Here is a 115,343-nt window from a genome sequence, read left to right on the forward strand (position 1 = left end):
CCCGTCGATGGCTTTCGGCCGAGAATTCGTCGAGTTCCTTTCGGGTAAAACCATATTTCTCGGCAATTCGTTCCGCTGATAAACCTTGATGGATGATTTCGTAGCGTTCTTTTAGCTTCGGGCTAAACGGAACGGCATCCCCATAGTTGGATCCCATAGGAACTCTTGACATATTCTCTACGCCGCCGGCAATCACGACATCCATATCCCCTGCTAGAATCGCCTGTGCGGCAAAATGCACGGCCTGCTGGCTCGAGCCGCACTGCCGGTCAATTGTGGTTCCAGGTACTTCTATCGGAAAGCCCGCTATCAGAGCTGACACACGGGCAATATCACCTGCCTGCTCCCCTGATTGAGACACGCAGCCAAGTATCACATCTTCCACGAGTCCAGGATCAATCCCGGCCCTTTTGACCACCTCTTCAAGCACCTTTGCTGCAAGATCATCGGGGCGGATATCCTTTAAAAGTCCTTTCCTTCTTCCTACTGGTGTCCTTACACCTTCAACAATGACCACTTCACGCATGTTCTATCTTCCTTTCTGTTATTGAAATCCAGTACTCTATAAACCTAAGTTCTTCGCAATAATCGTCTTCATGATTTCATTGGTTCCTGCGTAAATGCTGGCGACTGGAATATCCCTGAATCTCCTCGCAATCTCGTATTCTTCCATATATCCATATCCCCCATGAAGCTGCATGCATTCGGCTGCGATTTTCTTTGCGTTGTCGGTCAGCTTCCACTTGGCCATGGACACCTTGGTCACGATATCCTTCCCCGCGATATGCTCGGCAATCAGCTGATCAAGGAAGGCCCTGCCCATTTCGATTTCTGTCGCCATCTCCGCGATTTTGAACTGAGTATTCTGGAATTTGCTCACCGGCTTGCCGAAAGCATCACGGCTTTTCACATAGTCGATTGTCTGGTTCAGCATCACTTCCGATGCCGTCTGTGCGGCAATGGCCACAAGCAAGCGCTCCTGCTGCAGCTTATCCATCAAATAAACGAATCCTTTCCCCTCTTCTCCAAGCAGGTTTTCTTTCGGGACGACACAGTCCTCAAAAATGAGCTCTGCCGTGTCCTGAGAATGGAGACCTACCTTGTTCAGCTTCCTTCCCCGTGAAAAGCCCGGAGAATCCCGTTCGATCACCAGCAGGCTGACACCTTTATGCTTTGGATTCGCATTTGGATCCGTTTTGCAGGCCACCACAATGAGATCCGAGTGGATCCCATTAGTGATGAACGTTTTTGAACCATTGACGATGTAGTGATCACCATCAAGGACCGCAGTTGTCTTGATATTCGCAAGATCAGACCCGGTTCCCGGCTCCGTCATCGCAATGGCCGTAATGATTTCTCCCGTCGCACATTTTGGGAGCCAGCGTTTCTTCTGCTCCTCCGTTCCATAAGCTGTGATATAGGGAACCACAATATCATTATGAAGCCCTATGCCAACTAGACCTGAGCCCACTCGCTCAATCTCTTCGTTGATGATGACCGAGAATCCCCAGTCCACTTCACTCCCACCATATTGCTCCTCAATATCCGGGCAGAGATAGCCCTGCTCTCCCAGCTTCGTCCAGAAGGAGCGGGGAATCATCCGCTCCTCCTCCCATTGATTGTAGTTAGGATACGCTTCCTTTTCTAAAAACTTCCTTAATGATCGCCTGAACAAGTCGTGATCATCTGATAAATAAAGGTGTTTCATGTTACCCTCTCCTCTATGAAAATTACATTTTAGTTATTGTTTGACTCCGTTTAGAGACTGGCGGAGCTGGTATTTTAATATTTTCCCAGACGCATTTCTTGGCAGGGCTTCTTCTACAAAGAATCTTCTTGGAATCTTGTATCCTGCAAGCTTCTGACGACAGAAACTTTTCAATTCCTGTTCCTCAATGCTTGCCCCCTGTTTCGGCACGATGACGGCACAGACGGCTTCTCCCCACGTTTCATCAGGGAGCCCGATGATTGCAGCCTCCAGCACGGAAGGATGCTCATAAAGGACTTCCTCAACTTCGATGGAATACACATTTTCGCCTCCCGAAATGATCATGTCCTTTTTCCGGTCTACGAGGGTGATATATCCTTCTTCATCAATGGTGGCAAGATCCCCCGTATACAGCCAGCCATCCTTCAAGGTTTTCGCCGTTTCCTCAGGCTTCCTATAGTATTCCTTCATGATCGACTCACCTTTGATGATGAACTCTCCGACCACACCAGGTGTAATGTCCTTCCCTTCCTCATTGACCACTCTCGCTTCGGTCAAGAATGCTGCTTTTCCACCCTTTCCAAGATGAGTTTTGTGCCCCTCTGGATCTAACAGGATTCCTCCTGGTCCCGCTTCCGTCAACCCGCAAAGATTATAAAATTGGTCTGTCTTAAACAATTCGATGCTCTTCCGGACAACTTCAGGTGCCATAGGTGCCGCACCATATCCGCATCGTTTAATCGATGATAGGTCATAATCGGCAGCATTTGGGACCTGGAGCATAAAGGTATACATGGCAGGCACTCCAAAGAAGTGGGTAATCTTATGCTCCTGAATCGCTTCAAGGGTCTTCACAGGATGAAAATCCCGGTGAATGACATGAGTTGCACCCAAAACAACCCCTGAGAGAAGGAACAAATTCAGCTGGGCTGAATGGAACATGGGCGCAATATGAAGGAAGTTCTCTTTCTCATTGATGCCCATGCTGATCATCATCGTAAGCCCCACATTGAAAACCCGTTTATGATCGAATAAGGCACCTTTAGGTCTTCCCGTCGTACCGGAAGTATATAAAATTTCCAAATCATCATCGTCACTGACTTGAACGGTTGGATCTTCTGTATTCGAAACGAGCATCCGGTCGAATGAATGATGCCCCACTGTTTTCGGAGCTCCCGTCGTAATCACATGCAGGACATTCGTTTCTTCCCTGGCTGAAGTGACCGTCACCTCGAATTCTTCGTCACAAATGACGACAACCGATTCGGACTGCTCGAGAATATAATGAACCTCTGATGACGTCAGGCGGAAATTGACAGGCGCTATCACCGCCCCGATCTTGGCACCTGCAAAGAAAGAAAGCACAAACTGATCAGAATTCTTCATCATCAGTGCCATCTTGTCACCTTTACGGATTCCAAGACCAAGAAGACCATGGGCCAGTTTATTCACTTCTTCGTTCAACTGTTTATACGTATAGGTTCTTCCTTCACATACGACCGCCAGCTTCTCCGGCTTTTTTCTCGCATTTTGTTCTAAATAAGAACCGATATCCATTCTCCATTTCCCCCTATTGATCTTGTATTTGAAAACGCATTCAATCTTATCCATGCAATAATTGTGCCAACTTTCAGAAAATAACAATCATAAGGGATTCCTTGATGGAACAGCAATCAAGGTGTCCAGAAATTGGACACCTTGATTTGGACAGTTCTACGAAGGCTTAACCGTTCAATACGGACAGCTGGTACTTCTTCAGTTTTTCATACAATCCTGAACGGCTGATTCCGAGTAGCCTGGCAGCCTGGGCTTTGTTTCCATTTGACTGACTCAGGGCTTTTTTTATAGCACCAATTTCCGCATCCTCTGCAAGGCTGATGTTCGGTATCGCTCGTTCTGAAACCTTCGAGACAAGATAATCCGGAAGGTCCTCCACCTGAACTTTTCCATGCTCAGCAAACGTCATGGCACGTTCAAGTACATTTCGAAGCTCCCTGACATTTCCCGGCCAGTCATATTGAAGAAGCGCTTCTTTCGCTTTCGCGGAAATGCCGGTGATGCTCGTACCAAGCATGGAATTGAGATCAATCATTAGTTTATGGGTGAGATGTTCCACATCATGAACACGCTCACGTAATGGTGGAATATTCAAGGAAATGACATTCAGTCTGTAATAGAGATCCTCGCGAAATTCACCCTCCTTCACCATTTTCTCCAAATTCCGATTGGTTGCCGCAATGATTCGCACATCTACCTTGATGCGTTCATTTCCCCCAACCCGGTAAAATTCCCGCTCCTGCAGAACACGTAACAACTTGGCTTGAAGCGCAATCGACATATCTCCAATTTCATCGAGAAACAGCGTCCCCCCATTGGCAAGATCAAATTTCCCGACTTTCCCTCGCTGCTTCGCTCCAGTAAAAGCACCTTCCTCATACCCGAAAAACTCAGATTCAAGCAAATCCTCAGGGATCGCCGCACAGTTGACGATCACAAATTTCCCATCGCTTCTGGCGCTGCTGTTATGGATGGCATGGGCGAACAATTCCTTTCCAGTCCCGCTTTCCCCTCTAAGCAGCACAGTCGACCTCCCCTTCGCTGCTTTGGCGGCACTTTTCTTTAGTTTTTCCATATAAGGATATTCACTGAGAATATGATCCCAGGTGAACCGCGCAGCTTCGGATTTTTGCAGCTGCTTGTGATAAAAGCTTGCCTTGTTTTCAGCCTTTTGCAGCCTCTTAAACAGCTCGCTCACCTCAGTTAATTGACGGAACATCACCTTCCCGATGGCCCCGATGACCCTGCCATCCTTCTTGATCGGAATTCTGTGCACAATATATTTAATGCCTTTTCTTTCATTAAAATCACTAATTTCAGCTGTTTCCGTCTTAAAGACATTCCGAAGCTTCAACTGGGGCAGCACACTGTCCACATCCCGATGCAACACCTCTGTCTTTTCGAGGTTAAAAAGTTCAAGCATTGGTGGACTCACCATTGTGATCTTATTCCGTTCATCCGTCATCAAGATGCCATCGTACGCATGCTCTAGTGTCGTTTCGATGGTGAGCTTCAACTTTTTAACCGTTTGCAGCTCCTCAGCCATCTTTTCAATTTCAGAAATATCCTGTAAAAGAACGATTTTTCCTTGCTTATGGTTCACGGTTTCATAAGTTGATATATGCAGGATGCATTGATACGTTTCATCATGGTAATGTCCATGGTTTTCAATTTTGAGGCTCGGAAATACATCATCTAGATGGTGAGAATGAATGGAGTCGATGGAGCGTCCAGTGATTTTCGAAAACGATTCATTGGCATAGATGATCTGTAACTGTTCATCGGTCATCAATACTCCCACACCTGAATGCATTAAGATCGTTTCCAGCTGGTCCTTTAAGGTATTGGCTGACTTTAATAACGTCATCACCATCTCTGTTTTGGTCAGCAACCCCATCACTTTGCCTTCCTCATCAAGGACGATTCCCGTTCCCGCTTTACTGGTTTTCACCAGCTCCTCAATTTGGTGATAGGGCGTATCTATCCGAATCGTTCTTGTTTCCTTTTTTATGTAGGATTTAATCGGTGTCTCAAGCGGCATCTGGTCCAGGATCATTTGGTATAATCCGCTGCGCGTGAACACACCCTGGAGATTCATGTTACCGTCTGTAACTGGCAGGAGGTTCCACTTCTTTTCCTTTATGATCTCAATGGCTTCTTTCAATGTGGTATCCTCCGTCATCACACTATCGACCGGCGTGACCATATCCCGGAACTGAATCATTTCAATCCCCCCTTAATTATAATCTGAAAATTCAATCTGTTACTTTTATTATAAAGCTTTGTGTAATAAAGGTCACTTCCTCAATTTCCTATTGGATATAATGGCAAAATAATCGGGTATATTTATAATATGAAGCTTGTGTCATAAAACAAAAAAGATCGGAGGCTTTAAAACCTCTGATCTCGTGATTTACCTACTTTAGTATCCCCATTATTTCGGCTGCATGCGGATTGCCCCGTCGAGACGGATGGTCTCCCCGTTCAGCATCGTGTTTGTCAGGATACTTTCCACCAGGTGGGCGTATTCTACAGGATGTCCCAGACGCTTAGGGAAAGGAACCATTTTTCCAAGTGATTCAACTGCCTCCTCCGGTAATGATTCAAACATTGGCGTGTGAAACAAACCTGGCGCGATTGTCATCACCCGGATACCGTACGAAGCAAGTTCCCTTGCGATCGGGAGGGTCATTCCGACAACCCCACCTTTCGAGGCGCTGTAGGCTGCCTGTCCAATCTGTCCTTCAAATGCCGCTACCGACGCCGTATTGATGATGACACCCCTCTCTCCTAATTCGCTCGGTTCATTCTTCACCATGTGTTCCGAAGCCAATCGGATCACATTGAATGTGCCGATTAAGTTAATCGAAATCACCTTCGAAAACGTATCGAGAGAATGTATGCCTTTTCGTGATATCAGCTTGGACGCAATTCCGATGCCTGCACAGTTGACAACCGTATTAATCGTTCCGAAAGATTCCACGGCTTTGTCAATAGTGAGGGAAACTTCCTCTTCACTCGTTACATCCGTTCTGACAAACATGCTTCTTTCACCAAGTTCTTCCACAAGCGATTGGCCTCTTTCATCGGATAAATCCAATATGGCTGCTCTCCCCCCCTCCTTGATGATCTGCCTCACTGTCGCTTCCCCTAAACCTGATGCTCCACCCGTCACGATGGCGATTGATTCGCTGATCTTCATTGAATGGCCTCCTTTTTATCTAATCAACTTTTACACTGCAAGATTTGTGCCAAGCTTGATTTGCCCCTATTTATAACGGGAAGAGGTTCCAAACTGTCCAGAATAAGGACACTTTGAACATTGAAAATTCGAGATCAATACATGACAACCTTGCACTATTGGTGGAAAAACTTGTATTGAAGTAAAATCAGGACTCTTCAACATTAATTAGGTATCCTATGATCCAAATCCCATTAGAATACGTTTTCTTAAAGCCTCTGTATCAAGAATTAAAACCGAGAAACCCATTTGTGTGAAAAATATGAAGTACAATTGTCTATTGTGTTACAAATCAACATTTTTTCACATTTACCAACAATTATTCTCTTGAATTACCTATGATCCTTCCATACTATTTAACTATTAAGCGATTTCATTCGAAAGGACGTTCATTATGCTGCCCATCGACAGACAACAACAAATTTTAACCTGGCTGGAAGAGGAAGGGACACTTCGTGTAACGGAAATCAGCTCCCGCCTTGAGGTTTCGGAAATGACGGTATATCGGGACTTGAAGCCTCTCCTTGAAGAGAACAGGGTTCACAAAACCTCCAATGGTATTTCAATCATTAAGGATCAAGGCATTCCGACGAATACCTGCATCTATTGCCTGAAGCCGGCTACTTCCAGATGGTCGGTTCAATTGGTGAAGAAGGATCACACAATCGAGCAGGCCTGCTGCCCTCACTGTGGATTACTCCGTTACGGGGACATCCAGGGAGAGGTCGTGCAGATCATGTGTCGTGATTTCTTAACGGATATGACGATAAGTGGGAAGACCGCCACTTTCCTGATCGATGCCGACTTAAACCTGAACTGCTGCCAGCCCCAGGTGATCGCATTCGAATCGAACAAGCAGGCCCGTCAATTCCAAACAGGATTTGGAGGGCATCTTCACAGCTTTCAAGAGGCCATCGCCGTCATTTCAGAAGAAATGTCGGGCCCAGACTGCTGTCATGACTAAGAAAAGAGGAATCTACTATGCGTAAAAAGTCGAACATGTCTCCTTATCAAACGATTTGGAGATGGCATTTCTATGCCGGGATCATCATTTCCCCGTTCTTGCTCATCCTAGCTGTGACGGGGTCCATTTATCTATTCAAGCCCCAGATCGAACACAATCTTTACAAAGAATATTACGAAGTGAAAGCACAAGGGGAGAAACTTCCTGCTTCTGAACAAATCGAAGAAGTGAAGAAACTCCACCCCGATGCACAAATCACCAAGTATCGTCCGGGAGAAAATCCCGAACGCTCCAGTGAAATCGGTATCAGCACCGACGATGGTTCAGCCACTGTCTTCCTGGATCCCTACACCGGGAAATCACTTGGCGAGTTAAAGCCTGAAGACCGGATCATGGATAAAATAGTGGAATTCCATGGGGAACTGATGGCGGGAACTATCGGAGACCGTATCGTTGAGCTTGTCGCCTCCTGGGCCATCGTTCTGATTGTCACAGGAATATTCTTATGGTTTCCACGGAAAAAGGACAAGCTGTCGGGAGTGTTCTTCCCCCGTTTCGGTAAAGGAAAGAGCATCCTGCGCCGGGATCTTCACGCTGTACCGGCTTTCTGGATTACAGCGGGAATGCTGTTCCTGATTATGACAGGCTTGCCTTGGTCAGGCTTCTGGGGAACAAACTTCCAGAATCTCATGACCAATTCAGGGGCCGGGTATCCTCCATCGATCTGGACAGGGGATGCACCACAGTCCGTCCTGAAAACAAAAGAAATCGCCGACGTCCCTTGGGCAGCGGAAAACCTGGACGTTCCTGTATCCGCACTCGAAGGCTACACTCCCGTATCAATCAATGATGTAGTGAACATTGCCGAAAGAGAAGGAATCGATCCCAGCTACACTGTATACATTCCAGGGGATGAGAAAGGCGTCTATACCCTATCTGCCTTTCCTGCCAAAGCTCAGAATGAGGTCACCATGCACCTTGATCAATATTCAGGAGCTGTCCTGGCTGATTATCGCTTCGACCATTACGGTATCGGCGGGAAAATCGTCGCGATGGGCATTACCCTGCATACAGGCACACAATTCGGTTTCATCAACCAATTGATCAGTCTCTTCATTTGCCTAGGGATTATCCTGGTGGTGGTAAGCGGATTCTATCTATGGTTAAAGCGGAAACCGAAAAAAGCAATGGGCGCACCGAAAGGGCCAAGCATCTTGAAAATGAAGCTCTTCTTGCTTCTCATGATTGTCTTGGGCATCCTCTTCCCACTGGTTGGAGTTTCCTTGATCTTCATCTTGCTTCTTGACTGGCTGGTTATCAAACGGATCCCTGCATTATATAAATTCCTCGGTGCGGAATAAGAAAGGACGATACTTCATGAAAAATCGTACGAAATATCTTAGTCTCATCCTCATCTGCTTGATGCTCGGAGCCTGTTCCCCGAAAGAGGATGCAGCCGAGCTTTACCGTCAGGAATCCCCGCTTCAGGCGGATATCACCTTGCCTGAAGACTTTTCCGGAAGTGAGCCGATCAAGATTGCCCTTACACAAAACAGTCAATCGGTCGATGATGCTAATTTTGTCCATGTCGAAATATGGAAAGGTGACGGCTCCTTCCATGATCAGATGGAAGAAGCCGAAAATGCCGGGGACGGGAACTATACATTCAACAAAAAGCTGACGGACGATGGACTCTATTACATCAAGGTCCATGCCGCAAGCAACGGATCCACCATCATGCCGACCCTGCCTTTTGCTGTTGGTGAGCTGTCCAAGGCTGATGTCGAAGCCCTGAATGATCAAACTCCAAATGATAGTGGAAACCATGATTCTCACCACTGATTGAATGAGTGAAAAGAACCGAAAGCAGATACTTGCTTTCGGTCTTTTTTTGAATAAATGGCTTATTTCACCTATGATCATACTAAGTAATGGAATCATTCCCCTTATATTATTCCCGGCAAGATTCAGAGACTTCAACTTTTGCTATAATGGATTCATAGACAAGCCCACAGAAAGGAGCCCATTCTTCATGATTATTCGCGAAACCAAGGATTCATTTATCATGATCAGGCAGCACGACCACGCCTTTTTATCAGGTGAAACCATTAAACACCTTAAACCTTCTCTACTAAAATCAGATTCATTCTTTAACGATGCCTTATATGCAGCCTATCAGCATGACCGGAGCTGGATCGGTTTGGACGAGACCCCGATTTGGAATGACAGGGAGAAGATCCCCTTCACCTTTTCTGACTACCCCCTCCTGCCAAAGCTCGCATTCTATAAAATCGGGGTGGACGAGATCGAGAGGGTGAACACCTATGCGAGTCTCCTGTGCAGCCTGCACTTCTGCTCCTTCTTTTCCCAATCTGAAAAGAAAGACTGCCTTGTTTTTTTAACAGGAGAAGCCAGAAGACAAATGAAACTTAAGGAATCGTTTCCTGACCTTGATGAAGAATTACTACAGCAGCATTTCCACATACTCCAATTCTCAGATAACCTGTCCTTATACTTATGTCTAAATGAGCCGGGTGTCGGCAAAGAAGACGAGCATCCGTGGTTTAGGAGCGGCTTCAAAAATACAGAGATATTTCACCCTGATCATCAGCCACTCACAGCCCGATGGATGAATGAAAATGAAGTGACCCTTGATCCTTATCCTTTCGACAAGGACTTCCATGTATCGTTGCAGTACAAAATGGTCTCTAAGAGCTTGATTGAAGAGGTGGGGATTGCTGAGGCTTATACGGAGAGTGATATGGAAGAAAAGAAGATTTTCTTTCATCAATAAATAAATACATGTGGACGGTTCTCTTGCTTCGGAAGCATCAGAACCGCACTTTGAAGGATGAAAAAGAAGTGGAAACGAGTCAAACTGCGAAGGAATTGGTGAAGAGGGCGTGAAAAAGTCCAATCGGGTTGATCCGATTGGACTTTTTTATTTTACTCCCACTTAAACACATAACTAGCCAGCACAAACCCGCCAACCAGCCAAGCACCCAATATCAGTGTCTCCGTGCCCAATTCCAAAAACGGGGTCCCAAGATTCATCGTCTCCCGCAACGCCGAACTCAGATGAGCGATCGGCTGGATGAGATCAGGCATATTGTTGATCGGGAAGAATACTCCACCAAGGAACAGCATGGGAAATGTCACGAAACCTGCAATCGGTCCGGCACTTTCCGGGTTCTTCGCCATGCCGGCGATGATAAAGCCGAGTGCCATAAACGCAAGGGTCCCAAGGATGATGAAAAAGATCATCGCAAGCCACGAACCTGCCACGTTGATGTCAAAGATGAGATCGGCGATCAGGACGACGAGCAGTGCCTGGGTTCCGTTCAGCATCAGGCGCGCCGTGATCTGGGCCGCGATGAACGTGGATGCTTTCAATCTCGTCCCCTGCATTCTCCGGAGGATTCCCCGTTCACGCCAGGCGGAAATTTGACCAGCGACCCCGTTCATGTTGTTGCTCATGATCATCATGGCGACGATCCCAGGTACCAGGAAATCAACATATCGAAGGTTCAGCGCCTCGATTCCTACTTTCTCAACCGTCACTAACGGCTTATAGTCAACCATGTCCTTGCTGTATTGATCGATGATGCCGTTCACCACCGTCAATCCAAGCTCTGACGTGGTCAGGTTTTTCTCGTTATAGTATACAGGAAGGGAGGAAGCCTCGTTCCCGTCCTTCAGGTTCTCTTCATATCCTTTAGGAATTTCGATCAGAAGCTGGATATCCCCATTTTCAACGGCTTCTTTTCCCGTTTTGACGCTCTCATATTTTGTGGTCTCGATTCCCTCATTTTTATAAAATAAGTCCTTTAAGTCCTTCGATGCATCGGTGTCATCCCTGTCTGTCACCCCTACAGTTAACGAGAGTGAATTCCCCCCGCCTGCAAATGATCCCAACGCCACCATCAGGATGACCGGAAAGAGCAACGTGAAGAAGAGGACCTGCTTGTTTCGTCCAAAGATCCGTAATTGTGACAAGGTTAACTGCCAATAAGCTCTCATGATTCCCGCAACTTCCTTCCTGTCATATGAATGAAGACATCCTCTAATGTCGCCTGGCGCGTCTCGAGATCCTGGATTTTCAAATTATGTTCCGTCGATATGGAAATCAGGGAGGTCAGTGCCCGCTGAAGCTCATCGGTATAGAGCTGGACGAAGGTATCCTTGATGGCCGCTTCTTCGACTCCATCCATTTTCATGAACCACTCCTGTTCAGGTGGATTGTTGAGATGAAATTCAATCGTACTCGTTGACTGCAGAGTTTTGACCAGGTTCGTCGGTGTGTCAAGGGCGATCAGTTCTCCTTGATCCATGATGCCGATTCGGTCACAGAGCACATGGGCTTCATCCATATAGTGCGTGGACAGAATCACCGTCTTCCCCCGCTCCTTCAACCGCAGCACAATGTCCCACAGCGTCCGTCTCGCCTGGGGATCAAGTCCCGTCGTCGGTTCATCCAGAAACACAATCTCCGGATCATGGATCAGCGCAAGGGCAATCGCGAGCCGCTGCTTCTGCCCGCCCGACAGACCCTTGATCCGGTCCTTCCTCTTCTCGGTCAGGAGCATATCCTCGATCAATTGATTGATGTCCACATGACTCGGGTAAAAGCTCGCATACAAATGAAGGATCTCCTCCACCTTCAACAACTCAAACAAAGAAGTAGACTGAAGCTGAACCCCGATCACCTCTTTCACCTTATTCACGTCTTTCCGCACATCGTATCCCGCAAGTGCGGCCGTCCCTTCATCCGGCTTCCGAAGTCCCACGAGCATCTCGATCGTCGTCGTCTTCCCGGCCCCGTTCGGACCAAGCAACCCGAAGATCTCACCCTTTTCCACCTGGAACTTCACTCCCTTCACTGCCGTAAAGGAGCCATATCTTTTCACTAAATCTTTTACATCCACCATGACTTCATTAGGCATAATGAGCCTCCTTTAACAAAAATGTAACCGCCCAAGAGTGAGCGGTCCTTCTGTGTTGTTTATACGCGATGATGATCTGCACGCCAATTTTGTATGGCTTTTTTAATGTCGTTAGGTGATAAGTTCTCTGTCACTGCTCTTTCCACTAACACTGGAAATTCTTCATCTGGCGCAAAGCGGAGCGCGATCATCTGCTTCAGGGATAACCTGGCATCGGGAGATTTCCCCGTCAAACGATAATAGCGAAAGCTTTCCTCCGTGCGGATGATGCGATCCTGAAGCTGAAGAGCATAGGTTCTAAGCTTTACCCCTATCAGGATGATCGTCAACACAACAAACAGTACAACAAAGCTTAGTAAAGTCTCTGTCCCGACATTCTTGACGAAAAACGTAATCGTCAGGATGAGTGTAATGAGGGATAAAAGTGCAATCCCGACATGATAGGCCGGATCGATCTTACTGTGGTTTTCATAGTTTTGATGTTTCATATGTACCTCCTGAGGTTTGTAGATTCATTATAACCTAGTTGCGCAACAAAAAAGAGCACACCTAAGAATAATATTCTGGTTTGCAAACTACAATTCCTTTTAAATCCAAATCTTATCGACACCAAGACAAATCCCTAATGGCAATCCATTTGTGCACACATTAAGGGTAGTTCCTTTTAAAAGGCGGCTTCTTCCAAAGGCATTGCTTAGTGCAATGCCTTTTTCCTGTTGAATAGCTGGCCATGATTTCATTTTTCCACAATTGGGTAAACTATCCTTATCATCATAAAGGAGGTCATTGTATGAATAGTAAAACAACATGTATCTACGCTGTTCTGTTCTCGTTGGTTCTTTTAGCCGGCTGTAATGACAAGGAAGAGGTAAAGAACCCTCCTGAAAATGCACCGGTTGAGGACACTGCCAATAATAATGAGGGGGCGAAAGATGATGCTTTTTCTTTTGCAAACTTTGATTTAGAGGTTGATTACAAGGAAAATAGAACAATCGACGTGGATTACGAGAACGAAAAAAACTCGACGGAAGCGAAATATCAGGATGATCTCAATGATCAAAATCTGACTTCTGATGAAGCGATGGATAAGCTTACCCCGATCTTCAAAGATTTTTCGTTTGATCAGGATACCGATGAACAAGAGGTCATCAAACAAGTGAAAGAAGCATTTTCAGTTGAGGATGGCTATGAGAAGTTCGAGCTGGAGATTACATTCCCTGATGGGACGGAAAAAGAATACAGAGAAATGTAAGCATCTGCTTTCTTTCAAACAAAGGGACAATTCAATCGTTTTTATTCGATTGAATTGTCCCGTTTTTACTTCATCTTATTTATTTGTTCCGTCAGCTCTTTAAATTTTCGATCCAGTTCTTCATATTCCTTATCCCCTGGCATCATAAAACTAAGCCTTCCCAACACTTCCTGTCTCTCCGTCTCAAGCTTCAACCGCAATTCCTCCTGGTCATCCCGTTCTGAAGCAGGCTGATTCAGCTGTTTTTGAATCCTGCCGTCCGCGATCACGAGTTTCGTACTCGTCGTTTTCTCTAGAAAATAACGGTCATGTGACACGACGATCAAAGTTCCATTGTATTGCGAAAGGGTGTCCTCCAGTTGTTCACGAGAGGCCAAATCGAGATGATTCGTCGGCTCGTCGAGGATCAGCACATCCCGTTCCTCCAAGATATACTTCATCAGCTTGCACTTTACGCGCTCGCCCATACTCATATTCCTGATTGGTTCCCGCCAGTGGGTCGTCTGGAATCCCAAGTTCTTCATGAGCGTCTGGACTTTCCCTCTTTCCTCGAAGGTTTCCTTGTGGAAAAGCTGTTCAGGCGTTTCGTCAAGAGGAAGGTCGAACACTTCCTGCGTCAGATAGCCGATTTGTGCAGATGGTGAAATCCATATATCCCCGTCAGCCGCCTCCTGCCCCAAAATCATCTTTAATAGTGTCGTCTTCCCGCTTCCATTCGGTCCGATGATTGACACCTTTTCCCCATGTTGGATTGTAAAATTGGCCTTTCTGAATAGTATTCGTCCCTCAAATGCTTTCGTCAGATCTTTTACTTCCAAGAACCGCTTTCCTGTCTTATGCGTCGCCTTAAGCGAAAATCGCACAGAATGCTCTTCCTCAACCGCATCCACCTTTGCTTTCTCAAGCTCTTTCTCAAGACGCTTCTGCTTCGATTTCACCTGGCTGTCCGTACGTTTTGCTTTTACCCGGTAGTATTCTTTAAATCCTTCCTGTTTCGTGGACTGAGCGTGGGCTTTTTGTGACCAGGATGAGAGCTCTTTCATCTGGTTTTCGATCCGTTCCACCATTTTCTGCTGCTTTTCATACTCACGCTGTTGAGTCAGCCTTCTCTGTTTTCGTGCCTCCATGTAGCTCGAATAATGGCCCCGATGCTCAATCAGCTTCCCATGTTCGATCGCCCAGATCTTTGTCACCGTTTCATCTAAAAAATACCGGTCATGGGACACGAGAATGATCGTCCCTTTATACTCCTTGATCTGGTTCGTCAGGAGTTTCATGCTATGCTGATCCAGGTGGTTAGTCGGTTCATCCAACAGAAGGAGGTCGGCATTCTTCGCAAACCCTTTCGCAAGCCGGGCCTTCAGCTTTTCCCCGCCGCTCAGCTGCTCAAACTCATGATTTGGCACATGCCATTTTTCCAGCAACCTGGCTTCAGAAGGTGCCGTGTCGTCAAAGGAATAGGTCTCCGCTTCCTGTTCGACCATACCGGTGTTCAAGTCGTGATGTAACCACTGGATTGTACCTTCGGAAGGCACTAAATCCCCGTGTATCAACTGAAGCAGGGTAGACTTACCGGCGCCATTCTGCCCGATGATCCCGATGACATCCCCTTCCTGTACACTCGCATTGACCCCTTTAAAGATAGGCTGATCCGTTATTTCATAGCTTATATTCACTAACTTCATTAATTCTCTCATACCATTTTCCCCTCTCATCAAAGGGAGAACAAAAAAAATCCTCCCCATTCATTTGGAAGGATTAGCCGTACCTGTCGCGCTCAAAGAAAGCCATTTGGAAATCAATAGCTCAGACGATGTATAAAAATGGGCAGACTAATCCTATTTTGGTTAATTTGAAATATGGAATTTCAAATGTCGCGAAAATAAGATCAGTACTTCATCGTCCACCCATCACTCCTGTCATATTCAGTAAATTCACTATACCATGAAATTATTTGGAAGTGCAAAAGGAAATTTAGTCTATCTAAAAAAATCCAATTTCCGTAAAGAATCAGATTCCCAATCAGTGGTATGATAAAGACTGAGGACTAGTATTACATTAACAGATTCAGCTTTGTGTGTGGGGCTGGAAGTTTATTAGAAAGGAGCACTTTATTTGGAATCAATCTGGTTAGAATATGGATGGACATTACTGATCCTTATCGGCCTTGAAGGCTTGTTATCAGCGGATAATGCCCTTGTTCTCGCCGTCATCGCGAAACACCTTCCGGACGATGAGAAAAAAAGGGCCATCAAATATGGGATTTTTCTCGCCTTTGCCTTCCGTTTTGGTGCCCTGTTTGCGATTTCTTTTATCGCAAACGTCTGGCAAATCCAGGCGATCGGTGCAGCCTACCTTCTTTACCTGGGCTTAAAGCATGTCATCAAAGCACGTTTTGGAAAAGAAAACGAAAATATTCGTGAAGACACAGAAGAGGAAGCTGCCGGAAAAGGCTTTTGGCCGACAGTCGGGAAGATTGCATTGGCTGACCTCGCCTTTGCGATTGATTCGATCCTCGCTGCCGTGGCCCTTGCCCTTGGACTCCCTGATTCTCCCCTTGATGATTTTGGCGGGATGGACGGCGGACAATTTATCATTGTTGTTCTCGGAGGAATTGCCGGGCTGATCTTGATCAAATATGCAGCAACCTGGTTTGTGCAGCTGCTTGAGAAGCGCCCTGCTTTAGAGACAACTGCATATGCGATTGTCGCCTGGGTCGGGGTGAAGCTTGCGGTTATTACACTTGCTCATGAAGACATTCACATCCTGGATCACGATTTCCCTCACAGTACCCTTTGGACCATCACGTTTTACGGAGTGCTTGTGGCTATTGCCTTATTTGGGTGGTTCGCACCGGGAAACAAAGAATCTCAGCATAGTGAAGGTTAATTATGAGAAATGGAAAACGCCCTGTGAATATTCACAGGGCATTTCTTTTTCAAGACTGACTCCTTACACTCCCGGGAACCAGCCAGGCGTATTCACGATCGCATTCCATAACGGATCGGGAACCACCAACTCTTCCTGTTTCCCTTTATCAATCTCAGTTACGATATTATCTTCTCTTCCTTCTTTAATCTTCTTCACCCAATCAGGGTCGATGATCAATTCGCGGCCGAGAGCCAATAGCGGAACGCCGGACCCGAATGCTTTATGAGCATCCTTCGCAGAATAGATCGCGCCTACTCCAATTAGTGGTGTGCGGTCACCGATTGTTTCTAATAGATAGTCTATTCTGGTTTTCTCTAAGTTCTCTACACCTCTTCTTGGTTTAGAGAAGAAATCGAACAGGGATACATGGAGATAATCAAGTTCTTTATCTGCCAATGCATCCACAAGGGTAAGGGTATCACCCATCGTGAATCCATTATCTTCAGGCTCTTCAGGTGAAAAACGGTATCCCACTAGGAATGATGGATCTGCATGCTCAGCAACCACACTCTTCACCTTATCCACGATGGCAAGCGGGAACGTCATACGTTTTTCCAGGTTGCCGCCATAACGGTCTTCACGACGATTTGTCATCGGGGAAAAGAATTGATGGATCAGATAACCATTCGCTCCGTGAATCTCTACGCCATCATAGCCCGCTTCAATCGCGCGGCGGGTCGTCTCACCAAAAGCATCAATGATATTCTCAATCTCTGCTTCTGATAATGCTCTCGCTTTCTTCTCTCCGTTCTCACCCGTTACGTCACTGGCGCACACAACATCCCCGTCAGGAACCAGATCAGGCGGGCATTGTACACCTCCGTGGAAAATCTGAAGGACGGCTTTAGCGCCCTGATCCTTTATTCCTTTTGCCAATCGTTCAAGGCTCGGGATCATTTCATCGGAGTCCCCGCCGAACTCACCAGGGAACCCTTTTCCATCAGGCGTAACATATGTGCAGGCAGTAATCACCATGCTGACATCTTTTGAACGTCTTGCATAGTAGTTGACCTCAGCATCCGTTACGTTACCCTGCTCATCCGATGAGAAGTTCGTCATCGGTGCCATGATGATGCGGTTCTTTAATTCGACTCCGTTTTTGAATGTATAGGGGGATAATAACTCTTTATATTTGTTGTTCATGACTTTGCCTCCTTGTGGTTGTTCAAGGGACATCTTAATAGATGTATAGGTTTTTGACCAGACTTCTGCTCGAAGGATGTGCCGGTATTATGAAAAATGGGCATCCCTCAACGACTGAGGAATGCCCTATTACTTGCTTTGTAGTGTGGTTTGAATCAAATACTCAAAAAATTTCTTTACGGCTTCATGGGAGAAATCGATGTCACCTGCATTATCTATATCAACAATAATAGGAGTAAAGTCATCGCCATCACGAACAATGCAGTACCCATCTCTTTCTTCGAAGATTCTCTCAATCCCATAGCCGAATTCAATATCTGTGATCACAAAACCATCATTTAATCTACGTCCAATTGTATCTGAGTAGTAGTGTCTATCATGAATATCATCATACCTTAGATACCTTACCTTCACCTTTCCCACTAAACTCTTCCTTTCTCCTAAAATTGTCTCTGTCAAGAAAGAGGATTCCTACAATTTTTATTTGAGAACCAGCTTCGCCACAACCTCCACATGCGCGGTCTGCGGGAACATATCCACCGGCTGCAAGTATTCCACACGGTACTGTTTCTTCAAATAATCGATATCCTTCGCCAGAGTCGATGGGTTGCAGGAGACATACACGAATGTCTTCGGTTTTACTTCTTTTAACGTATCAAGAAGCTTATTGTCGCAACCGGTTCTTGGCGGATCGACCACGACGACATCAGGACGCCAGCCTTCGTTCTTCCACTTAGGCATGAGCGTTTCGGCACCTCCGACGAAGTATTCAGCGTGATCGACTCCGAATTTCTTTGCATTCTTCTTCGCGTCATCGATTCCTTCCTTGATGACATCCATTCCGCGGATTTCTTTGGCTCCGTCAGCAAGCCATAATCCGATGGTTCCGACGCCACAGTAGGCATCGACGACTTTTTCCTCACCTGTAAGAGCGGCTGCTTTTTTCGCTTCGTTGTAGAGCTTGCTCGTCTGGATCGGGTTGAGCTGGAAGAACGCGCGGGCCGATAGTTCGTAGGTGAACTCTTCCAGGCGTTCTTCGATGCTTTCCTTCCCAGAAAGATGGATCGTTTCATCCCCAAATACGAGTGCCGTTTTTTTCGGATTGATGTTTTGGGCGATGGAGACGACTTCCGGAAGTCGTTTCTGGATCTCGTTGATCAGCAATTCCTTGCGGGGGATTTTTTTCTCCGACGTCACGAGTACGACCTGAACTTCCCCTGTTTCAAACCCGACACGTGTGACGATCGTTTTCAGGATAGGCTTTTTCTTTTTATCATCAAAGACAGGGATGTTGAAATTATTAATGATGCGTTTGATTTCCGTTGTTACTTTATTCGTAAGCGGGTGCTGAACGATACACTCATCGATGTCGATCAGCTTGTTTGAGTTCATGCTGTATAGGCCTGCAATGGCCTTGCCATTTTGGGTCCCCACTTGGAACTGGCTTTTGTTCCGGTAGTGCCATGGATTGTCCATTCCAATCGTCGGACGGATGTCCAGGTCTTCTAATCTAAGCTTCGTGTGACGCTCGAGGGATTGAAGCAGGATGTCCCCTTTTGCATCTAGTTGCCCTTCATATGAGAGATGCTGAAGCTGACAGCCTCCGCACTGCTCGTAAACCGGGCAGGGAGCTTTGGTGCGCTGTGGTGACTTCTTCCGGATCTTTTTTATGCGGGCTTCGGTGAATTTCGGGTGGACCTTGGTTACTTCGACTACCACTTCTTCTCCTGTCAGTGCTCCTGGTACGAAGACGATCTTTCGTTTAAAGAAGCCGACTCCTTCACCGTTGATGCCGATTTTTTTTATCGTTAGAGGAAACTGTTGTTTCAGCTCGATTTTCACTTCATTGCTGTGTTTTGCGTATTGCTTCTTCATTGGTTCACGTCCGTTCTATTCGATACTTCTCCATAAATACAAGGATGCATAGCTTAAATAAGGATGCCATGATGCGCTGAATTGGTCCAGCTCGTCCATGGTCGGTTTTTGATCCATTTGGAATAATTTCTTGATGGCATTTTGGATGCCGATATCCGCTTTCGGGAAGAGATTCGGCCGACCCAATCCGAATAACAGGAAGCTTTGGGCTGTCCATGGGCCGATGCCGCGGATTTTGGTAAGTTCCTTGATGACTTCTTCGTCCGGCTGCTCGGCTAGTTTGTCCAGGTCCAGTTCTCCGCTTGCTACCTTCTGTCCGATGCCAATTGCATATTCCGCTTTCCGCTGGCTGAATTGCAGCTCCCGCAGTTCTTCCACGGTGAGACAGGCGACTTTTTCCGGTGATGGATAGAACCAGACTCCGTCCTTTTGGCAGCCGTATTTCGTGACGAAACGATGGGTCAGGGTGAAGGCAAATTTCAGGTTCAGCTGCTGGTGAATGATGCTTTTGATAATCGTCGCAAACGGGTCGAACTCCAGAATGATGGGCGTGCCGATATGCTCTTCGAAAATCGGCTTTAGATCGGTTTGCAGGAAGTGCTCGTGCATGTCCCGTAGACCGGTGTGCCACTGGAAAATGTTCGAGATACGGTTCTGCTTCTCTTCAAGGTTCTCTTCATTTTCAAAGGTGATACTGAACTCAGGCTCTTCTGTTGTGCCTGTTGCCTGAACCTTGATGACCTCGCCTTTCCCCTCAGGGAGATAGTATGGAACCTTCACACTTCGGTCTATCTGATCCACTGCATTCAACGGATCCAGCGCCAGCCTCTCCAGTACCCGGTCAAAATCATACGGACCTTCAACCTTAACATTCCTTTTTACCATCGTCCTCATCCTTCCGCACAAAACTTGTATGTGTATTATAGCATACCGTGGGTGTAACACTTCAACGTTGTCGTTCGTCTAATGCAGTAGCTAAGGGACGGACCTCTAAAAGTATTGGAGCTAAAGTTCAGGGACGGACCTCAAAGGAATTTCTAAAAGGGATGATTTGGTGAGGAAATCGATAATGGCTGGTTTGTTCCTTTTATTCTTTGTTGGTAGCTGTGAAGAGCCTGAGGATCAGATGGAGACTGAAGTGGGAAAACAGGTGGGAGCTTATGAGCATGTAGAAACAGATGTAGTGAATATTCATGGGAATATAGAGAATATGGAGCGGTTTGAAGAGTTTTATAAGAATGTTGGGGATGATGGGGAGGATCGCATTCGGATTGTTAATTATACAGAAGAAGGTGATCCTATCTTACATGACCTCGAGTATGACGGGAATGTACTTCATTCCGTTCGGGACTCGCGTCGGGATACGTTTGGTAGGGGTGAGATTGTAGAGATGTCCTGCGAGAATATAAAGTATATACAAAATGGGAAAATAGCGGACAATATATACAAGTTGGCCGATTGTGACCGGAAGGATGCAGATGAGAGTGTGCTTTGGTACTAAAGAGTTCAGGGACGGACCTCATTTCCTAGGACCAGGTCCTAGGAATGATGGTCCGTCCCTCTATTTTTTCATCATTGGATGTTCATCCAGACTTTTGAAGGTGTAGCCTCTTTTCTTGAGGTCTTTGATGGCTTTTTCCATGGCGTCTGCGTTGTCTTTGGAGACGGAGTGCAGAAGGATGATCGCGCCTGGATGGGCTTGGGCCATGATATTGTCGTACGAGTATTGCCAGCCTCTTTGCTGATCGGTTTTCCAATCGATGAAGGCGACTGACCAAAAGACGTGGGTGTAACCTTCTTCTTTCGCGATTTGAAGCGTACGCTCTGAGAATACACCTCTTGGTGGTCGCAAGTAGTTCATTTCTTTCTGACCTGTCAATTCCTTCGTTTTCACTTTTACTTTTTCCAGCTCTTCCCGGATTTTCTGATCGGAGCTAGCCGTGAAGTCCGGGTGATGCCAGGAATGGTTCCCGACGATATGCCCTTCCTTCACCATTCGCTTGACCAGGTCTTCAGCGCTTAGTAGGTAGTGACCGGTCACAAAGAAGGTGGCGGGTACTTTCTCCTGTTTCAATACATCAAGGATCTGTCCCGTGTAGCCATTTTCATATCCATTATCAAAGGTCAGATACAGGACTTTTTTATCCGGTGAACCCTTGTAAAAAGCATCATATTTATCAAGCAGCTGATCATGCTGCGCCCCTGCTTCTGATGGAACTTCATTCTGACTCTTCTTAAATCCCCAGCCTATCGGGTTATTCGAGACTGCATAGGCTTGGGCGGGAATTGCCAATACTAAGATTGACGCTATGATGAACACTTTTAGTGAATTCCGCAAAATTGAACCCTTCTTTCACATTCCGTTTCCCTTAGTTTTTGAGAACGTGAAGGATTCATGTGTACTAAAAGTATCCAATAGTTAGAGCGGTTATCATACCCCAACCTTTATTTCTTTTGCATACTCGCTTCAAATAGATCGATGATTTCCAGGAATCGTTCTGCTTCTCTAAATGTGTGATCAGCCAAAAGTGGATGGATATTACTTTTGATCCTGCATTTTTCAATTAATTCTCTTGCGGTTTTCTTGAAATCACGTAATGACTTAACTGAAACCTTATTTTGATTCAGAAATTGATTCAACATCGGCTTTGATTCTGATTGTGGACGCATGGAGTCTAAATCAATAGCTTGAAAAACCAGTTGATCGAAATCCTGGCTGAATTCTCTCGCCTGCTCCACTAATTTCCGTTCGGAAGGATCCAATAGATGTCCGATAAACTACGCGTGATCGGCCATGATTTTCAGAAAGAATACATTTTCCTGGATTATGGTATCCTGTTCTGGTACAAGTTTCCCCTCATTCAATTCCTGCAGACGTTTGGCAAAGAATGCAGCCTCCCTGCTAATATGATCCACTAACAATGGATAATTATTAGAACGGATTTCACATCGCAATGTCAAACCTAATATTTTCCGCTTATAGTTCCAAATCGCAGCTGCCGCTTGATAAACTTCGCTGTTAAATGCCTGAATTTGCCGCACATCCGTGTTGATAGAGTATTTATTCAGCTTCTCCTCGATTCTTTCGAAAACTGCAATGAACTGTTGTGCTTCTTCAATTAATTGCTTCTGATCATACGTGAATCCCAAGCTCAGAAACAACGCATGCTCCTTCATAATTCTCGACCAGAATTGAATCTCATCTAAAGATCGAGCCACGATCGGATTTGTCATATGTTCTTCCCCCTCATACTTATGTAGATGTATTTAAGATAATACTTTAAATAAGTTGAATTCACGTAGTTCATAAGGAAAAAGATTCCCTCTATTGGTACAAAAGGAATCTTCGAGAGGGACTGACAGTAGAATGAAGTTTAGATGATTATATAACTCGCATGCATTACGATAAAGATTCTACAAAAGATCGGGATTGTATCAAGGCATATGTCTCAGGTCACCCTGATATTTCATCTTCCGTCGAAGAGAGACACGTTTAGAGATAAGGTCCGTCCCTCACTCAAAAAACGTCTGATACTTCGTTGCCATTTCTGTTAGTTTTCCGTTATGTTCATCGATGAATTCAGATACATTCTTTTTGTCCCAGATGGCTTGGCCGGTTGGGAACTCTTCAAATTCATCTTGGAGGTTCTTGACCATTTTGTCCCTCGAAACGGATACCATGGATTCGTCTACCTGGAAATGATATTCCTGGGCATTCGGAACGAGTAGGGTCAGGTAGATGGCGTTGTAATAAAAGTTCTTCCGGTCAACATGATTACCATCAAACCAAAACTCATCCACATCACTTTGAGAAAGTCCCCCTTCTTTATTGCCGTAGGTCACCTTCACCATTTCCCCTGAAAGGTCGATTTCTTGAATGGTTTCTCCACCAGGCAATTCCTGAAGGATAGCACTGACCTTGGAGTTATCCCCCACATAGGTTCCGCTGTTTTCTTTTAACGTATCAACGTTCACATCTTCAATTGAAGTGATGTTCGACTTTTCACTATTACTTGCACACCCTGTTAAAAACACCATTAAGGAAAGAAACAATATGCTCACTAATTTATTGAAAATCATCGTAGCCCTCCAGATCCTGTTTGTATGTAATACGAAAAACATGTCTTTATGGTTTCATATTTTAACATAAATACCCAATAGAAAAACCACCCCGCATCTTTAACGAGGTGGTTCCTTTTCCTTATTTAAAAACAGGCTCTTTAAACTGAGCTAATTTTTCCAATGACGATTTATCCACTTCTTCATGCAGGCTGTTTCCATGGGAATCCATCGTTACAACCGCTGTGAAGCCTTCAACATTCAGGTGCCACATCGCTTCAGGAATGCCAAACTGCATCAGATCCACTCCATCTACGCCTTGGATGCAATCTGCATAGTACTGAGCCGCTCCACCGATGGCATTCAGGTACACTCCGCCATGATCCTTCAAGGCAGCCAGTGTTTTCGGACCCATTCCGCCTTTCCCGATGACCGCACGAATTCCAAAACGCTTCATGATGTCCCCTTGATAAGGCTCTTCACGAATCGATGTTGTTGGGCCAGCCGCTTTCACGTGCCAGTTGCCCTCATCATCCTTCAGCATAACCGGACCACAGTGATAGATGATTTGGCCATCAAGATCCACCGGTGTATCATTCTCACTCAAATGCTTGTGAATCGCGTCACGTCCAGTGTACATACGGCCGTTGATTTGAACCACATCTCCCACTTTCAACTCACGGATTTTTTCTTCCGTGATCGGAGCTTGGAGTACCACAACGTTTGGTTGTTCCCCGGATGAAGCCGCTGCCGTTTCAAGCTCAGCCTCTGATTTTTGAGTTAGATCGATCTTCTCACCTTCCTGATAGAACCATTCGTCGATACCGCCTGATTCTACATCAAGCTTCACCCCTAAACGACGGAACGCCCAGCAGTTATAGGCAACTGATACGAAGAAGCTTGCAGGGATACGATTCATCACGCCGACTTTACAACCAAGTAGAGTTGTTTCACCGCCGAATCCCATCGTGCCGATTCCAAGCTCATTCGCATTTTCCATCACATACTCCTCTAACTTACGGAGATCTTCATTCGCATTCACGTCATCAACGGAGCGGAATAATTGTTCTTTGGCCAGATCATAGCCTGAAGAACGGTCTCCCCCGATACCGACGCCGATGAATCCGGCACTGCAGCCTTGTCCCTGTGCCTGATAGACCGAATGCATCACGCATTTACGGATGCCATCAAGGTCCCGTCCGGCCCGGCCAAGTCCTTCAAGCTCACATGGAAGGCTGTACTGGATGTTTTTATTTTCACAACCGCCGCCTTTTAAGATCAGGCGCGCATCGATGTAATCCTTTTCCCACTGCTCGAACTTGATGACAGGTGTCCCTAAGCCAAGATTGTCTCCTGAGTTTGCCCCAGTCAATGAATCAACAGAGTTTGGACGAAGCTTCCCGTCCTTCGTCGCCTGTACCATCGCAGCATAGATCGCTTCTTTGATTTCAAGCTGATTCACGCCGACCGGTGTTTTTATTTTAAAAGTCGGAAGTCCTGTATCCTGACAAATCGGTGATACATTGTCATCCGCCATCTTTACGTTATTTGAAATCGTATCCAAGCTCATCGCTGAACGTGTACCGGCGTTCTCACGGGCTTTCGCCGAGCGGATCGCACGCCTGACATCCTTTGGCAGGTTCGTGGATGTTTCCACAATCAAATCGTACATACTTTGCTGTAATGTCTCTTTATTCATCGTTCTCCCCCTCTAAAGATCTCAAAAACAGTCTTAATTTTCATACATCATTATACTCCTATAAGAATAAGATTGAAAGGGATTTCACAATGGAATTTCCTTCTCGAAATAACATGAAACTTCATCTTCTTCCTTATAAATGTATCCGTTGTTTTGGTAAAATCGGATGGCGTCCGCCCAGTGTTTGTTGGTTTCGAGGATGAGATAGCGAGCACCAAGGGAAAGTGCTTTTTCTTCCAAATACATGAGCATGATGCGGCCGAGACCGCGTTTCCGATATGGAGATAAGACAGGCATTCTCACAATCTGATACGTATCCCGGGTTTCTTTTCGGATAGCACCGGTGCAAATGATCTCATTGTTTTCTTTTCCTATAAAAAAATGATGCTGAGTACCATCATACTCTCCTTTAATGTCATGAATATCGGGATTCAGGGTATGATCAATGAACCCGAATCGTTCGAGGAAACCGGACAGGATCACATTTTTTGCCTTCTCGCACTGGTTTTTTTCTATGGGTGTGATGATCATGGGGATGGATCGCTCCTTTAATAGATGTTTTTATGTAAGTTTGACGTTTTGGTGGGGAAATCCTGCTTAGTATTCTTGTCTACTATCCTGAATAGGATGAAGGGGGGGGTTTACCGATAGCTGTCGGCGGGTTTATGGGGCGGTTATTTAACGACCATTATTTGAATTTATCGACCGTTATTTCATTTTATCAACCGAAATCATCCATACATCGACCTTTCTACAATATCCAACAAATGTCGTACACAATCACCTAACAACCCACCACCAATCAAAGGTCCGTCCCTCAAAAAAATAAGAGTCCCATCCAGGACTCCTACTCACTTTTCTTAAATTGCTCGCATTTTACTTCTATATCATCAATCATTGCGATCAGGCGATCGATATCGTCAATGTCAGCTTGTTCGGGATCGATTGAGTCCAGAACGTCGACGAACAAGTTCAGGCGTTGTTTTAAATAGCTCACTTGTGAGTCTTTATCGTTGATTGCTTTACCCAAGAGTTCTCTCTCCTTTCAATACGTTTACTATGGTAACCAATAACTTTCGGATTGACAAGGGCTGAGCGTTTCTCAATAATGAATAGGTGACTTATTAATAAAGGAGCTTTTACGAATGAAAACTGATACTCTCTCCAAGAAAATGTCGATTGACCATGATCCTTGGGAGGCTTACTTAGATGTGGATGAGCATGGTGACATCACGCTTTCCAATATAGAATTCACCACTACTACGCTCTGTAACATGAGATGCGAGCACTGTGCCGTCGGTTATACGTTATCCCCGAAGGATCCAAGCGCCCTTCCCATTGAATTGATTCTACAGAAGCTCGACGATATTAAAACACTTCGTTCTCTTAGTATTACCGGTGGAGAGCCGATGATGTCAAAGAAGTCCGTTGAAAATTATGTCTTGCCATTACTCAAGTATGCACATTCCAGAGGCGTCCATACCCAAATCAACTCAAATCTGACCCTGGATCTTGACCGATACTTATTAATTGCCCCTTACCTGAATGTCCTGCACATCTCTCACAATTGGGGAACGATCGATGAGTTCATCGATGTCGGCTTTGCCAATATGGAACGAAAACCAACGAGGGAGCAGCGCCAGAAACTCTTTGACCGCATGATCGAAAACAGCCGTGCTCTGTCTGAACGTGGAGTCCTTGTCTCAGCTGAAACCATGTTAAATAAAAACACCCTGCCTTACCTGGAAAAAATCCATCGCCAGGTTGTCGATGAAATGAAGTGCGGTCGTCACGAAATTCACCCAATGTACCCTTCTGATTTTGCGTCAAGCTTAGAAACCCTTTCATTGGAAGAAACCAGGGAAGCAATCAGAAATATCCTTTCCTTCCGTGATGAAAGTGTATGGATGCTATTTGGAACACTTCCATTTTATCCATGCAGCTCTTCACAGGAAGACTTGGATTTTCTGAAGGAACTTTATGCTGCTAAAAATGTCAGCGTCCGCAATGACCCTGACGGCCGTTCTCGTCTGAATGTAAATATTTTCACTGGAGATGTCATCGTCACTGACTTCGGCGACACTCCGCCACTTGGAAATATAGCAAAGGATACCCTGCCTGCCATTTTTGAAAAGTGGAAACAACAACCTCTTGCGAAAGAGTTGAATTGCCACTGTCCAATGGCTCGCTGCCTTGGTCCGAATGTGCTCGTAAAGTCTATGTATTATGGAGATGTTGATTTCTCGAAGCGTGAAGCGCAGATTTCCCGTTAAAATGGAATGCGAAGGCTCAAATCTGTTATGGGTTTGGGCTTATTTCATGGAACTTGGATCTGATTTTCTATTATTGACTAACTTTCAGGCGTTGTTGTGCCAGTTTACAGGTTTGTTGTGCCACTTTGGCTGTTTGTTGTGCCACTTCCACCCAAACTTGTGCCACTTACCAGGTTTGTTGCGCCAATCACCAATCGTACACCAAATACACATTCCAAACACGCCACTTAAACACCCATTATTCCTCCAACATAAGGTCCGTCCCTCCAAACCCATTTAAATACACTAATATCACGCCATTTCCCTTCCCAAAACCAAGGTCCGTCCCTCACGCAAAAAAAAAGAAACACAACGGACATTCATCCGGTGTGCTTCTTATCCGATTGGGCCGCGGTCGTTTTTTTTGATGGGTTGAGCTATTTTTTCAAGGGCTGGATCCATTGCATTGTATTTTTGTTTTTTTATCTCAGCATAGATCTTTGCTCTTCTTGCTCCAAACCATACTCTTAATGTGATGAACGCCACTAATAGGCCTCCAAAAATAAGTAGATACTCCACAATATCCCTCCTTCAATTCTGAATATTCTAATTATTATAACATATCAAAGAAAATAATAAAAGAGTGAAATAAGTTTTACCCCATTTCACTCTTCTTCAAACAATTATCTTGGTGTTTCGCTCGCCATGAAGCCGAAGTGGACATGATCCTGGACTGGAATCCATGCTCCGACTCCTTGGGATGTTACATTTTTCACGACGACTGAGCGTTTTGTTCCTTTCATCACAAGGAATACTTCACCGTATGTTACTTTTCCTTTTTCGTTAATCGCTGGTGCGTAGGCATAGAGGTAGCCAAGTCGCTTAGGTGAGATGTTATACACCTGATCCTTCTTCGTACCTGCTCCTACAATCGTTTGGAATGCAAGTGGCAGCTTTGACTTATCCATTGCTTTGATGAGCATCATTTTTTCTACATCATCTGCATGTGGTACTTTAGCCGTCAATCCGCCCTTCACCACTTTTTGTGCTTCCTGGACGTAGTGAATTTGATAGTTTGATTTTCCGCCGCGGTTATCGAAGTAGTTCGTGTTGACCTTTTGATACTCCCAGTTGGGGGATGTTTCCGTTGAAGCATAGTTTAAAGGCCATTCCCCTAAATAGATCGTTGCCCGTAACCCAATCGTTGGTGCTTTATTCATGGTGGATTCATTCAGCATACGGATCAGATTCGGGTTTTCTATTTTCACATTTGATGTTTCGATTAATTCCTGGGACCATTCACTCGGTTGGAGATATGGTTGATCCTGGGTTGAGTTAGGATACGTATTTTCCTTTGCGATATTTAACACTGAGTTTGGGATCTTTACGCTGGTATCTTCAGCTGGTTTCGGAGCTTTCTCTGTCGCTTCCTTGTTTTCTTTTTTAGGATTATTTTCAGCGTGAATACCCGTTGTTGCAACGAAAAATGCGAGTATGACCATAAGAACAGTGCGCATGATTTTCATGAAATTGACTCCTTTCAAACTAAACTTAAGGGTTTGCCGTTAGTTTTTCCTAGTTGGAAAAGCTTATCCCAAAAACTTTATTTGAAAGAATATTTACAAAATTCAAATATTATTTTATGCTATTATTTATAAGAAAACAGTCGGACTTCTACCTACAAAGCAAACTGGCCTGTTTTCAATCATTCCTACATTCCCTAAAAAAAGCAGCGGAGTTCATGATTGAACTCCGCTGCTTTTTTAATCATACTCACAGGTACATTCTTCAGGTGGACAAACACATTTGATGTGTACGTCATATGGTTTGGTGGAAACCTTCTTGCCGTCAATGACGACAAATGCTTGGATTGAGATGTGTTCATGCTTTCCGTATTCAGGAATGATTTTTGCTGAATAGTTTCCTTTCTCGTCTGTGATAGCAGGGTTGGGTACGATGGTACCCTTAAAGTGCTTTTCTTTCACTTCAAAGTGAACCTCGATATCTTCAAGTGCCCTGGAATCACACAGCACTCTCCCAGTGAGGAGGGCTCCTTTGCATCCTACATACTGCGGCACTTGAAACGTCAGTTTGACTTCCCTGCATTCCTTGCATCCAGCATAAACAAAGGCTTTTTCTGATATTTCCTCATCCCCTACCATGGCGCTTGCCGAATACATGACGTCTTTAAATGGCGTATTCGGCGGCACTTTGACGTCACTCGTAAACCTCCCATGTTCATCTGTAGACACAACATCAGGTCCAAACCGTAATACCGGACTGGACAATTCCACTTTCACATTATCCAATGGTTCCTTGTCGCATCTAACTTTACCGCTCACCTTTCCACAGCAGTCTATCTCTTTTATATGATCTAGTTCAATGGTCAGATCTTTGCATTGGCAATGAATTTTGACTGTTTTGATCATTGACTTGATCACCTTGTCGCCAAAGATTGTCATCGCCTGAATGGATATGTCTTCAGATTTTCCTGAGACAGGTATGATCATTGTTTCATATTCACCTTGTTCATTAGTCCAGGCAGGGTTGGGATTCACTTCCACAGCACCTGGCGATGAATCTATGATAGTAATCGTGATTGCAGCATTTCGGATAGGGGTTCCGTCACATGTTAATTGTCCGGTCAACTTAGTGCCTTCACAAGGGATGACTTCGCACGGCACTTCTAGAGTAAGTTTAGGCTTTTCACACTTATAACAGCCTGCAATGACTTGATCAGTGTCCTCCACTGTTTTCCCACTCACCACTGCTTTAGCTGTATAGAAAGCAGACTGAAACTTAGTTCCGTTTTTCACCTTGACGACCGACGAAAATTCTCCTTTCTCGTTGGTCACTGGAGCAGAAGGCCTAAACTTTAGAATTGGTGAACCGGTTAGTGTTACCGTGATATTCGCCTGTGGTACGCCATCACACGTAACTTTCCCACCCACGACGGCACGGCAATCTATTTTCTTTAATTTATCTAACTTTATGTCCGGTTTTTTACATTTCACACAGCGAACCTTCACTTCTCTTGTTTCTGAGGAAACCGTTTTTCCTCCGATTTTCGTTGTTGCTGTAATCGTAATGGTCTCATTCACCTCTGGAAATAGGACCAGGGTTGCCGTAAATTTCCCGTCCCCCTGTGTAATCGCAGGGTTTGGAGTGATAACGACACGCTTGGATTGTGATTCAATGATAAATGAAATGGCAGCATTCCCTATTGCCCTTCCATCGCAAATGAGTCGTCCAGAAAGTTTTGCACCCTTGCACCCGACAGGCTCCTTGATCGGGTCCAGCGTAAGTTCAGGATGTTTACATTTAATACAATCCACTCTCACTGACATCGAATCCCTGACTGTTTTGCCGATGACCACTGCCGTTGCGGTCACGATGATGTTTGGTATGATCGAAGTGCCCGGAGCCACGGTCACTCTCGTTGAAAACCGGCCGGTGCTGTCCGTGACAGGATTCGGGTTATCAAAGACCAGTCCCGGGAATGATGACGACAGATTAACCGTGACACTTTGGAGGGGTTGATAATCACATAGCACTCTACCACTGATGATGCCTTCACAGCTGATAGTTCCAATGGCATCTAATTGTATCGTTGGATTCGTACAACCTTCAAACGGGAAAATCCCGGAACATCCCCTGGGAGGTAAATCGATATTGCAATCAATGAATTTTACTAAGGATGGTTTTTTCTTTTTTCTCACTATACTCATTCCTTTACACAAAACTCTTCTGATATCTTATTCAGGGATGAGTAGGCTGTTCTCACGAATTTCATTATCTAACGAATGATCCCATGCAAAAGCCCCGGCAGAGGACTGCCGGGGCTTTTTTTAAAGTAAATAAAAACCAATTCCCATAATGAAATAAGCTGCGAGGAGCGTCAGTCCCTCAAACCAGTTCGTCTCCCCATCATTGGATATGACGATCGTCACAAGTACTGCTGATACCATGGCCACAAGCTCCGGTAATGTAAACACCAGTGGCATGCTCGTTTCGAAAAACAGCGAAATCAACACAAGAATCGGCGCTACAAACATCGCAATCTGCAAGGTCGACCCGACTGCAATCTCCACAGCGATATCCATCTTATTTTTATAAGCCATAATGATCGCTGACGCGTGCTCAGCAGCGTTCCCGACGATGGCTACGATGATGACCCCGATGAACAGCTCGCTCCAGCCGAATGTGTTCCCGACTTCTTCAAACGTATGAACGAGGCGTTCCGATACATAAGCAACGGCTGCAGTCGAAGCGGCAAGGATCAGCAACGCTTTCCCTTTACTCCACTCAGGCTCTTCATGAGCGTGCGCGCCCTCTTCGCCTTCATGCTGATACACCCCGCGGTGAGTGACTAATTTAAAGAATAAGGCAAATAAATAAAGAGCAATCAAGATGACTGAGACACCGATGGATAGGGACATGGTCTTCGCTTCGTTCATATCCTGGGCGAAAACTTCAGGAATAACAAATGCCACGATGATCGCAAACATGAGCAGCCCTGAGTTGTGACGGGCATCAAACACATTAAACTTCTGACGTTTGAACTTGATTCCCCCAACAAAGAAGGACAACCCGGCAACTAAGAGAAGATTTCCAAGTACGGACCCCGTTAAGGACGCCAGCACGACGCCAATCAAACCGGCTTTTAACGCAAAGATAGAAATAATGAGTTCAACCGCGTTTCCAAAGGTCGCATTCAATAATCCACCGATACGGGGTCCCGATACAACGGCTAAGCTTTCCGTCGATCTTCCCATAAAGGCAGCCAGGGCAATGATCGTGACACAGTAGATCACGAACATGATGACATTCGGCCAATGAAGCAGTGAGCCAATGACCGAAATCGGAACTCCGGCAAATACTAGCAGTGCAAATACTTTATTCATGTGTAAGATCCTTCTTTCTAAAAGAAAATTTGTTTAAATCAAACAAGAATAGACACATTATAGATAGAAACTATTTAGGAGGTACAACCTATGGCACAAACCTTAAAAGATAAAATCGTTGAGCTGTTTTCCAACCATAAAACGGGCACCCTTGCCACGATTCGCGACAACAAACCGTATTCACGCTTTATGATGTTCTACCATAAAGACCTTATTCTCTACACTGCAACCAATGAACATGCTCACAAAGCGGAAGACATTGCACAGAACCCTCATGTTCATATTCTTCTGGGCCATGACCGTGATTCCGATCATGAGCACTATGTAGAAATCGAAGCAGAGGCTTCCGTCGAAGAATCCAAAGAGCTGAAAGAGAAATTCTGGAACGAACAACTCAAATCCTGGATCGCAAGCCCCGATGATCCAGAATACATGCTCCTGAAGCTCAAACCCAAAACCATCCTCTACTACGAAAAAACTGGAAAAGAACCACAGGAACTAAGCCTATAGAGACCTTCCCTTTAGAGGGACGGACCTTCAATTAGATGAGAACCTTGATTTATTGGGTTTTATGCTCAGTTAGAGGTCCGTCCCTCACTACTCTACTGCACTGAAGGACGGACCTTCATCTGGATATAAACCTTGATATTAATAGGTCTTATTCTCCTTGAAGGTCCGTCCCTCATCGCTGTCCCTCATCGCTTTACTGCAATAACTCAAACGTTTCTTCGATTTTGATGCTGTCTTGTACGGATTGGACCATGGAGCAGTTTTTGCGGGTGAGCTTCATGGCTTTTTCGATTTTGTTTTTGTCGAGGTCCGTCCCTCTGATGGTAAAGTGAAGGGAGATGGCTTCGACTCTATTTGCTTCGGCTTCGTTGCGGGTTACGTCGGCTTTGATATGGATGTCTTCAAATTCGATACGCATTTTCTCAAGGACTTTTCGGAGCACTCCCCCACTGCACACTGCCACCGAAGATACCAATAATTGGAACGGACGAAAGCCATACTCTTCGTTACCCGAAACTTCCAACTTGCCAAACCCTAAATCTGTGTAAAATCCACCTTCTTGCATGTTAAATTCCATTTTTATATCATTCCTTCCTTATTATGTTAGTAGATGTTTTGATTTTACTCTATTCGTTTCGTATTGCCAAACAATGAAATAGGGGGTACCATCAAAGAAGCTATTATCAATGATTGGGAGTTTTTGCAAATGAATCAAACACTAACCTTCCGTTTTTGGGTCCTTGTCGGAATCGTCGCGATTTCCGGATTCTCACAAGGGATGCTCCTGCCGTTAATCGCCATCATATTCGAACAAGACGGCGTTTCTTCCTCCCTGAACGGATTAAACGCAACCGCCCTATATATCGGAATCTTACTCGCCTCTCCTTTAATGGAAAGACCACTTCAGAAAATCGGATACAAGCCGATGATCATCATCGGAGGAATCGTGGTCGCAGCGTCACTCTTACTGTTCCCGGTCTGGAAATCCTTCTGGTTCTGGTTTTTCCTGCGTCTTTGCATCGGAATCGGCGATCACATGCTCCACTTCGCCACCCAGACATGGATCACATCGTTTTCACCGAAAGAACATCGCGGACGTAACATATCCATCTACGGGGTCTCTTTTGGAGTCGGTTTTGCCGTCGGACCGATGATGACACAGCTCATCACCATCCATCAAGCATTGCCATTCATCATCTCTTCCTTATTAAGCCTGACAGTGTGGATGTTCGTCTTTAAATTACAAAACGAATTCCCCGATCAGCAAAATATCGGCAGTGCCTCGTTCCTGGGATCGTTCCAGCGTTTCGGAAAGGTTCTCAAATATGCATGGGTCGCCCTACTGCCCCCATTAGGATATGGATTCCTGGAAGCTTCATTAAATGGAAACTTCCCTGTGTTCGCCCTTCGAAACGGTCTTTCGATTGAAGCGGTCGCAATCCTCCTGCCTGCTTTTGCCGTGGGAAGTATTATATCCCAGGTACCACTTGGGATTCTGAGTGACAAATACGGAAGACAAAATGTCCTGCTCATCGTCATGATGATTGGATTCCTCTGCTTTTCGGCTGCAGGAATCGTGGCGGAGTCCACCATGGGCTTATTTATATGCTTTACTTTAGCGGGGATGGCCGTCGGATCGACTTTTTCACTCGGTATTAGTTATATGACGGATCTTCTCCCAAAAGAATTACTTCCTGCCGGGAACATCATGTGCGGAATCTTCTTCAGCTTCGGGAGTATGATCGGTCCATTCGTTGGCGGGATCACCATCGACTGGTTCAAAGGCTCAAGCTTCTTCTATTTAATCGCATGTATGATGCTGATGATTTTTGTGAGCCTACTCGTCTTCTCCATCCAGAATCGACGAGGAGAAATAACCCAGAATAACTAGCACAAAATTCTTTCCATTATCATATACATGTGATAGGATTAGATTATAATAATTATAAATTACTAACTTCATATAAAATCATCTAAGAGCACATGCAGTTTTGCTGTCACCTTTCATTGGTGGCAGCTTTCGTCGTTTTATAGGGGTAATGACGTTGATTATTATTCTCAATGAGAATCTCATATTTTCATTTAACTGAAGGAGGAATACGCTATGAGTTCACAATCCAAAGCCTTAACCATGGGGACACCAAATGAAAAAATACACTTCTTTGAAAAAATAAAGCCTCATGCAGAATTGATTGCCGCGCTGGTCAGCGGTGTGTTTATTTTACTGGGGTGGTTGACGTCAAACGATGACTCCACCTTAAGCACTATCTTCTATCTCCTCGCCTTTGCCATCGGCGGGTTCGCGAAAGCCAAAGAAGGAATCGAAGAAACCATTGAAAACAAAGAACTGAATGTAGAAATGCTGATGATATTTGCCGCAGTCGGATCTGCCATCATTGGGTACTGGACAGAGGGCGCCATCCTCATCTTCATCTTCGCAGTCAGTGGCGCACTTGAAACGTATACGATGAACAAAAGTCAGAAAGAAATTTCCGCACTCATGCAGCTGCAGCCAGAAGAAGCATGGCTTGTGACAGGCTCTGGTGAAAAGAAAGTCCGCGTTTCAAGCCTTGAAATCGGTGACCACATTTTAATTAAACCAGGAGAACGCGTGCCAACAGACGGTGTTGTCGTAAAAGGAACAACGTCCATCGATGAAGCAGCCATTTCCGGAGAAGCAGTCCCTGTAACAAAAGGTCAAAGAGATGAAGTGTTCGCTGGTACGGTCAACATCAATGGTGCCATCAACATTAAAATGACCAAACCAAGCAGCGAGACACTTTTCCAAAAAATCATTGATCTCGTGCAATCCGCGCAAAGCGAAAAATCGCCTTCTCAGCAGTTCATTGAACGCTTTGAAGGAACCTATGTAAAAGTCGTGCTTGCCGTTGTCTTCCTGATGATGTTCCTGCCTCATTTCCTACTCGGATGGAGCTGGACGGAAACATTCTACCGGGCAATGGTCCTGCTCGTTGTTGCTTCACCTTGTGCCCTGGTTGCAGCGATCATGCCAGCGAGTTTATCGGCCATTTCAAACGGTGCCCGTCACGGAATTCTCTTTAAAGGCGGCGCACACTTGGAAAACTTAAGCAACATTAAAGCCATTGCCTTTGATAAAACAGGAACGTTGACGAAAGGGAAGCCCGTCGTAACGGATATAGTGGTTGCGGATCATGCGGATGAACGTGAAGTCATGGCCACCGTTGCTTCGATTGAAAATCAGTCGAATCATCCACTTGCTCAAGCCATCGTTCGCCACGCAACCCGCGAATTAAACCTGGAACTCTCCCAGCCTGATTCCCTTGAAGACGTATCCGGTTGGGGAGTCAAAGCGTTTGTGGACGGAGCCGAATGGAAAATCGGGAAAGCAGATTTTGTGGATAAAGTGTTAGCACAACAATTTATGGATGGTGCCTTTGAACGAATCGCTTCCGAAGGAAAAACAACGGTCTTCGTTGCCAAAGAGAATGAAATTGTCGCTTTGATCGCTTTGAAAGACGTCGTGCGTAAAGAAACAATTAAAGCTCTGCAACTCCTGAAAGATGAAGGGGTCCAAACCATCATGCTGACAGGGGACAATGAGAAGACAGCTCATGCCATTGCAGTAGAAGCGAAGGTCGCTTCCTTCATTGCTGAGTGCCTGCCGGAAACGAAAGTAGACGAACTGAAAAAGCTGAAGCGTCAATTCGGCACGGTTGGAATGGTCGGGGACGGAATCAACGACGCACCGGCACTTGCAACGGCCAACGTCGGAATCGCCATGGGTGAAGGAACCGACGTCGCCCTGGAAACAGCCGACGTCGTGTTAATGAAAAATGATCTCACCCGTATTGCTGAAGCTATTAAACTATCTAAAAAGATGAAGCGAATCGTGCAACAGAACGTAGTGTTTTCGATTGTTGTGATTATGCTGTTGATCGCCTCGAACTTCCTGCAAATCCTGGATCTGCCCTATGGGGTCATCGGGCATGAAGGAAGTACGATCTTGGTTATCTTAAATGGTCTGCGATTGTTGAAGTAATGTGATAAACATCCAATCTTGAGAGGTTGGATGTTTTTTTATGAAATGTTTAGTGGCGATAAATTCGTCAAGGATTTAATTGCAATGATTGAAATAGAATGACAGTCCAGCGATCCTCTGAGACTTATCCACACCCTTATTCCATCCCCGATGGGTCCACCATTTTCTCCCCTGAAAATTATCCACAATCCCCCAGAGTACATTACTCCCTCCCATTCCTCCCGCTACTAAACAACCAGTCTAGTTATCCACATCCCCTGAAACACACCTTCCCTACCAAGGTCCGTCCCTCCAACTAATTATATTTTACTAAAATAATATTTTGTTGTTGCTTTCTTGAAAGGGATATCATAAAATGTGTTTAGTTAGTGCAAACGGTTGCATCTATTTTCATATTACATATCACTCTAATGATGAAGACGCACCAATCAGCATTTCATTTTCATTTGAAATGTAAACGCACACATGTCATTCAATGTAAAATATATAGACAAATAGATTGATATTAAAGGAGGAAACGGGTTTATGAAGAATTTATTGTCGTTCGATTTTTGGCAGAAATTCGGGAAAGCGTTGCTTGTGGTTGTGGCAGTCATGCCAGCTGCAGGGATCATGATTTCCCTTGGTAAGTTGATTGCGATGATGGGCGGAGACATCACATTTGTGCAAACGGTTGCAAGAGTAATGGAAGATATCGGTTGGGGAGTCATCACCAATCTCCACATCCTCTTCGCCGTAGCCATCGGGGGTTCGTGGGCGAAAGAACGTGCAGGAGGAGCTTTCGCTGCACTGATCGCTTTCATTCTCATCAACCGTATTACAGGCGCGATCTTTGGGGTTAACGGAGATATGCTTGGGGATCCCGAAGCAACTGTCTCTTCCCTATTCGGACAAACATTAGTCGTTTCAGATTATTTCACATCGGTCCTTGGTGCTCCTGCTTTAAACATGGGTGTATTCGTCGGAATCATCTCAGGTTTCCTGGGAGCCAATCTTTTCAACAAATATTATAACTACAGTAAATTACCGGATGCCCTTTCCTTCTTTAACGGAAAACGTTTCGTACCATTTGTCGTGATTGTGGGATCCATCGTCATCGCTGTCATCATGGCGATTGTATGGCCATTCATCCAAGGGTTGCTGAATGACTTCGGTCAATGGATCGCCACATCAAGAAACACAGCACCGATCATTGCACCATTCGTATTCGGTGCATTAGAGCGTTTACTATTACCATTCGGTCTCCACCATATGTTAACGGTTCCAATCAACTACACGGAACTAGGCGGAACGTACAAAATCCTGACAGGTTCAGGTGCAGGTTCGACGGTTGCCGGTCAAGATCCACTGTGGCTCGCATGGATCGCTGACTTAAATAATTTCCTGGCTGCAGGAGATACTGAAAGCTACAAACAGTTATTAAATGACGTCACACCTGCCCGCTTCAAAGTAGGTCAAATGATTTTATCCACAGCTGCTTTGATCGGTATCGCTTATGCCATGTACCGAAATGTGGATAAAGACAAAAAGAAAAAATACAAATCTATGTTCCTGTCAGCTGGTTTAGCCGTATTCTTAACAGGTGTTACAGAGCCTATCGAATTCATGTTCATGTTCGCAGCTCCCCTTTTATATGTTGTGTATGCAATCATGACGGGACTTGCTTTCGCGATTGTGGATATCGTTCACATCCGCGTTCACTCATTCGGATCCATCGAGCTTCTGACTCGTGTTCCGATGATCATCAAAGCCGGTCTGTGGGTAGACCTTCTGAACTTCGTCGTTGCCTGTATCGTATTCTTTGGCCTTAACTTCACGGTTGCCAACTTCTTGATCAAAAAGTTCAACTTCCCGACGCCGGGTCGTAACGGAAACTACATTGAAGATGAAGCATCAACAGGCGGCGGTACCGTAAGTGCCGATTCCATCGCTCCGAAAGTCGTTGCCATGCTTGGCGGTAAAGAAAACATCGTAGACGTGGATGCATGTATGACCCGTCTTCGTGTAACTGTAAAAGACACAAGCCTTGTTGGAACTGAACAGGAATGGAAGAAAAACGGAGCATTAGGACTCATCCTGAAAGACAAAGGTGTACAAGCCATTTATGGTCCGAAAGCAGACGTCATCAAGTCTGACATTCAAGATTTACTGGGAGCGTGATACATGAAATTACTCACTTTGAATTGTCACTCATGGCAAGAAGACAACCAACTCGAAAAAATCTCGATCCTGGCGCAGGAAATCGCGGAGAAATCCTACGATGTCATCGCCCTCCAGGAAGTCAGTCAGCTGATCGAAAGTGAACCTTCCCAGGGTTTAGTTAAAAAAGACAATTTTGCCCTCGTTCTTCTTGGGGAGCTGGAGAAACGCGGCGTGACGGATTACACACTCGTCTGGGACTTCGCACATATCGGGTACGACGTGTACGAAGAAGGCGTGGCGATATTAACGAAGCACCCGGTCATAGAAGAACACCGCTTCTTCATCTCAAAAAGTCACGACCAATCCTACTGGAAAACCCGTAAGATTATAGGGGCGACGATTTCGTATGAAGGAAAGCCCCTCACCTTCTACTCCTGCCACCTAGGCTGGTGGACGGACGAAGAGGAACCTTTTACATTCCAGGTTGACTCCTTGATGGAGCAAATCACTCCTGAATCCCCCTTCTTTTTAATGGGGGACTTCAATAATAATGCATGGGTTCGTGAGGAAGGGTATGATTATCTTCTTTCAAAAGGACTCCTGGATACATTTGATGAAGCTGTTGAACGGGACAGCGGTGTAACCGTTGAGGGGAAGATTGCAGGATGGGATGAGAATAAGGTCGATTTAAGGATTGATCTTGTTCTGTCCAGTGAGAATCTGGACGTTAGGTCTTCCCGTGTCATCTTTAATGATGTAAATAAGCCTGTTGTCTCGGATCACTTCGGGGTTGAAGTGGTTTTGGGTGTCGGGGAAAGCAGCTGATCTTGGATTGGCTGCTTTTTTTGTGGTTTTGAATGGGGTTTAGGAGTATTCTTTCTCAGGATGGTTGTGGGAATTTGAATTTTATCGACCGTTCTACATTTATCAATAAAAACCACACCGCTGTCCCGATCGAAAACTCAGTCAACACACGATCCCAACTCATTCTCAAAATCAATTGAAACCTCCCCGCCCCCTCATACGTATATACACTATAAACAGAAACACAACCTTGAAAGGGGAACACTATGGGAAATATATTACTATTTTCAGTCATTGTCGGATTGGTCATGGCCTTACTTGTCATACCGATGGCAATCATGAAAAAGCAGAATAAAAAAGAGGGGTATCCGTCATTTGCAGCACTGTTCGGAGCCATCCTCCTTATCACGACTATCATTGTATTCGTCTTCTATTATATGACAAATCTTGATCAGAACTTTACGAGCATGTGGATCTTGCTCATCGTAGCCGCAGGATTCGGCGCCACACTTGCAACCGGGACCGAACGAATGGTGAAGGGTGCACTGTTCCTTGGAAGTCTCCTCGTCGGGGCTTACTTCCTGACTGCTTTTGTGTTCAACGCCGATGAGAAATTTGAATCAGCGAAAATGGACGTAAAAACGGAAATCGAAGCGTTTGATGAGAAGGAAACGCCGGCAAGCGTACCTCCACAATTCGCCCGGAACAGGATGAAGAAAGCATTCGGTCAGGTTCCGAATACGAGTTACTATGAGCTTGGACGACTGCAGATTCAAAAGGTCAATGGCGAGTACGTCTACATTGCACCAGTTGAATTCTCAGGATTCTTCAAATGGTTCAAGGGGGATGAAACACCTGGTTACTTCACGCTAAGTGCCACTGACTCATCATCAAACCCTAAATTCATCAAAGAAGAAATGGCCTACACACCTTCTGCTTTCTTTAATAAAAAAATCGAGCGACACATCCGCTTGAACTATCCGAAGCAGATCTTCAATGGCGATGTTCAGCTTGAAATCGATGACGAAGGAAAGCCATTCTATATTCGGACGTTCGGTGAGTTCATTTCCGCACGTAACGGATTTGAAGCGAAGGGAATCGTCATGGTAGATCCGAAATCCGGTGATACCAAGTCATACAAAATCGATGAAGTCCCGGATTTCATTGACGGCGCGATTTCACCGGAAACCGTCAGCCTCCAAAACAGTTATTTCGGTAACTACGTTCAAGGATTCTGGAACAGCCGCTTCGGTAAATCAGACGTCAAGCTTCCTTCTGATGAAGGGACCGAAGCCAATGTGAGCCCTATTTTTGACGAAAATGGTGACATGTACTACTTCACCGATTTCACCTCGCCAAAAGAAGGCGTCGATTCCATGCTCGGCTACTCCCTAACGAACTCTAGGACGGGAGAAGCTACGTTCTACACAGGAAATCTTGAAGAATCGTACATGGATTCCCAGGGTGCCCTGCAGATCATCCAGAAGAAATTCATCGAGAAAAAATGGGATGGCGAAATGCCGGTGCTTTATAACTTCTACGGAGAAGCAAGCTGGTTGACACCGGTGCTCGATGCGAATGGTTTCTTACAGAACTACTTCATCGTCTCAGCAGCCAACCCGGAAATCTCAGCCTATGCGGGCACCCCAAACCAGGCATTGAAGCAATACAAAACCGCTCTCCAACGCGGCGGCGGAAGTGTTGACGGTAGCTCGAAAGCCGAGGAGAAACAGATAAATGGTACAGTCGTCCGTGTCTACAAAGAAAAGACAGGTGACTACACGGTCGTATCATTCTTACTCGACAACGGCAAAAACTATATCGTCTCTTCCGAAAACAGCCTACTTGCGATCTACCTGAAGGAAAATGATAAGGTGAACGTGAAGTACATGGATACAGGGGAAGAATTCCTGCCAGTGAAAGAGATGAAAATTGAAGGATTAAAAAATTAGAGGAAGCTTTCGTATAGATTGTCATTCATAAAAATATAAGGAAAGTCATTCAATACCAATGTAGTATTCGTTTTTCTAAACTTGTGGAGGAGTTCTGATAAATTCAGAACTCCTCCACAACCTATACTATCAAAAATTTCAGTGACTAACGAAAAGTCATTCGAAACGTCGATAAAATACACCTTTACTACTTCTCTCTAATTCCCCCATTTATCTATACTGACCTTTAAATACTTGTTTTTCCAACTAGTTATTATCGAGAACAAACTATGCTTCAAGTCTAAAGAAAATCTTCTGGTCTATTAATATTCCGAAATGGCTGTTCTTTATCTATATGTACATACTTCACTTTGATTTGTTCAAAAAGACTTTTTAAAGACCTTCTGCCCCTTGATAATTGTTTTTCAATCGTTTCTTTAACTGATTGATGATAAATAGCAATGAGCGGTTGTTCTTTTCCCAATACGATGGGAACAACTGCATCCACCTCAGAATCAATTTGTTCCATTAGCTGCCGGCATACCCATTGCTCGATAAAAGGAACATCCGTCGGTAGTACTATATACCACTGTGCTGAAACTTCATCCATGGCAGAATATATCCCTGATAGTGGACCTTGACCTTTATAGGGTTCCTTGTCGATCATCAATTTGAACTTTTTCTCTCCTTCATCAAACATCTGATACAGTTCAGGACGAGTCACCACTATAACCAATTGACAAAGAGGGGCTAATACATCGATTGAATATTGATAGAAAGGTATTTCGTCTCTTTTGGCAAATGCTTTCGGGGAGCCGAATCGTCTTGACTCGCCGCCTGCTAATACAATTCCGGCAAACCTGCTTGCCATAAACGCAACCCCTTTTTGGTACTGTTTTCCATTATAGATCACCTAATCTGCCAACTAACCACTCACAAAACATTTCATTCTCATTGGGCTTAAATATCGGCATTTCATAGTCATCTTCTCGTAGAGGTAATGCTGTCATAATGGCTTTAATACTTGATAGACGCTTTAACAAAGCAAGGTCTCTTTCATCCCTTATTAACACTACCTTATCAAAATCATGTTCCTTAAACCCTTCTATGATCAGTAAATCAATATCGATCATATGATAAAAAGCGAAAATCTGATCTAATCTCCATGAAGACTTCTTAACGGTCAGCTGTAATACTCCTTCACCTTCAACACCCGTCATGACAGCTCCTGCTTTCTCATGTTTTGCAGTATCTGTCACTTCCACAGATGCAGGAGTTCCTCCATGTCCATGATGCTTTAAGCTTGCAACATTGAGTCCCTTTTTTGAAAAAAATTGAATGAGTTGACTGACTAATGTTGTCTTTCCACTTTTTTTATAACCGACAACTTGAAATATTAACACTTAAACCTCTCCTACGTGTTCTTCTTGTGATAGGATGAAACTAAAACTACTTCTATAATAAAGGATGATATAATATGAGTCATTTCTCGCATTTTAATGATCACGGCAGAGCCAAAATGGTTGATATTAGTGAAAAAAAAGAAAGTTCTCGAAAAGCGATTGCCCGTTCGAGTGTTCAAATGACGAAAGGCGTTTATGAGAATATTATCCATCAAAATAATAAAAAAGGAGACGTTTTAGGAGTTTCCCAAATTGCTGGAATAATGGGGGCTAAACAAACATCTTCCATCATTCCGATGTGTCACCCCATCCCGATAAATGGTGTAGACCTTTCCTTCAAGTGGCTGCCTATTCCACATGATCGATTTGAATTAGTAATTGAGGCTGAAGTGAAAACCGTAGGAAGTACTGGTGTTGAAATGGAGGCATTAACAGCCGTTTCCGTTACTGCTTTAACCGTTTATGATATGTGTAAAGCAGTGGACAAGGGCATGATCATTGGACCTACTTACTTACTTGAAAAAAGCGGTGGCAAGAATGGAGATTATAAGCGCATGGAGAAGGACAAGGAATGATATCCCCCTGTCCTTTTACTTATATTCCCAAGTAAATACATTATGAATCCCTCTTCGTTCGATTGATAGAAAACAAGAGGATAAATGAAAATCCTATACTGATCAAAGCATAATACCAAGCAATCTGAGTCTCTCCAGTTTCCAGCGCGAGATAAATAGCCGCTGGGATGGTTTGCGTACTTCCTGGAATGTTTCCAGCAAACATTAGAGTAGCTCCAAATTCTCCAAATGCCCTTGTGAAGCTAAGTATCATTCCTGTGATAATCGCCCGTATCGATAACGGTAAAATGATGACTGTTAACAGCTGCAAACCCGAAGCTCCATCAACCTTTGCAGCGGAGATTATCTGTTGATCCACTGACAAAAAACCCGTTTTGACTGACTGATACATTAATGGAAAAGCAACAATGGTAGCTGCTATGATGGCGGCAGTTGACGTAAATAATAGGCTTCTTCCCGTTAACCACTCGATCCATTGCCCTGGGGGACTATTTTTTCCAAATACAACAATCAGAAGAAAGCCTATGACGGTAGGTGGTAAGACTAACGGCAAAAAGAAAATGGTTTCTATTATGGCTTTTCCTTTTATCGATTTAGTAACGATCCAGTAAGCAGTGATGATTCCGATTATGAGAGTCATCATTGTCGCAGTTAAAGCGACAATGATAGATAATTGCACGGGAAACCATGACCATTCCATTATGATTCCTCCGACTTCTCTTCATCTTTATTCGTTTGAAAACCATATGTCTCAAATACTTCTAAACCTTTATCCAATAATACATACTGATAAAAGGTTTCAACTGCCTCTTGATTCGTTTCCTGTTCTTTCATCATAGCCATGTAATATTTGATAGGTCCATGTAAATTAGAATCTATTTCCTTCATAATCTCTATGTCTGTAGCTTGTAATGTGTCACTTAAGTAAACAAACCCTATATCCACAGCTCCTGTTTCCACTAAATTGAGAACATGGTGAACATCCTTAGCAAATACTAGGCGGTTATCTTTGACTAGTTTATCCCACGCACCGATTGACTTGAGCATTTGCTTTGAATAAGTTCCTGCTGGAACAGCTTCAGGAGTTCCTATTGCAACCTTTTCATTCGTATTCAGAAAAGATTTGAAGCTATCTATACCTGTTCCTTCTTGCTTAATGATAACCAACTGATTCTCAAAAATCGGGTTACCTTTCTGTATATACCCACCTTTTTCAAGGAGTTGATAATCTTTTTTGGATGCTAAAAAAAATAAATCAACTGGTGCTCCTTGCTCAACCTGTTTTCGTAAAGTTCCCGTCCCACCAAAATTATAGGTAATAGTAATGGAAGGGTGCTCTTTTTCAAACATATCTTTTAATTCATTTAAACTTTCTGTCATACTGGAGGCTGCTGAGACTGTTATTTTGATTGTCTTGTTACTTCCTTTCTTGCTATCACTACACCCAACCATTATTAACAGACAAAGCACTAAAAAAGATGCCATGATACGTTTCAATTTGTTCATCCCTTATTCTATAAATCTTTATTGATTTCCATGACCATATGACCTAGTTCTGGAAGGATTAATTTATCCATTGCAAGTTTTACCGCACCGGATGAACCTGGAATGGAAAAGATGGCTTTTTGATTCGCGACTCCTGCAATGGCACGGGAAAGAAAGCTTGCAGAACCAATCTCAAGCTCATAGCTTAAATAACGGAATAGTTCTCCAAAACCAGGTATCTCTTTATCTAGTAATGGCTTGACAGCTTCAATCGTCACATCTCTCTTTGCTATCCCCGTCCCACCATTAATAATTATTACTTCAATTTTCTCATTCTCCAAAAAACGCTTAATCATGTAGTTTATACTATTTTTTTCATCTGGGACAACTTCATAATGGATGACCTTGTGGTTGTCTCTTTCCAATAATTCATGTAGAAGTTTTCCGCTTTTATCAGTATTTTTGTTTCTCGTATCGCTTATTGTCATAACTGCACAATGAACGATCTCAGGAGACTTTTTGCGATGTTCTTTTAACATGACTATACCCCCAATTTATCCACCACTTACAGGTGGAATCAATGCAACGACATCTCCTGATTGTATCTTATCTTCATTTGTAGCATATTCTTCATTAATCGCTATCATCACATGATCCATACGTGTTAAATGATATGTATTTTGTAGCTCTATCTTTAATTCGCTAATCGTTAACTCATCTAATTGTAATGTCAAACGAGCGGTTCCTGCCTCTTCTTGTAAATGAGCAAAAAGTAACACTGTAATCATCTTGATTCACCCTTTATAATAGGTTTCCCTTTAGGGAAGGGAACATTTTCTAATTGATCGCCAATCCAGGTCTCTCCATCTTCCCAATGCTCCTTTTTCCAAATCGGGACAATTTTCTTTATCCGTTCAATGGCATATTCATTCGCTTCATATGCTGCTTTTCGGTGTGGAGATGAAACGGCAATGATCACAGCAATATCAGAAATATCCAATCGTCCTACACGGTGTGTTATGGCGACTTTTGTTTTTGGCCATTTAGATTGGATTTCATCCCCGATCGTTTTTAACATATTAATAGCCATTGGCTTATAAGCCTGATATTCTAAATAAACCGTTCTTTTTCCCTTTGTCCATTCACGAACGGTTCCAATAAATGTTGTGACGGCTCCAGCCTCTCTGCTCGTGACTTTATCAACCAGCTCTTGAAGCTCAATTGGTTCATCTATTATGTTAAAAAGCTCCTCTTTCACTACTATTCTCCTTTCTGTATGAATTTCTCTTCTTTTGATCTATGAACGAAAGAGATGCTGATCCCCCTTGATCATCCAGTAGAATGATTTTCACTTTCATTCCCTTTTCGAACCCCCTCGTTCCTCCAGGCAAAACGATGAATACATTTGTCATCGCTAGTGAAGCGACAGAACCTGATTTATCAAGTCCATTTGGAAAAACAGTAACCTCACCGTCTTCAAATGATAAGTATCCTCTAACGAATCGATCAAAAGGGTTTGGCTTTGAGAAATTTGAACCAAGGGTTGCTGTTACGCTTTTTAAGAAGGGATTTTCACATTCCAGAAAGGTACGAATGATTGGTCTAGTAAACAGCTCAAATCCAACATAACAGGCAGATGGGTTTCCTGATAATCCAAACAATAATTTCCCATCTTTCTCGGCAACCGTTGTGACACTCCCTGGCCTCATCCCTACTTTATTAAATAAGATGTTCGCCTGTAATTTCTCATAGATTGCAGGTAAGTAATCATAGTCTCCAACAGAAACGCCACCCGTTGTGATTAAGAAATCCACTTTTGAAAGGGTCTCTTTGACTTTCTCATAGCATGTTTCAAAATGATCACTGAACTGACCAAAATAAATCGGTATCGCTCCAGCACGTTCAATTTGCGCATTCACCATGTAAGCATTACTATTTCTAATCTTACCTGGCTCAAGTGGCTCATCGATTTGTAACAACTCACTCCCCGTTGCAATCACACCGACCCTAGGCTTTTTACTGATGGGTACTTGTTTATAACCAAAGGTTGCGAGTAAGGCAATGATACCTGGATTAATATAGGTCCCCTTTTGAGCAAGTACAGTACCTTGTTTCGTATCTTCCCCTCTAAAGGAAATATTGTCACCAGGAAGATAGGAACGTTTGAGTTGAATGATATCACCCCCATCTTTTTTCATCTCTTTTACTAGTTCCAGCATTACGACTGCGTCACAGCCTTCAGGGATTTGTGCACCTGTCATAATTCGTACCGCTTCTCTTGGCTGAAGTGTATCTGTAAATATACTTCCCGCTCCTATTTCACCCACTACTTTTAATTCAATTGGATGATCTGCTGAAGCTTGTTGTGTGTCGATGGATCTAATGGCAAAACCGTCATATGGAGATCGATTAAAGCTTGGTACATCGTGATCAGCAAGAAGATCACTGCCTAAAAAAAGTCCGTTTGCATGTTCAATTGGAACAAAATCCACACTTCCAGATTTTGCAAATTTCATTACTTGTTCGATTGCTTCACGAACTTCAATGGGTCTTCTATTTTTCACCATGGCTGTCCCCCTCCTTACCCCATAATTTGATAATACATTTTTTTTGCGTTATCGATTGAATTTGTACCATGAATTAATGTTCTGCCATCCTTAAAGAACATAAATCGGTGGGATTGATATTCTAGCGAAACTAAGTATTGATTCTTCTTAATTTGGCCAAGCTTTTGTAATCGAGTAGCCAAATCTTCTAAGTGAAACTCATGACCAGTACGTATTTGGACCGTATTCCTACCACATAATACTTCTGATTTTGTTTTGGATTCATATTTCAGATACGGGAAGCTTGGATTTACTCCACATGTTGGGCAATCTTCTTTTTTTGCCCTGTCTACTTTAATGGTTTGATATTGATTATTCCAAAGATCAAAGATTACCAGACGCGACCTTAATGACTTATGGTCTCCTACTAAGAATTTTAAAGCCTCTGAAGTTTGATGAGCAACCACCATCTGAACGGCCGGAGAAATAATACCAACCGAGTCGCATGTTGCCCCGGAAAGCGGCATGGTATGTAATATACAATTTATACAAGGCGTGCGTCCAGGTATGATGGCATAGCTCATTCCCATACTTCCAACACAAGATCCAAATATCCAATTAATCTGTTGTTTTTGAAGCAAATCATTTATCATAAAACGCACATCAAAATTATCTGTCGCATCGATTACTAGATCTACACCTTTTAAAAGAGGAAGAAGATTTTCAGCTGTTGCATCCATTACATAAGCGTCAATTTGAACATCAGAATTGATTTGATTAAGCCTATATTTCCCCGCAATTGCTTTCGGCATTTGGTCAATTGCATCCTGCTCCCTAAATAATTGCTGCCTTTGAAGATTACTACTTTCTACGTAATCTCGATCTATAATGGTTAATTTTCCTATACCAGCACGAACAAGCGTCTCGGCATTTCCAGTGCCAAGTGCTCCGCAGCCTAAAATCAACACGTGCTTCCGCCTTATCTTTCTTTGTCCCATTTCACCAATCGATTGAAATAAAACTTGGCGTGAATATCGATCATTCACTTCACTTCCTCCTTTCTACTATAGGTACCAAATTTGGGTATTCGCTTCTTGCATTTCGAGTAAATGTTCATTGGGTAAAACAAGCCGCAACTTTGCATCTTAACTTTAAAAGTAGTTTCTCATTATAAAAGAAAATAGTACATTTCTTCATTCATTTTCAAAAAATGAATCCTATTGTGGTTATGTTAACCTAAATAGGATTCGAATCTATACCATTAATGAACGAATTCATTCATTGGATAGGACTAGTTGACTTCCATTTCTAAATCTTCAACTCTTTTTTCTAAGTAATTCACATCTTTTTTCGCAGTGTAACGATCTGCTTTCTCAACTGTTATGGCAATATTGTAATCAGGGATTTTTGCAAATTGTTCATATCTTCCTTTGGGAAGCAAACAGTTTCCTTCTGGAAAATGCACTTCTACGTTTCCAGGAGCAATATCAACGAATTTCGCACGACCTTGAAAAACACCATATCTATTGTAAAGTACAATGCCTTCTCCTTCAGCAACACTTAATTCATAGCCATCGTCTTTATTCATTAAAACATCATAACGTTCAGCATTGTTGAATGGATCCACTTCTTTATACACCATTGAGTTGAACTGCTTCCCTCTTCGTGTTGTTAAGTAGAACTGGTTAGGCTTTTTATTTAAATCAGGGATATCAACTGAAATCAGGTTCCCTTTTCCATCTGGTGTCGGACAAATGCCGCCTTCACACAACCAGGCTCCCCCCCACTGGAATACATCACCTTTCTTTTTCAGGTGCTGAACGCCATTATAGTTTGGGTTCGCTTGAGCGATTTCATTTCGAATTTCTTGACCACTTTTAAAATCAACTAATTGAGCTGCTTCTTCCTTCACACGCTTTGCTAGATCAATGTAAATCTTCCATTCAGCTCGAGCCTCTTCAATTCGGTTCTTATTCCCTTTAATTTCAGGTGAGAAGTATACCATACGTTCTGTCGATGTACTCGTCCCTCCGTCTTCTTGCTCATAGCGTGTTTTCGCAGGAAGAATAATGACGGATTCTTTTGCATCCAGCAATGTCGAGGTGTTTAAAATAATATCTTGGTGAACTCGGATTTCCAGTTCTGTTAAAGCCTTTTCAATAAAATCAGGATTTGGCATTGTTTCTAGAAAATTACCTCCGCTCATGTAATAAAGTTTAATTTTACTCTCATGGTCACCTGGTAGTAATATGTTTTCAAGTGTGACCCCGACCACATCCCCTTGCCATTTTGGCAATTCAAATCCCCATATTTTTTCAATGCGATCAATGTTTTCACCAGAAAAATCTCCGCCTGGAAGAACAAAAGGGTCTGCCCCCATCTCCCCGCTTCCTTGAACACTGGAGTGTCCACGAAACGGCATAAGCCCTGAGTGTTTTCTGCCTAAGTGTCCTCGTAGAAGTGCTAGGTTTGCTACTTGTGATATGTTATCCGTTGCAAATGAGTGCATAGTTAAACCAAGAGCCCACACGTACACTGCATTTTCACTTTTTGCTAGTAGTTCTGCTAGTTCAACGATTCGCTCCTGTGTAATGCCGGATGATTCAATGATTTGTTCCCAGGATTGCCCTTGTACTTTCTTTTTCAATTCTTCATAGTCATTCACGTGCTCGTTCACAAACTGATGATTAATTGCTAAGCCGTGTTCTTTCTCTTCCATGTCAAACCAGTGCTTCATAATGCCGTGCATAAAGGCAATATCTCCACCAATATTCACTTGGTACCAATCGTCAGCAATCTTTGTTCCAAAAAGAGCCGACTCTACATTTGATGGAATCCAATACTGATCCATTGCAGGTTCTTTATACGGATTGATCACGATGATTTTTGTGCCTTTTTTCTTTGCCTCTAGCATATATTTAGTCGATACAGGAGATGAGTTCGATGCGACGCTACCCCATACTAAAATGACATCTGTTCCGATCCAATCTAAATAGTTCGAGGTAGAAGCTCCTACACCGATTGATCGTTTTAAGGCTGTTTTCGACGGGGAATGACAAATGCGACTGGCATTATCAATGTTATTGGTCCCTAAGAAGCGAGATACTTTTCCGGCTACATAGTAACTTTCATTCGTAATCCCTCTAGAAGTTAAATAAAACGCATATTGCTTTGGATCAAGAGCTTTCATTTTATCAGCAATCATATCCATCGCTTCATCCCATGAAATCCTTGTAAAGGAGCGTTCTCCTTTTCGGCGAATCATTGGATAAGGGATACGGCCTAATTTACGGAGACCTAAGCTATCGTATTGACGTAGCTCGTCAATATCTGCATGTAAAATTTCTGGTTTTATAGCAGGCATTGTATTCAGTCTTAAAACATTCATCCGTGTTGTACAAATATGGGGACCCGTCAATGTTTGGTCATATAACCCTGATACACCCAAAGCACAACCATCACATACCCCCTCTGTTAGAATTCGTGTAGCGTACCCCATATTATCCCGGTTATCCCAAGCGACTTTCATTGTATCCCGAATATGTTTCGGTTTTACTTTTCCTAGTCCAAACGGAATTGGACTTACCCATAATGTCGGATCTGGCTTTTTCTGTTTCTTTTGTGGTCCCGGATGTTTTGTCTCTCCCATTTACTATCACTCCTTACTTCTTGAGCTTCCTATCATGAACGTATAAAAAACCACCGTAATTTCCCCACAGAAAAATCATACGGTGGTCAAGTCTTTAGCAGGGACGCTACCAAGTGCCAAACCTGTTATTCTATTTGCAATACTTCATTTCAATGTTTTCATTAAAGATGAAAATAGACATTCCGAAATCTCTATCAATATCTATGTCTACGAATAAATCAACAAAGGCACATCCAAGAAACTCTTCCATTTCTTTAGGAGGATTTTTCCGGTACAAGTCCTTAACCATTTCTGTTCGGGCAGATTTTAGAATTTGCTTTCCTTTATCTGTTCCTGAAATGAATTTTTCAACAGGTGACAGATTCCCTTCCATCTCACAAATCGCCCAATTTTTACAGAATGTCGTATTGATTTTACTTGGACCTTTTCCCATATGCTTTTTTCTGAAAGATCGGACTAAGTTGCTGAATTCTGCTTCATACTTATTCATTGGGTCCCCCTGCTAAAACAGTTATGTGTATAAATATTTTATCACATTCTTTCAGAATATTAGAATATTTATCCTTAGCTGGCAACTGTGTTTTTCATTTTTTTGTTATTCTGTGCACGTAGTTTATTAATATCGATTCGAATTAATAGAGAAACGATCAAGGCGACAACAAACAATCCTGCAAAGAACGTCAAGCTCCCTGCATAGCTTCCTGTTGAGTCTTTGATATAAGCCGCAAATAGCGGTCCTACAAGCCCCGCTGCCGCCCAAGCGGTTAAAATATAACCATGAATGGCTCCGAGTTGTTTCGTTCCGAATAAATCTCCAATAAAGGCAGGGATAGAAGCAAATCCTCCACCATAGCATGCATATACAATCACAACCATTACCGCATAAATGGATTGTGTCGTAATGTTAGGCAGGAAGAAGAAGATGGGAATTTGAAGTAAAAAGAACGCTGTATATGTATTTGCTCTTCCGATGTAGTCTGAAATTGATGCCCAACCAATTCGTCCAAGTCCATTCGCAATACCTAAACCACCTACCAATGCAGCAGCCGCTTCTTTTGTTAATCCAATACTTTCTACTGCAAGTGGTTTCATAGCCGAAATAACTGCGATCCCACATGTTACGTTAATAAATAACATAATCCATAAGTAATAAAACCGTTTCGTTTTTATTGACTCATTCGCCGTTAATTGAGATAAATCTTGGGCAATTTTCTTCCCACTTGCACTAAATCCTTTTGGTAGCCACCCTTCAGCTGGTTTTGCTAAGTACAGAGAAGATAAAGACATGATAATAAAGTAGGAAACCCCAAGAATAAAGAACGTATTTGCAATACCTACGCTAGTGATCAGGTCATTCATAATTGGACTTGCTATTGCAGCGGCAAAACCAAATCCCATGATGGCAAGACCGGTTGAGAGTCCCCTGCGATCTGGAAACCATTTTACGAGGGTTGATACAGGGGCAATGTACCCAACGCCAAGCCCAATTCCACCAAACACACCATAGAACAAATAAAGTAAATTTAAAGAACCTACATTAACTGCTATTCCGGATCCAACGATACCAATGCCAAAGAAGAGCGAAGCAACTAACCCCGATTTCTTCGGTCCATGCTTTTCAACAAAGTGTCCCATAAAAGCTGCAGATAAACCTAAGAATAAAATAGCTAAACTAAATGTGAATTGCACTTGCTTTGCTGTCCATCCAAACTCTTCCATTAGTGGAGTTGTAAAATTACTCCACGCATATACTGATCCAATTGAAATGTGAATTCCTACAGCAGAAGCTGCAATGAACCATCTATTCTTAGTCTTTTGTTGCATGATTTCCACGCCCTCTTCTATTTTTTCCAAACAAAAACCGTTAACCTCCAAAAAAAATGCAAAAAGCATTTCCTTTTTTGAAGATTAACGGTTAAGAAACAGCAGGATTCGCTACTATTGGCCCAACAGTTAAAATCTTTTACCAAATCCCTTCATAAATATAACCGAAGACAGGATCGCTATCTCGTATCAAATTTATGTTACAGACTTGTGAACTTGTTAGAATAATAGCATGAAAATGCTTACATTTTCAACATTTTTTTAAATATTTAAAAAATATCATTAAACTTTGTCACTTGTTTTATCAAATTGTTTGTGTTTAGATGTTACTAATTATTATTAACTATACATTGGGTGTGATGATATGGATCAGAATATGAGCCAAAAAAGGCCTATTTTGAAATATGTAGATGGTAGATTAAAAGATTTCGAAGATGACATAGTAATAGAATTTGCCCTAACCATTTTCATCAATGGAGAAGAATTTGCCACAATGGTGTGTACACCTACTCATTTAGAGGAACTCGTCGTAGGCTTTTTAGGCTCAGAAGGTGCCATTTTTTTCAAAGATGATATTACAGACTTAAGTATAGATGAAAATGGAGGCTTTGCTTACGTAAAGTTAAAATCAAAGATCGATACAAGCCAAAAGCAATTTTCTAAACGTTTTATCGGATCTTGCTGTGGGAAAAGTAGACAGTTTTATCTTCAAAACGATGTTCGTACAGCTAAAACATCGATGATAAAAACGACCATTCATGCCAGCCAATGTATTCTCCTTATGACTATGATGCAGGAAAACAGTCATGTTTTTAAAAATACGGGTGGTGTGCACAATGCAGCACTTTGTACCCCTAATAAAATAATCATTGATCGAGCAGATATTGGAAGACATAATGCCCTTGATAAATTATATGGATATAGCTTAATAAACAAAATAGCCGTTCGAGATAAAATATTAGTATTCAGTGGTAGAATCTCTTCTGAAGTTTTATTAAAGGCTGCAAAAATTGGAGTTGGGATTGTTCTTTCCAAGTCTGCTCCTACAGATCTAGCCATTAAACTTGCAGAAGATTTAAATATCACTACAGTTGGTTTCATACGTGGAAAATCATTCAATGTATATTCACATCCTCAACGAATAATAGATCAACCATAATCGATTTGATCAAAAATGAAAGGGGGAACAACAACATGAATCAACCCGTTCTTGACACTTTAAAACGTCCTCTTCGTGATTTGCGGATTTCAGTTACGGATAAATGTAATTTCAGATGCACGTATTGTATGCCCGCAGAGATTTTCGGACCTGATTATCCTTTTCTCCAAAAGGAACAATTACTCTCTTTCGAAGAGATTGAGCAGTTAGCAAAAATATTTGTTAAAGATCTTGGTGTGAAAAAAATTCGTATTACTGGTGGAGAGCCTTTGATGCGAAAGGACTTACCTGTTCTAATTCAAAAATTAAAGCAAATTGCCGGCTTGAATGATATCGCTATGACAACGAACGGATCTTTGTTACCAAAATTTGCAAATGACTTGAAAGCATCAGGTCTTGATCGTGTGTCTATTAGCCTTGATTCGTTAAGTGATGAAGTATTCGGAAAGATTAATGGAAGAGGGATATCGGTTCAAACTGTGTTAGATGGAATTGAAGCCGCTTCCAACGCTGGGCTGAAGGTGAAAATTAATATGGTCGTTAAACGCGGGATGAACCATCATGAGATTGTTCCCATGGCTAAATTCTTCAGAAAAGAAGGACATATATTAAGGTTTATTGAGTATATGGATGTGGGAAATTCAAACAAGTGGAAACTTGATGATGTATATTCTAAAAAACAGATAATAGAAGAAATTCATCGAGTGATGCCTCTAGAACCTATAGAGCCGAACTACATAGGTGAAGTTGCGAAAAGATTTCGATATGTGGGGAGCTCTGAAGAAATAGGAGTAATTTCTTCCGTATCTGACGCATTTTGCACTAACTGTAATCGAGCACGTCTATCAGCTGAAGGGAAATTGTACACCTGTTTGTTCGGATCAAGAGGGCATGATTTAAGAGCACTTGTCCGCTCTGACTTAACAGATACCACTACAGCTGATGAAGTAAAGAATATATGGAGAGGACGTCACGACCGTTATTCAGAAGAGCGTGAAATTAAGGCTACCGATCGAAAGAAAGTTGAAATGCACCATATTGGAGGTTAAATTATATTGATATCATAAAAAAGATGAAATGTGTTCTTTTTCATCTTTTTTTTTGTATCAGAATCAGGAGGCTATCAAGTTCTTGACTTATCTTAATCGTTCTCTTATTATTCAATCCGTAATTACTAGCCGTTTGAATTAATTTTTTTCTCATTCCTTCTATACGCCTTTGCAACTCACATTCCTTCAACATTTGTTCCTCCGATATCCATGAATTGTTACGCTTGTAACTATAGTGGAATACCATTTTTGTCATCATTCCAATTACCCTGATCTAATGTAACCTCGCTTTTTCCCCATCCCTTATTTGCGTTTGAGTTCCATCTATACTTTTCTTTACAAATTAGTAGTTGACTTCATTTCAATTGATTGCAATATTTGTAGTAATTTAGCCCTTATATAGTATAAAATGATTACATATTAAAGTAAATTTAATAATATTGAATCTTTATTAACTTCTGCTTAACTATTGGAGCTGCTTTTTATGAACATTGAACAAATTAAATATATTTTAGAGGTTACGAAAGCACGATCTATTACCAAAGCAGCTGCGAATCTGCACTTATCACCATCGGCAGTGAGTCAATCTATTTCTCAACTAGAAAAGGAGTTGGGCATAACGATCTTCAATCGATCAAGGCAAGGCACAGTCCCAACTTTGGACGGAAAAAAGATCATTCGTATCGGAAATGAAATTCTAACGAAAATCGATGAGTTGTATAATGAATTTTCAACTGAGAAAAAGGAAAAATCACTCAGGGTGGGATGCGCTCCATCATTGACTTACATTGTCTATGATGCTTTTTTATTATTTAATAAGGAATACCCGTATGTTCATATTGAAATAAAGGAGATGAATATAGATGAAATGTTGAATGCAATGAAAGACGAGACGATCGATATTGCATTCTCCCCCTTTAGTCTAGAGGATCCAGCAACTTCTAATGTTCATAACTTCATACGTTTTCGTTCACTATATACTGGCTACATTTGTGTATGTGTGAGCAGTCGGTCACACCTCTACTATAAAAATTCCATTACACTAAAAGACTTAGAAAATGAGAAAATGGTGATGTACAGCTCAAATCGATCCATCACATTCAATACGGAACTTTTTACAAAAGTACCTATATTATTCACTTCAAATAATATTGAAGTGTTAAGAGCCGCGATTATAGATGGACATGCTTCCTGTCTGATCTATAACTTTACTTTCAAAAATAATCAAGACGTGAAAAACGGGAATTTGGCTGTCATTCCTTTGAAAAATCCTGAGATAATCAATCACCAGTTTTGGACATTAATTCCTAAATCAAAAGGTATCTCCGCTGAAGCAGAGGAGTTTCAAAAAAAGGTGATGTTTATATTAAATGAATCGTAACCCCCCTCCCCATAAATAACGATGATGGCTACTAAGCTCTCATCGTTTTATTGGGCTGAAACATCCTACTCCCCTGCATTCAGATAATACACCAAATTATCCGTCCACTTCCCAAACTCATAAATGAATCCTTTCCGCGTGCACTCATACTGCATGCCGACACTTTCTGCAAGTCTAATCGATGGCGCGTTGTCCAGATTGATATGGGCCTCGATCCGGTGATAATTCAATTTCACAAAAGCCAGCTGAAGGGCTGCCTTCACCGCTTCTTTCCCGTAGCCACGGTTCCAGTAACGATTATGTATCGTGTAACCGACCCTGCCCCAGTTAAAGTTGTACCGCATCAGAGTGGAAAAGTCGATGGTCCCAATATTCGCGCCACTACCTTTAAGAAAGATCCCCAGAATATAGACCTGGTCCCGATTGATCATCTCATCATGCTTCACAAGCATCTCCCGGAACCAAAACTCCGTGCACTCACTCATGTCCTGATAGCCAACGTCATATTTATGCTGGGATGGGAGCCTGTTCAGATGTTCCCTTAACCAGTTTGGGTAATCCCTGTTTACAAAGGGTCTGATGACCAGCCTTGGTGTTTCGATGGTTAAGTCCTTATGTTTCATCCTTGCCCCTCCCTTTTCGTTTATTTCTATTATTAATAGTATCAATCTGCCATTTAGAATGGTAGTCCTTTTTCAAAAAAACGGAAGGCGTCCCTCTGCTGAGAAACGCCCTCATCATTACTTGTCTTTATACCATTCTTCCTCTAATTCCTTCTCAATCTGCTCATCGGACAAGTATTCTTCATCCAACTGCTGCACATGCTCGGTGATCCGGTTAAGCTTGGAATGCACGACCCAAAGGCTGATTACCACGACTGCCATGAATAAAACGAGGATGAGTTCAAATTCCATATAATCGATGCCTCCTTTACCTATGTTTATTAATTAAACACGGGAAAAAGAAGGGTTTAGGGAGAAAAAAGGCGGAAAGGTTCGAAAGTCCTCTTTTCATCCGGAACTCACGAAATACCAGTGTTCATCCAACTTTTCTATCTCGTTAAATTCCCCTCCAAAGTCACCTGTACGGGGTCTCTCCCCTGATGACGAATAGACAAACCCGGAGAAACTATCCAATATCCCCCGAAAGGTAAAGAAAAGGACCTTCATATCATTCTCCTTCTTCTCTACTAGAATATCGCCTCCACCTTTAGACACACCATGGTATTCCCCGGGGAGGTGAATGATAGAGTCATTGTAGGGTACATTCGGGGTAATTGCCCCTTCATTTATTTTATTCACCACACTCATTCGATCATCATGATTTCTCTTGAAATCCATCTCCAATATGACCTTTGTGAAAGGGAAAAAAATCATGAAGATAACGGTCAGTACTTGAATGAAGAGCGGTTTCCAGTTCTTGTTTTTAAAAACGGTTATAAAAGCGAAAATCGTTATGACCAGGAAAAAACCTCCTGCCATCAACCAAAGAAAAGGCATCAAGAACGGAGTCAGGATGTGGACGAGTTCCCACTGAAAAAACGCCAGTGCCACCATCATCACACTGCTTACTAAGGACAATACAAGAATGATATTTCCCTTCTTCAATATGCCTTCGCCCAATAAACCAAGTATTTCACATCCCTTTCACAGCACACACATGTATCCGACACCTGCCCCTGCTCAAACGGCATGCATCGAGAGGTGGCACTTGTTTCTTCCTTGATCTTATCTTCACAAGCCCGGTCCCCGCACCACATCGCTTTGACGAATCCTCCTTTATCCCTAACCGTCGTTTTGAATTCTTCAAACGTTTTGGCTATCGTTGTTTTTTCATCGCGATGAGCTTTCGCTTTTTCTAAAAGGTTGTGTTGAATGTCCTCCAGAAGTTCAGTGACTTTCACATCCAGTTCTTCCATCGCGACCGTGGCTTTCTCACCTGTATCACGTCTCGCCAGTACGACCTGCCCGTTTTCGATGTCCCGTGGACCGACCTCCAGGCGAAGTGGGATACCCTTCATTTCATATTCATTAAACTTCCAGCCCGGCTTTTTATCACTCGCATCGATGTCAACGCGGGCAATACCGGCAAGCTGGCTTTTCAAGTTATAGGCAAAATCAAGGACGCCTTCTTTGTGCTGGGCAATTGGTACAATCATCAGCTGAGTCGGCGCAATCCTCGGTGGAACGACCAGGCCACGATCATCCCCGTGGACCATGATCATGGCACCGATGATGCGGGTTGTGAATCCCCAGGATGTTTGCTGCACGTACTGAAGCTTCCCATCACGGTCGGTGAATTGAATGCCGAAAGCTTTCGCAAACCCGTCACCTAAATGGTGGGAAGTTCCTGATTGCAGGGCTTTTCCGTCATGCATCAGGCTTTCGATCGTATACGTATATTTTGCACCGGCAAATTTTTCTTTTTCTGTTTTTTGACCCTTGATGACAGGGATCGCCAGCAGCTCTTCACAAAGCTCCGCGTAGACCTCCAGCATTTTCACCGTTTCATCATGAGCCTCCTGATCTGTTTCATGACATGTATGACCCTCCTGCCATAGAAATTCCAATGTCCTCAGGAATGGACGGGTGGTCTTTTCCCAACGGACCACATTTGCCCATTGGTTATAAAGCTTAGGCAGGTCACGGTAGGAATGGATGATGTTTTTGTAGTGCTCCCCGAACAATACCTCTGACGTCGGACGCACGCATAACCGTTCCGCTAACTCCTCTTCTCCTCCATGAGTCACCCATGCCACTTCAGGCGCGAAGCCTTCGATATGATCCTTCTCTTTCTGAAGAAGGCTTTCCGGTATGAATAGTGGCATATACACATTTTCATGCCCTGTTTCTTTTATTTTTGCATCAAGGGCATCTTTGATATTTTCCCAAAGTGCGTATCCGTAAGGTCTGATGATCATCGACCCGCGGACGCTTGAGTAATCGATCAGCTCCGCCTTCGTCACGACATCCGTATACCACTGGGCGAAGTCTTCCTCCATGCCCGTTACATCTTTTACAAATTCTTTTGCCATTTGTGTGCACCTCATTTTTCGTTGGATTGATTTTTTCAGCGAAATTTGGATATATCAGCGGAATTTTCGTTTTATCAGCGAAATCCTGAATTTATCAGCGAAATTTTCATTTTATCAGCGAAATCCCGGATTTATCAGCGAAATTTTCATTTTATCAGCGAATCGCCATCACCCATAAAACAAAAAAGCCCCGCTTCTCATCAGGGACCATTTCTGGCGGTACCACCCTGATTCAAAGCAAAGCTTTACACTCATTCCATGATAACGGTATCGGACCGCTGATATCTTCATTCGATACAGAACTTAGAGGCAGGTTCAAAGGTTCATCAATGGGAGCTTTTCACCAATCCGCTCCCTCTCTGAAAAGACAAGATCCCTTTACTGATCCTCGGCAATGTTTCAGTTATTTTAGATGATTATATATAGATATACAGAGGCTGTCAATATTTGTTACAAAGAATAAATCCTCTCCATCTCCCGACTAAAGAATTCATTTCCATTCCTCTCATCAAAATCCCCTGCTATCTCTTCCGCAATCTCACACATCACATCAATGGCAAATCCCGGACGATGACCGGCTTCCACAAGCTTACTGTGAAGAACAATCGCACTCATATAAAAGTAAAACATCCCATAAGGATCCTTCCCACTATCCGCATATTCGATGTGACGCTCTAAAACTTTAATTCCTCTGACAGGTTCCGTTAAGGCAAGAAACCTGATATGTTCGGAAGCTTCGACTAAAAAGTGTGGCTTATCATAAATGAAAAAGTATCCTTCCGACTGATAGCGCGAGGCTTCCTCCACTCGACCATCTTCATGATAAGGTAAGAGCAGCTTACTATAGGTCAAGTGGGGGATTTCACCACATGTCACTTCCTTTGATAATATAAGCATTTCAATGGGGCGGGCTTTTTCCATTTCCCCGGTTAAATAAAAATACTCAAGCTGTGTCTGGTATTCACAGGCTTCACAGTCCGAAAGGGAATCCCTTTCCGCTGCCATCCACTTTTGATAATACTCTTCCGCTTCCTCTACATTCCCTGTTTTCAACGCACGTTTATGCTGATGCTGATAAAAGGGGCGCAGACTATAGCCATAACGGTCATATGCTTCTTGAAAGTCACTGAAAAAGGCATCTAACAGTTCCGTGTCAATGCCGGGCATCTTCACCAGATGCTCCGCCATCCATTTATATATCCAGAAGAAGCTTTCCACCCAATCCTGCAGGTTCTCTTCATTATCTAAAAAGAAGCCGTTGCACCACTCAAAATGATCGAATAATTCCTCATACTCCCCAAGATAGTTGACGGTCCTCATAATTCCGAACCGGCAGCAAAACTCCTTATAGAGGTCCTTTTCTTTCTGCGCAATGAACAACAGATCCTCTAAACTGTTCCACTTCTCATAACTTGCTTCTTCCCGGTGCATCAACTCTTCCCACCGGTCCCAGTACTGATCTGCCGTCATCTTCATCCCCGTGCCCCCCCTTTTTAGTTCTTTTTTATTTATTATAACATTCAGAATAATTATATAACCGTTTTTTCATGGAGAACACACATAGGGCCACTGTAACGCCTGCCATGATCATCGACCCCGCTAACACCACAAAACGGATCGATACCACTTCGGCTCCCACTCCAATAAGTACCGTGGAAAGGATGACCAGTACCCCTTCCAGCAATCCATATATACTGCCAACCCGCCCCATGATCTCAGCGGGTATGTGTTCTTGATAAAAGGTTTCAAACCCTGTCGTCGCAAAGGCCAGTGCGAAGGATAAAACAGAGAACCCGATCGCCGCTAACAAGAAACCATTTGAAAAAGAATACATCAGATATCCAGCCGAAACCCCAAGGGAACCAACCCCCATAAGATACATATGATGGAGCTTGTGGGAAAGGACCGTGTTCAGGATCGACCCCAGTACAAACCCTCCCCCTGCTATACTCACGAGAAATCCATACGTGCTGTTTGATAGATGCAGCACCTCTTTTGAAAATGCCGCCTCAAGGGAATCAATCGCCGCCGTCATCACCAGCATACAACTGAACAAGACATAAAGGATCATCACATAAGCGGTGCGCCGGCTGAACCTCCACACCACCCGCCAATCCCCTTTGATGACATCCCATTTGGTATCACCTGTATCAACGGGGATCCCATCCTCAAGCTTCGGTAGAAAGAGGGTGATCACTCCTGATAAAAAGAGGGCCAGTGCATTCATATAAAGGGCAAACCCCGGTGTCCCCATCATGAACATCAGTCCGGCAATTCCCGGTCCAATGAGAAACGCACCAGATCCGATCAACCCCCGGAGAGCATTGAATCGCTGTCTGTTCCCCCGTGGGATGAAGGCTGTGATGTACGCCATGGATGCCGGATAAAACATGGCACTTCCCATATTGATGATCAACACAACCGCATACACCCACCAACTCGACGAAAGAAAAGGCAGTACCGCAATCAGCATCCCTCTGAAAAAATCAAGCCCTGCCATCAGATTCCGCTTGTTGACCCGGTCAATCAAGCTTCCCGCCCAGGCATTTGTCAAAAGGGCCGCCACAGGCTTCAATACATATAAAATCACCACTGCCAAGGGTGATCCCCATTCATCCAATACAATCAAATTAAGGGCGATTAAATAAATCCACCCTCCTACATTCGAAATCCCGATACCTGCTAGCAGCAATAAAGGATACTTCCACTTCCTCATTGGTTATTCCTCCTCGCGATATGTTTTGTGAAACAAAAAAATCCCACCCCCAAGACGTTGATCTTGGGGGCGAGATATATCGCGGTGCCACCCCAGTTCGTTAACATGTCGCCATACTAACCTTTTCGGGTACGGCCAACTGACTTATACCCTAGCCCGATAACGGGAGCTCCCGTCACACCATCCCCAGGAAAGGTTCCGATGCACTGCTCAGAGTCTTGGTTCAATACCGTCCCTCTTGCTCCCTTTCAGCTGCCGGAGCTCTCTGTTAAAGAATTCAGGATATCTACTCTTCTCTTCATGGCATTTAATTGAAATTTTTATCATGATAGCATGATTGAGGAAGGAAGTAAATGGAATATTCACATCGTCAGAATTTGTTTCAATATTACTTCGTACCCTGGTTTTTGTTTGATGATGGTGATGATGAGTTTGCGCAGTTCGTCGAATTCCCTTCTGTCTGCCGTCGTTCCACAATCTGAATGATAATACTCATATTCATCGTCATTCATTCTTATTCTTATCTTCATCTTGTAATGATCAAGGGAAAGAATGGTGCAATCTTCCCGGTAAGTCAACTGTTTGTTCCCTTTTAGATTCAGGCTCTCTATTTTTGAATAAATTTCACTCATTTCTTCTTTAGTGAAGGTTAGAGCTTTTTCCTCACCCTCTTGATTTGTAATCGTGTCGGTAAACGTACTTATGGTCGTTCCCCCTTCATAGCGAATCTCTACATCAAAGTTCGATTTATTCGTGAAGAAACCACTCAGCTTCTCGCTACCTAGGATTCCCCATTGCTCCCCCTTCACTACGGCAAACGCAAATACAACGATGAGAACAATGGCAAAACTGATCAATGGCGCATACCACCTGCGCCGATAATCTTTTTCCTGCTTCCCTTCAGCTACTCTTTTCCTTACATGATCCTTCATTTGATTATTAAAATCGAATCCTTTTAATCCTTCATCCGTCATTTTTCTAACCTGTCGCTGAAGCTCTCTATCCATCCTGATGCACCCCTTTTGGATACATTTTTTGTAGTTTCTCTTTCCCTGTTTTCAAACGGGTTTTAGCCGTATTGATATTGATCTCCAAGCACTCGGCAATTTCAGTTATTTTCAGTTCCTCATAATAATACAGGAATATTACTTCCCTGTATTTGATCGACAAAGATAATAATCTGGTATGCAGCTCCCTGCCCGTTTCTTTATGTATAGTTTGGGATTCCGGCCATCGACTCCTGCTCTCCTGAATCCATTCACTCAGCTTATTTGTAAAAAGCAGCTTCCTCGTCTCCCACTTCTTGAGATGGTCCTTACTCTGATTGATGGCAATCCGGATGATCCACGTCTTCAACGAGGAGTCTCCCCGAAACGAATCGTACCGCTGATAAAGTCGGACAAACACCTCTTGAGCGATATCTTCAGCAAGACTGTGATCCTTCACATAAGAATAAGCAATATACAGCACCTCTTTGCCGTATTTATTCATCACTTCTTCCAGAAATTCTTCCGTCGACTGAGTGTATTCACGTGCCTGTTCTTCATTCAAAGGGAGATCACCTCTTTTCTACTACTTTGACGACTTTGGAGTGGAAAAAGTTTGATTTTTTTAAAGGGATTGGATTTTTGAAGGAAGTTGCGCGGGATGATGAGGTGGACTATAGATTTATCGACCGTTTTTTCATTATATCAACCGTATTTTCGCGATATCGACCGTTCTTCATATAGCGACAAATTTCGTTAAGCCCGATTGAGACCTGATCTCTGCACTGAAAAATTTTTCTGCCACTTCTGTGATATATCTGCCGTTCTCACGATTTATGTGCCCTTTTTTATTTTATCTGCCGAATTCCTGATATATCCGCCATTTTACACACTTCGTCAAGTTTCGCGCTATACCGACCGCTCCCCCCGAGCCTCACCGTTCCGCCTCACCAGAAACACCATCCAAAATAAAAAAAGAGCACCCCCAATTCCCGAGCGCGCTCTCCCCCATTAGCTCCCCATCTTACGACGAGTATTGCTAGGCTTCTTCGTTTGTTGACTTTGCATGCGTTGATTCGATGCTAAACCGCCTGTTGCTTGCTTGCCGCCTGCCTGGGCTTCTTTTTTCTTTGCCAGCTGCTGCTTCATCGCTTCCTGCAGGCTGATTTTTTTCTTTCCTGGCTGTATTTGCTGATCATTATTATTCGACATAATGGAATCTCCTTTTGAGACTACTAAATTTTTGAAACTACATCTATTATAATACATCCTCCAACAGAAAACATCTCGAGTTCCAAATAAAAAAGCCAACCCGTAAAGGATTGGCCGTCATTTCCTAGTGGTATCCATTCTGCCCGTTAGCAGAACCGGATGTTTTCTGTTTCGGTTTGTGCTTGCCGTTTTGCTTTGTACCGCCGTCTTTTTTTGTTTTCTTTGTCATGCTGAATCACTCCTAATAATTAGTCGTCATTAAGAAAACTTGTGGTTTTTGAACCATTCTTATTTTGTGCTAAAAATGAAAAGAGTCTCCCGGTAATTACCGGAAAACTCTCTTATCATTAGGCTGCTGATTGAGGAACGTCTTCGTCGACTTGAATGACGGATCCATCGTTTAAGCGTTTTCTTAATGTGTAAATAAAAGCTAAGATTGCGGCGATGGTTACGGCTGTTGCTCCCATATATGCTGTGCCCATTGATAAACCGAAACCGATCGGAGCACTTAGGATATACGTGAATGTCACCATCGTCATAAAGATCGCTGGAATCGTTGCGACCCAGTGAGGTTTCTTTTGCAGCGCCAGATACATGGCACCTACCCAAAGAGCGATCATTGCTGTCGATTGGTTCGCCCAGGAGAAGTATCTCCATAATAGGTTAAAGTCGATTCGTGTCAAAACGACTGAGATTACGAACAATGGAATCGCAATCCAAAGCCTGCTGGACATTTTCACTTGTCCTACTTTGATATAGTCGGCAATGATCATACGCGCACTTCTGAATGAAGTATCACCTGACGTAATCGGAAGAATGATCACTCCAAGGATGGCGAGTGTTCCACCGATTGATCCAAGCATAAGGATCGATACTTCACTTACAACCGCTGCAGGTCCGCCTTCTTTCAGGATGGCATTCAATTCACCCGGCTGGAATAAGCTCATGGCAGCTGCTGCCCAGATCATCGCAATGATCGCTTCTAGAATCATCATACCGTAGAAAATTTTGCGTCCGTTCTTCTCATTTTGAGTCGTTCTTGAAATGATTGGTGATTGTGTGGCATGGAACCCTGAAAGTGCCCCACAAGAAATCGTCAAGAATAATAATGGGAAAATCGCTACTGATTCTGGATGCATATTCGTTAAGCTGATCTCGGGAATATCCGCCCCGGTAATCACTAATCCTGCACCGATCCCAACTGCACTAATGACAAGCAGTGCTCCGAAAAGCGGGTACACCTTACCGATGATTTTATCAATCGGTAACAAGGTTGCGACAATATAATAAATAAAGATTGCAGCAATAATGACACCTAAAGAAATCCAGGCTGGCGTTAGATTAGCGATTAATGCTGCAGGTGCTGTAACGAAAACCGTACCCACAAGCACGAGTAATAGAATCGAGAATGCGTTTACCACATGCTTCATCGTCTTGCCCAGGAAGCGTCCTGCAAGCTCCGGCAAATGAGCTCCACCGTTACGGATCGAAATCATTCCCGTTAAGTAATCATGAACCGCTCCTGCAAAAATCGCTCCGAGTACGATCCAAAGGAAGGCGACAGGTCCATAAAGTGCTCCCATGATCGGACCGAAAATGGGTCCTACACCTGCGATATTCAATAGCTGGATCATAGAGTTCTTACCCGTCTTCATTGGTACATAATCCACTCCATCCGCCTTCGCATAAGCAGGAGTCGAACGACTTTCATTGATTCCAAAAATCTTTTCAATTAATTTTCCATATGTGAAATAACCGATAATTAATACAACAATCGAGACCAGAAATGTAACCATGCTTATGATCCCCTTTCGCTCATTTATGAATACGCTTTCATTATAACAAGCATATTCACAGTTTCGTCACATTCTGTTTAAGATGTTTCAAATTGGGGTTAAGATGTTCTGAGCGAGGGTTTATGTGCAGGGAAAGAAGAGATGGTGTCTGTTACAGATGACTGGTTTGGCGCCTGGCACCGAATGCTCGATTTGTACCTGGTACAATCAACATCAAATATATCTGGTACAATCAACATCAAATATATCTGGTACAAACCAAACAATCAAATAACCACACTCACCTACAACTCCAACCGCTCCCTCAATTCCTTCACATAATTCCTGCTCACCGGAATCGCCTCATCCGCTCCATGAACCTTCAACTGATACACGCCGCTCCCCCACGGAATGAGCTCCTCCACGAACGGCAGCTGAACGAGGTAGCTTTTATGGACCCGAAAAAAAGGATATGTACTGAGCTTCGATTCCAATTCCTTGATCGGCAAGCGGCACGTATACTTCTTTTTCTCCGTACAAATAAAGGTTTCCCGCTCTTCTCGGAAGATATATAGAATGTCCTTCGGGTTGATGAATACAATTTTGTCTTCATCCTGAACCGCAAGTTTCCCCATCGAGGGAATCTCGCTCTGCTTTTTCACTTCCACTTTCAAAAGATTCTTCAAGCGTTCCATCGTTTGCGCGAGCTGATCTTCTTCAAATGGCTTCAATAAGTAGTCAACGGCTTCTACCCGGAACGCTTTAAGGGCATAATCCGGATACGCAGTGGCAAAGACGATTTCCGGTTTGTGCTTCATTTTTTGCAGGGCTTCCGCTAAGTCGACCCCGCTCATGCCCGGCATTTCAATATCAAGAATTAAGACGTCGGGTTCTTTTATTAAAATGATTTCCAATCCCTTTTCTGCAGAGCTTGCTTCTCCTACTACTTCCACCCATGAATAACCGCTTAAGAGATGCTTCATTTCTTCCCGGCTATATGGTTCGTCATCGATAATGGCGACTTTCATCCTTTTTCACTCCCTACCTTAAATACAACAGCGGTCCCGTTTCCTATTGATGAAGTGATCGATAGACCTGCTTCTTTCCCCAACATCATTTCCAATCGTTTGTTCACGTTATAGAGGCCGATGCCTGTCCCGGACTGTGATTCTATTGGTTCATGCAAAAGCTTCTCCACTCTCTCTTCATCGATCCCCGCACCGTTATCCTCAACACGAACAGTCACCTCATCACCATTCAGCGAAATCGAAATCTTCAACACAAATCCTTCTTCTACATTCTTCATCCCGTGCTTAATTGCATTTTCAACAAGAGGCTGAAGGGTAATCGAAGGGACTTTCGCCTGCAGGGCATCTTCGTCAATCTCATACACCACTTCCAGCCGGTCAAAGAAACGTGCTTCTTCAATGGCGAGATAGGCCTTTACATGCTGTCCTTCTTCTTTAAGGGTCGAGGTGGATTTCGTGCTTCCTGTCAGGTTCTGACGCACAAATTGAGATAGTGAAATCAACAGAGTCCTCGCCTTATCGGGATTGATCCTTGTCAACGACACGATGACATTGATGGTATTGAACAAGAAATGCGGATTGATCTGTGCCTGTAGCGCCTTTACTTCTGACTCTTTCGCAAGCTCTTTATGGGTATCGATTTCAGCCAGTTCAAGCTGATGACTAAGCAGGGTCGCAATCCCCTTCGTTAATTCCATCAGAATCGGCGAGATTTCTTTTTCCGAATGAAAATAGAATTTAAGCGTTCCGACAATTTCATCCCCTTTTAAAAGAGGCGCCATGATTGCCGCTCCCAATGGACATCCATTCCGGTCGCATTGAATATCCTCTCTTCCCACTTTCATGAGCTCTCCCGTTTCGATGACCCGTTTCGTCGCCTCTGTCTGAATCGGGCGTCCTTGCTGGTGATGATCCGAGGCTAATCCGACATGAGCCAGGATATGTGAAGTGTTCGTAATTGAAACCGCCAGAGCATTCACATCTCTCATCAGAATCTCACACGTTGCCTGTGCAGAGGCTGCATTCAATCCTTTCCGCATATATTTCACCGTGCTATCGGCCAGCCTCAACGCTTTCTGGGATTGAACCGCTCCCATCCGCTCTTCTTCATAAAAAACACTTTTAATGATCAGCAGGAAAATCCCGGTTCCGACCCCGTTTGCAAGGATCATCGGCCAGCCGATGTCGGAAACGAGTAAATAAGCATCATCAAATGGCTTAGATAATAGAAGAATGAGAAGCATCTGCATCCCTTCTGCAACAAAACCAACTAAAAACGCTTTTTGAGGGGAAACAAGCCTGTTCTTCTTTTCCCGCTTCCCGATCCACCCTGCCAGTAATCCCGCTAACACCGTCGAGATCCCGCAAGAGAATGCCGTAAAACCGCCAAGAAAGTATCGGTGTACTCCAGCGACCAATCCAGCTCCAAGTCCGATCCATGGGCCTCCCAGTAACCCGGCGACCACGACACCGATCACCCTGGAGTTGGCGATCGCTTCATTCTGTTGAAGATGCCACTGCCATTTTGTATATTCCTCTTGAAATGGATTCACGATCAATCCTGTGTATGTACCTACGATCCCAAAGAAACCAAACAGCAGGATGAGGAGCAGTGTCTGGGTTTTCTTCACATTGGTCCGCTTCTCGATTAAATGACGGAAGAAACTGATCCTCGTCATGATAAAGGCTATGGTCACAATGATACCAAGACGTTCGACCATTGCAGCTATCAACAAAAGCTCCACCTCGCTTTCTATTTCACATCAAAAAAGAAGACCCCCTTAAACACGAATGTTTAATAGAATCTTCCCCTACTTAAACCTGTACTATGTCCGGGGAGTGATTTCCCATATTTTAACACGAATCTTTATCTTTAATCGTGACCAATGCATTGATTTCTCCGCCGATCATGATGATGATTCCCGTTAAGTAGAACCAGATCATGAGGACGATGATTCCTCCGATGCTGCCGTATGTTGCTGAATAATTCCCAAAGCTTCCTACGTAATAAGAAAACGCCAAGGATGCGAGTACCCAGCCAAGCGTCGCAAAAATCGCCCCGGGGAACGCACTTAAGCATTTGATCCGTTTACTCGGAGCAAAAAAGTACAACCCAACGAAAATAATAAAGAGGATGATGGGACTGATCGCCCAGCGAATCCCGTTCCATACTGTTAAAAATTGCTCTGAAAATCCGAATTGAGAAAATAATAAAAGGCCAATCTGTTTTCCGAACACCGGAAGTAAAAGAGCTACGACAAATACAAGAATCATGGCTAAAGTCAATAATATAGACATGAGACGGGTAGCAATGAATGATCTTGTTTCCTCTACATCATAGGCACGGTTTAAACTCTTCACAATGGCATTCATCCCATTGGAAGCCGACCAAATCGTGGCGATGATACTGATAGACAGTAAACCGGAATTCCGGTTCGACATGATGTCCTGTAACGTTTCCTCGATCATGGACATCGTTTCCCCTGGAGCAAAATCCCTGACTAGACCCAGGATGTCCCCTTGCTCTACGGGAAGGTATGGCAAGAGTGTTACGATAAAAATCAGCAGTGGAAAGAGCGATAAAAGAAAGTAATAAGCAATTTGCGCGGCTAACCCCGTTACATCATTCGCACTAATATTTGAGAAAAGACTTTTTGAAAATCCTTTCCATCCTCCTTTGACCGTCTCATCCGACATGTTCTCACCCCGTTTCGTTAATACCCTTTAAATGAAGACGCAATTGGTTGACTCTCTTCATCCTGAGCTGTTAGTTCATTTGATGTCTCCCGCTCTGAAAACGTATCCTTATATGCTTCTGAAGAGTCTTCAAAGGTCTCTTTCGTCTCCTCGATGATTTCTTTCACCTGTGGAGTCATCCCTTTGATTTCATCTACTTTTTCACTGATAAATTGAATATCCCTGCTGACCTGATCGGCTGTCGTACGGAATTTCTCATACACTTCCTTCGATGATTCGACCAGTCTTTGAGGATTTTTTGAGTACGTTGAAATATAATTCCCGCTGTTCTTTAAAGAAGCCCCCATTTCCTGACGGGTCGTTCTATCCAGCAGGGAAAGAAGCCCCCCTGCTACGGCACCTAACAAAACCCCTTTGAAAAATTTATTGCTTCCCATATGTATTACCCTCCTTCAAATGATTGTCCTTTTTTATTTTTTCTAATAATTGGCTGCAGCCGGACTCCACTAAATCATACACTTCTTGAAAATTCCCCGTGTAGTATGGATCGGGAACATCTTTCTCCCTGCATTCTTCCACTAGGTCCAGGAGCTTGAACACCTTTCCGTGGTGATCACTATCCAGGATCTTCTTGAGGTTATGTTCATTTGAAGTGTCCATGGCCACGATGTAATCATATTTCTTATCTTCACCTTGAAATTGTCGCGCCAGCAAGCCTTCACTCTTTATACTATTTTCTCTAAGAATGGCTAAAGTTCCTTCATGAGGTTTCTTCCCAACATGCCAATCTCCTGTGCCTGCAGAGTCAACCTCAATCATCCCACCCAGGTTCTTCTCTTTTACCTTTGCCCTGAAGATCCCCTCCGCCATAGGAGACCGGCAAATATTTCCCAAACATACAAACAACACAGATACCATGAACGCGCCTCTCCTTACGTTTTAACTTACCTACTCATTTCCCATTCCTTAATAGTGTAAAACATTCTCCGAAAAAAATCCTTCTCAGGTGGAAGTTATGTTGACAGGGTGAAGGAATCATGGAAAGATAAATGTAATGAATGCACGTTAGAAAGGACGATTCCATATGGATTTATCACAAAACACAACGGAAAATATTGAATTCATGGTCACTGTCATTAAAGAAAAATTAAAAATAGTCAATGCCGGTGCCGTAAAGCCTGAAGATTTCAATGAAGAAATGTATGAAGATCTTCACGACCTTTATGTAATGGTCGATCGCAAGGACAGATTCAGCCCGAGTGAAATGACTGCGATCATTGAAGAAATGGGTAACCTGCGTAAATAATACGTAAAAGGGGACATTCCCTCAAAGGTACAAAATACCTTGGGGAATGTCCCCTTTCATTTACTTGTCCTATTTAGAAAGGAGCGCCAGTGATTCACGGTTGAATGCCGGAAGATCATCCGGTGTCCTGCTTGTCACAAGCTGGTTGCCGCATACGACGACTTCTTTATCTTCGTACGTCACACCTGCATATTCCATATCTACTTTAATGGACTTGAAGCCTGTCGCTTTTCGTCCTTCCAGTGCTTTTGCCGTGATTAATAATTGTGGACCATGGCAAATCGCAAATACCGGTTTCTTCTCATCCATGAAATGCTTCGTGAATTTCACAAAACGGTCATCTGCACGCAGCTGATCCGGAGAGAAACCGCCTGGTAATAATAGGGCATCAAAGTCTGCAGGATTGACGTCATCGATGCTCTCATCGATCTTCACCGTTGCATCGCCCTGCTTCCCTTTCACTGATTTTCCTTTTTCTTTTTCAATCGTCACAACTTCGTGACCCGCTTCTTTAAACGCTTTTTCAGGATCTGTAAATTCTACGTCTTCAAACATGTCTGTTATTAACGTTGCTATTTTAGCCATAAAATTGAAACACTCCTAGTTATCGTTTGTTTTTTTATCACACATGTCCTTTACCCTTTGTGCATAAATTCAAACACGCCCCCCTTATTTATCCATCGTGAATTGAGAAAAGATCGTATTCCGCTGCACTTTATATACTTCCTCACCTACGATGTCATTAATGATTTGAATATTTCGATCAACAGCTAATCCCAGGTTCGTAGCCCCGGCACCGTGAGAATGCTCAAGGTTTGTTACCGTGTAGTAATGGTGATCCCGATCCGGTTTCTCTTTAAATTCCAGCTTATAATTCCGGGAGACTTTATACATCTTGTCATCTTCCCAGACGATTTTGTCCTCGAACTCATCAAAAAACCATTTGGGAATATTCGGCTTATAACCCGTCGCTAGAATCACCTTATCCGTTTGGTATGAGAAGTCACGATCCTTCTGCCATTGTCGGCAATTCAGGACGTACTGATCCTCCTCTTTCCGGATCTTATTCACCTCCGTCAATGGCTGGATCGTAATGTCCGGAGAGCTATCACTGACAGAATGGTTATAAAGGATGTTGTAAATATTATTGAGTGTATCCGGATCGATCCCGTTTCTGAGCTGATCCAACGTTTGTAATGCATCCACCCGCTTCTCATACGTGAGTCCATGAAAATAATCCACATAGTCAGGGGCAAAGAATTCCTGTCCCAGCTTCGACGACTCGAGCTGTAAAATCCCTTCGGAACGGGTCAGCCATGTCAACTGATAGGAATGATCCTTCTGTTCTTTTAAAAGGACAAAGAACACCTCGGCAGCACTTTGCCCGGACCCGACAATCGTAATCGAGGAACCTTCCATCGTCGTGTTTTTATGGAACAGATACTTACTCGTATGATGGACGTCCCCATCCGGCAGACCATCCATTCCGTCTAAAATCAACGGCTTGCTTCCCGTGCCCATCACCACATGCTTCGCATAATAGATCTCACGCTCATCGGTCAATCTGTTATCGATCACAACCTTATAGCAGTCGCCTTCATCCGTGACCCCGATCACTTCACTATGGAATTGACAGCAGCTAAGCTGACTCACTACCCAGCGGGCATAATCATTGTACTCCTGCCTCGGCATTTCAAATTTTTGAAAAAAGAAAAATTTATATAAACGATTATGGGTATGTAAATAATTCAAATAACTATACCGGCTCTGTGGATTGGCAAACGTGACCAAATCCGCAATAAACGGCACCTGCAGATCCGTCAGATTTATCAACATCCCCGGATGCCACTGAAACTCCGGAGTCTGATCAAAAAACTTCACCTTCAGATCCGTCTTCTCCTCCATCAACGCCGCCAAACTTAAATTGTACGGACCAATCCCAATACCGATACAATCATATACATCTTGTCTTCTCAATTGACTCTCCTCCACAATTGTAATCATCTTTCTATTTTTACCCTAAAATGATGGCTGATTACCCTTTTTAATGAAAATAATTGTGACGGATGTGTGCGGTAGGTGAATATTTTGACTGTTGAATTTCGCTTGATATTTAACAGTTGATTATCAAACGGAATTCGACTGTTAAAATATACTCGATATTCAACTGCTGAATTATTTTGATTGATTTGCCTTAAGAATTGCACCCTCAACGGTGTTTTTTATTATTCGAGTTTGATATTGGTTCGGGAAAGGGACAAATGTGTATTGATGCGGTACTTCAAAGCGGATGCGAAACTTTTTATTATCGAGTTTCAGATTATATTATCGACTTTTCCCCATTTATTATCGACTTAGGAAAAACGACACGAACCGACATACACCTCTGCCACACACGCCAACACCACATACCCAAACAAAAAAACCAATCCCCGCTACAAGGGTCAGTTCTTCCTGAATATCATTACATACCATCCCCCTTCTTTCACGATCGGTTCGACGGACTCCACTTTGAAATTTGTTTTACCGGCCAATGTCTCCATCTCCTTCTGCGACGGAATTGGATACAGGTTCTGAAATGTCATGAAGAAGCTGTTGAAGGCGCTGGAAAACTGCTGCCCGTGCTTTGACTTTTGCATAGGGGTCAGAACAAAGAACAATCCTTCTTTTTCAAGCCACGTCGATGCTTTTTCGAAAAATGGCAGGCGCTCTGATGGATCGATATAGTGAAAGAGATTATTGGCCATGATCATGTCGAATAGCTGTCCCGGCTCATATTCATGAAGGTCCTTACAAAGGATTTCAATATTTTCATAGTCACTGAGCGACTCTTCTGCAGCCTTTGCAACGGCCTCATGAATCTCGACCCCTAACATTCTCTTATCAGGATGGTGATTTCCTATTCTTTTCACATACCCGCCTTCACCACAGCCTAAGTCCAGTATAGAATTCACATTGTATTTTTTTATCGCCTTCTGCACCTTCGGAAAGGCAAAGCGTTCTAATAATATGGACGTTTTCGCTACAGTCGATCCATGGACATCCGAGTTGAAATGCTGCTTCGTTTGATTGCGCAATAATTGAGGATACGACAACAAGGCAGGTATGTGCAGCTCCATCATTTCTTTCAACAAAATACCTGATGAGTGTGGGTCTCTCTTTGAAGTGGGCAGCTTCCAGCGGTTCCTTGTTGTGACTTTCTCATCCTCCACCCGCTTCATATGCTTAATGGTGATGCCGACCTCCACCCACTGTTCGAGGAGGTCCATTTCGATATTTTTAGCAAGCGCAACTTCTTGAATGGAGGCAGGCTTTGTAAAACTGTCAAACAGATCCATTTCATACCCTACATAAGCATGCCAGCTGTACAGAAATGGCACATTCTTTTTCATCCAAGTTCTTGCCCGCCATACTTTCACCATTTCTCCGATCATTGTAGTGCCTCCTTTCCTTTCCAGGGATAATCCTGGACTTCCGTAAATTTTGTGTTGAATTTTTCTTCTTCTGTTAACGAATCCTTTCTGATTGGGAGCACTCCCCCCTGGACCATCCGGTCGTAAAGGGTTTCTCTCCACATGCCGAGACCGGATATGTTCAGCATCTGCTTATAATGGGAGATCGAGTCCCTTTCCATACGCTGAAGGCTCTTATTCCTCAGCCAGCCAACCGGGCGATACGGATACGAGTATACGAGGGCTGATAAATGACTGAGGTGCATTTGATGAGCAACCCTTCTTTTCCGGACCTTTGGGTACCAAATCAGATTAACCGGATCTAATTTACCGGCAGAATACATATCACACAGCAATTCTCCAAGAATACTCCCATCCTGTATCGCCATATTCATTCCTTCTCCTGCCATGGGGTGAACCGTGTGGACCGCATCTCCAATCAGGGCAAGATGGTCTTTCACGTAGGTATCCGCATGATATTTCAATGGAACCATCAGCTGGATTTTCTTCCAGTCCTCAATTTTGTTCACGTACCCATCGAGATCCGGACACATTTGGATATAAAGCTTATGAAACTCTGAAATTGATTTTTTCCTGAGCGTTTTATATTCCCCTGCTGGAATGAGATAAACCGATCGTACTTCATCGTTTGGTAACGGGAACAGACCCAGGAATGATTGATATGTAGAAATGATACGTCCCTTCACCATTTCCTTGGGCCGTGGAAATGTCACCGTTAAGAAATGATGGTTGTACTTTTTCTCCTTCACATCCACTTCCATATAGTCACGGGTGACAGAGCTTCTTCCTTCCGCCCCGATAATGAAATCACTATGAATCTCTTGAGCCTCTTTCGTCTCGCGATCCTCGATGATCACGGTATGACCTTCTATTTTTTTACAGATTGTATTCGATCGATAATGAAATGTTGGATACTCCTGCCCTTTTTTTCGTAGAATCTCCTTTAACGTTTCATGATGAATCATAAGTGAATAAGGATATCGACTGGGAAGAATCGAATAGCTCATCGTGGAGTTGTCCGCTTTTGATTTCGCATTTTTCAATTCAATGAGTTCCAATTCGGAAATGATATGGCCGTTTTCAAATACGGAGTCAATGACCTCAAGAGAATCAAATATTTCCAGGCTTTTCGGCTGGAGGAGTTCGCCTTTGTATACGGAACCTGGACCTGGTAACCGTTCCACAACCGTTACGTCTATATTGCACTGTGCTAATTTCAAGCCGAGTGTCAGACCGCCAATTCCTCCACCACTAATAAAGACGTTCGTCTTCATTTCTCCTCACCTCTTTCTCTCTCTTTAACCTTTTTCCAGTATGTTGAAACTTGGCGATGTGCTCCATCCAACCGCCATGAATAGACAGGTTCTTAAAAACGAAAAGAGAAATAAGAAATTTGTAGAATGTACTATTTCCCGGAAAATATCAGCATTTCATGATTCAATCCTCTCTGAATTTTACATTTTTTGTCGGATTATTCCCTGAAGGCAATTCGACAATAGCCGTGGAAATTAAAAAACTCCACAACAAGAGTTCCCTCTCATCATGGAGTTTCTACTATTTTTCATTTGCACTCGGCAGCAAGATCGTGACGGTCGTTCCCTCCGTTACATTACTTTGAATCGATAGTGAGCCGTGGTGCTCTTTGATGATTTTTTGGCAGATCATCAATCCGAGACCAGTCCCTTTTTCTTTCGTGCTATAGAACGGTTCTCCTAAATGCTTCATGCGCTCCGGTGGGATTCCATTTCCGTTGTCCTGGATGGAGATTTTCGCATAACCATTTTCTTTTTCTAGTTGAACACTTAGGAGACCCCCACTCGGCATGGCTTCCAGGGCATTTTTCATGACGTTTAAAATGACCTGTTTCATTTGATGGGAATCACAATAAATTTCCGCTTTTTCCACAGAGAACCTCACATCGACTCCTTGCTTCAGGCATTCCATCTTAATGAATTCGACAGAGCTTGTTAACAGGGTCGTTAAGGATGTCAGGGAAAATTGTACGGCTCTTGGTTTCGCCAAAGCCAGAAATTCATTGGTGATGATTTCGATTCGATCAAGTTCTCCCTGGATGACCCCTAAGTAAAAGTCATCTTTCGCATTTTCTTTCATCAGTTGAAGGAAACCTTTCAGTGTCGTCAGCGGATTTCTGATTTCATGGGCCACTCCTGCTGCAAGCTGTCCGATCATCGCTAATTGTTCTGATTTCTTCAGTAAGTCTTCATTTCGCTTCTTCTCGGATAAGTCCCTGATGATGGCTGAAATACCGATCAGATTTCCATCGTCATTTAAGATCGGGTTCATATTAAAGGCAATTTCGATCGGCGTTCCGTCTTTTCGGTACCGCACCGTTTCATAATCCTTTATTCGCTTCCCTGCCTTGATCGTCATTAAATTCTGTTTGAATTGTCCTACCTGTTCTTCTTGGTGAATAAAGGTGATTTTTCGTCCTGTAATTTCATCCTTATTCCAACCGAACATCGATTCAAACTGCTGATTGACCTTTAATACGCTACCCTCTGGATCTAAAAGGACAATCCCATCTCCGGCATGCTCGAAGTACGCTTCCAGTAATTCTTTCGCTTCCTTTAGTTCTTCTTCCATCTTCAATTTCTCTGTGATGTCCTGTCCAAATCCATAAATTCCGATGACCTTGTTCTTGACCCGGATCGGGATGTTGGTGACCGCTACATGGCTTTTGCCACCTTCTCCATTTTCGAAGGTGGTGACAAATCTTGAAGCTTCTCCATTAAGGGCGACTTTAAAGTGATTGACGGCTGTTTGACGGCTGCTTTCTGCTATGAATTCACTGAAGTGACTGCCAATCATATAGGAAGAGATATGATTCCATTGCTTTTTCACAGCGGGGTTCACTTCCTGGATGATCCCCTTTGTATCAACCATATAAATATTATCAGGGCTATATTTCACAATCGACTTATACTTTTGTTCGCTTTCGATGAGTTTTCTCTGAATATCTTTGATCAGGGAAATATCTGAGATGGAGCAGATGATTTCCGCTACTTTCCCCTCTTGTACCACTGGAACGATGGAGGCGATATATTCTAAATCCTTGTATTCATCCTCATACGTCAACTCTTCCCCTGTTTCCCATATACGCTTAAGTTTAGGCTGGATTTTCCCCAAATGATGGGAATCAAATACTTCTTCAATGGTTTTGCCAATCACCTTTGATGGAGTCAGGTTTAATTTTTTCAATAGCTCCCCTGCCGCCATTTCGATCACAAATTCATTGTCTCTCTTATTAATCTTATAGGTGATCGTCTTTTGGAGCCGAAGCGTGTTCTCAAGTTCCGCTTTCAATGAGACCAGTTCGTTTTCATAGTTTTTCTTCTCCGTGATGTCGTGAAGGATGATTCCGACACTGTCTACAGCTCCATCACTTTTGTAATTGGCCGGGGAGATTGTAATATTGCATGTAATCTTCCGTTTCTCATTCATTATGAAGGTTACTTCTTCCCCGGTTGTATTCACTCCCCTTATTCCGTTCATCACTAAAGTGATAAAGAATTGATTCTGAAGGGGTGTTTGATTGCACAGAGACTCACCCAGAACGGTATCTGAAATATGAAACAGCTCCTGAAAGGATTGATTCATCTCCACTACTTTCCCTTTGTTATCAAGGATACATACACAAGTCGGGGTGTTAAAAATAAGAGACTCATATATGGCCGAGCGGGAGTTATTCGAATAATCATGAGAAACGTGCTTCTCTCCACAGGCCTCTGGAACAATCATCACTAATTCTTTTTGTTCATCCATCTGTTTACGTTTAACAGTGTAGTTATAATGATTTAAGCGAATGGAACAATTCTTTTCTTCTAACATTCTCTGAAGAAGATTATCTTCTTGCAGGGTCAATCCTTTCCATTCTTCATTCTCTTCTATGAAAGATTGGCCTTTCACATCTATTATTGCAGCCGGGACTGGAATCGAATCAACACTCAATGCATGATAGGGTTGCATATCAGCCATAGTACCTTCCTTTTTCGTAACGTTATTTACCACCATTTTACCCTACCTCTTCAAACATATAAACGGTCAATATATTTCATATAAAAAACCCGGGCATACCATCTGCCCAGGTTTCACTACTTTTCACAAGATTAGAAGGTTTCTACCTTAGCAAGCTTTGCAAAATGAACCGCAATGTCCGCCCCTACAAGAGCATTGTTCTTTACAAGTGCGATATTCGCTGTAAGGCTCTTTCCGTCTGTTAGTTCTTTTACTTTCCCCAGGAGGAATGGCGTTGCTTCCTTTCCGGCAATCCCTTGTTCTACTGCTTCGTTTAATGCTCTTTCTATGATACTATTCATCTCGTTTTCATCCAGCGCATCCTGGGCAGGGATCGGGTTCGCTACCACCACGCCACCCTTTAGTCCAAGATCCCATTTCGCTTTTAATATATTTGCCGTCTCCTCGGGTGTGTCAACTTTATAGTTCACTGAAAAAGGACTGCTTCGTGTGTAAAAGGCCGGTAAGGAATCCAAACCGTATCCTAAAACAGGTACTCCTTTCGTTTCCAGGTATTCCATCGTCAAGCCTATATCCAGAATGGATTTTGCCCCTGCGCAGACAACGGCCACGTTCGTCTCGGCAAGTTCTTCAAGATCCGCCGAAACATCCATCGTCACTTCTGCATTTCTGTGAACACCACCAATGCCTCCTGTCACGAAAACGGAAATATCAGCAAGCTCGGCGCAAATCATCGTAGCAGCAACCGTAGTCGCTCCGTCCTTTTTTGAAGCAAGGATATAAGGGATGTCGCGGCGGCTTGCCTTGATCACATCCGTCGCCTGTCCTAAATATTCAAGCTCTTCATGAGACAATCCAATCTTGATTTTACCGTTTAAGATGGCAATCGTAGCCGGCACTGCCCCCTTTGAACGAATGATATCCTCCACTTCTCGGGCGGTTTTCACATTTTGTGGATAAGGCATTCCATGAGAAATAATCGTTGATTCCAATGCCACAATCGCCTTTCCTGTCTTTCTGGCTTCTGATACTTCCTGCGAGTATTCCATATATGAGTTGATATTCACGTACATTTCCCCCTATTCAGTAATAATGACTAAACTCTTGTTGAAGCTTGGTCTTGTTCAGCGTAGGTGCTACCGTAAATTTAGATTTCAGCGTAATGGACGAGCAGATCACTCCGATCCGGCAGGCTCCGTCTGTATCGGATCCTTTTAAATAACCGTATAATATTCCCGCGACAAGGGCATCTCCAGCACCGGTCACATCAGCGACTTCAACCTTGGGAGGTAAAACGGCTCTCGCTTCTTTATAAGTAGTGTAATAGATTAACCCCTGATCTCCCCGGGTAATCACGACCCTTTCCGCCCCTCTTTGAGTGATGGCTTTGGCCGCTTTAAAATAGTCACCCTCTGTCTCAATCGTCATTCCTAAATACGTTTCCGCTTCCCCTTTGTTACATATGAACCAGGATACCCCTTCTAATGATGTTGGCAGCTTCAACACTTTCGGTTCGGAAACCGGGATGATCGTAAGCGGCACTCCCTCCATTTGGCATCTGCGGATGGTATACTTTAGCACATCCTCTGGAAAATTGGTGTCCAGCAGCACCATTTCCGATGAAGAAATCATTCCCCACCTCTTATCAACAAAGCCAATGTCAACGCTTTCATAAATGTTCATATCAGCCAGGGCAAACAGCATTTCCCCTTCCTCGTCCAATATGGCGGAGTATGCCCCGGTGCTTTCATTTAGTAGTCGCTGGGATGCAGATACATCGGCAAACGATTTCGTTTGAGATAAAAGCCAGCTTCCTTCCGTATCTTCTCCTACAACCGTTATCAAATTGGCTTGTTTTCCTAACCTGCCTAAGTTTTCGGCAATATTGCGTGCCACGCCGCCACTGGATTGCTTTGTTCTCGCAGGGTTTGAGGTTTCAGGAATAAACTTACCGTCCAACTGAAGCTTCCGGTCGATATTTGCTCCCCCGATGCACGTGATCCCGTTTTTCTTTGGAAGAACATACGCACGTCCCAGGATCTTCCCCTGCTTCACCAGATTCGAAATATACCCTGCTACCGCTGATCGTGACATCCCGCTTCGCTCGGACAATTCCTGTTGAGTCATAAACGGATTATCTTCAATATAAGCTAACAAAAGCTTTTCTTTTTCGTTCACAAGCTCCCACCCCTATAAAGAAAAATAACTTTTGTTAATATTCTAAACTTTTGTTTAAACTTAGACAAGAAGGAAAATAAATGAAAAAGCGTCCCGATATAACTCAGGACACTTCTTTTCATTATTTATTTGCTTTTACCTCATAAACATGTTGACTCGATTCTAGAATATGATCGGGTTTAGGCTTGCCTGCACTCGCTTTATGACCTGCAATATGCTCAGGGCTCTTCTCCCAATTTTTCCAATCCGCTTCCGATTCCCATTGAATCATGACAATCACTTCCTCGTCGCCGCGGCGTACTTTTTTGACGAGGACCTTTAAGTCGATAAACCCTGGCTGTTTTTCAATTAATCCCTCACCAGAAAACCTTTCAACCACTTTTGATGATGTTCCCTCTTTCACTACCAGTCTCTTTATTTGATAAAACATATTATAAACCTGCCTTCGCATCTTCAACCATTTGTTTCATCGATTGAAGTCCGCCTCCTGAAAGGTACCATGGGCCACCATTCAGATACACGATTTTTTCCTTTTTGTAGGCGTTCGTCTTTTGTACCAGTTCGTTTTCAATTGAATCTTTGACGCTTGCGTTTGGATCAAATGCAGCATCACGGTCGATCACAAACAGTACATCAGGGTTTTGTTCCAATACATATTCAAACGTCACATTTTGTCCATGAGTGGATTCTTCTATGTTTTCATCAGAAGGCTTGAATCCAAATACATCGTGAAGAATTCCAAAACGTGATCCCGGTCCGTATGCACTTACTTCTCCTTCATTCCCCATCAAGATCAATGCTTTGTCATCAAGGCTTCCAGTCTTCTCTTTAATGCCTTCGACCTCCGCTTGAACATCCTCTAATTCCTTCTTCATTTCATCTTCTTTATCAAAGATTTCTGCAATGGTTTCCATGTTGCTTGTGAACGATTCCATGTAATTTGTGTAATCCGTTTGAACATACACAGTCGGAGCGATTTTTGCGAATTCTTCATACATTTCCGATTGGCGTGCAGAGATGAAAATCACATCCGGCTTCATCGAGCTGATCGCTTCAAAATCCGCCTCTTTCAAACTTCCTACGTTCGTATAGTCTGAGCTGCTGTACTTTTCCAGGTATGGAGGAATGGTTGCTTGCGGTACTCCCGCTACTTCCACTCCAAGTTCATCTAACGTATCAAGGACACCGAAATCAAACACGACTACCTTTTCAGGGTTTTGTTTAACTTTCGTTTCTCCAAGTTCATGCTTTACTGTGATTTCTTTTGTTTCTTCATTTCCACCGGATTTCTTCGCTTCTGTCGTTGATTCTTCCTTGGAACCGCACGCTGCCAATACCAGTAAGACTGTAAGTAATATTGTTATAAATGACCATTTTTTCATTTTCTTTTCTCCTCTTTTTTTATGAATTGAAATAAACACAAATCCGATTGTCATTCATCTGTTGCACAGGAATATCCATATCATAGATTTCCTTTAATGTTTGGGTTTGTATGATTGTATCTGTTGAACCTTCTCTAATGACCTTTCCGTTTTTCATCGCCACGATTCTGTCTGAATACACAGAGGCAAAATTAATGTCATGCAGGACTATGACGACCGTCTTTCCCAGGTCATCTACTAATCTGCGCAGAATCTTCATAATTTGGACCGAATGCTTCATGTCCAGGTTATTCAGGGGTTCATCCAGGAGAATATAATCGGTATCCTGGGCGATGACCATAGCAATGAAAGCCCGCTGCCTTTGCCCCCCGGATAATTCTTCTAGGTAATTCCCCTCTAAGTCCGCCAGATTCATATAGTCCAGCGACTGGTTAACTGCCCTCTCATCTTCTTCGGTTAATCGGCCTTTCGAATAAGGAAATCGTCCAAACGATACCAGTTCCCTCACAGTCAAACGGACGTTAAGAAAGTTGGATTGCTTTAATATCGCGACTCTTTTGGCAAGATCATCCGAATTCATTTTCCTGAGATCGTCCTGATCCAGTATGACTTCACCACTATCTGAATCGAGCAAACGGCTTACCATTGATAAAAGGGTCGACTTCCCGGCACCATTCGGTCCAATGAACGAAGTGATTTGACCAGGCTGAATCGTGACGGTTACGTCTTCAACGACTAGCTTTTTCCCGTAATACTTGGACAGCCCTCGAATGTGTATCATTTGGCTTTACTCTCCTTTAACAAAAGATATATAAAGTACATTCCTCCGATGAAGTTGACAATCACGCTTAGAGTTGTTGAAAACGTGAAGATCCGTTCTACCATCCACTGTCCGCCAACGAGGGCAATGACACTCATCAAGCTCGCACCGGTAATGAAAATGCTGTGTTTGTAGGTCCGAAAAAATTGATAAGCTAAGTTCGCCACGATCAAACCGAAAAAGGTAATCGGCCCGACCAGGGCGGTTGAAACAGCAATGAGTACAGACGCAATCACCAGCATACGACGCACCATTCGATCATAAGGTACACCCAGATTAATGGACATTTCCCTTCCCAATGACATGACATCCAGGTAATGGATCTTTCTCCAGCCAATCATCATCACGATGGTGACTATGATAAGGGCAAGCCAAACCAGATCTGCATTAATGTTATTGAAACTCGCAAACATCTTATCCTGAACCATTAAAAATTCATTGGGATCAATCAACACTTGCAGGAATGTGGTGATGCTTCCAAAGAATGTACCCACGATGATTCCGATCAACAATAAAAAGTAGATTGGTTGATTACTATGACGGAATAATAATTGATACAGGATAAGAGCAAATACAATCATAGCTGTAACGGATAATAAGAAGTTTATATTCTTGTTTATGACAAGTATGTGATCCGATCCCAGGAAAAAGATAATTACTGTTTGTAGAAGAAGATAAAGAGAATCAAGCCCCATAATACTCGGTGTTAAAATCCGATTATGTGTGATCGTTTGAAACACGACCGTTGAATAGGCGATCGCGACTCCCGTAATGACCATGGCAAGCACCTTCATCCCCCGTCGAGGCAGTGCATAATCATAGCTTCCATTTAGCTCGTAAAATAAATAAACACCACAGAATAATAGAGAAATCCCTAGTAAAATAAGCATTTTCCAACGATTACGCATATGCCTTCCTCCTAACCAGCAGGTATAAGAAGATGGCACTGCCGATGACCCCAACCATTAGACTGATCGAAATTTCATAAGGGTAGATGATGACCCTACCCAAAATATCACAGACAAGAAGGAAGATGGCTCCAAGTATGGCGGTATGAGGTAGTGTCTTCTGTAAGTGATCTCCTTTAAAGATGGAAACGATATTGGGTATGATTAATCCCAGGAATGGAATCATCCCGACGGTCAATACGACTGTCACCGTAATGAGCGCAACCAGCACGAGACCGATATTCACTATTCTGCGATAAGAAACACCGAGGTTTTTTGAGAAGTCCTCCCCCATCCCGGCGACAGTAAATCGATTCGCATAAAGATAAGCAATGATCATAATGGGAATGCTTATGTATAAAAGTTCATATCGACCTTTCATGATTAATGAGAAATCACCCTGCAGCCAAGCCGCCATATTTTGAATCACATTTGCCTTGTAGGCAAAAAACGTCGTCACCGAAGATAACACATTCCCAAGCATCAACCCGACGAGGGGGATAAAGACTGCATCCTTGAACTTGATCCGATCGAGTATTTGCATAAAAAGCAGCGTGCCGGCTAACGCAAATGCAAAGGCAACAATCATCTTCTCAAGTATTGAGGCATTCACAAACACAATCATCGATACAAGGATCCCAAGCCTGGCAGCATCTATGGTTCCCACTGTCGTAGGGGATACGAACTTGTTTCGACTCAAGCTTTGCATGATCAAACCTGCAATGCTCATTCCCGCACCAGCAAGTAAGATCGCCAGCAATCTCGGTAATCTACTGATGAGAAAAATCTGTGTCTCTTCGGATTGAAATTTAAGTAAATCCATCGGTGTAATATGGCTCACTCCTACAAATAAAGACAGGAGTGACATCAAGATGAGCGTAATAAAAAGGTAACGTTGTTTCATGACTATCCCCAAAACTTTCATTGATTTTCACTGAATATCATTGATACTGAAAATCATTATCAATTAATACAAACCTATATTACAATAAGGTTTCAAGTAGAGTCAACAACTAATTGAAAATGATTATCACTAATTCCATAATCATCCACAACTGAAATGCGGGTCGAAATACGCAATACAGCCAGAATTTCACAAAAAAAGACTTGCTCTCCCTCTCGGAAAAACAAGTCTTTTGAACTATGATATTTTCTTTTCTTTTATTTTGCCAGTGTCTTTCAAGTAATAATCATCCGAGGTAAAAAATTCATGTGTAAGCCTCTTCACTTCTTTACTTAAAAGAAGAACTGCAATGATATTCGGAATTAAAATCGCTGCAAGGGCTAAGTCAAGGAATTGCCAAATGACTTTTGCTGCACCAACTGAACCAAGCACAATCGCAACCGTATAAACAATCTTGATCCCTTGTGCTGCTTTGTAGCCAAATAGAAATTCTGCCTGCTTTGCTCCATAAAAGACGATGACGATAATCGTCGATAATACGAAGAAAATCAATGAAATCGTAACTAGGATTCCACCAAATTCCCCGAAATAACTAGAGAAAGCTTCTGTTGTTAGTGCTGAAGGATCATCCAATGCATTCTCAGCAGTCCAGACCCCTGAAGATAATACTACGAAGGCCGTTGCTGTACAAATGATGATCGTATCAATCACGATTCCAACGATTGCCCATAGCCCCTGCCTGACGGGATGATCGGTTTGTGCCGCCGCATGGGCAATCGGTGCCGTTCCTAGTCCTGCCTCATTGGAATATAACCCTCGGGCAAATCCCCAACGGATCGTCTCAGCAACTGCTACCCCGGCGAACCCACCCATTGCAGACATGGGTTGAAATGCGTTCGACAGAATCAGACTGAAGAATTCCGGAACAGCGTCAATGTTCATAAATAAAATGACCAATGCGCTTCCTACATAGATCAGAGCCATGAACGGTACAAAGATTTCCGTCACTTTACCAATACGCTTTATTCCACCAAATACGATTAATACAACGATGAGGGCAACGACAATGCCCGTGATAAGTCCATCTACATTAAATGTTTCTTCTACCGTGGATGCCACAGCATTCCCCTGCACCATCACACTTGGAATCAGCTCGATCATAAGGGCAAAGGCAAACCATACACCGAGCCATCTCATATTTAACCCTTTCGTCATGTAATACATGGGACCGCCCACATATTCTCCCTTTTCGTTCTTTTCACGATAGCGGACCGCAAGTACACTCTCGGAAAACTTAAGGGCCATTCCAATTAAGGCAATCATCCACATCCAGAAAATAGCTCCCGGCCCACCAAACATGATCGCTGCCGGTACCCCGACAATATTCGCTGCCCCGATGGTGGATGATAGAGCCGACGTCAAGGCCTGCAACGGCGTCACCGTTCCTTCGCCTTTTGGCTTCTTAAAAACGCTTCCTATCGTTTGCTTAAATATGTACAGAGGATAGCGAAATTGTATGAATTTCAATAAAAATGTTAAGTACAAACCCGTTGCACCCAGGACAATGATTAATGGAGGCCCCCATAACCATGCCGAAACTTTACCTATGATGTCAAAAAACGTATCCAATCGTGCTCCTCCTTTTTAGTAGAGGCAGTGGCTAAGGTTTGGAATTCTTGATTGGGGCAGACGTAAATGATCGTGCAAACGTATGTATAATGCCTTTGTTCTCTTAAATGAGACCCCTTTTCCTGAAAAATTAGCCACAACTTCTAAATGGTTTTTCAAACTTTTCCCTAAATTTGATGGTGTGAAACATTTTGTTTAAAATGGGAAAGGATGAGGATTTTTTTGGCTTATAACCAAAGACCATTCATTCGACAAAACCCGTTCATTTCCCCGGAAATACGGCAACTTCTGACCAATAAAAAAATCTGCAGCCAACTTCGGACTGCAGATCCTGTTTCTTATTCTGATATCCTGGGCAGAATCAACACTTCCACCCGTCGGTTTTGCCCACGGCCTTCTGATGTTGCGTTGTCGGCAATCGGTTCAAATTCTCCGAATCCTTTTGCACTGAACCACTGGGGATCAAGCTTCGGATTGTCCAAAATGATTTTCATAAAATTGACTGCCCGCATGACGCTAAGCTCCCAGTTGGAGTCATATTCCGCATTACTGATCGGCACGTTGTCCGTGTGACCGCTAATGATAATGTTTCTTGGAGGATTCATTTCAAGCAGCGCAGATAATTCCCCCGCCACGCTCAGGTCACTTCCTTGGACAATGGCTGATCCCGAGGCGAATAACACATTGTCCCGTATCGTGAGAAGCAATCCTTCATCTGTAAGCTTCGTAACGAATTGAACCTCCAGATTATTCGTTTTGATATACTGATTTATTTTTTCCTGAATTTCCTTTAACTCTTCCTGATCCTTCAGAAATGCCTGCTTATCAAGCTCTTCCTTACTTAATTCCTTCTCTTTTTCTTCATTATTCCCTGAAGATGCTGCCTGTTTGCTATCTTGATCGCTCGACTGCTGAGGTGCTACGGGACTGGGATATTCCATCATTCCGGTCCCACCGGTGAAGATTTCACTAAACACCTGGGAGAGTTCCCTGAATTTTTGAGCGTCCACTGAACTTGACGCATAAAGCACGATAAACAGGGCCAGTAACAGTGTTAGCAAATCCGCGTAAGGTATCAGCCAGGACTCGTCCATATGCTCGTCGTCATGTTTCTTCTTACGCCGCCTCATCCTCATCCCCCTTTAACAACAATAATCGTTCACTTGCCGGTAAGTAGGACGCCAGCTTCTGTTCAATCACCCGTGGCGATTCTCCCTCGATGATCGACAGGATCCCTTCTACCATCATCATTTTCATCTGCACTTCACGCTTTGACTTGCGCTTCAGCTTGTTGGCAAATGGGTGCCAAAGAACGTAACCCGTGAAGATACCGAGAAGCGTTGCAACGAAGGCCGCAGAAATGGCGTAACCAAGTTCATCCGTATTGTCCATGTGACTGAGGGCCGCAATAAGTCCAATCACCGCTCCAAGTACGCCGAGGGTCGGTGCATAGGTCCCCGCTTGTGTGAAGATGAGCGCCCCTGCACTATGTCTCTCTTCCATGGCATCAATTTCTTCATGCAGCACATCCCGTATATAATCAGCGCTTTGTCCATCCACCGCTAATGAAAGTCCGTCCCGCAAAAAAAGATCCTCGACTTCCTGGGTTTTGGCCTCGAGTGCAAGCAGTCCTTCTTTTCGGGCAAGATCTGCCAATTGGGAGAAGAATTGAATCGTTTGTTTCGGGTCCTGCAGTTTTTGTTCTTTAAACAGTATGCCGAATAGCTTCGGTACTTTTTTAATTTCATGGGTTGGGAAAGCAATGGTCACCGCTGCCACTGTTCCAAGTAAAATAATCAATATGGCTGCAGGGTTAAGCAAGGCAACAGGGCTTACTCCTTTGAAAACCATCCCCACTCCAACCGCTATCAATCCTAAAATGACTCCTATCAAAGACGTCTTATCCATCGATCGCTCCACCTTACTCTTCGTAGTCTACTACTAATATCGGATGGAACTTCTAATTATTGAGAGGTAAAAGCGTTCAAAATTTTCTCACAAATTACCGTAAACCGTTATGAAGCACAACCTGTTTTTGTCGATATATGTAATATATAGGTATTTATATTAAAGGAGAGAACCGTCATGACCCCAAAGCAATTGAAAGAAGTCGATAGTAAAAGAAAAAACCTGCTGCTCCTGATCACATATTCCATCAGCCTGATCGCAGCCCTCACGTATTCCATCATAAATGAGTCAGGAATCATTACCGTAACTGTATTCGCTTCACAGATCATCATTCTTGCCTCATACTTCATTGTGTTGCAATTAATGTTGAAAAAGCCAAATTCCTTTGTTTATTTCAGCATTCCTACTGTTTATGTCATCATCGGAATCTGGCTTTTTTTAGAAGGGGCCAATCCAAACGAATTAGTCATCTTATTATTTCTAGCTGTCATCAGTGCGATTCATTTTAATCCAGTGATCTTTGGGATAGGGTACGGGTCCGGACTCGCCTTATTCATCTTAAATGGAGCTCTTGCACCTGTAAACGACCCGATTTTCACAGAATTATTCATTCCGGCTTTGCTTGTATATGTACTATTGGGGACGGTCCTTGGAGTGGTGATCCACCTGAACCGCAATCAATTCAAGCAGCTTCAAGAATTTATCAAAATGACAGAAAGCGAAACCATGAAAAAAGAAGATCAACGAAACTTCCTACAAAAAGAATTAGCGACCATCTCTACAAGCATTCATCAAATCAACGAGCAGATACAAACGCACCTCGTTTCACACGATGAAATGAGAACGGCTGTAAATGAAATATCAGCAGGAAGCGTCACACAAAGCGATCAGATTAACAACATTGCTGCCGTTTCCGAGACAACGATGAGTAAAATGGACGAGGTTTCCAAGCTTTCAAACAATCTCACTGTCCATTCCACTCAAGCGAATTCCATTGCTGTTTCAGGCAGTGAACGTGTCACTTACTTGCAGGAAAACATGATTGAATTGAAGAATATTATTGAAGGCCTTCGTCAAACGTTCAGCGAATTAACAAGTAAAATTGAAGAAACAAATACGTTCATTGGAAGCATTCAAGACATTACGGATCAAACCAATTTGCTCGCTTTAAATGCATCAATCGAGGCTGCTAGGGCAGGGGAAGCCGGGCGGGGATTCAGTATTGTAGCCGATGAAATTCGGAAACTGGCAGAGATTACACGAAACACTGCCACTCGTATTAACGACAATCTTGCTTCCGTTAACTCAGTGAACTCATCTGCAGTCGAAATCATGAATCTCAGCTCAGAAAAGCTGGATGAAAACGTCGGGGCAACCGGTGAAGTAACAGAGTATTTCACGACACTGCGTGAAAAGCTTGCTTCCCTGACAAACGAGTTCAAAATCTTAACTTCTACGGCATCTGAAGTAAGTGGCCAAACAGAAGAAGCTGACCTATCAACGAAAGAGCTTGCAGCTGTCATTCAACAAACCTTTGCAGGACTCGAGGAAATCAGCGCTACCATTGAAACCCTTCATGGTGATAACCGTATGATTGCTCAATATGTTCAAGAAACCGCCACAAGTACCGAACGAATTCAACGCAGTGTCGAGGTGTAAATTATGATAAACTAAAAGCATCATTAGAGTACTAAAGGATGTGGCACCTTGAAACGAAGAATCATCATGATGATTCCCATCATGTTTATCGTAGCCGTGGTAGCAAATTGGATGCTCGGCAAAGGATACTCTGAGATTCCTTCCGAAGCCAAAACCATGATCATCATTGGAGCGGCCCTCTTATCCGGAGTGATCTCATTCTTCTTATTTAAAGATGAACCCGAGAAGAAATAAAGAAACACCACTTTCCTTGTCGAAAGTGGTGTTTTCATTATCTCAGGAGCTTATTTTCTATTTTATGCTCATAATTTTTAAATAAAGAACCATTCGTTTTAATTCTTTTCTTTGAAAGCATCGCGTTGTATTTGAGCATGTTTTCACTCAGACTTTTTTTCAGCTCCTGCTTCTCAAGGTCATCATCACATACCCTTAACAAATCTTCAATGCGCATCATTTCTTTTTTCACATTCATTTCATCCGTTGTAAACCCTGCATTTTTCATCATCCGATGGGCCATCTTCAACTCCTGGGGCACTCCTAAATCATCGTCTAAATTAAGCGGTTTACCAAAACCCGGCAGCTCTTTAAAGTCGCCATCCTCATAAGCCTTCTTAATCCTTTGCTCGGACATGATCATCGAAAAATCCAATTCTACCCCTCCTACTCCAAATTATAGTGGTCGTTGCTGGTCTCAGACGAATCGATCACTCGCCACTTGTTACCAATAGTATATCCAAAAGACTCCAGGTTTGAATGCTTAAGATACGTCTATTTTCTGACAATTCCTCTTCACATATTTTCGTATGAGCTGGAAAAACTACCTGTATCACGGATGAAAAGGAGTGGCTGACATGGCACGTGGAAAATCGTTCGAATCAAAGAAAAAAGGACATCCAGGCAACTTCCCTCAGTATAGTGCACCCGAGGGAAAACACTCGGAAGACCCAGCCGGGGATGAAGAACTGATTGTGACCCAGGAAGCGTTTAAAAACCGGGTGGATGAGGACGAGCATCGTCTGTAAATACAAGAAACGCCAGGATATCCTGGCGTTTTTCTGTTTGATTGGCTGAAATCGGGGCAAATCAAGATGTGAAAGGGATGAAAACTTAGTTTATTCTCAATTTCATCACTTTTATTTTTAACTTTTCGATTTTATTTTCAAATCCAATTTCCGAACCGCTTTTTACACACTCACAGTTTCCTTCTTCGATATATCCATCGCTGGTCCAAAGAACTCGAAGTGAATGTTAGATTCTGGAACTCCCATTTCTTTCAACGTTGTGATGACAGCTTTCATAAATGGTACCGGCCCACACACATAGCATTCCGTATCTTCATCCACATATTGTGAAAGGATTTCTTTGTTCACATATCCTTTAAAATGACTTTGAGATTCGTCACGGGGATTTTCGTAAACATAGCACGCTTCCCCGTTCATTAATTCTTGCATTAAACCGTCGACATCTTTTCTAAAGGCATGTACCCCTTCATGTTTACTCGCATGAATAAAGGCAGTTGGGCGTTCCGGCTTCGTTCTCGCTACCATTTCAAGCATACTCATCATAGGAGTGATCCCGACACCTCCACTTATAAAAGCAACAGGTGATTCGGCGTCCGCTAAATAGAAATCCCCTGCCGGTGCACTGACTTCAATCTCACTTCCTACGGCTGCTTTGTCATGTAAGAAATTTGACACCTTCCCTTGAGGATCAAATTCTGCTTCTCTTTTAACAGAAATTCTGAAGAGATTCACCATTGGCGCGCTTGATATACTGTACTGACGAATATGGGTGAACTCTTCACCAGGGATGGTCACCCGTACAGAAATATATTGACCCGGCATGTAGGTTGGGACATTGCCCCCTTCTTTTGGTTGAAGATAGAAAGAGGTTATACAATCGCTTTCCACTACCTTTTTTGTAACGATAAACGGTTTAAAGTCTCTGTATCCGGCGTCTATATTCTCCGTTTCTTTGTACATCTCTTCTTCTACATCAATAAATACCCCGGCGATGACACCGTATGCTTCTCCCCATGCTTCAATGATCTCATCTGTCGCTGCGTCTCCAAGAACTTGCTTGATGGCTTGAAGTAAATGCTCGCCAACGATCGGATAATGCTCAGGCTTAACGCCTAAACTTCTATGCTTGTGAGCGATTTGCTTTACAACCGGCAGAATCATCTCGAGCTTATCGATATTCTGTGCAGCTGCATATACCGTATTGGCTAATGCGGTTTGTTGTCTTCCCTTTTTCTGATTGGCATGATTGAAAATATTTAGTAATTCCGGATGATTAGTAAATAAATTTCTATAAAAAGTGGACGTAATTTCCGTTCCTTTGACTTCTAACACAGGCGCAGTTGACTTCACGATTTCAATGGTTTTTTGAGATAGCATGTTGGTCACCTCTAAAGATATATTTTAAATACATCTTTAGAGTACTTCTCTTTTTGCTATAAAGCAATATACAAAATACATCTTTAACAAAACAGCCACATTTAGACACAAACGTGCATCCTTCTGTATAATAAATGTATCGGATCGGAAAGGTGAGATAAATGAGACTAACTTTATACACTGACTACTCACTGAGAGTCCTAATCTTTCTGGCATCAAAACCAAAAGAGGAACTCTCTAATATAAAAGAAATCGCTGATGCCTACAGCATCTCAAAGAATCACCTGATGAAAGTGACGTATGAACTGGGGAAAAACGGTTTGATTGAAACGATCCGCGGCAGAAACGGCGGTATAAAACTAGCACAATCCCCAGAAGATATAAATATCGGAAAGCTTGTCCGGACCACAGAAGAAGACTTCCATCTTGTCGAATGCTTTGACGCCAAAAACAACAGCTGCGTTATCACTCCAGTCTGTGGACTAAAGCATGTACTCGGAAAAGCGTTAAACGCCTACCTCTCTGTCCTTGATGAATACACCCTGGCCGATTTGATCCAAAACCCGATGGACTATCGGTTCTTATTTCAAGAGCAGCAGCAGGATGAAGCTTCCACCTAGGTATCAAAACTCCTCTCCATTTCGATGGGAGGAGTTTTTTGTTGGGATGGAGTAGAGTTCAGATTCCACCTGGTACATTTCACACGATATGTACCAGGTACAATTTATCCACAAATCACTCATAACTCAAACCAAAAAGAGGCTGGGACAAAACTAAAAAACCAGGATAAAAAGACGAACAATAGAAGTGTAGGTTCTTAATACCGCTATTGATTTCCGTGCAAGACTACGCTTTCCGCGGGTAGCCCGTGAGCCTCCTCGGCAAGCCTGCGGGGTCTCACATAAGCTACTTTCCCGCAGGAGTCTTCGTCTTGCACTCCAATCAACCGCTGGAAACAGCTAAAATCAAATGATTCGAAAATAAATAATAAACCCGAACAAATCTGCACACTAAGAAGCAGATTTGTTCGGGTTTGACTTAGGATAAAAATCTTTTGTCCCAGCCTCCCATTTCCTACTTCTTACTCTCACTATATTTAAATGTCATGAACACGAATAAGAAAAAGCTGAGTAATAACGTGCTTCCTCCTACTATATAGAAGAGCATCGTGAAGCTTCCTGGCAGGTTGAATGGATTTAAGTTGTACATCCACATTCCAACGGTTAATCCTATCGAACCGATGATCGCAGTCCAAACATGTGCAAATGCCAGTTTTGAAGATTTCGGCACTTGATAGGAACGATAATAGGATGAATACGCAAATAAGCTTAACCAGCCGACAACTAAAATATGAGCATGAATGGGCTTAAACGCATACGATCCGGCTCCTGCCATATGAGACCCAAGAAATGCTCCAATAAACCCATAGATGGCGGACATTCGTAATAAAAGGACATTCCACGGCACTGTTTCTTCCCCCTTTTTTATCTGGAGTATTGCTTCAATCATTATAGTATAGTTGCCCAGTGGTTCGCTATGTTTCTTGTTTCGATGCCACAGAACGTTCATTTTCGTCGTGCACGAAACAAATACTTTTCCATTCTTTCGCATACGATAGAAAGATGGGTGTAAACACTTGCAAACGGTGTATGCACTGATACAATAAGAATGTAATAGAACATTCTGAAAAAAGGAGAATACATATGTCTACTTACCAACAAAATCTTGAGAAATATGCAAGTCTTGCTGTAGAAGTCGGTGTCAATGTTCAAAAGGGCCAGACCCTGGTCATCAACACGTCCATCGATTCTGCGGAATTTGTTCGCCTTGTAGTAAAGAAAGCCTATGAAGTTGGGGCTAAGCATGTCTACGTTAACTGGAATGATGATGTGGTGAACCGTACGAAATATGATCTTGCTCCAGACGAAGCATTCCAGGAGTTCCCTCAGTGGAAAGCAAGAGAAGTCGAAGAGCTTGCTGAAGGCGGAGCTGCATTCATGAGCATCGTGTCTTCAAGCCCTGATTTGCTTAAAGGGGTAGATCCAGATCGTATCTCAAACTTTCAGAAAGTAGCTGGAAAAGCAATGTCCAAATACCGTCAATTCATTCAATCGGACAAAGTAAGCTGGTGCGTACTGGCCGCTCCATCTAAAGATTGGGCTGCAAAAGTATTCCCGGATGCTTCTGCAGAAGAACAAGTGGATTTACTTTGGGATGCCATCTTCAAAGCAGTCCGTGCAGACCAGGCTGACCCTGTCCAGGCATGGAAGGATCACGACGCAAACCTGCACGAAAAAGTGGAATACCTGAACGACAAAAACTACAAAAAGCTTCACTACACGGCACCAGGGACGGACCTTACGATCGAGCTTCCTAATGGCCACCTGTGGGTAGGGGCTGGAAGTGTGAACGAACAAGGAACCACTTTCATGGCAAACATGCCAACGGAAGAAGTATTCACGGTTCCATTAAAAACAGGTGTGAACGGAACGGTATCAAGCACGAAACCACTTAGCTACGGTGGAAATGTGATCGATAACTTTACGATTACATTCGAAAACGGCCGTATTGTGGACGTTAAGGCTGAGGAAGGCGAAGAAATTTTGAAGCGCCTTGTAGACACAGATGAAGGATCTCATTACCTTGGGGAAATCGCCCTTGTCCCTCATCAATCCCCAATCTCTCAATCGAATGTGTTATTCTACAACACATTATTCGATGAGAACGCATCAAACCACCTTGCAATCGGAAATGCCTATGCATTCTGTATCGAAGGCGGAAAGAAAATGAGTGAAGAAGAGCTTGAGAAAAACGGCTTGAACAACAGTATCACACACGTTGATTTCATGATTGGTTCTGACAAAATGAATATCGATGGAGTGAAAGAAGACGGCTCGACTGAAGCAGTATTCCGCGATGGCGGTTGGGCGTTTTAAGATTTGACTGTGGAGGATCCCAGAAGGTGGTTTGGCTGCCTTTTGGGATTTTTTATGAAGATGAGGTCGGGATTGGAAGAAGAACGGTTGACTGAGCGCTCAATCTATTGGGTGTAACTGGAAAAAAATTTTGACGCATAAATTTGAAAAACGACGCATATATTGAAATTTTGACGCAAAAAACCTGAAAAAAGACGCAATCCTCCCTTTTCAATCGGTGTATCTTTCCCCCGTGAACCTATCAACCTTCCTTTCACTATGATATTAGCTCATTTCCAAACAATTCTCCTCTTTCGGTCAAAAAGCTCACCCATACTGCTTCGTTAACGCAATGGCTGCTATCGTCGCACCAGCTGCCTGGGCATAGCTTCCGAAGGCGGTGATTTGCAACCCGATATCCTCCATTTCCTTTAAAATATATATTTCTCCTATCGCTTCAATTGCTGCACCAAGGGATTGAAGTGAATTTCCGGCTGCAAGAAGATCTGAAAACTCCCGAGTACCCAACGTGGCCCCATAGGCTTCCAGTCCTGCCCCTAGGGATTGGACGGTGTCTCCAAAAATATCAAGGTTCAATCCTTCCACTTCTCTTCCTGCGAATTGGAGTTCAGCTGCTGCAACGTTTGTTACGTTTCCTGAAGCTTGAATCCAATCACCGATCACTCTTATCGTTTCTCCAAACGAACCGTCCGAGAGCTTTTCCGCTCCCACCCCTTGAAGGGCATTTCCTGCCGCTTCAAATCCGTTTCCGATGGAGACCAACCGAAATCCGAGAGGCTCTTGACTATATCGTTCTTCTTGTATGACCATGGTTTCGCCAATTGCTGCAATCACCGTTCCGATCACCTGCGTCCAAGCACCAGTAATTAGGATAAGCCTATCAATCACCTCCACCCACCGTTCCTTTCCCATTCAATACTATTAATGTATTCAGAAAAAAGAAAATGGTATCTTCAGACGTTGCTTAATCATGAGTAAATATTTTGTAAATACCAGTAAATCAGTCTTGTTTATTTTGTCCTATCGAGCTATGATATTCTAGTTCATCTAGCGTTTCATGAGGGGAGGAATATAGATGAGAATTCGGGATTGGGACCGTAATTTAAAGGTCCGGCTGTTTGGGGAAGCAGCGATCAACATTACGTTCTGGATGTTCTTTCCGTTTTTGACGATTTATTTTACAGAGTCATTCGGAAAGCAAACGGCAGGATTATTATTGGTTCTTTCACAGGTATTCGCCGTACTCGCGAATCTGATGGGAGGCTATTGCGCGGATCGCTTTGGGCGTAAGCGAATGATGGTGTTCTCTGCATTCGGACAAGGCTTTGCCTTTTTAATCTTTGGACTTGCCAGTTCGCCTTGGCTCGATTCAGCCATGATCGGCTTTATCTGTTTTAGTTTGGTAGGGGTATTTGGGTCGTTTTATTGGCCGGCAAGTCAGGCGATGGTCGCCGATGTAGTGGATGAAAAGGACCGCAGTCATGTGTTTGCCGTCTTTTACACGTCCATAAATATCGCAGTAGTCGTAGGACCGATACTGGGCGGGATTTTCTATGTTCACTACCGCTTCGAGCTATTAATTGCCGCTGCGCTAATTTGCATGTTCTTAGCTCTTCTTTTATATAAAATGACGAGGGAAACAGCACCTCGAGACACAAGTAAGCTATTAGTGACAGAAGGAAAAAAGAAAGCCTGGCATAGTGTGATATCAGATCAGATGAAGGATTATAGTGTTATTTTTAAAGACAAAACGTTTTTATTATTCATATTAGCAGGGATTCTCGTGGGTCAAACGTTTATGCAACTGGACCTGCTGATTCCCGTATATATTAAAGATGTGATGGATGAAGCCACTCTGTTCAGTTTCGGCGACTGGTCATTGACCCTTGTGAGTGAGCAGGTATTCGGGTTAATTTTATCTGAAAATGGATTCCTGGTTGCCCTTCTTACGGTGGTCATCACGAGATGGATTACGAAATTCCGTGAGCGCAATGTGTTCATCCTATCCTCTGTCATCTACGCCGTTTCAATTTTTATGTTTGGACAAACAAGCTCGGTTTGGATGTTTGTGATTGCCATGGCGGTGTTCACATTCGCAGAGCTCATGACAGCAGGTATCCAGCAAAGCTTCGTTTCAAAGCTTGCACCGGATCATATGCGGGGGCAGTACTTTGCCGCAGCCAGCCTTCGCTTCACAGTCGCGAGAACGATCGCACCTCTATCCATCACTCTCTCACTTTATGTAGGGTATGATTGGACGTTTATCATCCTGGCGATCCTTGCTCTATTGAGTGCGGGACTTTTCTTCATCATGTTCGAGCGCTTTGAAAAAGAAGAACTGGAATTGAAGAAAGCTGTTCAATAAAAAAAGGAATGATCCGCAATGGATCATTCCTTTTCTTTTTACAGTCCTAAACTTAAACCATCATCGTCAGACTATAGCATTGTATTTAGACCAAGGTTGAACTCGATGTCTGAAGAATCTTCATTTTCCACAAAAGAATTTTCAGAAAAGGATGAATCCAAAAAATTCCCTTTACCCCCTTTTTTCATCAAAAATGAGATGTTACAATGTACAACCGTAAGCAATCTTAACGTAGCTCCATAAAGAGCTAGTCGGAGATTCCAATCAATACTAAGCAAAGAAAGGATGTATATTTCAATGCATATCGGAAGCAAAGGCTGGTACGTAGAAAAACTAAAAAAAGCGGGAGTACGCCGCTACGAAGAACGCAAAGTAGAATCCTACAAAAAACACGTTCTTGCAAACCTGTTAGAACGTACAAAATAAGAAGACACAAGAGAGGGACGGACCTCGATTCCTATGACCAGGTCATAGGAATGAAGGTCCGTCCCTCTTTTTTATTTCAGCAGTTTGTAAGAACTATTATTTTTGGAATTTTGTTAAAAATAGTGAAATAGTATCACCACGTTTTTCCATGCATTTCTTTTCAAAAAAACTATTGTGATAGTCTTCAATCGTGTGATAGAGTAGAAAACATATTTCAAATCAACTTCATACGAATTCCTTATATATCTATGGTGATATGGACCATAAGTCTCTACCTGGCAGCCGTAAAGTGCCGGACTATAAGGAAAGTCTTTTCTATATGCTGTTTGTGTATGGAGACTTTCCCTATTTTTTAGAGAATGTCTTCATGCACTTTTTTTATATTTTCGAGAGGTCAGACATCATACGACGTAAACCTGAGGATTCGTTGAAGATTACATGTTGGGGGATTGGTATTGTGAGTTTAGTATATGGCATCTTATCATTACTTGGAGTTCTATTTTTAGCATGGCTGTTGAGCAGCAACCGCTCAAGCATTCAATGGCGCACAATCATCATCGGGATCTGCCTGGAATTCCTTCTTGTCTTGTTTGTATTAAAAGTCCCATTCGGACAAACCATTTTGAAAAAAGCTGCTTTAGGCGTACAGAAAGTCATCGACTACAGTAATGAAGGAATCATGTTCGTGTTCGGGGGATTTTTTGAGAAGGGAACGAACATTTCATTTGTGTTCGCAATCAATGTTCTGGGTGCGATCATCTTTATTTCTGCACTCATTTCGGCTCTTTATTACTTACGAATCATCCCGTTTTTTGTAAAATATATCGGAATCGGGTTGGGTAAAATCCTTGGGACAACAAAGGTTGAGTCGTTTAATGCAATCGGAAATTCCTTTCTTGGTTTGGCGGAGGCTCCCCTTTTGATTAAACCTTATTTAAAAAAACTGACGCGTTCTGAACTTTTTGCCGTTATGGTTGGGGGAACTGCTTCAGCAAGTGGAGCGATATTAATCGGATATTCTCTGATGGGAATCGACATGAAATTCCTCCTTCTATCCGTCTTTAGTGTACCTATCGTCTCTCTTGTGATTGCCAAAATCATCGAACCAGAAACGGAAGATTCCAAGACGAATGGAGATATTTCGTTAGGAAAAACCACTCATACAAACGTATTCGAAGCGATTTCCGAAGGTGCCCTTAGTGGTACACAACTTGCCATCAATATTGGTGGACTGCTCATCGCGTTTATCGGGATTCTTGCTCTCGTCAACGGATTACTCGGTGCTGTTGATATGAGTCTTTCCACGGTCTTCGGTTACCTGTTCTATCCACTGGCACTACTCGTCGGTATTCCAATGGATGAGGCGTTCCGTGCTGCCTCCATCATCGGGACGAAGCTTTCTGTGAATGAATTTGTCGCATACAAAGAACTTTCAGGAATGATGAACGATCTTTCACCCAAAACCGTTGCCATTCTTTCCGTTGCCCTTTGTAACTTTGCGAACCTGTCTTCGATCGGTCAATTGATTGTCGGCTTGGGTTCTTTGGAGCCGACACAACGTCCAATGGTTTCTAAGTTAAGCTTGAAGGCCATCATAGCCGGCACACTGGCGAGCTTCATAACGGCCATTATCATTAGTATATTTCTATAATTTTTTCTCGTGATTATGTTTCTTCCGACCCCCTTTAGTGAATAGTATAAGGTAGCAATCTTTTTTACATTGACAACGGAAGGTGAATTCATTGAGAGAAAAAAAGTTCATGAAAGAAACGAAAACAAGTAAAACGACCCACGTTCTTCCACCCGACACCAACCATCATGGTACATTGTTTGGTGGAAAACTGATGGCCTATATAGATGACGTGGCCTCCATTGCCGCTACCCGTCACGCCCGCAAGCCCGTCGTAACGGCTTCAACAGATTCCGTCGACTTCCTGCAGCCCATCAAAGTCGGGGATGCTGTGACTTTGGAGGCGATGGTCACATATACCGGACGCAGCTCCATGGAAGTTTGTGTGAAGGTCACTTCAGAGGTGCTTTTAACAGGTGAAACCAATGTGGCAGCCATCTCCTTCTTAACCTTTGTTGCTTTAGAAGGCAATAAACCCGCCGTCATTGCGGAAGTCGTCCCGGAAACAGAAGAAGAAAAATGGCTGAACGAAACCGCAAAGAACCGTGCCGAGCACCGTAAAGCACGCAAAAAACATAGTCAGGAACTTGCGGAGTTTTTCCGTAAAGCGTATTGATGAAGGGAGATGCTTGAAGAGAGCATCTCTTTTTTTTTGGGAAGAGTCCGTTCGCCGATATATTTGAATTTCGCCGTTAAAATGGAATTTTCGCCGTTATCCTGGAATCCGTTCTCCTTCCTCTTATTAATCATACGAATAAATTCCTAATCTTAATTAATACGGCGAATTAGCCATTCGCTGATATATATGGAATTCCGCTGATAAACGGTACGATTTCGCTGATATATCGAAAATTCCGCTGATAAAATGTAAATTTCGCTGATATCTTGCGTTCGATATCTAAAACGCTTCTCCTCTACCGTCCAAAATTCAGCCCCTCCCCCTTTCCGATTATATCAATTACGATTCCCGACCAGATAATGGTGAATATCATCCAAATCACACACTCACCCCGTAAACTCCAATCACTCCCACAACACTTTTTTCCCTCCTCCCCTTCAAAATAGGTCCGTCCCTCCGATAATACAGAGGTACGGACATGTGAAATGTCTCAATATTTTTTTGGAGGTAACGGTTTGAAAAAGTTAATCAGCATGTTTCTTCTTGTCATGCTTGTTGTGGCGGGATGTTCCACCACACCCATGACGGAAGAAGCGAGTATAGAAAAGCAGCAGAGTATTGGAATTCTTCTCTCTGACACAGGGCTTGGAGATGGATCGTTTAACGATTCAGCATTTAGAGGATTAGAAAGGGCACGTGATGAATTAGGTATTTTATTTGATTATAGAGAAGCACCGGATGGAAACTTTGAAGAAGCACTTCAGGAGCTTGTCGATCAGAAGCATGAGCTTGTGATCGGCCTTGGATTTTCCATTCAAGATGCGATTGAAAAGGTTGCAAAAGCAAATCCTGACCAGAAATTTCTATTAATAGACGGATTCTCAGATGTGGATAACATTACATCGATTACGTTTAAAGAACATGAAGGCAGCTTCCTTCTAGGTATGGTGGCAGCTATGAAATCAAAAAGTAACACGATTGGTTTCATTAGCGGAGCAGATGTTCCTGTTATTCAACGTTTTGAAAAAGGGTTTGAACAAGGTGCTCAGTACATCAATCCTTCCATAAAGGTATTGAAAGACAACGCCGACAACTTTGGTGACGCTGAGCTTGGCAGGAAAATAGCCGAGAACCAGATGAAACAAGGCGCCGATTTTATTTATCCTGCGGCTGGTTTTACAGGAGTTGGAGCGATTCAGGCTGCGCAAAAAGCAGGCATTTTGTCTGGAGGGGTCGATTCAGATCAATACTTCATTGCCGAAAAATCAGTTGTCACCTCCATGGTCAAAAAAGTGGATAACGCGGTTTTCAACATTACAAAAGAACTCATTTCAAGTCAAAAAATAACTCAACAAGCCTATGAGCTTGGTGTCAAGGAAGATGGAGTGGGATTAGCCCCCATTCGTGTCACTAGCTTGTCTCCTGAAGAAACAAAACAATTAGAAGACGCAAAAAACAAAATCATCACTGGGGACATTACGATAAAATTGCAATAAATCTCATCTAAGGAGTATTCTCATGGCATTAAAAAAACGTTTACTGATTTTGGGACTTATCCCACTGATCCTTTCGACGATAATCATTGGTTACATCGTCTCTCAATTGATTTCTCTTCAAAATTCTGCAAATGAAGATGTACAAGTGCTTCTGGAGACAGAGAAATTGCGGGGAGATCTGGTTGTGGCAAAGCAGGCACTATCCAATTACTCCGTCAATTCAACAGCAGAAAACAAACAAATGGTAGAAGGTATGCTGGAAGAAACTTCTACGCAGATCTCAGATTTGAACAAGCTTTTGACAGTTAAAAATCAGCAAGAAACTCTTTCATCCATCAAGACGAAATTCACAGATTTGAAGACTGCCTCAGATGCAGCTCTCAGCGAAATGAACAAAGCGGAGATCAAGCGCCAGTCGATTCGCATCTCCGGAGTCCTGAACGATATTTATCTATTAACGAACCAAACAAATGATTGGTATCAAAACCTATTAAAAGAAAGCAAGAGGCAAATTGAATTTATTGTATGGGTGTCAGTGATTGGATTCATCTTAACCATCATCCTCTCTATGGCAGCATCTACCTTATTGACACAGCGAATTGTGAAGCCTTTAAACATTATGGTGAATAACGCTGAAAAGATGGCCAATGGTGATTTAACGATTTCAGTTGAATCGGTTAAAGAGAAAAACAGTAAATTTGAAGTGGACAAACTCCAAACGGCTTTTCACCATATGGTTCTGAACCTGCGGAGTACGGTTCAATCCGTCCATGATATCGGATCAAATGTAGAGAAATTCACCCAGGATGTACGCTCACAAATGACGAGTTTGGCAGAAAGCAGCAACCAGGTGGCGGTTTCGACTGAAGAATTGGCAAAAGGAAGTCAATCCATCTCTGAAGACATCCAATCAACGGCTGCCTTAATGTCACTGATGGGTGATGATTTTGCCCAGAATGTGAGACAAAGCGGAGAATCATCCGCTAGCAGTAAAGTGGCATTGGATTCGGTTGAGCATGGTCGCGCATCCTTAAATAAGCAGCAGCAATTTGCCGAAATGATCGCTGAATCTTCTTCATCCATCATGGATTCCATCGAACATTTTGCCCAATATACCGGTGAAATTGAACATGCCTCCCATGCTGTCAGGGAAATTGCCGATCAAACAAATCTCTTAGCACTAAACGCAGCAATCGAAGCAGCCAGAGCCGGGGACGCAGGAAAAGGATTCGCCGTCGTTGCCCAGGAAGTCCGAAAACTGGCAGTAGACTCATCCGTTGCAACAGAGCGAATAGGGAACATGGTCGCAAATATCAAAAATGGCATCCACTCTATTATGGAAGCTTCTCAAAAGGGAAAATCCCTTTCTACTCAGCAAGTGGACTCCATGAGTGTAACAGAGCATGCGTTTAAAGACATCTCAGGAAACGTTTCAACCATTTACGAAAATTTAGTACAACTTGAAAATGGCATGCATGCTTCGAATGAGCGTACCAACCAAGTGATTGCAGCCATTGAAAACATCTCGGCGATCACAGAGGAAACCGCTGCCGGAACTGAAGAAATTTCTTCTTCTACTGAAGAGCAGTTAAGGTACTTCGAACAAATGAATGAACAAGTAGGAAAATTGAACGGAATGACAGCAGAAATGAAAAATGAATTGGAGCGATTTACGCTCTGATAATGGGAAAATGCCTCTTGGTGGGGCATTTTTTCATTTGTTAGAATGATTGTTTTAGACTACGAATCGGTCGTTCGTATTGTGATTCCACCCAAGATAAAAAGGAAATATCCAAATTAGTATTAAAAAAACACGTTAATCTGCTACAAGAGTCCCCTTCCCCTCCATTTTCACCTAAGTCCCATCCCATATGACCACCTGTGGGTCCAGAAAAACCCCTTCACCACCATCCGACTACTCCAAACATCCCTATATATATTACAGAACGTTTAAATTTTTTTAACGAACAAAAAATCAAGGTCCGTCCCTAAATACTATTATAGGTATACAGAAACCCTACATCATACACTTTTACTTTTTTAAAAACGCTTTCACTTCTGTCATACTTTGTAACAATTTGTCGTTGGTAAATATCTCCACCTTCATAACCCTCAAAAATCTCCTATACTGTATAGAAGGTTATACTGTCTAGAATTCTTATAGTTGGAGGAATATTGATGTTATCAAACTCTGAAATTGGTATCGATTTAGGAACTGCAAATATACTTGTTTATAGTAAAAATAAAGGAATTATACTTAATGAACCTTCTGTTGTCGCGATCGACACAGAGAATAAAACGGTATTGGCGGTTGGAACCGAAGCCAAGAGCATGATCGGAAAAACGCCAGGGAAAATCGTGGCTGTACGCCCGCTTAAAGATGGTGTGATTGCCGACTTTGACGTGACAACTGAAATGTTAAAACAAGTGATGAAAAAAGCGAGTAAAAAACTTGGATTCTCTATCCGCAAGCCAACGGTTGTCGTTTGTACGCCTTCTGGTGCAACAAGTGTCGAGAGAAGAGCGATTCAGGATGCCGTGAGAGGAAGCGGCGCGAAATCCGTGACCCTTATTGAAGAACCTGTTGCTGCTGCCATCGGGGCAGACTTGCCTGTAGGAGAGCCTGTTGCCAACGTAATCGTTGATATCGGTGGTGGTACAACGGAAGTAGCAATCATCTCTTATGGTGGCGTTGTTTCTTGTAACACGATCCGTATCGGTGGAGACCAAATGGATGAAGATATCGTTCAGTACGTTCGCAAACGTTACAATCTTCTGATTGGTGAAAGAACGGCTGAATTAGTGAAAATCGAAGTGGGTCAAGCACTGATCGACCATGAAGAAAGAACGATGGATATTCGTGGACGTGATTTGGTTACTGGACTTCCCAAAACGATCGAACTATCATCAAACGAAATTCAGGATGCATTGAAAGAATCTCTTCTTCACATCTTAGAAACAATCCGTGCGACATTGGAAAATTGTCCTCCTGAACTAAGTGGGGATATTGTCGATCGCGGTGTGATTCTGACTGGTGGCGGAGCACTTCTGAACGGACTTCAAGATTGGTTAAGCCAGGAAATCGTCGTACCGGTTCACTTAGCTCCAAATCCGCTAGAATCAGTGGCAATCGGAACAGGACGTTCTCTATCCGTGATTCACAAATTACAAAAAGTAAAATAAGAAGATATCCCCCATTAATTTGGGGGATTTTTTTGTAATCAACTGCAAACTCACCTATTTACCCCACTAACCATTTTTTCAAACATGTGTGATCCAAATTCTTATTTCATTCGTTAGCTTATTATAATTGAGTTCAGCTCCTTTGTTTAGTATCTTTATTGTATTTACATGCCTTGATGCGATCCGCAGACGAAAGAAACATGAGTCTATTGAATATATAGAGAAAGACTCCCTGCAAGTGACCCATGAAACTCCTGCCGACCAGTTGGAATGGAAAGAAAAAGGAGCAGCGATACGGGATTGTATCCAGTAGTTGAAAGAGGATCAGCAAAACATTGTGCAATTATTTTACTTCAAAGGATTGACTCAACAATCCATTGCCGATTCAACTGACATTCCACTTGGGACTGTCAAGGGAAGAATCCGTTTGGGGTTAAAGCATTTACACACGTGTCTTAAAGGGAAGGCGGGTAATCAATTTAAGGATATGTGGTCCAAGCATATCGGATTCTTCGTTGATTATGTAGAAGCAGCAGGTGCTGAAGAATGAAGTAGCGAAAGAGGAAGCCCTTAAGAATCTGGATGGCTATCGTGCAGAATTCACCAAATTCCTTGAAACAGCAGCAGATGGCCGTTTAAAATCTGACGCCCTGGCAGAAAGACTTCAAATACATGTTGAGCAACTGGTGGAGCATTCGACAGCTATGCAGCTGGAGATTACGAAAAATCCTGGGATCAAATCCGTATGGCGTATGAGCATTTGCTGATCAGTTTCCTGACAAATTCAAAGCCAATATGGCTTCTGAAATGCCAAACATCGGTATGGGTGGAACGGCCGGAAACGAATTCCCGTTCGAATTCCTACTTGCAGCCCTGCTGATCATCGCTAGTGGAACCACACTAGGAATGAAAAAATACGCTACACACAAAAAATAATAGGCAAAGATGAGAGGGACGGACCTATTAAGGTCCGTCCCCCAGTGTGAAGATGAAAGGAGTGGCTTCACATAATGTATACTATGAGGGTTGTACTACTTGTGCTTGTACTATTGCCCATTTCTGCTTGTTCTGCTGGATTTAGTTCAAGTTCTCAAGAGGAAAGAGTGGCCACGCAAACAACCGAAAAGCAAGATGAAATACCGAAAGCTCGAATGGCAAGTACCACCACTTCACCTTCCCATTAATAAAAAAACAGCACGGACTCCATCCGTTACTGTTTTTTTATGGATATTTTTACAAGATAGAGAAATCCTATGAGTAAGGAAGGTGAAGATGATGAACGAACAACAGCTTGAAGATCTGTTCAGCTTTTATGGATATGAGGATCTATACAAGCGATTCAAGACGCCTCTTTATGTGACTGGCATTATGGATGATGCAGACGCAGAATTAGTTGAAGATTTCTTGGAGAATTTCACATTCGATGGTCCTGTTTTATTTGATGAATTCAGGTTTTGGTTTCAATATTATGAAGTGTCCAAACGTCCGCCTTTTATGTTTTAAAAAAGCTGCTTTCTGTGCGAAACAGAAAACAGCTCTCCTTAATAAGGTGCATCCTGATAGAAATAATTCGTCGAATTCCACGTATTGTCGTACTCTTTATGAAAGGTATGAGTCGTTGCCGGCGACATAGGCGGTATCAACCATGTCCAATCCCCGGTCACATCACGGTCAGCGCTCTTCTCGTTCTCTTCAAACAAGCGGAACTGCTGGGCAGCCGTATGATGATCCACGATGCTGACTCCATCTTCTTTAAAGGAATGGAGTACGGCGATATTCAACTCGATCAGCGCTTTATCTTTCCACAACGTTGCCGCTCTCGACATATCCAACCCCATACAGCTCGCTACTTTCGGCAAAAGATTATAGCGATTCTCGTCTGCAAGGTTTCGTGCGCCGATTTCCGTTTCCATATACCAGCCGTTAAACGGAGCTGCTTTATATGAGATACCCCCTATTTTTAATTCCATATCACAAATGATCGGAACTCCATACCATTTCAACCCCAAATCCTGGAACCAGTCATATTCAGGGTGGCGTAGAGGGACCTCTAACCTAAGTCGAGCTTCAATCTCTTTCCACTGTGGAGGTCCGTCCCCGATTTGCACGACGAAAGGCAGGACATCAAAGTCCGTCCCCTGCCCTTTCCAGCCAAGCTCCTCGCATTTCTTAGTAAAATCGATGGAATGGGGGTCTCCTGCATACTGCCCATCCTCCACATAGCCAGCATATCTGATCAATTGATGATTCCATAATCGGATGTCAGGCTGCTGAGGCTGAGACGGTCTGAAGATGGTAATCGTAGGACGGATTCTACCATTATTGGATGCATAGTCGAGATGGCGCTCTAACGCACCGAAAACCTCTTCTTCAGTGAAGGCATCACGTGCGTCAAACACGTTCAGCGAATTCCAGAACAACCGGCCAATACAGCGATTGCTGTTTCTCCACGCCATCTTTGCTCCGTGCACAAGCTCTTCTGTCGTATGAGAATAGGTCCCTTCTGTTCTTAGTTCATCTTCTATTTGTTGTAAGCGAAGCATCTTGTCTGAATCGCTTTTATTTAATTCTTGATAACATTGCTCAATGAAGGCCCTCGCCTCATCCAAAATCTGTGTCAATATAATCGCTTCCCAACTATCTTATTCAGCGCATACTGTAACTTCAAGTATACCATTCATCCTATACTCTTTTCCTTGGTACATTTGAACAAGGATTGAATCTTAAAGCGCCCACGCTTTCTCATAGCAGCGATATTCCTGGTGCCCCTCTGGTTTAGAAGTGAAGTAGACTGATCCCCGGTACTCATAACCCATTTTTTCATAAAGATAATTGGCTCCCGTGTTTCTTGAATATGCATCTAACCGGATGCTCCCGAACCCTCTTTCACGAGCGATATCTTCACACTTCTCCATGAATACTTTACCCAATCCTTTTCCCTGCTGAAGTGGATCAAGAAACAATGCATGAATCACCCACTCGTTCGCAAATCTCCACGGAATCTCGGACCATTCTGGGGACTGCCATTCATTCAGTGTCGCGGATCCTGCTATTTTTTCATCTATCATGAATACATAAAGATTTCCATTTATCATTTCTTTTTCAAAATATGCACGGCTTGGGTAGTGATCATTCCATTGAAGTAATCCCTTTTCATCCAGATCCTTTTTACATCTCAAGTAAACGTCCATAATGGTGTTGAGATGGTCAGGGTTCGCTTGCTTTAGTTGTATGTTCATTTTATTTCCTCTTCTTATCATTGAATTTATGTACTCCTCTAGTGTTTCTTGATGATATGGTGGTTATACTGGACCCCCACAATCAACCCTTCACGAATCATGAGAGTGGTGACCCCTTCAGCTTTCCTGCCACTCTCTCTCCGGCTGAAATCCCAGATAAATATGCACTTTCAAACCGTGTTCGTCCCGCTTCATCATTTTCTCTTAAAAAAGCATCTCCACAAACGATCACCCGCAAATTCCTTCCAAGTTCCACATAAGGAGAGTGAACAACTTCTTCTGCCTCAGCATATTTCCAACGTTTCAATTGAGTATGTACTAGTTGATTTCCCTCTCCAAGATGAAGCTCTGCAACCTTCTGAATTTCACCCAAAATGGTGTCATCCTCAAGGTCAAAGCGCTTCTTCGACCAGGTCCCCGTCATATACACACTCACCGTTACAGTAGAAGAAATTCCTTTCTTGTGATGATCTGCCACCCGTTCAACTCCCGGGGGCAATTGTTCGTCCTTATGTCCCGGCGCAGGTACGATGCTTTCCTGTTCAAAGGTGAACATACCAACGAAACAAGGAGCGAACGTGATGTGCTTTAGCTCCTTGCTTTCGATCTTAGGTAGCAATGTAAGGGCTTGAGGTACTGGTGCCGTTACGATGATATGTTCCCCAAGGATCTTCTCACCATTATCCAATTCCACCTCCAGAGGTCCGTCCCTCCCATCAAGGATGGAGGAGACTTTCGTATTGAGCTCTACAGGAAGTTCTTCGGCCAGTTTTTTAGCCAGGGCGTTCATTCCATCGACTGAGGTGTAGCGAGGGTAGGGATCGCCAAACCACTTTTTGATCCAGCCTGACTGGAGCCAATTCTCAACGTCTGTTTGAAGTTCTGGGGATCGCACCGTGAAGAATTGCGCACCGTGATCCGCTTTTCCGCCTTGGATCCGCCTTGTGGCAAGTCTCCCTCCGACACTTCTACTCTTTTCAATGACGATGATATCCGTTATACCGCTATCCATTAACGTTTTGGCAGCCATGATTCCTGACAGGCCGCCTCCGATGATGATCACTTCTTTTTTCGACATTCACTCTCACCCTCTCTTTTTTCCCATTATACAAAGGTCATTGGAAATAATGGAAGGGAGATGACTTCAGCGTCATCTCCCTTCTACACTAACCCATTAATTTTTCTAACTCTTGATACATTTTGTCTCGAGTCTGCTCTTTCTCTTCTTTTTCCTTATAAAGTTCCTGAAGGATGTCTATGTCTCCTTGTGAAAGAAGCAGCTCTTCAATGGAAAAAATCTCTTCCTCAACCCGTTCTAGCTCAGCTTCCACCTCTTCCATCGTCCGCGACGGTTTTTTCGGGGCAGCTTTCGCGGGTGCTTCTTTTTTCACAACGGCTGCAGACACTTCCTGTGGAACCAGCTCAGGAAGCTTTTCTTTTGCCCAGCTATAGGGTCCATCAAAGAAATAGAGCTCCCCTTTATGAATCCAGTACGTTTTCTTAAATAACTTATTTAAAAAGTACCGATCATGAGATACAGCCAGGATCGTGCCTTTAAAGTCCTCCAGAGCATCCTCCAACACTTCTCTTGAATCAATATCCAGATGGTTCGTCGGCTCATCAAGGACAAGGAAGTTTATGTCCTGATGCATCAATTGGGCAAGGCGAAGTCTCATCTTCTCCCCTCCGCTCAACTGGCCAACTTTCCTGAACACATTCGGTCCATAAAATAAAAACCTGGCGAGAATATGCCGCGCATCCCCCTCTGTCACGGGAACCTCTTCCCGGAACGCATCAATCAAACGAACACTTGGATCCGCCACCGTAAAGTGCTGAGAAAGATAACCTAATTTCACATTGCTTCCGATTTTCACAACACCTGCATCGGCGGTCTCTACTCCCAGCAGTATTCTTATAATCGTTGATTTACCGGTTCCATTCTGTCCGACAATCGCGGTACGATCCTTGAAATGGACGAGGAGATCGGCGTCACTGAACAAGCTTTTGTCTCCATAAGACTTTGAAGCACCATCCATGGAAAACACGATTTTCCCGCTTCGATCCGTTTCTTCAAACTCCAAGCCCATCTTCTTGCGGTCCAGAACCGGGCGCTTGATCTTCTCCATCCGTTCTAACGCTCTCTCCATATTACGTGCCCGTTTATGCAAAGCTTCATTAGGCGGATTGGCCTGATTCGCCCATTCCCTTAACCGTTTGATCGCTTCCTTCATTTTCTTTATTTTCTTCTGCTGCTCCTGATAGGCTTGAAATTCGATCATCAGACGTTCTTCCTTTTCCTTCACGAAACCGGAGTAATTCGTATGATAAATCGTCAAATCTCCGTCCTCTAAGTCATACACTTTCGTAATCACGTTATCGAGAAAATAACGATCATGTGAAATACATACGACTGTGCCCTCATACTCTTTCAAAAATTCCTCCAGCCACTCAACGGCTCCGATATCCAGGTGGTTCGTCGGTTCATCAAGAAGCAGGAGATCAGGCTTTTGCAATAGAATCAAGCCTAAACAAAGCTTCGTTTGTTCCCCGCCGCTGCAGTCATTGAAGTCCTTATCCACCAATTCACGGATATCCAATCCATTGACGATCTTTGAAATATTGGAATCAATTTCATATCCACCGGCAAGGGTGAATCGGTCCTGAATTTTGCCGTACTCCTCTAATAAACGATTGAGGGAGTCAGCATCTTGCTCCGTCCCCATTTGAAATTCCAATTCTTTTAATCTCTCTCCGGTCTTGATTAAACCGGAAAACGCAGAGCGTAAAACGTCGATTCCTTTTGTCCCTTCCGAATAGTGAGGAATTTGAGCAAGGTAGCCTACCTTGGCTCCCTTCTTTAAATGAACGAGACCTTTATCAGGGGATTCGACTCCTGATAATAATTTAAAAATCGTCGTCTTTCCCGTCCCATTTCTGCCAACGAGACCGATTCTAGCTCTTTCCGGGATTTCAAAGGATAACTCCTCAAATATTAAATGGCCTCCAAACATCTTGCTTAATTCCTGTGCACTGCATAGTATCATTTTCCTCTTCCTTTCGGTCATCTATTTTAAGGTAAGAGGTTCCGTTATGATCACAAAAAAGCCATGAGGAAGCAGAAGGCTCGTCCATGGCTAATCGAAATGGGATTGTACCGCACATTCCCCTTTTATAAAAGAAGGCATAAAAAAAGAGAGCGAAAACGCCCCCATTTTCCGATTCTTTATAGAAAAGTGATTGGAATTGAGACCTCTTACCGTTCAGTATTCATATTCATTTGCTAAAAAAGGGCATACGTGTCCCCTTGAAGGCAAATACATGAAAAATTGCACGGCAAATGTAAATATAGTCTAAATACTTCCCACGCAATCCTACAGAACGATTCATCTCAATTCCACCTCCTTTTCCATTTCACGTTAGTTAATACCACCATTATATAATTATTCTGAAAGCTTTTGCAATGTGTTTATTTCTTTTTATATAAAATTCTTGAAAGCACAAGACCGATCACTCCGATTGGAATCAGGATCATGGCACGGATCGTGAAATCCAGGAACACCAGATCTGCCAGGAAGAATTTCACCAATGCCAGAGCTAAAAAGCTGATCCCCACCCAGCGATAAAAGGTGTCCCTCCTGCTTTCACCGAATATGAGATAAGCAATGGACAGAGCCGCAATCGCTACGGTGAAGGCGGTTGTTCGCGGGGTATAATCCCAGCCGATTACAATGAAATCCGTCAAACGTAATACGAAGAACATCACAAGCCCTGTCAACACGACTTGAATCGATGTTGTCGACACGTTTAAGAAAGAGGACTCTTTTTGATTGTAATGGGAAAACAGATACACATACCCAAAAGCGATTACAAAAATCGGCAGTTCAATCGTAAAGAAATCAGCGGATGCACCTACCAGTACTCCGAGGAACGAACACATCATCAAAAGAATGGAAGCGATCAAACCAAGATAGCTTTCCCTTCTTCCTGCAAGCCATAAAAGGGCAGTAGCCTGAATGCCGACTAAGACAAAACGCCAATCGTATTCGAATAGTTCAAATAAGAAGAGGAGTACATGCAGGAACCCTAAGACCAGCAGGACATCCTTTGTTTGTTTCTTTTCCTTCGGTTCAATGAACGATACGCCGATATACACCAAAGCGAAAGTCACATAATAAAAGAGTGGGATCGCTGCGTAAATATCATTCAATAATCCAAGAAGGATGAATGAGCCTGATACTAGAGCTGGAATCATTTCGGCACTCACCCGCTCATCGCGGCCCAGCACAATTAACAGTAAAATATAGGCGTGCTGAATCGCAAATGGAATCAGAACGGTCAGGGTCATCGCCCCTACTCCAAAGGCCGCAAAGAAAAACAATGAGAAATAAAGTAAATAATAATGAATATTCCAGGCAATCCGGTATCGTTTCACCGTACTGAACGTCATTAACACAAAGAACATTACTAACTCATATCCGTAAAACAACCACTCATTCCGTTCGTCCCCTGCGAAAATAAAAGGAAACAGATACGCTCCTGCCCCGATCAAGCACAGGACAACTTCAGAACCATGTTTATGCGAAGTCCAAAGTCCGACAGAAATAATGACGATTAATAGTAGATTCGTGATGAGTCCACCTATATATCCATACAAAATATTTGCTGAGAATAACGTAATAATCGCTAGGACGATGCTCCCCGATAGCAGTGTGATGGATAATTTCCTCTGATCCCGGCTATACCGTTCCCCTAAGAAATACATCACGATACTGATGACAGCTCCCGTTAACACCCTTAAACCGGGCGTAACCCAGCCATTTTGAGAAGCAGCCATAAAGCCCCAGATACTCCCTATCAATAGGACAAATAGAAACACTTTCGGAAGCCAGCGCTCCACTGAGAAATCGAATGGTTCTTTTTCGATGAATGGCTCATTTTCCTCAGCAGAGAATTGATTTTCAGGTTCTGCATACACTTCTGCTTTTTGAATAACAGGCGCGTCACTTTCGCTCTTCGCTTGTATCAACTGCCTTTTCACCAGGTATAATTCTTTTTCCAGAGTGCTGACTTTCCGTTCCAGGCGTTCAAACTCTTCTTTCTCCATATTTCCACCCCCTACCTTCTATTTATACAGGAATAATGGAATATTTTCCTTTATTTTCTGGAAATTAGAACAATATTTTTTTACATAGAAAAAGCTCCACCTTCTTGAGAGGTGAAGCTTTTGTTTCTATGCCAGTCGTTTGAAGTTTTGACCGAGTATTTCATTCATCGTATGGACCGTGATAAAGGCACGATTGTCGACTTGGGTGATGAACCCTTTTAACTTGGAAAAGTCCTTGCGACCAAGGATGGTCGTGATGACTTCCTTTTCGTCGGAAGTGAAGGCTCCCGTTGCCGTATGAATCGTCGCTCCTTTTCCCAGTTCATGGACGATATAAGACTTGATCTCATCGCTGTACCTGCTTATGATCACAATCTCTTTATTTGAATTGAATTGTTGCAATGCATAATCGATGACCAGTCCGTTCAGGATGACACCGAAGAATGCATACATTCCGACTTGCGGTCCGAATAGTACGGCTGAGGACATGGCGATTGATAAATCTGCCAGTAAAACACCTCTGCCTACATCTATATTGAAATATTTATTAAAGATCAGGGCCACGATATCCGTTCCACCCGTTGATGCCTGCTGGTTGAACACAATCGCCATACCGGTTGCGGCAATGCATTGACCGATAATCAATTGAATCAAAATATCTTCACTTAATGGCGCACTCATGGGAGCAAATCTCTCTAATAACCAAACATAGAATGAAAGGGCGAAACTTGCGTAAATGGTTTTCGCACCGAAATTAAAGCCGAGAAAGATCACACCGACGATAAATAACACGATATTGATCATGATCATGAACAGTCCAAGGGAAAGCCCCGGAAACAGATCGTTCATGATGATCGACAATCCACTTACTCCCCCTGTCGCTAAATTATTAGGCGATAAGAAAAAATGGACATTCACTGAAACAAGAAATGCACCAAGATTCATCATTAAGAAGGAAAATATTCTTTGTCGCATCACCGCAACCTCCTTTTTCTTTAAAATTTTTTTGGTTTTCCGTAAATAGTTGAACAACGGGATTATAAAGCCCATCAAGACCCTTTGTAAAGGGAATCCGGTCAAAAAAATAAGGTTTAATAATTGTGAAAATTGGAAGGGTTTGCAGATGTGATGAGGATGGGGTTTTGGTTTAATGGGGGAAAAATTGGGGTAAGGTAGGATTTTTAGCTTTCAACTCAAAAAAGCTCCCTTCACCAAGGAAGAGAGCTTTCGTTCACCCAAATTGTTTCCGATTCCGAACAGGTCCTATATGAAATTGAGGAATGGCAATC

116 protein-coding genes, 1 pseudogene, 1 riboswitch and 2 other annotated features (2 of these 120 cut by a window edge) are annotated in these 115,343 nt (G+C 43.2%); of the genes and pseudogenes, 37 read left to right on the forward strand and 80 right to left on the reverse strand.

Annotated features, from left to right (window positions below; genetic code table 11):
* The 5 genes from F0342_RS01585 to F0342_RS01605 form a co-directional block, all read right to left on the reverse strand.
* Positions 1 to 526 carry the start of a thiolase family protein gene (locus F0342_RS01585; RefSeq protein WP_149154303.1) on the reverse strand. It extends 629 nt beyond the left edge of the window, so the window shows 526 of its 1,155 coding nt (coding positions 1-526); the start codon lies at positions 524 to 526; the stop codon falls past the left edge of the window.
* Positions 527 to 562: 36 nt separating this feature from the next.
* Positions 563 to 1,708 carry an acyl-CoA dehydrogenase family protein gene (locus F0342_RS01590; protein ID WP_149154304.1) on the reverse strand — a complete coding sequence of 382 codons (1,146 nt, stop codon included), beginning with the start codon at positions 1,706 to 1,708 and terminating at the stop codon, positions 563 to 565.
* A 33-nt stretch (positions 1,709 to 1,741) separates the two neighbouring features.
* Positions 1,742 to 3,265 carry a class I adenylate-forming enzyme family protein gene (locus F0342_RS01595; RefSeq protein ID WP_149154305.1) on the reverse strand — a complete coding sequence of 508 codons (1,524 nt, stop codon included), beginning with the start codon at positions 3,263 to 3,265 and terminating at the stop codon, positions 1,742 to 1,744.
* 166 nt (positions 3,266 to 3,431) lie between these two features.
* On the reverse strand, positions 3,432 to 5,489 hold the full coding sequence (locus tag F0342_RS01600; protein WP_149154306.1) for a sigma 54-interacting transcriptional regulator: 2,058 nt from the start codon (positions 5,487 to 5,489) through the stop codon (positions 3,432 to 3,434).
* Positions 5,490 to 5,699: 210 nt separating this feature from the next.
* Positions 5,700 to 6,467, reverse strand: a complete 768-nt coding sequence (locus F0342_RS01605) for a 3-hydroxyacyl-CoA dehydrogenase (RefSeq protein WP_149154307.1) — start codon at positions 6,465 to 6,467, stop codon at positions 5,700 to 5,702.
* Between the two features lie 433 nt (positions 6,468 to 6,900).
* On the opposite strand from F0342_RS01605, the gene F0342_RS01610 reads away from it, so the two are divergent.
* From F0342_RS01610 to F0342_RS01625, 4 genes are all read left to right on the forward strand, one after another.
* Positions 6,901 to 7,470: a DeoR family transcriptional regulator gene (locus F0342_RS01610; protein ID WP_149154308.1), complete on the forward strand. Its 570-nt coding sequence runs from the start codon at positions 6,901 to 6,903 to the stop codon at positions 7,468 to 7,470.
* Positions 7,471 to 7,487: 17 nt separating this feature from the next.
* Entirely contained in the window at positions 7,488 to 8,831 is a 1,344-nt protein-coding gene (locus tag F0342_RS01615; RefSeq protein WP_149154309.1) for a PepSY-associated TM helix domain-containing protein, read from the forward strand.
* A 16-nt stretch (positions 8,832 to 8,847) separates the two neighbouring features.
* Entirely contained in the window at positions 8,848 to 9,312 is a 465-nt protein-coding gene (locus tag F0342_RS01620) for a FixH family protein (protein ID WP_149154310.1), read from the forward strand.
* 190 nt (positions 9,313 to 9,502) lie between these two features.
* Positions 9,503 to 10,264, forward strand: a complete 762-nt coding sequence (locus tag F0342_RS01625; protein ID WP_149154311.1) for a DUF3891 family protein — start codon at positions 9,503 to 9,505, stop codon at positions 10,262 to 10,264.
* Between the two features lie 152 nt (positions 10,265 to 10,416).
* Here the strand turns inward: F0342_RS01625 and F0342_RS01630 are convergent, their stop codons facing one another.
* The 4 genes from F0342_RS01630 to F0342_RS24610 all read right to left on the reverse strand — a co-directional run bounded on the left by F0342_RS01630 (position 10,417) and on the right by F0342_RS24610 (position 13,153).
* Positions 10,417 to 11,490 carry an ABC transporter permease gene (locus F0342_RS01630; protein WP_149154312.1) on the reverse strand — a complete coding sequence of 358 codons (1,074 nt, stop codon included), beginning with the start codon at positions 11,488 to 11,490 and terminating at the stop codon, positions 10,417 to 10,419.
* Positions 11,487 to 12,413, reverse strand: a complete 927-nt coding sequence (locus F0342_RS01635; RefSeq protein WP_149154313.1) for an ABC transporter ATP-binding protein — start codon at positions 12,411 to 12,413, stop codon at positions 11,487 to 11,489. The genes F0342_RS01630 and F0342_RS01635 overlap by 4 nt, the downstream gene beginning before the upstream one ends.
* 59 nt (positions 12,414 to 12,472) lie before the next feature.
* Complete coding sequence (locus tag F0342_RS01640; RefSeq protein ID WP_149154314.1) at positions 12,473 to 12,901, reverse strand: DUF6526 family protein; 429 nt, start codon at positions 12,899 to 12,901, stop codon at positions 12,473 to 12,475.
* A gap of 99 nt (positions 12,902 to 13,000) precedes the next feature.
* On the reverse strand, positions 13,001 to 13,153 hold the full coding sequence (locus tag F0342_RS24610) for a hypothetical protein (RefSeq protein WP_188048358.1): 153 nt from the start codon (positions 13,151 to 13,153) through the stop codon (positions 13,001 to 13,003).
* 50 nt (positions 13,154 to 13,203) lie between these two features.
* On the opposite strand from F0342_RS24610, the gene F0342_RS01645 reads away from it, so the two are divergent.
* Positions 13,204 to 13,665 (forward strand): YusW family protein, encoded by a 462-nt coding sequence (locus F0342_RS01645; protein WP_188048359.1) that lies wholly within the window; start codon positions 13,204 to 13,206, stop codon positions 13,663 to 13,665.
* A 65-nt stretch (positions 13,666 to 13,730) separates the two neighbouring features.
* Here F0342_RS01645 and abc-f (F0342_RS01650) read toward each other — a convergent pair whose 3' ends face one another.
* Positions 13,731 to 15,362: a ribosomal protection-like ABC-F family protein gene (gene abc-f / locus F0342_RS01650; protein ID WP_149154316.1), complete on the reverse strand. Its 1,632-nt coding sequence runs from the start codon at positions 15,360 to 15,362 to the stop codon at positions 13,731 to 13,733.
* A gap of 418 nt (positions 15,363 to 15,780) precedes the next feature.
* On the opposite strand from abc-f (F0342_RS01650), the gene F0342_RS01655 reads away from it, so the two are divergent.
* Positions 15,781 to 16,554 carry a TerC family protein gene (locus F0342_RS01655; protein WP_149154317.1) on the forward strand — a complete coding sequence of 258 codons (774 nt, stop codon included), beginning with the start codon at positions 15,781 to 15,783 and terminating at the stop codon, positions 16,552 to 16,554.
* A 63-nt stretch (positions 16,555 to 16,617) separates the two neighbouring features.
* On the opposite strand, the gene F0342_RS01660 is transcribed toward F0342_RS01655, so the two are convergent.
* The 4 genes from F0342_RS01660 to F0342_RS01675 form a co-directional block, all read right to left on the reverse strand.
* Complete coding sequence (locus F0342_RS01660; protein WP_149154318.1) at positions 16,618 to 17,739, reverse strand: NADH-dependent flavin oxidoreductase; 1,122 nt, start codon at positions 17,737 to 17,739, stop codon at positions 16,618 to 16,620.
* A gap of 129 nt (positions 17,740 to 17,868) precedes the next feature.
* Entirely contained in the window at positions 17,869 to 18,198 is a 330-nt protein-coding gene (locus tag F0342_RS01665) for a hypothetical protein (protein ID WP_149154319.1), read from the reverse strand.
* 21 nt (positions 18,199 to 18,219) lie between these two features.
* Entirely contained in the window at positions 18,220 to 19,614 is a 1,395-nt protein-coding gene (gene rlmD / locus F0342_RS01670; RefSeq protein ID WP_149154320.1) for a 23S rRNA (uracil(1939)-C(5))-methyltransferase RlmD, read from the reverse strand.
* 15 nt (positions 19,615 to 19,629) lie between these two features.
* Complete coding sequence (locus tag F0342_RS01675) at positions 19,630 to 20,499, reverse strand: DNA-3-methyladenine glycosylase family protein (protein WP_149154321.1); 870 nt, start codon at positions 20,497 to 20,499, stop codon at positions 19,630 to 19,632.
* Between the two features lie 169 nt (positions 20,500 to 20,668).
* Between F0342_RS01675 and F0342_RS01680 the strand changes: the two genes are divergently transcribed.
* Positions 20,669 to 21,115, forward strand: coding sequence for a DUF4362 domain-containing protein (locus F0342_RS01680; RefSeq protein WP_149154322.1), 447 nt, complete (start codon positions 20,669 to 20,671; stop codon positions 21,113 to 21,115).
* Positions 21,116 to 21,175: 60 nt separating this feature from the next.
* Here the strand turns inward: F0342_RS01680 and pdaA are convergent, their stop codons facing one another.
* The 6 genes and pseudogenes from pdaA to F0342_RS01710 form a co-directional block, all read right to left on the reverse strand.
* The gene (gene pdaA / locus F0342_RS01685; RefSeq protein WP_262481597.1) at positions 21,176 to 21,952 is read right to left on the reverse strand and encodes a delta-lactam-biosynthetic de-N-acetylase; all 777 of its coding nucleotides are present in this window, start codon (positions 21,950 to 21,952) and stop codon (positions 21,176 to 21,178) included.
* Positions 21,953 to 22,059: 107 nt separating this feature from the next.
* Positions 22,060 to 22,848, reverse strand: a pseudogene (locus F0342_RS01690) (DUF2935 domain-containing protein).
* Between the two features lie 279 nt (positions 22,849 to 23,127).
* On the reverse strand, positions 23,128 to 23,694 hold the full coding sequence (locus tag F0342_RS01695; protein WP_188048360.1) for a DUF4825 domain-containing protein: 567 nt from the start codon (positions 23,692 to 23,694) through the stop codon (positions 23,128 to 23,130).
* A gap of 121 nt (positions 23,695 to 23,815) precedes the next feature.
* Positions 23,816 to 25,372: a fumarate hydratase gene (locus F0342_RS01700; protein WP_149154325.1), complete on the reverse strand. Its 1,557-nt coding sequence runs from the start codon at positions 25,370 to 25,372 to the stop codon at positions 23,816 to 23,818.
* An 84-nt stretch (positions 25,373 to 25,456) separates the two neighbouring features.
* The gene (locus F0342_RS01705) at positions 25,457 to 25,903 is read right to left on the reverse strand and encodes a GNAT family N-acetyltransferase (RefSeq protein WP_149154326.1); all 447 of its coding nucleotides are present in this window, start codon (positions 25,901 to 25,903) and stop codon (positions 25,457 to 25,459) included.
* A gap of 316 nt (positions 25,904 to 26,219) precedes the next feature.
* On the reverse strand, positions 26,220 to 26,402 hold the full coding sequence (locus F0342_RS01710; RefSeq protein WP_034761313.1) for an SE1561 family protein: 183 nt from the start codon (positions 26,400 to 26,402) through the stop codon (positions 26,220 to 26,222).
* 115 nt (positions 26,403 to 26,517) lie between these two features.
* Between F0342_RS01710 and yfkAB the strand changes: the two genes are divergently transcribed.
* Positions 26,518 to 27,645 carry a radical SAM/CxCxxxxC motif protein YfkAB gene (gene yfkAB, locus F0342_RS01715; protein WP_149154327.1) on the forward strand — a complete coding sequence of 376 codons (1,128 nt, stop codon included), beginning with the start codon at positions 26,518 to 26,520 and terminating at the stop codon, positions 27,643 to 27,645.
* A 375-nt stretch (positions 27,646 to 28,020) separates the two neighbouring features.
* Here the strand turns inward: yfkAB and F0342_RS01720 are convergent, their stop codons facing one another.
* The 4 genes from F0342_RS01720 to cax form a co-directional block, all read right to left on the reverse strand.
* A complete protein-coding gene (locus tag F0342_RS01720; RefSeq protein ID WP_149154328.1) occupies positions 28,021 to 28,203 on the reverse strand; it encodes a hypothetical protein in 183 nt (60 codons plus the stop codon).
* Positions 28,204 to 28,307: 104 nt separating this feature from the next.
* On the reverse strand, positions 28,308 to 29,150 hold the full coding sequence (locus F0342_RS01725) for a YfkD famly protein (protein WP_149154329.1): 843 nt from the start codon (positions 29,148 to 29,150) through the stop codon (positions 28,308 to 28,310).
* Positions 29,151 to 29,387: 237 nt separating this feature from the next.
* The gene (locus F0342_RS01730) at positions 29,388 to 31,343 is read right to left on the reverse strand and encodes a hypothetical protein (protein WP_149154330.1); all 1,956 of its coding nucleotides are present in this window, start codon (positions 31,341 to 31,343) and stop codon (positions 29,388 to 29,390) included.
* Between the two features lie 129 nt (positions 31,344 to 31,472).
* A complete protein-coding gene (gene cax / locus F0342_RS01735) occupies positions 31,473 to 32,528 on the reverse strand; it encodes a calcium/proton exchanger (RefSeq protein ID WP_149154331.1) in 1,056 nt (351 codons plus the stop codon).
* Positions 32,529 to 32,618: 90 nt separating this feature from the next.
* Here cax and F0342_RS01740 point away from each other — a divergent pair, with 90 nt between their 5' ends.
* Positions 32,619 to 33,038 (forward strand): pyridoxamine 5'-phosphate oxidase family protein, encoded by a 420-nt coding sequence (locus F0342_RS01740; RefSeq protein ID WP_149154332.1) that lies wholly within the window; start codon positions 32,619 to 32,621, stop codon positions 33,036 to 33,038.
* 193 nt (positions 33,039 to 33,231) lie between these two features.
* On the opposite strand, the gene F0342_RS01745 is transcribed toward F0342_RS01740, so the two are convergent.
* The gene (locus F0342_RS01745) at positions 33,232 to 33,615 is read right to left on the reverse strand and encodes an OsmC family protein (RefSeq protein ID WP_149154333.1); all 384 of its coding nucleotides are present in this window, start codon (positions 33,613 to 33,615) and stop codon (positions 33,232 to 33,234) included.
* A 129-nt stretch (positions 33,616 to 33,744) separates the two neighbouring features.
* On the opposite strand from F0342_RS01745, the gene F0342_RS01750 reads away from it, so the two are divergent.
* The 5 genes from F0342_RS01750 to F0342_RS01770 all read left to right on the forward strand — a co-directional run bounded on the left by F0342_RS01750 (position 33,745) and on the right by F0342_RS01770 (position 41,957).
* Complete coding sequence (locus F0342_RS01750) at positions 33,745 to 34,929, forward strand: MFS transporter (protein ID WP_149154334.1); 1,185 nt, start codon at positions 33,745 to 33,747, stop codon at positions 34,927 to 34,929.
* Between the two features lie 213 nt (positions 34,930 to 35,142).
* On the forward strand, positions 35,143 to 37,059 hold the full coding sequence (locus F0342_RS01755; RefSeq protein ID WP_149154335.1) for a heavy metal translocating P-type ATPase: 1,917 nt from the start codon (positions 35,143 to 35,145) through the stop codon (positions 37,057 to 37,059).
* Positions 37,060 to 37,584: 525 nt separating this feature from the next.
* Positions 37,585 to 39,219, forward strand: a complete 1,635-nt coding sequence (locus F0342_RS01760; RefSeq protein WP_149154336.1) for a PTS transporter subunit IIBC — start codon at positions 37,585 to 37,587, stop codon at positions 39,217 to 39,219.
* A gap of 3 nt (positions 39,220 to 39,222) precedes the next feature.
* Positions 39,223 to 40,026: an endonuclease/exonuclease/phosphatase family protein gene (locus F0342_RS01765; protein ID WP_149154337.1), complete on the forward strand. Its 804-nt coding sequence runs from the start codon at positions 39,223 to 39,225 to the stop codon at positions 40,024 to 40,026.
* A gap of 245 nt (positions 40,027 to 40,271) precedes the next feature.
* Positions 40,272 to 41,957, forward strand: coding sequence for a hypothetical protein (locus F0342_RS01770; protein ID WP_149154338.1), 1,686 nt, complete (start codon positions 40,272 to 40,274; stop codon positions 41,955 to 41,957).
* Between the two features lie 280 nt (positions 41,958 to 42,237).
* Here the strand turns inward: F0342_RS01770 and mobA are convergent, their stop codons facing one another.
* Both mobA and mobB read right to left on the reverse strand, forming a co-directional pair.
* Positions 42,238 to 42,849, reverse strand: coding sequence for a molybdenum cofactor guanylyltransferase (mobA, locus tag F0342_RS01775; protein ID WP_188048361.1), 612 nt, complete (start codon positions 42,847 to 42,849; stop codon positions 42,238 to 42,240).
* Positions 42,839 to 43,339: a molybdopterin-guanine dinucleotide biosynthesis protein B gene (gene mobB / locus F0342_RS01780; protein WP_149154340.1), complete on the reverse strand. Its 501-nt coding sequence runs from the start codon at positions 43,337 to 43,339 to the stop codon at positions 42,839 to 42,841. The genes mobA and mobB overlap by 11 nt, the downstream gene beginning before the upstream one ends.
* 74 nt (positions 43,340 to 43,413) lie before the next feature.
* Here mobB and moaC point away from each other — a divergent pair, with 74 nt between their 5' ends.
* Positions 43,414 to 43,914: a cyclic pyranopterin monophosphate synthase MoaC gene (gene moaC, locus F0342_RS01785; protein WP_149154341.1), complete on the forward strand. Its 501-nt coding sequence runs from the start codon at positions 43,414 to 43,416 to the stop codon at positions 43,912 to 43,914.
* A gap of 40 nt (positions 43,915 to 43,954) precedes the next feature.
* Here moaC and modB read toward each other — a convergent pair whose 3' ends face one another.
* The 10 genes from modB to F0342_RS01835 all read right to left on the reverse strand — a co-directional run bounded on the left by modB (position 43,955) and on the right by F0342_RS01835 (position 53,418).
* The gene (gene modB / locus F0342_RS01790) at positions 43,955 to 44,614 is read right to left on the reverse strand and encodes a molybdate ABC transporter permease subunit (RefSeq protein WP_149154342.1); all 660 of its coding nucleotides are present in this window, start codon (positions 44,612 to 44,614) and stop codon (positions 43,955 to 43,957) included.
* Positions 44,614 to 45,411, reverse strand: coding sequence for a molybdate ABC transporter substrate-binding protein (gene modA / locus F0342_RS01795; RefSeq protein ID WP_188048362.1), 798 nt, complete (start codon positions 45,409 to 45,411; stop codon positions 44,614 to 44,616). Before modA ends, modB begins: the two co-directional genes overlap by 1 nt.
* A 17-nt stretch (positions 45,412 to 45,428) precedes the next feature.
* Positions 45,429 to 45,938 (reverse strand): MogA/MoaB family molybdenum cofactor biosynthesis protein, encoded by a 510-nt coding sequence (locus F0342_RS01800; RefSeq protein WP_149154344.1) that lies wholly within the window; start codon positions 45,936 to 45,938, stop codon positions 45,429 to 45,431.
* A gap of 15 nt (positions 45,939 to 45,953) precedes the next feature.
* On the reverse strand, positions 45,954 to 46,187 hold the full coding sequence (gene moaD / locus F0342_RS01805; RefSeq protein ID WP_149154345.1) for a molybdopterin converting factor subunit 1: 234 nt from the start codon (positions 46,185 to 46,187) through the stop codon (positions 45,954 to 45,956).
* A complete protein-coding gene (locus tag F0342_RS01810; RefSeq protein WP_149154346.1) occupies positions 46,184 to 46,657 on the reverse strand; it encodes a molybdenum cofactor biosynthesis protein MoaE in 474 nt (157 codons plus the stop codon). The genes moaD and F0342_RS01810 overlap by 4 nt, the downstream gene beginning before the upstream one ends.
* Positions 46,638 to 47,963 (reverse strand): molybdopterin molybdotransferase MoeA, encoded by a 1,326-nt coding sequence (locus tag F0342_RS01815; protein ID WP_316252570.1) that lies wholly within the window; start codon positions 47,961 to 47,963, stop codon positions 46,638 to 46,640. The genes F0342_RS01810 and F0342_RS01815 overlap by 20 nt, the downstream gene beginning before the upstream one ends.
* 17 nt (positions 47,964 to 47,980) lie before the next feature.
* On the reverse strand, positions 47,981 to 48,991 hold the full coding sequence (locus F0342_RS01820) for a MoeB/ThiF family adenylyltransferase (protein ID WP_149154348.1): 1,011 nt from the start codon (positions 48,989 to 48,991) through the stop codon (positions 47,981 to 47,983).
* A gap of 245 nt (positions 48,992 to 49,236) precedes the next feature.
* Positions 49,237 to 51,594 carry an FdhF/YdeP family oxidoreductase gene (locus F0342_RS01825; RefSeq protein WP_149154349.1) on the reverse strand — a complete coding sequence of 786 codons (2,358 nt, stop codon included), beginning with the start codon at positions 51,592 to 51,594 and terminating at the stop codon, positions 49,237 to 49,239.
* Positions 51,595 to 51,724: 130 nt separating this feature from the next.
* Positions 51,725 to 52,084 (reverse strand): Na-translocating system protein MpsC family protein, encoded by a 360-nt coding sequence (locus tag F0342_RS01830; protein ID WP_149154350.1) that lies wholly within the window; start codon positions 52,082 to 52,084, stop codon positions 51,725 to 51,727.
* Between the two features lie 74 nt (positions 52,085 to 52,158).
* A complete protein-coding gene (locus F0342_RS01835) occupies positions 52,159 to 53,418 on the reverse strand; it encodes an L-lactate MFS transporter (RefSeq protein ID WP_149154351.1) in 1,260 nt (419 codons plus the stop codon).
* Positions 53,419 to 53,782: 364 nt separating this feature from the next.
* Here F0342_RS01835 and fdhD point away from each other — a divergent pair, with 364 nt between their 5' ends.
* Complete coding sequence (gene fdhD / locus F0342_RS01840; RefSeq protein ID WP_149154352.1) at positions 53,783 to 54,577, forward strand: formate dehydrogenase accessory sulfurtransferase FdhD; 795 nt, start codon at positions 53,783 to 53,785, stop codon at positions 54,575 to 54,577.
* 35 nt (positions 54,578 to 54,612) lie between these two features.
* A complete protein-coding gene (gene moaA, locus F0342_RS01845) occupies positions 54,613 to 55,626 on the forward strand; it encodes a GTP 3',8-cyclase MoaA (RefSeq protein WP_149154353.1) in 1,014 nt (337 codons plus the stop codon).
* Positions 55,627 to 55,666: 40 nt separating this feature from the next.
* Here moaA and F0342_RS01850 read toward each other — a convergent pair whose 3' ends face one another.
* Positions 55,667 to 55,885: a Spo0E family sporulation regulatory protein-aspartic acid phosphatase gene (locus tag F0342_RS01850; RefSeq protein ID WP_316252572.1), complete on the reverse strand. Its 219-nt coding sequence runs from the start codon at positions 55,883 to 55,885 to the stop codon at positions 55,667 to 55,669.
* A 225-nt stretch (positions 55,886 to 56,110) separates the two neighbouring features.
* Between F0342_RS01850 and F0342_RS01855 the strand changes: the two genes are divergently transcribed.
* Positions 56,111 to 57,007: a LysR family transcriptional regulator gene (locus tag F0342_RS01855; RefSeq protein WP_149154354.1), complete on the forward strand. Its 897-nt coding sequence runs from the start codon at positions 56,111 to 56,113 to the stop codon at positions 57,005 to 57,007.
* A 65-nt stretch (positions 57,008 to 57,072) separates the two neighbouring features.
* On the opposite strand, the gene F0342_RS01860 is transcribed toward F0342_RS01855, so the two are convergent.
* From F0342_RS01860 to F0342_RS01925, 15 genes are all read right to left on the reverse strand, one after another.
* Complete coding sequence (locus F0342_RS01860) at positions 57,073 to 57,630, reverse strand: GNAT family N-acetyltransferase (RefSeq protein WP_149154355.1); 558 nt, start codon at positions 57,628 to 57,630, stop codon at positions 57,073 to 57,075.
* A 117-nt stretch (positions 57,631 to 57,747) separates the two neighbouring features.
* Positions 57,748 to 57,921 carry a hypothetical protein gene (locus tag F0342_RS24615; RefSeq protein WP_187443194.1) on the reverse strand — a complete coding sequence of 58 codons (174 nt, stop codon included), beginning with the start codon at positions 57,919 to 57,921 and terminating at the stop codon, positions 57,748 to 57,750.
* Positions 57,922 to 58,017: 96 nt separating this feature from the next.
* Positions 58,018 to 58,614 carry a hypothetical protein gene (locus F0342_RS01865; RefSeq protein WP_262481598.1) on the reverse strand — a complete coding sequence of 199 codons (597 nt, stop codon included), beginning with the start codon at positions 58,612 to 58,614 and terminating at the stop codon, positions 58,018 to 58,020.
* A complete protein-coding gene (gene proS, locus F0342_RS01870) occupies positions 58,611 to 60,041 on the reverse strand; it encodes a proline--tRNA ligase (RefSeq protein ID WP_149154356.1) in 1,431 nt (476 codons plus the stop codon). Before proS ends, F0342_RS01865 begins: the two co-directional genes overlap by 4 nt.
* Positions 60,042 to 60,240: 199 nt before the next feature.
* Positions 60,241 to 60,445, reverse strand: a binding site (T-box leader).
* 46 nt (positions 60,446 to 60,491) lie between these two features.
* Positions 60,492 to 61,517: a hypothetical protein gene (locus tag F0342_RS01875; protein ID WP_149154357.1), complete on the reverse strand. Its 1,026-nt coding sequence runs from the start codon at positions 61,515 to 61,517 to the stop codon at positions 60,492 to 60,494.
* A gap of 28 nt (positions 61,518 to 61,545) precedes the next feature.
* On the reverse strand, positions 61,546 to 62,757 hold the full coding sequence (locus F0342_RS01880) for an MFS transporter (RefSeq protein ID WP_149154358.1): 1,212 nt from the start codon (positions 62,755 to 62,757) through the stop codon (positions 61,546 to 61,548).
* Positions 62,758 to 62,819: 62 nt separating this feature from the next.
* Positions 62,820 to 63,068: a binding site (T-box leader), on the reverse strand.
* 51 nt (positions 63,069 to 63,119) lie between these two features.
* A complete protein-coding gene (locus F0342_RS01885; protein ID WP_149154359.1) occupies positions 63,120 to 63,764 on the reverse strand; it encodes a hypothetical protein in 645 nt (214 codons plus the stop codon).
* Entirely contained in the window at positions 63,757 to 64,308 is a 552-nt protein-coding gene (locus F0342_RS01890; protein WP_149154360.1) for a sigma-70 family RNA polymerase sigma factor, read from the reverse strand. Before F0342_RS01890 ends, F0342_RS01885 begins: the two co-directional genes overlap by 8 nt.
* A gap of 446 nt (positions 64,309 to 64,754) precedes the next feature.
* On the reverse strand, positions 64,755 to 64,955 hold the full coding sequence (locus F0342_RS01895) for a hypothetical protein (protein ID WP_149154361.1): 201 nt from the start codon (positions 64,953 to 64,955) through the stop codon (positions 64,755 to 64,757).
* Positions 64,956 to 65,302: 347 nt separating this feature from the next.
* Entirely contained in the window at positions 65,303 to 66,751 is a 1,449-nt protein-coding gene (locus tag F0342_RS01900) for a carbon starvation CstA family protein (RefSeq protein ID WP_149154362.1), read from the reverse strand.
* 284 nt (positions 66,752 to 67,035) lie between these two features.
* On the reverse strand, positions 67,036 to 67,758 hold the full coding sequence (locus F0342_RS01905) for a LytR/AlgR family response regulator transcription factor (RefSeq protein WP_149154363.1): 723 nt from the start codon (positions 67,756 to 67,758) through the stop codon (positions 67,036 to 67,038).
* A complete protein-coding gene (locus F0342_RS01910; protein WP_316252573.1) occupies positions 67,755 to 69,491 on the reverse strand; it encodes a sensor histidine kinase in 1,737 nt (578 codons plus the stop codon). Before F0342_RS01910 ends, F0342_RS01905 begins: the two co-directional genes overlap by 4 nt.
* A 121-nt stretch (positions 69,492 to 69,612) precedes the next feature.
* Positions 69,613 to 70,455, reverse strand: a complete 843-nt coding sequence (locus F0342_RS01915; RefSeq protein ID WP_149154364.1) for a YihY/virulence factor BrkB family protein — start codon at positions 70,453 to 70,455, stop codon at positions 69,613 to 69,615.
* Between the two features lie 17 nt (positions 70,456 to 70,472).
* Positions 70,473 to 70,892 carry a hypothetical protein gene (locus F0342_RS01920; RefSeq protein ID WP_149154365.1) on the reverse strand — a complete coding sequence of 140 codons (420 nt, stop codon included), beginning with the start codon at positions 70,890 to 70,892 and terminating at the stop codon, positions 70,473 to 70,475.
* Positions 70,879 to 71,373: a low molecular weight protein-tyrosine-phosphatase gene (locus F0342_RS01925; protein ID WP_149154366.1), complete on the reverse strand. Its 495-nt coding sequence runs from the start codon at positions 71,371 to 71,373 to the stop codon at positions 70,879 to 70,881. The genes F0342_RS01920 and F0342_RS01925 overlap by 14 nt, the downstream gene beginning before the upstream one ends.
* A gap of 166 nt (positions 71,374 to 71,539) precedes the next feature.
* On the opposite strand from F0342_RS01925, the gene F0342_RS01930 reads away from it, so the two are divergent.
* Complete coding sequence (locus tag F0342_RS01930) at positions 71,540 to 71,761, forward strand: DUF1128 domain-containing protein (protein WP_149154367.1); 222 nt, start codon at positions 71,540 to 71,542, stop codon at positions 71,759 to 71,761.
* Positions 71,762 to 71,830: 69 nt separating this feature from the next.
* Here the strand turns inward: F0342_RS01930 and F0342_RS01935 are convergent, their stop codons facing one another.
* The 15 genes from F0342_RS01935 to motA all read right to left on the reverse strand — a co-directional run bounded on the left by F0342_RS01935 (position 71,831) and on the right by motA (position 88,998).
* Positions 71,831 to 72,346, reverse strand: coding sequence for a type 1 glutamine amidotransferase domain-containing protein (locus tag F0342_RS01935; RefSeq protein ID WP_148967400.1), 516 nt, complete (start codon positions 72,344 to 72,346; stop codon positions 71,831 to 71,833).
* An 84-nt stretch (positions 72,347 to 72,430) separates the two neighbouring features.
* On the reverse strand, positions 72,431 to 73,765 hold the full coding sequence (locus tag F0342_RS01940) for a lysine N(6)-hydroxylase/L-ornithine N(5)-oxygenase family protein (RefSeq protein WP_149154368.1): 1,335 nt from the start codon (positions 73,763 to 73,765) through the stop codon (positions 72,431 to 72,433).
* A gap of 440 nt (positions 73,766 to 74,205) precedes the next feature.
* Positions 74,206 to 75,195, reverse strand: a complete 990-nt coding sequence (locus F0342_RS01945) for a class I SAM-dependent methyltransferase (protein ID WP_149154369.1) — start codon at positions 75,193 to 75,195, stop codon at positions 74,206 to 74,208.
* Entirely contained in the window at positions 75,192 to 76,508 is a 1,317-nt protein-coding gene (locus F0342_RS01950) for an FAD-dependent oxidoreductase (protein WP_149154370.1), read from the reverse strand. The genes F0342_RS01945 and F0342_RS01950 overlap by 4 nt, the downstream gene beginning before the upstream one ends.
* Positions 76,509 to 76,788: 280 nt before the next feature.
* Positions 76,789 to 79,266 (reverse strand): PAS domain-containing protein, encoded by a 2,478-nt coding sequence (locus F0342_RS01955; RefSeq protein ID WP_149154371.1) that lies wholly within the window; start codon positions 79,264 to 79,266, stop codon positions 76,789 to 76,791.
* A 95-nt stretch (positions 79,267 to 79,361) separates the two neighbouring features.
* A complete protein-coding gene (locus F0342_RS01960; protein ID WP_188048381.1) occupies positions 79,362 to 80,279 on the reverse strand; it encodes a pseudouridine-5'-phosphate glycosidase in 918 nt (305 codons plus the stop codon).
* A gap of 34 nt (positions 80,280 to 80,313) precedes the next feature.
* On the reverse strand, positions 80,314 to 81,408 hold the full coding sequence (locus tag F0342_RS01965) for a carbohydrate kinase (RefSeq protein WP_149154373.1): 1,095 nt from the start codon (positions 81,406 to 81,408) through the stop codon (positions 80,314 to 80,316).
* A gap of 121 nt (positions 81,409 to 81,529) precedes the next feature.
* On the reverse strand, positions 81,530 to 81,838 hold the full coding sequence (locus F0342_RS01970) for an antibiotic biosynthesis monooxygenase family protein (RefSeq protein WP_149154374.1): 309 nt from the start codon (positions 81,836 to 81,838) through the stop codon (positions 81,530 to 81,532).
* Position 81,839: 1 nt separating this feature from the next.
* Positions 81,840 to 82,790 (reverse strand): siderophore ABC transporter substrate-binding protein, encoded by a 951-nt coding sequence (locus F0342_RS01975; protein ID WP_149154375.1) that lies wholly within the window; start codon positions 82,788 to 82,790, stop codon positions 81,840 to 81,842.
* A 19-nt stretch (positions 82,791 to 82,809) separates the two neighbouring features.
* Positions 82,810 to 83,571: an iron ABC transporter ATP-binding protein gene (locus F0342_RS01980; RefSeq protein WP_149154376.1), complete on the reverse strand. Its 762-nt coding sequence runs from the start codon at positions 83,569 to 83,571 to the stop codon at positions 82,810 to 82,812.
* Positions 83,568 to 84,518: an iron chelate uptake ABC transporter family permease subunit gene (locus F0342_RS01985; protein ID WP_149154377.1), complete on the reverse strand. Its 951-nt coding sequence runs from the start codon at positions 84,516 to 84,518 to the stop codon at positions 83,568 to 83,570. The genes F0342_RS01980 and F0342_RS01985 overlap by 4 nt, the downstream gene beginning before the upstream one ends.
* A complete protein-coding gene (locus tag F0342_RS01990) occupies positions 84,511 to 85,461 on the reverse strand; it encodes an ABC transporter permease (protein ID WP_149154378.1) in 951 nt (316 codons plus the stop codon). Before F0342_RS01990 ends, F0342_RS01985 begins: the two co-directional genes overlap by 8 nt.
* Before the next feature lie 237 nt (positions 85,462 to 85,698).
* Positions 85,699 to 87,090 (reverse strand): alanine/glycine:cation symporter family protein, encoded by a 1,392-nt coding sequence (locus F0342_RS01995; RefSeq protein ID WP_149154379.1) that lies wholly within the window; start codon positions 87,088 to 87,090, stop codon positions 85,699 to 85,701.
* Positions 87,091 to 87,428: 338 nt separating this feature from the next.
* Entirely contained in the window at positions 87,429 to 88,220 is a 792-nt protein-coding gene (gene motB, locus F0342_RS02000; RefSeq protein ID WP_395940629.1) for a flagellar motor protein MotB, read from the reverse strand.
* Positions 88,207 to 88,998 (reverse strand): flagellar motor stator protein MotA, encoded by a 792-nt coding sequence (gene motA, locus F0342_RS02005; protein ID WP_149154381.1) that lies wholly within the window; start codon positions 88,996 to 88,998, stop codon positions 88,207 to 88,209. Before motA ends, motB begins: the two co-directional genes overlap by 14 nt.
* 1,038 nt (positions 88,999 to 90,036) lie before the next feature.
* On the opposite strand from motA, the gene F0342_RS25675 reads away from it, so the two are divergent.
* Positions 90,037 to 90,657, forward strand: coding sequence for a methyl-accepting chemotaxis protein (locus F0342_RS25675; protein ID WP_395940653.1), 621 nt, complete (start codon positions 90,037 to 90,039; stop codon positions 90,655 to 90,657).
* A 48-nt stretch (positions 90,658 to 90,705) separates the two neighbouring features.
* Positions 90,706 to 90,891, forward strand: coding sequence for a histidine kinase (locus F0342_RS02015; RefSeq protein WP_148967385.1), 186 nt, complete (start codon positions 90,706 to 90,708; stop codon positions 90,889 to 90,891).
* Positions 90,892 to 90,928: 37 nt separating this feature from the next.
* Here the strand turns inward: F0342_RS02015 and F0342_RS02020 are convergent, their stop codons facing one another.
* A complete protein-coding gene (locus tag F0342_RS02020; RefSeq protein ID WP_149154383.1) occupies positions 90,929 to 91,306 on the reverse strand; it encodes a DnaJ family domain-containing protein in 378 nt (125 codons plus the stop codon).
* A 202-nt stretch (positions 91,307 to 91,508) separates the two neighbouring features.
* Between F0342_RS02020 and F0342_RS24620 the strand changes: the two genes are divergently transcribed.
* Complete coding sequence (locus F0342_RS24620; RefSeq protein WP_188048363.1) at positions 91,509 to 91,679, forward strand: hypothetical protein; 171 nt, start codon at positions 91,509 to 91,511, stop codon at positions 91,677 to 91,679.
* Positions 91,680 to 91,841: 162 nt separating this feature from the next.
* Here F0342_RS24620 and hmpA read toward each other — a convergent pair whose 3' ends face one another.
* On the reverse strand, positions 91,842 to 93,056 hold the full coding sequence (gene hmpA / locus F0342_RS02025) for an NO-inducible flavohemoprotein (RefSeq protein ID WP_149154384.1): 1,215 nt from the start codon (positions 93,054 to 93,056) through the stop codon (positions 91,842 to 91,844).
* Positions 93,057 to 93,217: 161 nt separating this feature from the next.
* Here hmpA and F0342_RS02030 point away from each other — a divergent pair, with 161 nt between their 5' ends.
* A complete protein-coding gene (locus tag F0342_RS02030; protein ID WP_149154385.1) occupies positions 93,218 to 93,676 on the forward strand; it encodes an RrF2 family transcriptional regulator in 459 nt (152 codons plus the stop codon).
* 454 nt (positions 93,677 to 94,130) lie between these two features.
* Here the strand turns inward: F0342_RS02030 and F0342_RS02035 are convergent, their stop codons facing one another.
* The gene (locus tag F0342_RS02035) at positions 94,131 to 94,523 is read right to left on the reverse strand and encodes a hypothetical protein (protein ID WP_395940632.1); all 393 of its coding nucleotides are present in this window, start codon (positions 94,521 to 94,523) and stop codon (positions 94,131 to 94,133) included.
* Positions 94,524 to 94,759: 236 nt separating this feature from the next.
* Here F0342_RS02035 and F0342_RS02040 point away from each other — a divergent pair, with 236 nt between their 5' ends.
* Positions 94,760 to 95,992 (forward strand): aminopeptidase, encoded by a 1,233-nt coding sequence (locus F0342_RS02040; RefSeq protein WP_149154386.1) that lies wholly within the window; start codon positions 94,760 to 94,762, stop codon positions 95,990 to 95,992.
* Positions 95,993 to 96,298: 306 nt separating this feature from the next.
* On the opposite strand, the gene F0342_RS02045 is transcribed toward F0342_RS02040, so the two are convergent.
* Positions 96,299 to 96,880, reverse strand: coding sequence for a DUF6944 family repetitive protein (locus F0342_RS02045; RefSeq protein WP_223145691.1), 582 nt, complete (start codon positions 96,878 to 96,880; stop codon positions 96,299 to 96,301).
* Between the two features lie 187 nt (positions 96,881 to 97,067).
* Here F0342_RS02045 and F0342_RS02050 point away from each other — a divergent pair, with 187 nt between their 5' ends.
* From F0342_RS02050 to F0342_RS02100, 13 genes are all read left to right on the forward strand, one after another.
* On the forward strand, positions 97,068 to 98,357 hold the full coding sequence (locus tag F0342_RS02050; protein ID WP_149154388.1) for an MDR family MFS transporter: 1,290 nt from the start codon (positions 97,068 to 97,070) through the stop codon (positions 98,355 to 98,357).
* Between the two features lie 297 nt (positions 98,358 to 98,654).
* Positions 98,655 to 98,783, forward strand: coding sequence for a DUF2639 domain-containing protein (locus F0342_RS02055; protein ID WP_149154389.1), 129 nt, complete (start codon positions 98,655 to 98,657; stop codon positions 98,781 to 98,783).
* Between the two features lie 218 nt (positions 98,784 to 99,001).
* A riboswitch (purine riboswitch) is annotated at positions 99,002 to 99,103 on the forward strand.
* 137 nt (positions 99,104 to 99,240) lie between these two features.
* Complete coding sequence (locus tag F0342_RS02060) at positions 99,241 to 100,434, forward strand: NupC/NupG family nucleoside CNT transporter (protein WP_149154390.1); 1,194 nt, start codon at positions 99,241 to 99,243, stop codon at positions 100,432 to 100,434.
* Between the two features lie 91 nt (positions 100,435 to 100,525).
* On the forward strand, positions 100,526 to 101,029 hold the full coding sequence (locus F0342_RS02065) for an acyl-CoA thioesterase (RefSeq protein ID WP_113968670.1): 504 nt from the start codon (positions 100,526 to 100,528) through the stop codon (positions 101,027 to 101,029).
* Between the two features lie 518 nt (positions 101,030 to 101,547).
* On the forward strand, positions 101,548 to 102,528 hold the full coding sequence (locus F0342_RS02070) for a BMP family ABC transporter substrate-binding protein (protein WP_149154391.1): 981 nt from the start codon (positions 101,548 to 101,550) through the stop codon (positions 102,526 to 102,528).
* 22 nt (positions 102,529 to 102,550) lie between these two features.
* On the forward strand, positions 102,551 to 104,209 hold the full coding sequence (locus F0342_RS02075; protein WP_149154392.1) for a methyl-accepting chemotaxis protein: 1,659 nt from the start codon (positions 102,551 to 102,553) through the stop codon (positions 104,207 to 104,209).
* A 497-nt stretch (positions 104,210 to 104,706) separates the two neighbouring features.
* Entirely contained in the window at positions 104,707 to 105,711 is a 1,005-nt protein-coding gene (gene mreBH / locus F0342_RS02080; protein WP_034761217.1) for a rod-share determining protein MreBH, read from the forward strand.
* Positions 105,712 to 105,853: 142 nt separating this feature from the next.
* Entirely contained in the window at positions 105,854 to 106,024 is a 171-nt protein-coding gene (locus F0342_RS02085; RefSeq protein ID WP_188048364.1) for an RNA polymerase sigma factor, read from the forward strand.
* On the forward strand, positions 106,025 to 106,261 hold the full coding sequence (locus tag F0342_RS02090) for a sigma factor-like helix-turn-helix DNA-binding protein (protein ID WP_149154394.1): 237 nt from the start codon (positions 106,025 to 106,027) through the stop codon (positions 106,259 to 106,261).
* A complete protein-coding gene (locus F0342_RS02095) occupies positions 106,248 to 106,478 on the forward strand; it encodes a hypothetical protein (RefSeq protein ID WP_149154395.1) in 231 nt (76 codons plus the stop codon). Before F0342_RS02090 ends, F0342_RS02095 begins: the two co-directional genes overlap by 14 nt.
* A gap of 28 nt (positions 106,479 to 106,506) precedes the next feature.
* Positions 106,507 to 106,647: a hypothetical protein gene (locus F0342_RS24625; protein ID WP_188048365.1), complete on the forward strand. Its 141-nt coding sequence runs from the start codon at positions 106,507 to 106,509 to the stop codon at positions 106,645 to 106,647.
* An 83-nt stretch (positions 106,648 to 106,730) separates the two neighbouring features.
* Positions 106,731 to 106,895 carry a hypothetical protein gene (locus F0342_RS24630; RefSeq protein WP_188048366.1) on the forward strand — a complete coding sequence of 55 codons (165 nt, stop codon included), beginning with the start codon at positions 106,731 to 106,733 and terminating at the stop codon, positions 106,893 to 106,895.
* Between the two features lie 91 nt (positions 106,896 to 106,986).
* Positions 106,987 to 107,214, forward strand: coding sequence for a hypothetical protein (locus tag F0342_RS02100; protein ID WP_149154599.1), 228 nt, complete (start codon positions 106,987 to 106,989; stop codon positions 107,212 to 107,214).
* Between the two features lie 38 nt (positions 107,215 to 107,252).
* Here the strand turns inward: F0342_RS02100 and F0342_RS02105 are convergent, their stop codons facing one another.
* The 8 genes from F0342_RS02105 to F0342_RS02135 all read right to left on the reverse strand — a co-directional run.
* On the reverse strand, positions 107,253 to 108,332 hold the full coding sequence (locus tag F0342_RS02105) for a nitric oxide synthase oxygenase (RefSeq protein WP_149154396.1): 1,080 nt from the start codon (positions 108,330 to 108,332) through the stop codon (positions 107,253 to 107,255).
* A gap of 102 nt (positions 108,333 to 108,434) precedes the next feature.
* Entirely contained in the window at positions 108,435 to 108,950 is a 516-nt protein-coding gene (locus F0342_RS02110; RefSeq protein WP_188048367.1) for a GNAT family N-acetyltransferase, read from the reverse strand.
* Between the two features lie 97 nt (positions 108,951 to 109,047).
* Entirely contained in the window at positions 109,048 to 110,028 is a 981-nt protein-coding gene (locus tag F0342_RS02115; protein ID WP_149154398.1) for an NAD(P)/FAD-dependent oxidoreductase, read from the reverse strand.
* A gap of 88 nt (positions 110,029 to 110,116) precedes the next feature.
* Complete coding sequence (abc-f, locus tag F0342_RS02120; RefSeq protein ID WP_149154399.1) at positions 110,117 to 111,994, reverse strand: ribosomal protection-like ABC-F family protein; 1,878 nt, start codon at positions 111,992 to 111,994, stop codon at positions 110,117 to 110,119.
* 229 nt (positions 111,995 to 112,223) lie between these two features.
* The gene (locus tag F0342_RS25605) at positions 112,224 to 112,337 is read right to left on the reverse strand and encodes an RAxF-45 family protein (protein WP_282137584.1); all 114 of its coding nucleotides are present in this window, start codon (positions 112,335 to 112,337) and stop codon (positions 112,224 to 112,226) included.
* 79 nt (positions 112,338 to 112,416) lie between these two features.
* Positions 112,417 to 114,054 carry a DUF2339 domain-containing protein gene (locus F0342_RS02125; RefSeq protein WP_149154400.1) on the reverse strand — a complete coding sequence of 546 codons (1,638 nt, stop codon included), beginning with the start codon at positions 114,052 to 114,054 and terminating at the stop codon, positions 112,417 to 112,419.
* A gap of 126 nt (positions 114,055 to 114,180) precedes the next feature.
* Positions 114,181 to 115,029: a YitT family protein gene (locus tag F0342_RS02130; RefSeq protein ID WP_149154401.1), complete on the reverse strand. Its 849-nt coding sequence runs from the start codon at positions 115,027 to 115,029 to the stop codon at positions 114,181 to 114,183.
* A 256-nt stretch (positions 115,030 to 115,285) separates the two neighbouring features.
* Positions 115,286 to 115,343 carry the end of an EamA family transporter gene (locus F0342_RS02135; RefSeq protein ID WP_149154402.1) on the reverse strand. 821 nt of this gene lie beyond the right edge of the window, so the window shows 58 of its 879 coding nt (coding positions 822-879); the start codon falls outside the window, past its right edge; the stop codon is at positions 115,286 to 115,288.

The sequence above is a fragment of the Bacillus sp. CH30_1T genome (assembly GCF_008364765.1).
In the GTDB taxonomy this organism is placed as follows: domain Bacteria; phylum Bacillota; class Bacilli; order Bacillales; family Bacillaceae_B; genus Rossellomorea.

Bases quoted from the DNA above. Each gene is read 5' to 3' on its own strand.
- F0342_RS01590 (WP_149154304.1), bottom strand. From the start codon at position 1,708: ATGAAACACCTTTATTTATCAGATGATCACGACTTGTTCAGGCGATCA.
- F0342_RS01595 (WP_149154305.1), bottom strand. From the start codon at position 3,265: ATGGATATCGGTTCTTATTTAGAACAAAATGCGAGAAAAAAGCCGGAG.
- F0342_RS01600 (WP_149154306.1), bottom strand. From the start codon at position 5,489: ATGATTCAGTTCCGGGATATGGTCACGCCGGTCGATAGTGTGATGACG.
- F0342_RS01605 (WP_149154307.1), bottom strand. From the start codon at position 6,467: ATGAAGATCAGCGAATCAATCGCCATCGTGACGGGTGGAGCATCAGGT.
- F0342_RS01610 (WP_149154308.1), top strand. From the start codon at position 6,901: ATGCTGCCCATCGACAGACAACAACAAATTTTAACCTGGCTGGAAGAG.
- F0342_RS01615 (WP_149154309.1), top strand. From the start codon at position 7,488: ATGCGTAAAAAGTCGAACATGTCTCCTTATCAAACGATTTGGAGATGG.
- F0342_RS01620 (WP_149154310.1), top strand. From the start codon at position 8,848: ATGAAAAATCGTACGAAATATCTTAGTCTCATCCTCATCTGCTTGATG.
- F0342_RS01625 (WP_149154311.1), top strand. From the start codon at position 9,503: ATGATTATTCGCGAAACCAAGGATTCATTTATCATGATCAGGCAGCAC.
- F0342_RS01630 (WP_149154312.1), bottom strand. From the start codon at position 11,490: ATGAGAGCTTATTGGCAGTTAACCTTGTCACAATTACGGATCTTTGGA.
- F0342_RS01635 (WP_149154313.1), bottom strand. From the start codon at position 12,413: ATGCCTAATGAAGTCATGGTGGATGTAAAAGATTTAGTGAAAAGATAT.
- F0342_RS01640 (WP_149154314.1), bottom strand. From the start codon at position 12,901: ATGAAACATCAAAACTATGAAAACCACAGTAAGATCGATCCGGCCTAT.
- F0342_RS24610 (WP_188048358.1), bottom strand. From the start codon at position 13,153: ATGAAATCATGGCCAGCTATTCAACAGGAAAAAGGCATTGCACTAAGC.
- F0342_RS01645 (WP_188048359.1), top strand. From the start codon at position 13,204: ATGAATAGTAAAACAACATGTATCTACGCTGTTCTGTTCTCGTTGGTT.
- abc-f (WP_149154316.1), bottom strand. From the start codon at position 15,362: ATGAGAGAATTAATGAAGTTAGTGAATATAAGCTATGAAATAACGGAT.
- F0342_RS01660 (WP_149154318.1), bottom strand. From the start codon at position 17,739: ATGAACAACAAATATAAAGAGTTATTATCCCCCTATACATTCAAAAAC.
- rlmD (WP_149154320.1), bottom strand. From the start codon at position 19,614: ATGAAGAAGCAATACGCAAAACACAGCAATGAAGTGAAAATCGAGCTG.
- F0342_RS01675 (WP_149154321.1), bottom strand. From the start codon at position 20,499: ATGGTAAAAAGGAATGTTAAGGTTGAAGGTCCGTATGATTTTGACCGG.
- F0342_RS01695 (WP_188048360.1), bottom strand. From the start codon at position 23,694: ATGATTTTCAATAAATTAGTGAGCATATTGTTTCTTTCCTTAATGGTG.
- F0342_RS01700 (WP_149154325.1), bottom strand. From the start codon at position 25,372: ATGAATAAAGAGACATTACAGCAAAGTATGTACGATTTGATTGTGGAA.
- F0342_RS01705 (WP_149154326.1), bottom strand. From the start codon at position 25,903: ATGATCATCACACCCATAGAAAAAAACCAGTGCGAGAAGGCAAAAAAT.
- yfkAB (WP_149154327.1), top strand. From the start codon at position 26,518: ATGAAAACTGATACTCTCTCCAAGAAAATGTCGATTGACCATGATCCT.
- F0342_RS01725 (WP_149154329.1), bottom strand. From the start codon at position 29,150: ATGAAAATCATGCGCACTGTTCTTATGGTCATACTCGCATTTTTCGTT.
- cax (WP_149154331.1), bottom strand. From the start codon at position 32,528: ATGAATAAAGTATTTGCACTGCTAGTATTTGCCGGAGTTCCGATTTCG.
- F0342_RS01740 (WP_149154332.1), top strand. From the start codon at position 32,619: ATGGCACAAACCTTAAAAGATAAAATCGTTGAGCTGTTTTCCAACCAT.
- F0342_RS01745 (WP_149154333.1), bottom strand. From the start codon at position 33,615: ATGGAATTTAACATGCAAGAAGGTGGATTTTACACAGATTTAGGGTTT.
- F0342_RS01750 (WP_149154334.1), top strand. From the start codon at position 33,745: ATGAATCAAACACTAACCTTCCGTTTTTGGGTCCTTGTCGGAATCGTC.
- F0342_RS01755 (WP_149154335.1), top strand. From the start codon at position 35,143: ATGAGTTCACAATCCAAAGCCTTAACCATGGGGACACCAAATGAAAAA.
- F0342_RS01760 (WP_149154336.1), top strand. From the start codon at position 37,585: ATGAAGAATTTATTGTCGTTCGATTTTTGGCAGAAATTCGGGAAAGCG.
- F0342_RS01765 (WP_149154337.1), top strand. From the start codon at position 39,223: ATGAAATTACTCACTTTGAATTGTCACTCATGGCAAGAAGACAACCAA.
- F0342_RS01770 (WP_149154338.1), top strand. From the start codon at position 40,272: ATGGGAAATATATTACTATTTTCAGTCATTGTCGGATTGGTCATGGCC.
- moaC (WP_149154341.1), top strand. From the start codon at position 43,414: ATGAGTCATTTCTCGCATTTTAATGATCACGGCAGAGCCAAAATGGTT.
- modB (WP_149154342.1), bottom strand. From the start codon at position 44,614: ATGGAATGGTCATGGTTTCCCGTGCAATTATCTATCATTGTCGCTTTA.
- F0342_RS01800 (WP_149154344.1), bottom strand. From the start codon at position 45,938: ATGTTAAAAGAACATCGCAAAAAGTCTCCTGAGATCGTTCATTGTGCA.
- moaD (WP_149154345.1), bottom strand. From the start codon at position 46,187: ATGATTACAGTGTTACTTTTTGCTCATTTACAAGAAGAGGCAGGAACC.
- F0342_RS01825 (WP_149154349.1), bottom strand. From the start codon at position 51,594: ATGGGAGAGACAAAACATCCGGGACCACAAAAGAAACAGAAAAAGCCA.
- F0342_RS01830 (WP_149154350.1), bottom strand. From the start codon at position 52,084: ATGAATAAGTATGAAGCAGAATTCAGCAACTTAGTCCGATCTTTCAGA.
- F0342_RS01835 (WP_149154351.1), bottom strand. From the start codon at position 53,418: ATGCAACAAAAGACTAAGAATAGATGGTTCATTGCAGCTTCTGCTGTA.
- fdhD (WP_149154352.1), top strand. From the start codon at position 53,783: ATGGATCAGAATATGAGCCAAAAAAGGCCTATTTTGAAATATGTAGAT.
- moaA (WP_149154353.1), top strand. From the start codon at position 54,613: ATGAATCAACCCGTTCTTGACACTTTAAAACGTCCTCTTCGTGATTTG.
- F0342_RS01850 (WP_316252572.1), bottom strand. From the start codon at position 55,885: ATGATGACAAAAATGGTATTCCACTATAGTTACAAGCGTAACAATTCA.
- F0342_RS01855 (WP_149154354.1), top strand. From the start codon at position 56,111: ATGAACATTGAACAAATTAAATATATTTTAGAGGTTACGAAAGCACGA.
- F0342_RS01860 (WP_149154355.1), bottom strand. From the start codon at position 57,630: ATGAAACATAAGGACTTAACCATCGAAACACCAAGGCTGGTCATCAGA.
- F0342_RS24615 (WP_187443194.1), bottom strand. From the start codon at position 57,921: ATGGAATTTGAACTCATCCTCGTTTTATTCATGGCAGTCGTGGTAATC.
- proS (WP_149154356.1), bottom strand. From the start codon at position 60,041: ATGGCAAAAGAATTTGTAAAAGATGTAACGGGCATGGAGGAAGACTTC.
- F0342_RS01875 (WP_149154357.1), bottom strand. From the start codon at position 61,517: ATGAAGATGACGGCAGATCAGTACTGGGACCGGTGGGAAGAGTTGATG.
- F0342_RS01880 (WP_149154358.1), bottom strand. From the start codon at position 62,757: ATGAGGAAGTGGAAGTATCCTTTATTGCTGCTAGCAGGTATCGGGATT.
- F0342_RS01885 (WP_149154359.1), bottom strand. From the start codon at position 63,764: ATGGATAGAGAGCTTCAGCGACAGGTTAGAAAAATGACGGATGAAGGA.
- F0342_RS01895 (WP_149154361.1), bottom strand. From the start codon at position 64,955: ATGTCGAATAATAATGATCAGCAAATACAGCCAGGAAAGAAAAAAATC.
- F0342_RS01900 (WP_149154362.1), bottom strand. From the start codon at position 66,751: ATGGTTACATTTCTGGTCTCGATTGTTGTATTAATTATCGGTTATTTC.
- F0342_RS01905 (WP_149154363.1), bottom strand. From the start codon at position 67,758: ATGAAAGTCGCCATTATCGATGACGAACCATATAGCCGGGAAGAAATG.
- F0342_RS01915 (WP_149154364.1), bottom strand. From the start codon at position 70,455: ATGTCGGATGAGACGGTCAAAGGAGGATGGAAAGGATTTTCAAAAAGT.
- F0342_RS01920 (WP_149154365.1), bottom strand. From the start codon at position 70,892: ATGGGAAGCAATAAATTTTTCAAAGGGGTTTTGTTAGGTGCCGTAGCA.
- F0342_RS01925 (WP_149154366.1), bottom strand. From the start codon at position 71,373: ATGGTATCTGTGTTGTTTGTATGTTTGGGAAATATTTGCCGGTCTCCT.
- F0342_RS01930 (WP_149154367.1), top strand. From the start codon at position 71,540: ATGGATTTATCACAAAACACAACGGAAAATATTGAATTCATGGTCACT.
- F0342_RS01935 (WP_148967400.1), bottom strand. From the start codon at position 72,346: ATGGCTAAAATAGCAACGTTAATAACAGACATGTTTGAAGACGTAGAA.
- F0342_RS01940 (WP_149154368.1), bottom strand. From the start codon at position 73,765: ATGATTACAATTGTGGAGGAGAGTCAATTGAGAAGACAAGATGTATAT.
- F0342_RS01945 (WP_149154369.1), bottom strand. From the start codon at position 75,195: ATGATCGGAGAAATGGTGAAAGTATGGCGGGCAAGAACTTGGATGAAA.
- F0342_RS01950 (WP_149154370.1), bottom strand. From the start codon at position 76,508: ATGAAGACGAACGTCTTTATTAGTGGTGGAGGAATTGGCGGTCTGACA.
- F0342_RS01955 (WP_149154371.1), bottom strand. From the start codon at position 79,266: ATGGTGGTAAATAACGTTACGAAAAAGGAAGGTACTATGGCTGATATG.
- F0342_RS01960 (WP_188048381.1), bottom strand. From the start codon at position 80,279: ATGGAATACTCGCAGGAAGTATCAGAAGCCAGAAAGACAGGAAAGGCG.
- F0342_RS01970 (WP_149154374.1), bottom strand. From the start codon at position 81,838: ATGTTTTATCAAATAAAGAGACTGGTAGTGAAAGAGGGAACATCATCA.
- F0342_RS01975 (WP_149154375.1), bottom strand. From the start codon at position 82,790: ATGAAAAAATGGTCATTTATAACAATATTACTTACAGTCTTACTGGTA.
- F0342_RS01980 (WP_149154376.1), bottom strand. From the start codon at position 83,571: ATGATACACATTCGAGGGCTGTCCAAGTATTACGGGAAAAAGCTAGTC.
- F0342_RS01985 (WP_149154377.1), bottom strand. From the start codon at position 84,518: ATGCGTAATCGTTGGAAAATGCTTATTTTACTAGGGATTTCTCTATTA.
- F0342_RS01990 (WP_149154378.1), bottom strand. From the start codon at position 85,461: ATGAAACAACGTTACCTTTTTATTACGCTCATCTTGATGTCACTCCTG.
- motB (WP_395940629.1), bottom strand. From the start codon at position 88,220: ATGAGGCGGCGTAAGAAGAAACATGACGACGAGCATATGGACGAGTCC.
- motA (WP_149154381.1), bottom strand. From the start codon at position 88,998: ATGGATAAGACGTCTTTGATAGGAGTCATTTTAGGATTGATAGCGGTT.
- F0342_RS25675 (WP_395940653.1), top strand. From the start codon at position 90,037: ATGATTGAATTGAAGAATATTATTGAAGGCCTTCGTCAAACGTTCAGC.
- F0342_RS24620 (WP_188048363.1), top strand. From the start codon at position 91,509: ATGGCACGTGGAAAATCGTTCGAATCAAAGAAAAAAGGACATCCAGGC.
- hmpA (WP_149154384.1), bottom strand. From the start codon at position 93,056: ATGCTATCTCAAAAAACCATTGAAATCGTGAAGTCAACTGCGCCTGTG.
- F0342_RS02030 (WP_149154385.1), top strand. From the start codon at position 93,218: ATGAGACTAACTTTATACACTGACTACTCACTGAGAGTCCTAATCTTT.
- F0342_RS02040 (WP_149154386.1), top strand. From the start codon at position 94,760: ATGTCTACTTACCAACAAAATCTTGAGAAATATGCAAGTCTTGCTGTA.
- F0342_RS02050 (WP_149154388.1), top strand. From the start codon at position 97,068: ATGAGAATTCGGGATTGGGACCGTAATTTAAAGGTCCGGCTGTTTGGG.
- F0342_RS02055 (WP_149154389.1), top strand. From the start codon at position 98,655: ATGCATATCGGAAGCAAAGGCTGGTACGTAGAAAAACTAAAAAAAGCG.
- F0342_RS02075 (WP_149154392.1), top strand. From the start codon at position 102,551: ATGGCATTAAAAAAACGTTTACTGATTTTGGGACTTATCCCACTGATC.
- mreBH (WP_034761217.1), top strand. From the start codon at position 104,707: ATGTTATCAAACTCTGAAATTGGTATCGATTTAGGAACTGCAAATATA.
- F0342_RS24625 (WP_188048365.1), top strand. From the start codon at position 106,507: ATGGCTTCTGAAATGCCAAACATCGGTATGGGTGGAACGGCCGGAAAC.
- F0342_RS24630 (WP_188048366.1), top strand. From the start codon at position 106,731: ATGAGGGTTGTACTACTTGTGCTTGTACTATTGCCCATTTCTGCTTGT.
- F0342_RS02100 (WP_149154599.1), top strand. From the start codon at position 106,987: ATGAACGAACAACAGCTTGAAGATCTGTTCAGCTTTTATGGATATGAG.
- F0342_RS02110 (WP_188048367.1), bottom strand. From the start codon at position 108,950: ATGAACATACAACTAAAGCAAGCGAACCCTGACCATCTCAACACCATT.
- F0342_RS02115 (WP_149154398.1), bottom strand. From the start codon at position 110,028: ATGTCGAAAAAAGAAGTGATCATCATCGGAGGCGGCCTGTCAGGAATC.
- abc-f (WP_149154399.1), bottom strand. From the start codon at position 111,994: ATGATACTATGCAGTGCACAGGAATTAAGCAAGATGTTTGGAGGCCAT.
- F0342_RS25605 (WP_282137584.1), bottom strand. From the start codon at position 112,337: ATGAATCGTTCTGTAGGATTGCGTGGGAAGTATTTAGACTATATTTAC.
- F0342_RS02125 (WP_149154400.1), bottom strand. From the start codon at position 114,054: ATGGAGAAAGAAGAGTTTGAACGCCTGGAACGGAAAGTCAGCACTCTG.
- F0342_RS02130 (WP_149154401.1), bottom strand. From the start codon at position 115,029: ATGCGACAAAGAATATTTTCCTTCTTAATGATGAATCTTGGTGCATTT.